The organism is Rhodanobacter sp. FW021-MT20, assembly GCF_041107475.1.
GTDB classification, from domain to species: domain Bacteria; phylum Pseudomonadota; class Gammaproteobacteria; order Xanthomonadales; family Rhodanobacteraceae; genus Rhodanobacter_A; species Rhodanobacter_A glycinis.
This window is the reverse complement of sequence record NZ_JBGBPX010000012.1, coordinates 1-114,716: the sequence shown is the minus strand read 5'-3', so window position 1 is coordinate 114,716 and position 114,716 is coordinate 1. Positions and strand designations below refer to the sequence as shown.

The window sequence follows — 114,716 nt, the reverse complement described above, 5'->3', positions numbered from 1 at the left end:
CCTCGAATAGCGTGCTAGGCGACGTGATCTACGACATCAATGCCCTGGCGGAACGACTGCAGCACGAGCGACTGGAGTTCGAGGAATCCTCGTATCTGCTGGGCAAGACGCTGGCCGCGCTGGACAGCGCGGTATTCGTGTTCGACAGCGAGCGACGCCTGCGCCTGGCCAACCCAGCAGCGCAGCAGTTGCTGGATGCGTCGCGTGATCGCGTATTCGGTCGGACTGCCGCCGAGTTGGGCCTGGAATCATTGCTTGATGGACCGGACACGCAATTGCTCGCGCGAACGTTCCCGGGGCGCAACGGTCGTTTCGAAGTGCGCCAGGCGGCGTTGCGCAGTGGCGGTCGTGGCGGCCGACTGCTGGTGATCAACGACGTCGGCCGTGTACTGCGCGAGGAGGAGCGCCAGGCCTGGCAGCGTCTGTTGCGCGTGCTCGGCCACGAGGTGAACAACTCGCTGGCGCCGATCCAGTCGATGGCCGGCACGCTGGCCACGCTGGTGGCACGCGAGCCGCTGCCCGACGATTGGCGCGAGGATTTTCAGGGCGGCCTGGAATTGATCGGTCATCGCGCCGAGGCGCTGGGACGCTTCCTGTCCAGTTACAGCCGACTGGCGCGACTGCCGCCCCCGCAACCACGCCCACTGGATCTGGCGGCACTGGTCGGCAAGCTGGCGAAGCTGGAGCAGCGCCTGCCGGTGCGGGTTGAACCCGGCGAATCGCTGGCCGTGCAGGCCGATGCGGACCAGCTCGAACAGGCGCTGATCAACCTGCTGCACAACGCGGTGGAAGCGGCCTTGACCACCGGCGGTGAGGTACGCGTGCGTTGGCATCGCGAAGCCGGACGCGCGATTGTGGCAGTCGAGGACGATGGTCCCGGTCCACCGTCCAGCGAGAACCTGTTCGTGCCGTTCTTCACCACCAAGCCCGGCGGCTCCGGCATCGGCCTGGCGCTGGCGCAACAGATTGCCGAGGCGCACGAAGGCGGCGTCAGCCTGCTTGCACGCGACGATGCCGCCGGCGCCGTCGCGCAGCTTTGGTTGCCGTTGCCGCCATTGTAGGAGCCCGCTCGCGGGCGATGCTCTTTTTCCAGAGAGCCAGAGCAAAAGCATCGCCCGCCAGCGGGCTCCTACATGATGTGGCGTCGGATACTGACGTGAAAGAAGTACTGCTGGCGATGCTCGCAATAGTTGGAAGCGGGCAACATGGGTACATGCCTGCCTTTCCTGCCACCGGTCGCTGTGTCTTGCGCCATGGGCGCGTGTCTGTTCCGGGGCAGGTCTATTTGCTGACCACGACGACGTATCGCCGTCAGCGCCTGTTTGTGGCTCCGGCGCGTGCACGGATCGCCAGTGGCGTAATCCATTCGGCGACAACGTGGGGAGATGCCAGTCTGTTTGCGTGGGTGTTGATGCCGGATCACTGGCATGGCCTGCTGCAGTTGGGTAACGAACCGCTTGCGCGCGTGATCAACCGCTTCAAGGCGAATGTGACACGCGCACTTCACGCGTCGAGTGTCACAAATCAGCGAGTCTGGGATCGCAGTTTTCACGACCACGCGCTTCGCGCTGACGAGGATGTCCGGCGGATCGCTCGATATATCGTTGCCAATCCGATACGGGCTGGACTCGCGAAAAGTGCGCTGGACTATTCCTACTGGAATGCCATCTGGCTCGATCGAGAGGTCCCGCCGATGCTGTAGGAGCCCGCTCGCGGGCGATGCTGTTGTTTTCCGGTTCGGAGAGCGCCAGAGCAAAAGCATCGCCCGCGAGCGAGCTCCTACCGGTGGGGCGGGGCGTGGGCGTGGAGTGCGGCAATGCGCTCCTCGCGAGGGAGTCGCTTCCAGGCGATTTCCAGGCGAAGTGCATCGCCGTGACTGGCGACCCAGACCCAGCCCAGCAACTGCCGTGGCGGGTTGGAGCGGGTGAAGCGTGCGCCCTTGCCGGCCAGGTGTTTGGCGTAGCGTTGTTCGGGATCGCGGGCGATGCCGGTGTAGACGCGACCATCGATGCATTCGAGCAGGTAGACGGCCCATGCATCGGGGTTTGGGGCGGCGCTCACGCAACGAGTCTCAAGCCCACTCGGTCAGGCCCTCGGCAACGCAGACCTGCTTCCACGATGGGCGCGCCTTGAGTCGGGTGGCGAACGCAGCCAGGTGCGGCCATTCCGTCGCCGGTTTCGGCATGTTGCGCGACCAGCGCATCAGCATCAGCACGTACAAGTCGACCACGCTGAACGTCTCGCCCAGCATGTACGGGCCGTGCGCCGCGAGGTGGGCATCGATGTACGACCAGCATTTCTCGATGCCGATGCGCGATGCCTGCTTGAGCGAGTCGGCCGCTTCGGGCAGGTGGTCGTTGGGGAAGAACATCTGGCGGAACAGCGGTTGCAGGTTGTTGGCCAGATAGAACATCCACTGCAGGTAATCGGCGCGTTGCGCACTGCCCGGAGCGGGCGCCAGTGCGGCTTCGGGGTGCCGCTCGACCACCAGCATTGCCAGCGCCGGTGCCTCGCCATGGGGCACGCCGTCGATCACCAGGGTGGGCACCACGCCATGCGGGTTGATCGCCAGATAGGCCGCGCTGTGTTGCTGGTCGGTAGCGAAATCGATTCGCTCCAGGGTATGCGGCGCGCCGATTTCGAGCAGGGCCAGATGCACGACCAGATTGGCCGAGCCGGGAGCGTAGTAGAGCGTGTACATGGCGATCGTCCACAGGGATAACCCTTCGATGATACGCCTGCGGATCGACGTGACGAACCGGCCCGAGCGAGGCCTGCGGCGAGCCGTTCCTGCCCTCGTTTCGTGCTGCTGCGCCAGCGCACGGTTTTGCGAATTGATGTGCAAGAAATTGCGATGCAGTTCGCCTTCGCGAGCATTCGCCTGCGCAGGGGCGATGTATTCCTCGGCGTGCATGTTTAGGTTTACCGGCCGCGGTCGCGGGGGAGGAGGCGCGGTATCTGCCATGCGCAGGGGGCGCATGGCGTCTGTCATTTCTTTAGGGATGGAATATGAAACTCAGACATGGGATTGCATGGGGATTGTTGCCGTTGGCGTTGTGTGGGGGCATCGCCAGCGCAGCCACGCCGAAGACCGTCTGGTTGACGGTCGACCAGAACACCTACAACGTGCTGCAGCAGGTGGACCCGGCCGCGCGCAGCCTGGAAAGCCGTTACGTGGCCAACGGCACCACCAACAAAGGCCTGGTCAATGTGGACAGGATCCACATCGTGCCGGTGGATGAACGCGTGCTGGGCGGCCTCTCGGCACAGGTGCATCGCCAACTGCACCATTGCGCGGGATACATCACCTACGACTCGCTCGACGCGGCCCGCGCCGCCTTGCAACCGCGCCAGCCACTGGCCGGCCTGACCCGCCCCGACTACACGATCACGCAGCAGACGCTGGTGAAGCCGTGGATCGCGCAACAGACGGCGGCCAACATCACCGACACGATCCAGTCGCTGGCCGACTTCAACAACCGCTACTACAACGGCAGCACCGGTGCGCAGGCATCGAGCTGGCTGAAGGACAAATGGCAGAGCATGGCGGCCGGCCGATCCGACATCTCGGTGAAGCAGGTCTTCCGTGGCAGCGACAGGCAGGCCTCGGTGGTGCTGACCATCACCGGCACGCAAAAGCCCGACCAGATCGTGGTGCTGGGTGCACACCTGGACACGGTCAACTGGAACGATGCCGGTGGACAGCCGCATGAAACCTCGCGCGCCCCCGGTGCCGATGACGATGCGTCCGGCGTGGCCGGTCTTACCGAGACCCTGCGCGTGCTGCTGGCCAATGGCTACAAGCCGGCGCGGACGATCCAGCTGATGGCCTATGCGGGCGAAGAGTTCGGCCTGTACGGCTCCAACTACATCGCCAGTGACTACGCCAATCGCAACATCGACGTGGTCGGCATGCTGCAGCTGGACATGACCAACTACAAGGGCTCGGCCGGCGACATCTATCTGGAGGACGACTACACCGACGCGCAGCAGAACCAGTTCGTCGAGTCGCTGGCCAACACCTATCTGCCGCAACTCAGCGTGATGCACGACAAGTGCGGCTACGGCTGTTCCGACCACGCCTCCTGGCACAACCAGGGCTACGCCACCTCGATGCCGTTCGAGTCGCGTCTGGGCGATGACAACCCGTACATCCATTCCAGCAAGGACACCTATGCCAACTCCGGCAACCAGGCGCAGCACGCGCTGAAGTTCACGCGGCTGGCATTGGCCTTTGCGGTGGAACTCGGTGGCAACGGCAGCGGTGACGACACGCCGCCCCCGCCCTCCGGCGATGACGTGCTTGCCAATGGCGTGCCGAAAACCGGCCTGTCCGGTGGCAGCGGCAGCACCGTGCTGTACAAGGTCGAGGTGCCGGCCGGCGCACGCAACCTGGTGATTTCGACCAGTGGCGGCAGTGGCGACGTGGATCTGTACACGCGTTACGGCGCTGCGCCCTCCAGCAGCAACTATGACTGCAGACCGTATCGCTCGGGCAACAGCGAAAGTTGCACGGTCGCCAATCCGCAGGCCGGCACGTACTACGTGCAGTTGCGTGCGTATCAGGCGTACAGCGGTGTCACGCTGAAGGCCAGCTGGACCACCGGCAGCGAACCGCCACCGCCGGCCGACGACGAACTGGTCAACGGCGTGGCCAAAACCGGGTTGAGTGGCGCCAGTGGCAGTGCCGCCGTGTACAAGGTGATCGTGCCGGCCGGCGCGAGCAACCTGGCCATCGCCAGCAATGGCGGCAGCGGCGACGTGGACCTTTATGTACGCTTCGGTGCCACGCCCACCAGCAGCAGTTACGACTGTCGCCCGTATCGCAATGGCAACAACGAGAGCTGCACCTTCGGGCAAGTCCGGGCGGGGACGTATTACGTCATGCTGAAAGGCTATCAGGCGTACAGCGGCGTCTCGCTGAAGGCCAGTTGGAGCGGCGGCTAACGCCAAGCCAGACAACGGGCAAGCGATGAAGTGCTGAGCGCTTCCTTGTTTCCCCGGCAAGAAACGACAAAGGCCCGATCAGGATGATCGGGCCTTTGTGCGTTAAGTCACCACATGGAAACCAGAGTGGTCAGGCCATCCGCGAGGTTCAGCCGTCCAGTTCGCTCCAGCGCGCATAGGCGGCATCCAGCTCCGCCTGCAATGCCGCGACCGCCTCGTTGGCGCGGGTGATGGTGGCGCTGTCCTGCTTGAAGAAGGCGGGATCATTCATCGCCTCGCCGTGCGCGGCGATCGCGTTTTCCAGTTCTTCGATTCGCTTCGGCAACTGTTCCAGTTCGCGCTGATCCTTGAAGCTGAGCTTGCGCTTCGGTGTCGCGACTGCGGCAGGCTGTTCGCGCGAGAGGCCCGGTTTCGCGGTGGCCGCCGCGACGGCGGCCGCGGCGGCGGGACGCTGGCGCAGCCAGTCGGTGTAACCGCCGACGTATTCGCCGACGCGACCTTCGCCTTCCAGCACCAGGGTGCTGGACACCACGTTGTCGAGGAAGGCGCGATCGTGCGAGACCAGCAGCAGGGTGCCCTGGTAGTCGGTGAGCAGTTCTTCCAGCAGTTCCAGCGTCTCGATGTCGAGGTCGTTGGTCGGTTCGTCCATGATCAGCAGGTTCGACGGCTGCGCGAACAGCTTGGCCAGCAGCAGGCGGTTGCGCTCGCCGCCGGACAGGCGGGTGATCGGCGCGCGCGCGCGCTCGGGCGAGAACAGGAAATCCTGCAGGTAGCCGATGATGTGCTTGCGCTGGCCGTTGAGCTCGATGAACTCGCGGCCTTCGGCCACGTTGTCCAGCGCGTTCAAGCGGTCGTCGAGCTGGGCGCGGTGCTGGTCGAAGTAGGCGATCTCCAGGCTGGTGCCCAGGGTGACTTCGCCACGTTGCGGCTTGAGTTCGCCCAGCATGATCTTGAGCAGGGTGCTCTTGCCGGCGCCGTTGGGGCCGACGATGCCGATGCGGTCGCCGCGCATGATGGTGGTGGACAGGTCATCGATGAGCACGCGGCCGTCGTAGGCCTGGGTGATATGTTCGAGATCGATCACCTTCTTGCCCGAGGCCTGGGCATTGGCCGCATTCATCTTGACGTTGCCGCCCAGGTTGCGTCGCTCGGCGCGCTCCACGCGCAGCGCCTTCAGTGCGCGCACGCGGCCTTCGTTGCGGGTGCGCCGGGCCTTGATGCCCTGGCGGATCCACACTTCTTCCTGCGCCAGCTTCTTGTCGAACAACGCGTTGGCCTGGGATTCGGCGTGCAGGCGTTCTTCGCGGCGGCGCAGGTAATTGGCGTAGTCGCCGGGCCAGTCGGTGAGCTGGCCGCGATCGATCTCCACGATGCGCGTGGCGAGCGCCTGCAGGAAGCTGCGGTCATGGGTGACGAAGAGGATCGACCCGCCGAACTGCTTGAGGAAGTTTTCCAGCCAGCCGATCGCCTCGATGTCGAGGTGGTTGGTTGGTTCGTCCAGCAGCAGCACGTCCGGTTTGCGCACCAGCGCCTGGGCCAGCAGCACGCGGCGCTTCATGCCGCCGGACAGTGCGGCGAAATCGGTTTCGGCCGGCAATTCCAGCTTGGTGATGACCTCGCCGACCCGGCGGTCCAGATCCCAGCCGTGCTGCGCCTCGATCTGCTGTTGCACGTCGCCGAGCGCGTCGAAGTCGCCTTCGGCGATCAGGTGGTGATAGCGCGCCAGCAGACGGCCAAGATCGCCGAGGCCTTCGGAGACCACGTCGAATACGGTACCGGACGTATCCTGCGGCACCTCCTGCGCCATGCGGGCGATCACCACACCGTTCTGGACCCGGATCTCGCCGTCGTCGGCATGCAGCTCGCCGGCGATCAGCTTCATCAGGGTGGACTTGCCTTCGCCGTTGCGACCGACGATGCATACGCGCTCGTTCGCCTCGATCGAGAGATCGACGTTTTCGAGCAGGAGGGGGCCGCCGATGCTGAAATCGACGTGTTGAAGTTGGATCAGGGACATCCGCCCATTCTAGCGGGTCTGCACGGGATAACTGCGTGCCACGATCGGCGGAAGTTGAGGTGGCGGTTTGAGTAATACTTGAAAGAACATCAACTTAACGAAACTAATTGATGTCCGATCTCTGGCTATCGTCGCCGCCGCGCGCTATCTTGCGCTCACGCGGAGGTTGCCGCGGTTCGGCTGCGAGGGCGTCGGGTGAGCATCGGATCCAGAGTGTGGCTGCGGGCCACCGGCGGCATGCGCGGTGCGTTGCTGTCGCTGTTGTGCATGCTGGGCCTGGGCGCGTTCGCCGGCCAGGCGCATGCCGGCTATGCGGCGATCGTGGTCGACGCATCGACAGGCAAGGTGCTGGAACAGGTCAACGCCGACCAGCGCAACTATCCCGCCTCGCTGACCAAGATGATGACTCTCTACTTCGCCTTCCAGGGCTTGAAGAGCGGGCGCCTGAAGCTCGACCAGCAACTGCCGGTGTCCGCGTGGGCGGCCAGTCGTGCGCCCACCAAGCTGGGCCTGCGTCGTGGCGAGACCATCAGCTTGCGCGACTGCATCCTGGGTATCGTCACCAAGTCGGCGAACGATGCAGCCACGGTAGTGGCCGAAGCCATCGGTGGCAGCGAGCCGCATTTCGCCGAAATGATGAATGCGCAGGCGGCCTTGCTGGGCATGGACGGCACCCACTTCGACAACGCTTCGGGCCTGCCGGACCCGCGTAACGTGTCCACCGCGCACGATCTGGTCCGGTTGTCGATGGCGCTGTATCGCGACTTTCCGCAGTACGCGCATTTCTTCGCCACGCGCGAATTCACTTTCCGCGGGCACATCGTGCGTGGCCACAACCGCCTGATGTACCGCTACCCGGGCATGGACGGCCTGAAGACCGGTTTCACCGACGCCTCGGGTTTCAACCTGGCGTCCACGGCGGTGCGCAATGGCCATCGCCTGTTCGGCGTGGTGCTGGGCAGCCGCACGGCGGCGATTCGTGACGACCTGATGGCCAAGTTGCTGGATGACGGTTTCGAAGGGCGCTCGACCTCGCCCGAGCTGGTTGCTGCGGCGGCGGGCGAGCGCGGCACCAGCCGTGCATTGCACATCCTGGAAGAACTGTCGCCGATTCCGGCGGCCGAGGCGCATCCGGTGCCGGGAATGCCGATGCATCGCCGGCGTCGCGCACATGCGCATCATGTGCAGGTGGCGGCCGTCAGTCGCGCGTGCAAGAGGCACCATTCGGTTGCCGAGTGTCGCCGCATCGCTGCGCGGCATGCGAAGAAGCATTCCGTTCGCCTTGCCTCGCGGCATCGCTCGCACCGGCCGGTTGAAGTGGCCTCGCGTCGCGATACGGACGGCTGAGCCGCCGCGCCGGTTCTGCCTTCGATACAAAGAAAAAGCCCGCGGCAAGCCGCGGGCTTTTTCGTGCAGCAGCGGCGAGCTGCTTACTTCAGCTTGGCATCGGCGCGCAGCGCCTCGGCCTTGTCGGTCTTCTCCCACGAGAACGCCGTGTAGCTTTCGCCGTTGGCGCCCTTGATCTCCACCGGCTTGCGGCCGAAATGGCCGTTGCTGGCGGTTTGCTGGTAGATCGGGTGGATCAGGTCGAGCATCTTGATGATGCCGTACGGGCGCAGGTCGAAGTGCTTGCGGATCAGCTTTTCGATCTTCTCGTCCGGAATCTTGCCGGTGCCGAAGGTGGTGACCGAGATCGAGGTTGGCTCGGCCACGCCGATGGCGTAGCTCACCTGTACCTCGCAGCGGTCGGCAATGCCGGCGGCCACGATGTTCTTGGCCACGTAGCGTGCGGCATAGGCGGCCGAACGGTCCACCTTCGACGGGTCCTTGCCGGAGAACGCGCCACCACCGTGACGGGCCCAGCCGCCGTAGGTGTCGACGATGATCTTGCGGCCGGTCAGGCCGCAGTCGCCCACCGGTCCGCCGATCACGAACTTGCCGGTCGGATTGATGTGGAACTTGGTGCCTTTGTGCAGCAGCTTGGCCGGCAGCACCGGCTTCAGGATGTACTCGCGCACAGCCTCGATCAGGTCTTTCTGCTTCACGCTGGGATCGTGCTGGGTGGACAGCACCACGGCGTCGATGGCGACCGCCTTGTCATCCTCGTAGCGCAGGGTGACCTGGCTCTTGGTGTCCGGGCGCAGCCACGGCAGCGGCGAGTTCTTCTTCTTGCGGATCTTGGTCTGCTGCTCCACCAGGCGATGCGCATAGTGGATCGCCGCGGGCATGTACTCGCTGGTTTCGTTGGTGGCGTAGCCGAACATCAGGCCCTGGTCGCCGGCACCCTGTTCCTCGGGCTTCTTGCGGTCCACGCCCTGGTTGATGTCGGGCGACTGCTTGCCGATCAGGTTCAACACGCCACAGGTGGCGCCGTCGAAGCCGACTTCGCTGGAGTTGTAGCCAATGTCCAGGATGACCTTGCGGGTCAGGCTTTCCAGGTCGATCCAGGCGCTGGTGGTGATCTCGCCGGCGACGATCGCGACGCCGGTCTTCACCATGGTTTCGCAGGCCACGCGGGCGCGCGGGTCCTGCGCGATGATCGCGTCGAGGACGGCGTCGGAAATCTGGTCGGCGACCTTGTCCGGATGGCCTTCGGAGACCGATTCGGAGGTGAAGAGGAAGTTGCTCATCGCGGCATTTATCCTTCTTTACGGATAAAGAGATGGAAAGGGGTTGGACATGATACAGCCTGTGGCCGGGAATTTCATCGGGAAGCATCGGCCGGGTTGATTTCGTTCATGTTACTCCCGCGAGTCTCCGAGGGCAGCCATCCCTGGCCGCCCCAAGGTGCATCAGTGGAGAGGGTGATTCAGGCGGCGACCTCCAGTTCGCTGCGAACCTCGCGCGCGGCAGCGACCATCGCGTTGAGCGCCGGGGTCACCTCGGCCCAGCCGCGGGTTTTCAGTCCGCAATCGGGATTCACCCACAATTGCGCCGGATCGAGCACGCGTAGCGCCAGCCGCAGCAAGTCGGCCATTTCCTCGCGGCCGGGCACGCGCGGCGAGTGGATGTCGTACACGCCGGGCCCGATACCGCCCGGGTAGCGGTAGCGCTCGAAGGCGTCGAGCAGTTCCATGCGCGAGCGGCTGCTTTCGATCGAGATGACGTCGGCATCCAGCGCGGCTACCGCATCGATGATCGCGTTGAATTCGCTGTAGCACATGTGGGTGTGAATCTGGGTGGCGTCGGCCACGCCGCCGGCGGTGATGCGGAAGCAGGTGACGGCCCAGTCCAGGTAATGCGCCTGCTCGGCATGGCGCAGCGGCAGGCCTTCGCGCAGGGCTGGTTCGTCGATCTGGATGATGCCGATGCCGGCAGCTTCCAGGTCGTGCACTTCGTCGCGCAGGGCCAGGGCCAGCTGGCGGCAGACGGTTTCGCGCGGCAGGTCGTCGCGCACGAACGACCATTGCAGCACCGTCACCGGACCGGTAAGCATGCCCTTGACCGGCTTCTCGGTCAGCGACTGGGCGTAGCTCGACCAGCGCACCGTCATCGGTGCGGGACGCGCCACGTCGCCCCAGATGATCGGCGGTTTCACGCAGCGCGAGCCGTAGCTCTGCACCCAGCCGTGGCGGGTGAAGGCGAAGCCGTCGAGCTGCTCGCCGAAGTATTCCACCATGTCGTTGCGCTCGGGCTCGCCGTGCACCAGCACGTCGAGGCCGGCCGCTTCCTGCTGCTGCAATACCTGGTGGATCTCGTCGGCCAGCACCTGTTCGTAGGCCTTGTCGTCGAGGCGGCCGGCGCGATGATCGGCGCGGGCGCGACGCAGCGTTTCGGTTTGCGGGAACGAGCCGATGGTGGTGGTGGGCAGCAGTGGCAGCGGGCGCACTTCGGCCTGCACGGCGCGCCGGTGCAGGTAGGCGGAACGGCGTTGCGCCGCCTGCGCACTGAGGCCGTGCAGGCGGGCGCGGACGTCGTTGCGCTGCACGCCGGCGGCGCTGGCGCGGTCGGCGAGGCGAGCGGCCTGTGCCTGCAGCGCTTGCGCGGCCTCGTCCTGACCATCCAGCGCGCGGGCGTAGAGCTGTTGTTCCTCCAGCTTCTGCACGGCGAAGGCGAGCCAGCCGCGCAGCTCGTCGGGCAGGCCGGTTTCCTGTCCGGCATCCAGCGGCACATGCAGTAGCGAGCACGATGGCGCCAGCCACAGGCGATCGCGACCAAGCTTGTCCAGCGCCTTGTGCAGCAACGGCAGCACTTTGCGTGGCGAGCTGCGCCAGATGTTGCGACCATCGACGACACCGACGCTGAGCACGCGCTCGGCAGGCAGGGCGGCGAGCACCGCGTCGAGCTGCTCCGGTGCGCGGGCCAGATCGATATGCAGGCCGTCCACCGGTAATTCGGTGGCCAACGCAAGGTTGTCGTCCAGCGCGCCGAAGTAGGTGGCAAGCAGGCGCTTCGGCGACGCACCGAGTGCCAGCGCCGCGTACGCGGTGGCGTAGGCGTGGCGCGTGGGCGCGTCCAGGTCCAGCGTCAGGCAGGGCTCGTCCAGCTGCACCCAGGCCACGCCGGCTTCGTGCAGTTTTTCCAGCAGCGCGATGTAGGCGGGCAGCAATGCATCGAGCAGGGCCAGCGGATCGCTGCCGTCGGTAGTCTTGGCCAGTTTCAGGAACGATACCGGTCCGAGCAGCACCGGCCGCGCGTCCAGGCCCAGCGCCTGCGCCTCGCGGCATTCGGCCAGCGGCTTGTCGCCGGCGAGGCGGAAGCGCTGGCCGGCGTGCAGTTCGGGCACGAGGTAGTGGTAGTTGGTGTCGAACCACTTGGTCATTTCCAGCGCGTGCAAACCATCGCCGCCGCGCGCCATGGCGAAGTAGCCGGCCAGCGGATCGGCGGCGAGCAGGGCGCGGTAGCGTTCGGGCACGGCGTCGAACAGCACGGCGGTGTCGAGCACGTGGTCGTACAGCGAGAAGTCGTTCACCGGCACGCTGTCGACGCCGGCGTCACGGGCCAGATTCCAGTGGCGTGCGCGCAGGTCGCGGGCGGTGTCGAGCAGGGCGGCGGCGTTGCCATCGCGCCAGTAGGTTTCGAGGGCGCGCTTGAGTTCGCGTCGGCGACCCATGCGCGGAAAGCCGAGGCAGGTGGTGCGTGTCATGTGGAATTCCTCTTGCGTAATGGTGCAAAGAGGAACGAAGGGCGATTGCGTGCCGTGAGGCGGGCGCAAGCGTCGACCTTCGCCCCCGCGGGCGAACCGGGCCACATGGCAGGACTGCGTCGCCAGGCGACCGCCTTCCCGCCACGAAACCCAGGCCGGACGAGGCGCGGCCTTGCGGGGCGCGCTTCGGCCAAGGCAGGTCTTCGGGCTCGTGGATATGGCTCAGGACACCTGAGCCGCCTAATGCCCGCCGCTTCCCGAACCAGATTTCCTGGCCCAGTGCGATGGCGGGGGTCGTTTCCACATACCGCTGCGGGGCAGCGCCGGATTCGCACCGGCTTCCCTTTTCATTTCATCTCTCTATTCGGATAAAGGGATGAAAACCTTGGCGTGGCGAAGATTAGACGTATGGACGTCCATCTGTCAAACGCCGTGATGGCTGCGCTGCAAGCCCTCCCTTGATCGCTGGCCTGGAGCATGAGGCGCTGTCACGCCGTTGACGCATGGGCGCAACGCCAGCGTCCGGGAAATCGCGCAATCTTGCGACGGGCCAAGCCGACGGGTACCGACATGCAAGCCATCGAACAGCGTCTGCAGCAACGTTATCCAGACTGGTTCCGCGGACGTCGCGGGCACCTTGCAGCGCCACTGTTGCGCACCGTGGCGCGCTGGTCGCGGTTCGACCATGTCGACGCCTTCATGGCCGAGCATGGCCATCTGCGCGGCTTCGACTTTGTCCATGCCGCGGTGCGGCGACTGGTCACGGACCACGCCGTCACCCCGGCGAGCCTGGCGCGCATTCCGTCACGCGGAGGATTGCTGGTGGTCGCCAACCATCCCTGCGGCGGCCTCGACGCGATGGCCTTGCTGGACATGCTGGGCCAGGTCCGCCAGGACGTGCGGATCGTCGCCAACGACGTGCTGACCCTGATCGACCCCCTGTCGGAACTGCTGCTGCCGGTGCGCGTGTTCGGCGGCGGCGCCGGCGTGGCCGATCTTCGCCGGGTGCGGCGCGCGCTGCGCGACGGACAATGCGTGGTGGTGTTTCCCGCCGGCGAAGTGTCGCGACTGGGGCCGCGTGGCGTGCGCGACACGCGCTGGCAACCCGGCTTCCTGCGATTTGCGCGAAGCGCCGGGGTGCCGGTGTTGCCGGTGCGCATCGAGGCGCGCAACTCCGCCTTGTTCTACGGCGTCTCGGCATTCTGTCGTCCGGCATCGACCGCCCTGCTGCCACGGGAAATATTCGCGCGGCGGCGTCAGCCGGTGCGCTTGCACGTCGGCATGCCGCTGTCGATCGCGGCGGACATGGACGAACGGGCGGCAATCGGCAGCATTCGCCAGGCGCTGTATGCGACCGGTCGCGGCGAGGCTGTCACCGTGGCCGGTCCCGCGCCACTGGCGACGCCTATCGATGCCCGCGTGCTGGCGGCGGCCGTGGCGGCCACCGAACTGCTCGGCAGCACCAGTGACGGCAAGCAGATCCGCATGGCGCGTGATGCCGGCGGTTCGCCGTTGCTGCAGGAAATCGGCCGGCTGCGCGAGTTGACCTTCCGCGAAGTCGGCGAAGGCACCGGGCGCAGCCGCGATCTCGATGCCTACGACGCGTATTACGACCACATCCTGGTCTGGGACGCGAGCGCCGCGCGCATCGCCGGCGCCTATCGCGTGATGCGCGGTGCCGCAGCGATGGCAAGTGCCGGTCTGGCCGGCTTGTACACGGCCTCGCTGTTCCGTTATGCGGACGCGGCGGTGCCGCGGCTTGCCGCTGGCCTGGAACTGGGGCGCAGCTTCGTGGTGCCGGACTACTGGGGTAGCCGCAGCCTCGACTATCTGTGGCAGGGCATCGGTGCCTACCTGCGTCGCTATCCGGGCGTGCGCTATCTCTATGGTGCGGTGTCGATCAGCGCCGCGTTGCCACGTCGCGCCAGCGAACAGGTGGTGGCCTATTACCGATGCTTCTACGGCAGCGGGGAGGCGCTGGCCAGCGCGCGTCGTCCGTTCGCCTTCAAGCATGCAGCACCGGCGTTTGACGGACTCGACAGCGCTACGGCCTTCGGTGCGCTGAAGGTCGCGCTGGACCGGCTTGGTACCTCGGTGCCGACGCTGTACAAGCAATACACCGAGCTGTGCGAACCCGGCGGTGCGCGCTTCCTCGCCTTCGGCGTGGATCCGGATTTCAGCGGTTCCATCGATGGCCTGATCGAGGTGGACCTGGAGCGGCTGCGACCACGCAAACGCCAGCGTTATCTCGAAAATCGGCAAGGCGCGGCGGCATGAAGCGCGTGACAACCCCAGGCGAGCGGCGCTTGCGGGCTGTCTTCATCTCCGATGTGCATCTGGGCACCAAACACTGCCATGCGGCCGAGCTGGCGGATTTTCTCGACGGCTTGCGCTGCGAACGGCTCTATCTGGTGGGCGACATTGTCGATCTCTGGTGGATTGCCCGGCGACGTACACGCTGGAACGGCGCCCATGCGCGCGTGATCGAAGCCCTGCATGCCTTGCATCAGCGCGGCACGGTGCTGATCTACGTGCCCGGCAATCACGACCGGCCGGTGCGTCGCCTCTGTGGCCTGATGGTGCCGGGCATGCGCGTGCGGCGGCGCGCGATCCATGAGACCGCCGACGGGCGGCGCCTGCTGGTGACCCACGGCGACGACTACGACAACGTCACCCAGTTCGGCGGCTTGCAGGAACGCCTGGGCGACTGGATCTATTACCGCATCCTCAGTTGCGACCGCTTGCTGAACCTGGCACGGCGACGGCTCGGCCAGCGGCACTGGTCGCTGTCGGCATTCGTGAAGCGACAGAGCGGCGCCGCCGAACGCTATATCGCGCGCTTTGTGCAGGCCGGGCTGGATGATGCCGCGCGGCGCCAGCTCGACGGCATCGTCTGCGGGCACATTCATCGTGCCGGACTGATGCAGCGCGACGGACTGGTATATGCCAACGATGGCGACTGGGTGGAGAGCCTGACCGCATTGACCGAAGACGCGGATGGTGTGCTGCGCCTGCTCAGCCATCACGGCGAGCTGCTGGCCGAAGTTCCCCCGCGCCTGCGCCTGACCTCGGCCACCTGCGAGGAACTGGCGGCCTGATCACGGCGCGGGCAACTTGCGCGGCGGTGCATAATCAGGCCGTGTATCCGCCAGGGTGATCTTCGATGAATCTTCTGCGCACTCGCGGCATCGTCCCGCGGCTGGTTGCCGCATTTGCATTGCTCGCCATGTCAGCCTGGGCGGTGGCGCAGGTGCCGCCGCCTGCGCACTGGAAGAGCGACATCGCCACCTTCGTCGCGCATGATCGCGTCGACCCGCCGCCCCAACACGGCGTGCTGTTCATCGGCAGTTCGTCGATCCGTTTCTGGGCGCCCACGCTGGCCCACGACTTTCCCGGCGTGCCGGTGATCGACCGCGGCTTCGGCGGCTCGGCCATCGCCGATGCCACCTATTACGCCGATCGCATCGTGACGCCTTATCACCCGCGCCTGATCGTGATGTACGCGGGCGACAACGACATCGCCGGTGGCGATTCACCGCAGCAGGTGATCGGCGAATTCAAGGCCTTCGTGGCACGCGTGCGCCGCGATCTGCCGGGCGTGCCGGTGGCTTTCATCTCGATCAAGCCCAGCGTGGCGCGATGGACGATGTGGCCGGCCATGCGCGAGGCCAACCAGGGCATCCGGCGCTGGGCCGCCACGCAGAAGAACGTGCGCTATGTCGACACCGCATCGAAGATGCTGGATGCGCACGGCCAACCGCGACCGGAGCTGTTGCGCGACGATGGCTTGCACATGAAGCCGGCCGGCTACGCGATCTGGATCGCGGCACTCAGGCCGGTGCTGGCCGACTACGGATTTCACGCCACGGAACACTGAGAGCGGCTTGCGCCGCTCAGGCCGCCATCGCCACGCCGGCCGCCAGCGCAGCGAAGTAATCGCGGGTGAGGCGCAGCTGCTCCTGCGCTGATTCGGCGCGATTGGCTACCTCGCGGAAGGCGGCGTTCTCGGGGCGGTCCTTGGCGTACCAGCCCAGGTGCTTGCGCGCGATGCGCACACCGGCGTGTTCGCCGTAGAACGCGTAGAGGTGTTCCAGATGGCCGAGCAGGATCGTTGCCACTTCGTCCGGCGTGGGCTCGGGCAGCTTTTCGCCGGTGGCCAGGAAGTGGGCGATCTCGCGGAAGATCCAGGGCCGGCCCTGCGCGCCGCGACCGATCATCAGCGCGTCGGCGCCGGTGGCGGCGAGCACGTGGCGGGCACGCTCCGGCGTGGTCACGTCGCCGTTGGCGAATACCGGGATGCCGATGGCGGCCTTCACTGCGGCGATGGTGTCGTACTCGGCTTCGCCTTCATACTTGTCGGCGCGGGTGCGGCCGTGCACGGCCAGCGCGGCGATGCCGCAGTCCTCGGCGATGCGGGCGATGCGCAGCGCATTCCTGTTGTCGCGGTTCCAGCCGGTGCGGATCTTCAGCGTCACCGGCACCTCGACGGCATCGACCACCGCCTTGCAGATTCGCGCCACCAGCGGTTCGTCCTGCAGCAGGGCCGAGCCGGACCACACGTTGCATACCTTCTTGGCCGGGCATCCCATGTTGATGTCGATGATCTGCGCGCCGTTGGCCACGTTGAAACGCGCGGCTTCGGCCAGCACCACCGGATCGGCGCCGGCGATCTGCACGCTCACCGGTTCCGGTTCACCCGAGTGGTTCATCCGGTGCAGCGACTTGCGCGTATGCCACAGCTTGGGATCGGCCGTGGTCATTTCCGACACGGCCAGGCCCGCGCCCAGCCGCTTGCACAGCAGGCGAAACGGCTTGTCGGTGACGCCGGCCATCGGGGCCAGCACCACGGGCGGGTCGATCAGATAGGGGCCGATCTGCATGCGGCCATTGTAGTCGGCCCAATGTCCAGCACTTGCACCTGGCGTGCTGCGGGCCACAATATCCGGACGGGGAAGCCATGGGATGGGCGTTTCGATGCAGGGGAGCGTGATCGCAGGATGGATGCTGGCAGTCGCGCTGGTGCATGGCGGCGGCATGTCCGTGCGCGACGCGCAGCGCTACCGCACCGAAACCGATCCGCATGGCCTGATCACCGAGCTGCAGTCGCAACTCGACCAGGGTGGCCAGGGCCTGGCCGGCGCCGTCCTGCGCGAAAAGCTGTGGCTGCTCGGTACCGCCGCGGTGAACGTCAATGACGGCGCGGCGTTGCACGAGGCCACCACGAGGCTGGACGAGCTGGCCGGTCGCACGCATGACCCGGCCGCCGCTGCGGATGCCGGCTTCCTGCGCTCGCGTCAGTTGATCGCCGCCAGCCAGGGCGACGGCATCAGCGAGGAATTGCAGGCCGCCGCGCTGGTGCAGGGCACCACCGATCCGGTGATGCTGGGGCGGCTGCACTACACCTTGTGCGACGCCTACGCGATGAGCGAGGAGTTCACCAAGGCGATCCCGCTCTGTCGCCGGGCCATCGCCACCTATCGCACGCAAGCCGATGCATGGGGCATGGGCAATGCCGGAAACGACCTCGGCATCGTCTACACCCACTTGCACCGTTACGACGAGGCGATTCCTGCCTACCTGGAAGCGCGCAGGCAATTCGCCAGCATCGGCGCAGGGCAGATGGTGGTGCTGGTGGGCGACAACCTTTCGCAGGCGTACCGGAAAACCGGGCGCGTACGCGAGGCATTGGCGTTGTCGCATGCCTCGCTGGCACAGGAGCAGGCGGCCGGCCGGGTCAGCGATGCGCTCAGCTCGCGCGCCGACATTGCGCTGGATTACGCCGCGCTGGGCCAGCCTGGCAAGGCGCTGGCACTGATGGATGCCGTGGTGGCCGATGCGCGCGATGCCCATCTGCAAGGCCTGCTGCCGGACTTCGTGCGCACGCGCAGCGAGATGGAGCAGCAGCAGGGAAAGTTGCGTCCGGCGCTGGCCGACGCGCGCGAGGTGATCACCGCACTCAACCAGCGCAATGCCGCCGTGCTGCGCTCGGAGGAAGCCCGGCTGGAAGCGCGCTATGCCACGCGCGAGAAGGAGTTGCAGATTCTCGCGCTGCAGCGACAGAACCAGGTGAAGGACCTGCAACTGAAGGCGGCCCAGGCGGAGGCGGCGCGTCGAGACGAGGAGCAGCAGCGCCAATCGCTGCGCATCATGTTCGGGCGCGGGGTGGTGGTGGCCTTGTCGTTGATGGCCTTGCTGCTTTACCTGCTGCTGCGTTCGCAGCACCGGCACGCCGTCGAATTGCGTGCGCAGGCGCTGCGCGATCCGCTCACCGGTATCGAAAACCGACGCGCTTTCCAGCAGCGCGCGATGGACCTGCTGGCCGAATCGCGCGGATTTTCGGCGTCGACGTCGGCGCACGTGCTGATGCTGATCGACGTGGACCACTTCAAGCGCATCAACGATGGCGCCGGCCACCCGCAGGGTGACGAAGTGCTGCGGATCATCACCGACGGCCTGCGTCGGGCGGCGGGCGATGTCGGCCACGTCGCCCGCATCGGCGGTGAGGAATTCGCGGTGCTGTGCCCGGGGTGCGGCGCCATGGCCGGCATGCGCCTGGCCGAGACCTTGCGTGCGGAAGTGGCCACGTTGGCACTGCCGCCGGAAGCCAAGGTGTCGACGGTGACCATCAGCATCGGCGTGGCCGTGTTCGACGGCACCCGTTGCCATGACCTGTCGAGCTGGATGCGCGCCGCCGACATGGCCATGTACGAGGCCAAGTCGCACGGTCGCAACCGCGTGGTGGCCAGCGCGCTGGCCAACTGATCAGTGCGTCGAAGTCAGTGCGTCGGCACGACCTTGCGCGCCGCGGCCGGATCGTGCCGGTGCCTGAACAGCGGCACGAACAGCAGCGCCATCACCAGCGCATAACCGGCGAATGACAGCCAGATGCCGCGCCAGTCCTTGCAGATGGTCAGCATGTCGTTGCAGCTGTGGTTGGTGAAGAAGTGATCGATCACGAAGCCGGCGATCAGGCTGCCCAGCACCGCGCCCACGCCGTTGGTCATCAGCATGAACAGGCCCTGCGCGCTGGCGCGGATCTTCGGATCGGCCTGGCTTTCCACGAACAGCGAGCCGGAGATGTTGAAGAAGTCGAACGCCATGCCGTAGATGATGCACGACAGCACGATCATCCACAGGCCACCGGCCGGGTTGCCGAAGCCGAACAGGCCGAAGCGCAGCACCCACGCCAGCATGCTCATCGTCATCACCGCCTTGATGCCGAAGCGCTTCAGGAAGAACGGGATGGTGAGGATGAATGCGGTTTCGGAGAACTGCGAAATCGAGATGATGATGGTCGAGTACTTCACTGCCAGCAGGTTGGCGTAGGCCGGCACCTTGACGAAATCGCTGAGGAAGGCGTCGCCGTAGGCGTTGGTGAGCTGCAGTGCCGCGCCAAGCAACATGGCGAAGATGAAGAACACGGCCATGTTGCGGTTCTTGAACAGCACGAACGAGGTCAGGCCCAGCCGGTCGACCAGGCTGTGGCCCGAGGCGGCATTCAGCTTGGGCGGGCACTTGGGCAAGGTGAAGGCATACAGGCCAAGCAGCAGCGAGGCGGCCGCAGCCACGTGGAATTGCGCGGGCGAGGCCTTGAAGCCGAGCAGGCTGGTCGTCCATGTGGCGGCGATGAATCCGACCGTGCCCCACACGCGGATCGGCGGATAGGTGCTGACCACGTCCTCGCCGTTCTGCTTGAGCGCGTTGTAGGCCACCGTGATCGCCAGCGAAATGGTCGGCATGTAGAAGCACATGTTCAGCAACATCACCCAGAACATCTGCTCCGGGTCGGTCACATGCGGTATCGCAAACAGCACCACCGCGCCGGCGATCTGCAGCAAGCCGTAAAGACGCTCGGCGTTGATCCACTTGTCGGCCACGATGCCGACCAGCGAAGGCATGAACAGCGAGGCGATGCCCATGGTGGAGAAGATCGCGCCGAAGCTGGTGCCCGACCAATGCTGGGTCTGGAACCACCACGTGCCGATGGTCAAGAGCCACGCGCCCCAGATGTAGTACTGGAAGAAATTCAGGACGATCAGGCGGAGCTTGAGGCTCATGAGATGCGGATTCCCCTGTAAGGCCGGGGTCGATCCCGTGGCCATGATGTTCTATCAGATGAGGTTAGACGACGCTGGCGTCAGGCGGCAAGGTGCAATGCGGCAGGTTCGATCAGCCGGCTCGATCGGAGTCGGCCAGCGCATTTGCCACGCGCTCGCGCAGGATCGGCAGCAGCTCGGTTTCGAACCACGGATTGCGGGTCAGCCACAAGCGGTTGCGCGGACTGGGATGCGGCAGCGGCAGCAAGCCGCGCGCCAAGTGTTCGCGCCAGGCCAGCACCGTGTCGGTTAGCGTGCGCCCGCGATGCTCGCCGAGCAGGCCGGCTTGCGCGTATTGGCCAATCGCAAGCGTCAGCCGCACTCCCGTCAACAACGGGAACAGGCGAGGATGCCAGGCGGGTGCGCATTCCGGGCGCGGCGGCAGGTCGCCACCCTTGCCGGTGCCGGGAAAACAGAAGCCCATCGGTGCGATGGCGATTTTGCCGGCGTCGTAGAACGTATCCCGGTCGATGCCGAGCCAGTCGCGCAGGCGGTCGCCGCTGGGGTCATTGAACGGAATCCCGGTCTCGTGCACCTTGCGTCCCGGCGCCTGGCTCACGATCAGCAATCGCGACGTTGCCGACGCCTGCACTACCGGACGCGGTCCCAGTGGCAGGTGTGCCGCGCAGATTCGGCAGGCGCGGATCTCGGCGAGCAGGCGATCGAGCGGTGCAGTCATGCGATGCCATCATCCTGCGCGTGGAGTGCGGGAGGGCGGGCGATGGCGAACAGTTCGGCGCCGAGGCAGGCGGTACGCAAAGTGGCAAGCACGGCAACAGGACCATTCATGCGTCCATTATTCCACCGATGCCGTTTCATTCCACTTCGAACGCGCCACGCAGCCAGTGCATGCGCGCGTCGGCGGCCGGGCCGTCATAGCTGACCACGTCGAAGCGGCAGGGGCGTTGTGCATCGCGTGGGTGTGCGGCCAGCCACAGTTGCGCGGTGCGGATCAGCTTGTCGCGCTTGCCGCGGGTGACCGAGGCGGCGGCATCGCCGTGGCCGGCGCTCACCCGGTAACGCACTTCGACGAACACCACGGTGTCGCCGTCGCGCATCACCAGATCAAGCTCGCCGTGGCGCGTGGTGTAGTTGCGCGCCAGCAGCTTCAGGCCGGCGCGCTCGAGTTCCGCGCCGGCGCGCTGTTCGAAGGCGGCGCCGGCAGCGCGCATCAGCCGCCGGTCGCGGGTGCGGCAACCGGTGTGGCGGCAGCGCTGCTGGCCGGGGCCGGCATGTTCGCCGGCGGAATCGGCATGCCGGCGGCTGGCATCGGTGCGCTGCCCGCCGGGGCGGGAACGGCATTCATCTGCAGGTCGCCGCCGATCGGACGGGCCACGCCATCCTGGAATTTCGCCCAGATCAGCACACGTCGCACGCGGCCGAACGCGTCGGCTGCGAGCTGGCCGCTGGCGCCCGGCAGGTAGCTGCCCGGGTGCTCGCGCATCCAGCCGATGTACGGCACCAGGTTCCATGCATCCATGCCGAAGGCGAACAGCCGTGCGGAGCCGCCGCGGGCGGCAGGCAGCAGGGCGGCGATGTCGCCGTGGCGGGGCAGGCCGGTCTGCGCGTCGAACAGCCACGGCGCATCGCAGAACTCCACGCCATTGAGGTCGTTGTCGTCGCCCGGATCGTCGCTGCCTCCGTAGATATGCGAGGTGGCGAATACCGGCAGGGTGACGCGCGCCACGCGCAATTGCGGCAGCAACAGGCGGGCCTGTTCCGGGCGCATGCTGATGAAGATGCCGCTACCGCCGAGGCTGGCGGCGGCTGGTGCACTGGTCGTGCCGGCGGCAGCCGGCGCGGGCGCGGGCGTGGTGCTGCTGTCGGTCATGCTCAGGCCGGCAATCGCACTGTGATAGTTCACGCTGCCGCTGGTGATCTGCGCCTGGCCGACGACCTGGCCGCCACGGGCGACCAGTTCGGCCTTGAAGGCACCGGCGGCGCGTTTGGCGAAGTCGTCGTCGGAAATGATCACGTAGGCGCGGGTAATGCCGCGCTCGATCATGTGATCCGCCACCTGGGCGCCCTCGGTTTCCGGGCGCAGTGCGAACTCGGTGGCGCCGGAAGCGGGCAGGGTGTCGTTGTCGGGATGGTTCAGCGCCAGCACCGGCACCGGCAGCGAGGACTGCGCCAGCACGGCGCCGACCGCGCCGCGGGTGAGCGGGCCGACGATCAGCTGGGCGCCGTCGGCAACGGCCAGTTGGTAGGCCTTGACCGCGCCATCCGGGGTGCCGACGCTGTCGTATACGCGCACGCTCGGCCGCGGGGCGTGATTGCTGGCGGCGTTGAAGTAGGCGGCGAAGAAGCCTTCGCGAATGGCCTGGCTGACGCCAGCGAAGTCGTTCCCTTCCGGCAGCAACAGGGCCAGCTTCGCCGGCACCTTGTAACCCTGGCGCACATTGGCGCCGGCGCCCGGCAACAGGGTGCCGACAGGCTGGCCCAGGTTGGGCTGGGCTTGGGCTACCACCACGCCGAGCCGGGTCAGCGCCTCGTTGATCCACGGCAGCATGCGATCGCCGGGATGCATCGCGGCGGCGCGCTGCTTGAGTTCGTCGACGCCCTCCTTGGTCAGCAGGTCGATCGCCTGCGTACGGTTCTGCGTGCGGTCGAGACCGTGCAGCAGTCCATCCATTTGCACGCGGGTGCGGCCGGCGCCCCAGTAATCATGGCTGGCGGCCATCGCCTGTGCGCGCAGTTCCAGCTGTCGGGGCTGCAGCGCGGGCGGTACGCTGACGCCGGGCTGGCTGGTCAGTCGCAGCGCGGTGGCCGGATCGTGCTGGCGCAGCGCGATTTCGGCGCGCAACAGGTCCAGTCGCACCGGTTCGTCGCCCTGCAGCTGCGTGCGGTCGATACTGGCGATGATCGGTGCGGCGCGATCCAGCGCGTCTTCCTGGCGATAGTCCTCGGCCGCAAGCAGGCGATAGTGGCTGGCGCGGCCTGGATTCTGCGCGGCCAGTGCCAGATAGGCCTGCGCGGCCTGGTCGAACTGACCCTGGCTGGCCAGTGCGGCGGCCTGTTGCGCGGCGGCAGTTTCGGCAGGCGAGGGCGGCTTGATGCCCGGTACGCAGGCGCTCAGCGCCAGCGAGAACAGCACGGTAATGGCCGCGGCGCGGTACGAACGCATGTACATTCCTCGGTCGGTATCGACAGGATCGGCGATTGCGCGATCATAGCCGATCACATTGCCGCTTCGCGGCGAACTGGAGCGCACGATGTCATCCACCACGCCCGGCTGCCTGTGGGTGGTCGCCACGCCGATCGGGCATCGCGACGATTTTTCGGTGCGCGCCATCGAGACGCTGCGCAGTGTTTCGGTGATCGCGGCGGAAGACACCCGCCACAGCCGGCCGTTGTTGCAGCACCACAACATCGCCACGCCGCTGATTGCGCTGCACGAGCACAATGAACGCGATGCCGTGGATGCCGTAGTGCGTCGCTTGCTGAATAGCGATTCGGTGGCGTTGATCTCCGATGCGGGTACGCCGTTGATCTCCGACCCGGGTTTTCGGCTGGTGCGCGCCGCACGCGCGGCCGGCATCCGCTGCGTGCCGGTGCCCGGCGCGTGCGCGGCAATTGCGGCGTTGTCGGTGGCCGGCTTGCCCAGCGACCGTTTCGTGTTCGAAGGGTTCCTGCCGCCCAAATCCGCCGCCCGGCGCAGCCGCCTGCAGGAGTTGGCCGGTGAGCCGCGCACGCTGATTTTCTATGAATCATCACATCGCGTGGCCGAAAGCCTGGCCGACATGCGCGACGTGTTCGGCGGCGAGCGCGAGGCGGTGCTTGCGCGCGAGCTGACCAAGCTGTTCGAGACCGTGCTCGGCGAGCCGCTGATCGAGCTGGCCGCGCGCGTGGTGGCCGATCCCGACCAGCAGCGCGGCGAGCATGTGATCGTGGTGGCCGGGCGGGACGAGGAGGCGGACGCGAAACTGGCCGAGGGCCGGCGTGTGTTCGCCATCCTGCGCGAAGAGCTGCCGCCGGCGAAGGCTGCCAAGCTGGCCGCGGCGATCAGCGGCGCGCCGCGCAAGGAGCTGTATGGGAGCGAGAAGTGAGTGAAGAGGAGTGAGAGAAAGCCCGCAAGGATCGGCGCTTTTGCTCCCTCTCACTCCTCACTTCTCTTCACTCACTCCTCTATACTCCCCGGCGGAGTCGGCCGGACAGTCGCGTCGCACGCAAGTGCATCGAGGAAAGTCCGGGCTCCACAGGGCAGAGTGCCAGGTAACTCCTGGGCGGCGTGAGCCGACGGCCAGTGCAACAGAGAGCAGACCGCCGATGGCCCCGCAAGGGGATCAGGTAAGGGTGAAAGGGTGCGGTAAGAGCGCACCGCGTACGGGGTCAACGTCGTACGGCACGGTAAACCCCACTCGGAGCAAGACCAAATAGGGGGACGATAACGCGGCCCGCGTTGTTCCCGGGTAGGTTGCTGGAGCCAGGCGGCGACGCCTGGCCGAGAGGAATGACTGTCGCGTCGCAAGACGTACAGAACCCGGCTTACAGGCCGACTCCACCTTTTCCGGCCGCATCCCCGGTCGTCATCGACGGCCGGGGATGCGCGTGAGCGAGCGCATGAACGCGGGTTCAGCCAAGTGGCCTGGACCGATGACGCGAAAGCCTGCGACAAGCCGCGACGTTCCGTAAAAAATCCCCACCATTCAAGCACCTTTGGCAGCTTCCTCGAAATGGCTGGAATTTCGGCCACAACTTCGCCTTTCTCCTTGATTCACAAAAGAAAATCCCTTGACAGTCTCATGGGGCGAGACTATCGTGGGTTCCAGTGTGAAATCGTGGGAATAAGTGGAGTCATAGGATCGTGTTCCAGGGCGAAACCGCCATTACCGTCGACGACAAGGGCCGTCTGGCCATTCCGACCGCGTATCGCGAGTTGGTCGCCGGCGCGTGCGCGAATCGTCTGGTGCTCACCTACAACCCGTTCGAGACGGGTTGCCTGTGGCTGTTTCCCCACGACGAGTGGGAAAAGGTGCGTGATCAGGTGAATGCGCTGCCCAGCGTCAAGGCCGTGCATCGCGCCTTGCAGATGAAGTTGGTGGGTGCGGCGGCCATGGTCGAGCCGGACGGGGCGGCTCGCATCCTGCTGCCGGCCAGCCAGCGTGCCACGACAGGCATCGAGAAGAAGGCGGTACTGCTGGGCATGGGCAGCAAGTTCGAGTTGTGGAGCGAACAGGCCCACCTGGCCAAGATCCGCCAGACCATCGGCGAAGACGAAATCAGTGACGACATGGCCGACCTGCGCCTGTAACGGACGCGGTTGACGAAGAACACACGAGACGGGACGGGAGGTGCGGCATGGCCGAGTTGCGGCACATCCCGGTGATGCTGGATGAAGCGGTGGAGGGCCTCGCCGTGAAGGCAGGCGGGCGTTATCTCGATGGCACGTTTGGTCGCGGCGGTCACGCTCGCGCGGTGTTGTCGCGCCTGGGTCCCGACGGCCGCCTGTTGTTGATGGATCGCGACCCGCAGGCGATTGCCTGGGCGCGCGAAACGTTCGCGGGCGATCCGCGCGTGTCGATCCGCCATGCCAATTTCTCCAGCCTGGCCGAGTGGGACGAAACCGCCGCCGGGCTCGATGGCGTGCTGCTGGACCTGGGCGTGTCCTCGCCGCAGTTGGACGAGGCCGCGCGCGGCTTCAGCTTCATGGCCGATGCGCCGCTGGACATGCGCATGGACACCACCCAGGGCGAAAGCGCGGCGGATTTCCTGGCCCACGCCGACGAGCGCGAGATCGCCGACGTGTTGTGGGCCTTCGGCGACGAGCGCTTCAGCCGCAAGATCGCCCACGCCATCGTCGAACAGCGTGCCGAGGCGCCGATTACCCGCACCGGCGAGCTGGCCGCGCTGATCGAGCGCGTGGTCGGGCGGCGCGAGCCGGGCAAGCACCCGGCCACGCGCAGCTTCCAGGCTTTGCGTATCCGCGTGAATGGCGAGCTGGATGCGTTGCGCATCGGCCTCGACGCCGCCCTGGAGCGGCTCAAGCCCGGTGGCCGTCTGTCGGTCATCAGTTTCCACTCGCTGGAAGATCGCGCGGTGAAGCTGTTCATCCGCGACCATTCCGGCCGCGTGCAGGGCAGCCGGCGCGCGCCGCCGGTGGCGGCAAAGCCGGCCGAGCTGGCGGCAGTGGGCAAGGCGCAGTTTCCTTCCGATGCCGAGCTGGCGGTGAACCCGCGCGCCAGGTCGGCGGTGTTGCGGGTGGCGGAGCGGTTGTCCGCAGGCGGTGCCGCATGAGGCTGGTCGGCACGGCTTTGCTGCTGCTCCTGCTCGGCGCCGTGCTGTTCAGCGCGATTGGCGTGGTGTGGACGCGGCACCAGAGCCGCGCGCAGTTCGTGCAGCTGACCCAACTGCAAAACCAGCGCGATGCATTGAATATCGAATATGGCCGGCTCGAACTGGAGCAGGCCACCTGGGCCGAACCGCGCCGCATCGACAGCGAGGCGCGCAGTCGGCTGGGCATGCTGGCGCCACGCCCGCAGGACATCCGACTGGTGAGCCAATGAAGCGGCGCGAGCGCACTCCCGCCAAGTCCGCTGGTGGCCGTCGCCACGGCACGGGCCCCAGTGCGCGTCGCCGCATGCCGCTGGTCGTGGGTTTGCTGGTGCTGGCCTCGACGGGGCTGGTGGCGCGCGCGTTCGACCTGCAGGTAGTGCAGAAGCAGTTCTATCAGAACCAAGCCGATGCACGCTTCCTGCGTGAAGTGAAGATCCCGGTCTCGCGCGGCACCATTTTTGATCGCAACGGCGAGCCGCTGGCGGTGTCCACGCCGATGGTGTCGATCACCGCCGTGCCCGGCGAGGTGCTGGACAACGCCGACCGCATCCCGGCGTTGGCGCAAACCCTGGGCATCGACCCGGACCAGCTCAAGCAGTATCTGGAACGCCGCTCCACCCGCGAGTTTGCCTACCTGCGCCGGCAGATGAGCCCGGAGGCGGCCAAGGCCGTGCTGGCGCTGGATATCCCGGGCATCAACGGCCAGCGCGAATACAAGCGCTACTACCCATCGGGTGACGTCACCGCGCACGTGCTCGGTTTCACCAATATCGACGACCACGGCCAGGAAGGGCTGGAGCTGGCGTTCGACGGCTGGCTGGCCGGCAAGCCGGGCGCCAAGCGGGTGATCCGCGACCGCATGGGTCACACCGTGGAAGACGTGGAACAGGTGCGCGCACCGCAGCCGGGCAAGAGCCTCACGCTCAGCATCGACCGCCGCATCCAGTTCCTCGCCTACAGCGAGCTGAAGAGCCAAATCGAGAAAAGCCAGGCCGATTCCGGCTCGATGGTGATCCTCGACGTGGCCACCGGCGAGATCCTGGCCATGGTCAGCCTGCCCACCTTCAATCCGAACGCGGTGAACGACAGCACGCCCGCCGAGCGCCGAAACCGCGCCGTCACCGACGTGGTCGAGCCGGGTTCGACGATGAAGCCGTTCACCATGGCGGCGGGCCTGTCCAGCGGCAAGTACACGCCCACCACCCCCTTGATCGACACCGGCAAGGGCGTTTGGTACTTCCAGGGCCACAAGATTCGCGACGACACTGCCAACGGCATGCTCACGCCGACCGGCGTGCTGACCAAGTCCAGCAACATCGGCGCGGCCAAGATCTCGCTGTCGCTGGATACCAAGTTCGTCTACGAGACTTACCGGGCCTTCGGTTTCGGCAACAGCACCGAGAGCGGCTTTCCCGGTGAATCGTCCGGCTACCTGAAGATCGGGCGCGACTGGCGCCCGTTCGAGCAGGCGACGATGGCCTTCGGTTACGGCCTCAATCTGACCCCGCTGCAACTGGCCAATGGCTATGCCACGCTGGCCGATCACGGCGTGATGCACTCGCCCACTTTCATCAAGGGCGACGACAACCCGGCCCGGCAGATCGTGGCGCCGCAGGTGGCCGACGAAATCGTGAAGATGCTGGAGACCGTCACCGAGCCCGGCGGCACGGCCACGCGCGCGCAGATCGCCAACTACAGCGTGGCCGGCAAGACCGGTACCGCGCACCAGGCGACCGCCGGCGGCTATGCGAAGAACGCCTACAACGCGTTGTTCGCCGGCATCGTGCCGGCCACTCATCCGCGCCTGGTCGGCGTGGTGGTGATCAAGAATCCGCGCGTTGGCGGTTACTTCGGTGGCCTGGTCTCCGCGCCGGTGTTCCAGAAGGTGATGAGCGGCGCGCTGCGCCTGCTCGACGTGCCGCCGGACAACATCGGCCGCTGGTATGTCGGCGGCCCGAAGATGAGCAACGGCAGCCTGGTCGGCAATGCGCCGCCGCGTGATCCGGCCGGCGATGCCGCGGCCATGCGCGAAGGGGTTGCGCTGTGAACGCGCAGCGCATCGACCAGTTGCTGCACGGCATCGCCGATGTGGGCAAGCATGGCGATCTCGCCGTGACCGGCCTGAACCTGGATTCACGCCGCGTGCGCGAAGGTGATGCGTTCTTCGCCTTGCATGGCACGCGCGAACACGGCATCGCATTTGCCGCCGGCGCGGTGGCGCGCGGCGCGCGCGTCGTGCTGGCCGAAGCGCCGGCACGCGATCACGCGGTCGCGGGCGTGCCGGTGTTGTGGATCGAAAACCTGCATGTGTGGGTTGGCGAGATCGCCGCGCGTTTCTACGATCATCCCTCGTCGAAGCTGCGCGTGATTGGCGTCACCGGCACCAACGGCAAGACGTCCACCGTGCAACTGCTGGCGCAGGCACTGGCTTTTCTGGGTCATCGCGCGGCCACCATCGGCACGCTTGGCGCCGGCCTGCACGGCCAGTTGCGCGAGGGCGAGCGCACCACGCCGGACGCGATCAGCGTGCAGGGCCTGCTGGCCGACTTCCGCGATGCCGGCGCCAGCCACGTGGCGATGGAGGTGTCCTCGCACGCGCTGGACCAGGGCCGCGTGGCGGGCGTGGGTTTCGAGGTGGCAGCCTTCACCAACCTCACCCGCGACCATCTCGATTACCACGGCAGCATGGAAGCCTACGGCGCGGCCAAGGCGAAGCTGTTCGCGTGGCCGGGGCTGCAGGCGGCGGCGATCAATATCGACGACGCGTTCGGTCGCCAACTGGCGGCGCACTTGCCTGAAGGCGTGCGTGCACTGCGCCTGAGCGCGGCTGGTGATGCGACGGCCGACGTGGTCGCCGAGCAGGTGGTCACCTCGGCCGAAGGCATCGCCTTCGCGCTGCGCACGCCATGGGGTGCGCAGGCGGTTCGCAGCTCGCTGCTCGGTCGCTTCAACGTGGACAACCTGCTCGCCGTGGCGGCCTGCCTCGGTGCGCTGGGCGAACCGTTTGCACGGGTCGTGGCAGCGCTGGAATCGCTGCAGCCGATCAACGGCCGGATGAATCGCCTCGGCGGGCATGATGGGCTGCCGTTGGCGGTGGTCGATTACGCACACACCCCGGATGCGCTGGAGCAGGCGCTGACCGCCTTGCGCGCGCATTGCGACGGACGATTGATCTGCGTGTTCGGTTGCGGTGGCGAGCGCGACGCGGGCAAACGACCGCAGATGGGGGCGATCGCCGAACGTCTGGCCGACGTGGCGATCGTCACCGACGACAACCCGCGCGGCGAAGATGGCGACGTCATCGTGGCGCAGATCGTGGCCGGGCTGGCGCACCCGCAGCGGGTGCGCGTCGAGCGCGATCGTGCTGTGGCGATCCATGCGGCGCTGGGCATGGCGCGCCGCGGCGACGTGGTGCTGATCGCCGGCAAGGGCCACGAGACCTACCAGGAAGGCGCGGCCGGCAAGCGGCCGTTCGACGATCTCGCAGTGGCCCGCGAGGCGCTGGAACATTTCAACATGGAGCGGCACGCATGATGCGCCTGAGCGCCATCGCCCTGTGGACGCACGGCCAGCTGCTTGGCGCCGATGCCGACGTCGACGGCGTGGTCGCCATCGACACGCGCAAGCTCAGGCCCGGCGACCTGTTCGCCGCGTTCAAGGGCGAGCACGTGGATGGCCACGATTATCTGGACGAAGCGGCACGCCGCGGCGCATCGGCGGCGCTGGTCACGCGCAAGGTCGACAATCCGTTGCCGCAGGTATTGGTGGGCGACATGGAGGCGGCATTGGGCGATCTGGCCAGTGCGGTGCGCGCGCAGCGCGGTGCGCGGGTGATCGGCATTACCGGTTCCAACGGCAAGACCACGGTGAAGACGCTGACGGCGGCGATCCTGTCGCGGCATGGTCGCACCCACGTCAACAGCGGCAGCTTCAACAACGAGATCGGCCTGCCGCTGACCCTGTTGTCGATGCCGGTGGACGCCGAGTACGCGGTGCTGGAGATGGGCGCGGGCAAGCCGGGCGACATCGCCTATCTCGCTGCCATCGCACGGCCCGATATCGGCCTCGTGAATCTCATCGCGCCGGCGCATCTTGAGCGCATGGGCAGCGTGGAAGGCGTGGCCGAAACCAAGGGCGCGCTGTACCAGGCGTTGCCTGCGGACGGCGTGGCGATCATCAATGCAGACGACGCGTTTGCCGGCTTCTTTGCCGGGCTGGCCGGTTCGCGCCGGACGCTGCGCTTCGGCCTGGAGCACAAGGCCGACGTGGGCGCCGACATCGTCGAGCAGCGCGCGGATGGTTCGCTGTTCGTGTTGAGCACGCCGCACGGCGACGCCGAAGTGAACCTGTCGCTGCCGGGTCGGCACAACGTGGCCAATGCGCTGGCGGCGGCTTCGATCGCGCTGGCGCTGGATGTGCCACTGGACACCATCGTGGCGGGGCTGGAGCAGGCCGCGCCGGTGGTGGGGCGGTTGCGCCGGATCGACATGCCCGGTGGCTGGGTTCTGATCGACGACAGCTACAACGCCAATCCCAGCTCGATGGCCGCGGCGATCGACACGCTGGCCCTGGCCGCGGGCGAACGCTGGCTGGTGCTGGGCGACATGGCCGAGCTGGGTGCCGACGCGCGTGCCTTGCATGCCGGCGTGGGTACGCAGGCACGCGAACACGGCATCCAGCACCTGTTCGCAGTGGGCACCTTGAGCGCGGCGGCGGTCGAGGCATTCGGGGCGAACGGCGAACACTTCGCCGACAAGCCGTCGCTGATCGCTGCATTGCGGTCACGCCTGCATGCAGGCGTGACCTGTCTGGTCAAGGGCTCGCACTCGGCGGGCATGGAACAGGTGGTGGCCGAACTGGGCCAGCGCACCAACGGGGAGGGCGCCACCGATGTTGCTTGAACTGGCGGACTGGATGGCACGGCACTTCACCGCGCTGCACCTGTTCCAGTACATCACCTTCCGCACGATCATGGCCGCGTTGACCGCGCTGGCGATGTCGCTGCTGCTGGGCCCCATGCTGATTCGCAAACTGGCCGCGCTGAAGGCAGGCCAGGTGGTGCGCAGCGATGGTCCGCAGACGCACCTGGTCAAGGCGGGCACGCCGACCATGGGTGGCGTGATGATCCTGCTGGCGGTGGTGGTCTCCACGCTGTTGTGGGGCGATTTGCACAATCGCTATGTATGGACGGTGCTGGCGGTGCTGCTGGCGTTCGGCGCGATCGGTTTCTACGACGACTACAAGAAGCTGGTGTTGAAGGACAGCCGCGGGCTGGCCTCGCGCTGGAAATATTTCTGGCAGTCCGTGTTCGGCGTGGTGGCGGCGGTGTTCCTTTACCACGCCGCGATCCTGCCGGCGGAAACCGCGCTGTACGTGCCGCTGTTCAAGCACGTGGCGATTCCGCTCGGGTTGTTCTTCGTGGTGATCGCCTACTTCATGATCGTGGGCTTCTCCAACGCGGTGAATCTCACCGACGGTCTCGATGGCCTGGCGATCATGCCGACCGTGCTGGTATCCGGCGCGCTGGGCGTGTTCGCCTACCTGGCCGGCAACAAGGTGTTTTCCGAATACCTCGGCATCCCGTCGATTCCCGGCGCGGGCGAGTTGTCGATCGTGTGCGGCGCGCTGAGTGGCGCGGGGCTGGGCTTCCTCTGGTTCAACACGTATCCGGCGCAGGTGTTCATGGGCGACGTGGGTGCGCTGGCGATCGGTGCGGCGCTGGCCGCGATCGCGGTAATCGTGCGGCAGGAAATCGTGCTGATCGTGATGGGTGGCGTGTTCGTGCTGGAAACCGTCTCGGTGATGCTGCAGGTAGGCAGCTTCAAGCTCACCGGCAAGCGCGTGTTCCGCATGGCACCGATCCACCATCACTTCGAATTGAAGGGCTGGCCCGAACCCCGGGTGATCGTGCGCTTCTGGATCATCAGCGTGGTGCTGGTGCTTATCGGTCTTGCGACGCTGAAGGTGCGCTGATGGCGATCTTCGACACCACCCAGGCAAAACGCCGGCAAGGTCCGCGCGGGCAGTACGACTTGCTGTTGCTGGTCGCGCTGATCGGGCTGGCGTGTGTCGGCGTGGTGATGGTGGCGTCCAGTTCGATCGCGGTGGCCGACAGCCAGCACATCGGCGAGTTCTACTTCCTGAAGAAGCACCTGCTGTTCCTCACGCTGGGGCTGGTGGCCGCCGGCGTGGCGATGAAGACCGAGCTCAAGCTGCTGGAGAAGTTTGCCTTCCCGCTGCTGGCGCTGGCCTTCGCGCTGCTGTTGCTGGTGTTCATTCCGCACCTGGGCATGCGCATCAATGGCGCCAGTCGCTGGTTGAACATGGGCATCACCAGCTTCCAGCCGGTGGAGGCGGTGAAGCTGGTGCTGGTGATCTACATGGGCAGCTACCTGGTGCGCCATCGCGAGAGCGTGGAGACCCGCTTCCTGGGCCTGATCAAGCCGCTGATCGTGGCCGGTGGCATCGTCGGCCTGCTGCTGCTGCAGCCGGACTTCGGCTCGGCCATGCTGGTGATCGCGGTGACCATTGCCATGGTGTGGCTGGGCGGCGCGCGACCGATCTTCCTGTTCCTGATGGGGCTGCCGCTGATGCCGGCGCTGGTGATCGCGGCGACCAGCGAAAGCTATCGCATGAAGCGGCTCACCTCGTTCCTCGATCCGTGGAAAGACCCGTTCAACGACGGCTTCCAGCTGACCCAGTCGCTGATGGCGATCGGTCGCGGCGAGTGGACCGGCGTGGGCCTGGGTTCCAGCGTATTGAAGTTGTCCTACCTGCCCGAGGCGCACACCGATTTCATCTTCGCGGTGATCGGTGAAGAGTTGGGCCTGGCCGGAGTTCTTGCCGTGATGGCCCTGTTTGCGCTGGTGGTGGGGCGCGGTCTGTATCTCGGACTGAAAGGCGTGGACGTGGGCCAGCGCTTTGCGGGCTACGTGGCCTTCGGTATCTCGTTGATGATTGGCCTGCAGGCGATCGTGTCGATCGGCGTGAACTTGGGCGCACTGCCGACCAAGGGCCTGACCTTGCCGCTGATCAGCTACGGCGGTTCCTCGATGGTGCTGACGTGTGCGATGGCCGGCGTGCTGTTGCGCGCCACCTACGAGATCAATCGCGCGCTGGACGCGCGGCAGGGTTCGCATCGCGTGGCCGTGGCTGCCACGGCCACGGATGGTGTGGCCGCCGCCGCGCTGCCCGAACACGAAGCGGAGGCCGCGTAATGACGGCCGAACGCACGCCTGATACGACCACGCCCCGCATGGTGGACGGGCGCCCCGTACTGATCATGGCCGGCGGCACCGGTGGCCACATCTTCCCCGGCCTGGCCGTGGCCGACACCTTGCGTGCGCGTGGCGTGCCGGTGGCGTGGCTGGGTGCAGCCGGTGGCATGGAAACGAACGTGGTGCCGGCGCACGGCATCGCCTTGCACACCGTCGCGGTAGGCGGCTTGCGGGGCAAAGGCTGGAAAACCCGTTTGCTGGCGCCGCTGATGCTGGCGCGTGCACTGCTGGCCTCGCTGGCCGTGCTACGCAAGGTGAAGCCGCGCAGCGTGCTGTCGATGGGCGGCTATGTGGCCGGCCCCGGTGGCGTGGCGGCACGCCTGCTCGGTCGCCCGTTGCTGGTGCACGAACAGAATTGCGTGGCCGGCTATACCAATCGCAAGTTGGCCGCGCATGCGAAGCGCGTGTTGGCGGGTTTTGCCGAGGCGTTGCCGCAGGCCGAGTGGGTGGGCAATCCGGTACGCGAGACCATCGCCGCGTTGCCACCGCCGGACGAGCGCATGGCCGATCGGCACGGGGCCCCGCGCCTGCTGGTGCTCGGTGGCAGTCTCGGCGCGCGCGCGTTGAATCTCGCCGTGCCGGCGGCGCTGGCAAAGCTTCCACTGGCGGCTCGCCCGGAAGTCCTGCACCAGTGCGGCAACCGTGGCCTCGACGAGGCGCGCGAGGCTTATGCGAAGGCCGGCGTCGTGGCGCAGGTGGTGCCGTTCGTCGAGGACATGGCGGCCACCTACGGCTGGGCCGATCTGGCCGTGTGCCGCGCCGGCGCATTGACCATCGCGGAGCTGGCTGCGGCCGGCCTCGGCGCCGTACTGGTGCCGTTTCCGCATGCGGTGGACGACCACCAGACCCGCAATGCCGAGGCACTGGTGGCTGCCGGTGCGGCCGAATTGATCCAGGAACGTGATTTGAACATCGAACAACTGGCGCAGCGCCTTGCTGCGTTGCTGCACGATCGCGCGCAGCTGCGCGCCATGGCAAAAGCGGCGCGCACGCTGGCCAAGCCCCACGCGGCGGCGACCATCGCCAACGCCTGCCTGGAGGCCGCCGCATGAAGAGGCTGCTGGCGCACGAAGACCTGATGACCACCTTCAGTCGGGTGCATTTCATCGGCATCGGTGGCGTGGGCATGAGCGGCATCGCCGAAGTGCTGCACAACCTGGGTTATGCCGTGTCCGGTTCGGACAAGGCGAATTCGCCGACCGCGCAGCGACTGGCGGGCCTGGGCATCGACGTTCGCATCGGCCATGAAGCGGCGCACGTGGCAGGCGCCGAGGTGGTCGTCACGTCCAGCGCGATCAAGGCCGACAACCCCGAGTTGATGGCGGCGCGCGACGCGCGCATCCCGGTGATTCCGCGCGCGGAAATGCTCGGCGAGCTGATGCGCTTCCGTCGCGGCATCGCCATCGCCGGCACCCACGGCAAGACCACCACGACCAGCCTGGTCGCCAGCGTGCTGGCCGAGGCGAATTACGATCCCACGTTTGTCATCGGCGGCCAGCTCAACGCGGCCGGCGCCAATGCACGGCTGGGCACCGGGCAGTACCTGGTGGCCGAGGCGGACGAGTCCGATGGCTCGTTCCTGCTGCTGTCGCCGGTGATCGCCGCGATCACCAACATCGACGCGGATCACCTGGAGAACTACCACGGCGACTTCGCCGAGGTGAAGAAAGCCTTCGCCGATTTCCTGCACCGGCTGCCGTTCTACGGCCTGGCCGTGCTGTGCATCGACGACGCGGAAGTGGCCCGGCTGGCGCGGGACACCACGCGCCGGGTGATGACCTACGGCATCGAATCGACCGATGCCGACGTGCGCGCGCTGAACCTGCGCCAGTCCGGCTTCGAGATGCATTTCGACCTGCAATTGCCCGGTCGCGAGGAAACCTTGCCGGTGACGCTGAACCTGCCCGGCCGCCATAACGTGCTGAACGCGCTGGCCGCCGCCAGCATCGGCTGGCAACTCGGCGTGCAGCCCGAGGCGATCGCGCATGCGCTGGCGAGTTTCGAGGGTGTGGGCCGACGTTTCCATCGTCGCGGCGAACTGGCGCTGGATAAGGGCCACGTGCTGCTGGTGGACGATTACGGCCACCATCCCAGCGAGCTGGCGGCTGTGTTCGCCGCAGTGCGTGGCGGTTGGCCGGGCCGGCGCATGGTGGTGGGCTTCCAGCCGCATCGCTATAGCCGCACCCGCGACCTGATGGACGACTTCGCCAACGTGTTGGCCGAGGCCGACGTGCTGGTGCTCACCGACGTTTATCCGGCCGGCGAGGCGCCGATTGCCGGCGCCGACGGCCGCGCGCTGGCGCGTGCCGTGCGCGCGCGCGGCAAGGTCGACCCGGTGCTGGTGGAGCATCCGCGCGACCTGAAAGACACCTTGCCGGCGCTGTTGCGCGACGGCGATCTGCTGTTGTTGCTGGGCGCCGGCGACATCGGCGCCGCCGCCGTGGAGCTGGCCAAGGCCGGCGAACTGAGGACGAGCAAGCCATGAACCGGACGATCACCGATCCCGCACAGTTTGGCCGTGTCGCCGTGGTCATGGGCGGCAGCTCGACCGAGCGCGAGGTGTCGCTGGATTCCGGCCGCAACGTGCTGGCGGCGCTCAAGGCGCGCGGCGTGGATGCGCATGCCATCGACGGCATTCCCGCCTTGCTCGACGCGCTGCGTGCGGGGCATTTCGCGCGCGTGTTCAACATCCTGCACGGCCAGCACGGCGGTGGCGAGGATGGCGTGCTGCAAGGCGCGCTGGAGTCGCTCCACGTGCCGTATACCGGTTCGGGCGTGCTCGGCTCGGCACTGTCGATGGACAAGACGCGTTCCAAGCGCGTGTGGCAATCGCTGGGCCTGCCGACGCCGAAGTTCGTGGCCTTGCCGCGCGGCGCCGACGTGCACGCGGCTGCAGCCCAGGTGGGTTTTCCGCTGATCGTGAAGCCGGCCTGCGAAGGCTCCAGCGTGGGCGTAACCCGCGTGTTCGCCGAGAAGGATCTGGATGCCGCCGTCGAACTGGCGGCCCGCTACCCCGGCGACCTGCTGATGGAAACGCTGATCGAGGGCGACGAGCTGACCGTCGGCATCCTGGGTCGCGAGGTGCTGCCGTCCATCCATATCGTGCCCAAGGGCGCGTTCTACGATTACAACGCCAAGTACGTGGCCGAGGACACGTTGTATCTGTGCCCCGGCCAGGAAGGCGAGGCCGAGGCGGAGCTGCGTGGCCTGGCGCTGCGTGCGTTCGATGCGCTGGGCTGCTCCGGCTGGGGCCGCGTCGACGTGATGCGTGATCGCGCCGGTCGCAACTGGCTGCTGGAAGTGAACACCGCGCCGGGCATGACCTCACACTCGCTGGTGCCGAAGGCGGCCGCGGTCGCCGGCGTCGATTACCAGGCGCTGTGCTGGCGCGTGCTGGAAACCAGTTTCCGGGAGGGCGCATGAAGGGCCATGTCCGCCTTGCCGTCTGGTGCGTGGTCGTCGCGCTGGTGGCGCTGCCGATCGTCGGTGTGCTCAATGGCTGGTTCGCCGCCAGCCGCTGGCCGGTGACCAAGCTGACCATGCAGGCCTCGTTCAAGCATGTCGACGCGCAGCAGATTCGCGCGGCGATACTGCCACACCTCGGCAAGGGCTTCTTCGCGCTGGACCTGGGCGAAGTGCAGAAGGCCGTGGCAGCGTTGCCGTGGGTCGCCTCGGCGGAGGCCAGCAAACGCTGGCCCGATACCTTGCTGTTGCGGGTGTACGAACGCAAACCGTTCGCGCGCTGGAACGAGAAACAGTTGATCAGTCGCCAGGGCGTGGTGTTCAGCGTGCCGGAGGCGGCGTCCTATACCGCGCTGCCGGACTTGCGCGGCCCGGACGACCAGATGTCCGACGTGGTGGGTTTCTACGCCGATGCGTTGAAGGCGTTCGCCGGCACCGGGCTGAAGATCGCCGGAGTCACCCTCACGGACCGGGGCAGCTGGACGCTTGCCACCGCCGACGGCGCGCAGATCGTGCTTGGCGACCGCGCTCTGGCCGGTGCGCGCCTGCGCCGCTTCATCGACGCCTATCCGCAGGTGGTGGCCGGTCACACCGATCACTTCATCTACGCCGACCTTCGCTACACCAACGGCTTCGCCGTGCGCTGGCCAGAGCCGGCCGCAGCCGCCAAGACCGCCGCGCGCACGTGAGGACCTGAAGACCTATGAAATCGCGCAACGACAAACAACTGGTGGTAGGCCTCGACATCGGCACCTCGAAGGTGGTGGCGATCGTGGGCGAGTACGAGCCGGGCGAACCGATCGAAGTGATCGGCATCGGCACGCACATTTCGCGCGGCCTCAAGCGCGGTTCGGTGGTGGACATCGAATCGACCGTGCACTCGATCCAGCGCGCGGTGGAGGAAGCCGAGCTGATGGCCGGCTGCGACATCCGCTCGGTCTACGCCTCGATCTCCGGCAGCCATCTGGAAACCCGCAACTCGCACGGCACCGCGGCCATCCGCGATCGCGAAGTGACCCCCGGCGATCTGGAGCAGGTGCTGGAAGCGGCGAGTGCAGTGGCGATCCCGGCCGACCGCAAGGTGCTCTACAAGGAATCGCAGGAATACCGCATCGATGGTCAGGACGGCATCCGTTCGCCGGTGGGCATGAGCGGCGTGCGACTGGAAGCCACCGTGCACCTGGTCACCGGCGCGGCAGCGGCAGTGCAGAACATCAGCAAGTGCATCCAGCGCTGCGGCCTGTCGGTGGACGAACTGGTGCCCTCGGCGATTGCCAGCAGCAAGTCGGTATTGACCGACGACGAGCGCGAGCTGGGCGTATGCCTGGTCGACATCGGCGCTGGCACCACCGACATCGCGATCTACACGCAGGGATCGATCCGCCACACCAAGACGCTGCCGGTCGGTGGCGACCAGGTCACCAACGACATCGCCTATGGCGTGCATACGCCAACCGCGCATGCCGAGGAGATCAAGATCAAGTACGCCTGCGCGCTGGCCCAACTGGCGCATGCCGAGGAAACCATCCAGGTGCCCAGCGTGGGCGACCGACCGCCACGTCGGTTGGCGCGGCAGTCGCTGGCGCAGAGCGTGCAGGCGCGCTACGAGGAAATCTTCGAGATGGTGCAGGACGAACTGCGCCGTTCCGGTTACGACAGCCTGATCGCCGCCGGCATCGTGCTTACCGGCGGCGCCGCCCGCATGGAAGGCGCGCTGGAACTGGCCGAGGAAATCTTCCACAAGATGGTGCGCCTGGGCGTGCCGCAACACGTGAGCGGGCTGGGCGAGGTGGTGAGCAGTCCGCTGCATTCCACCGGCGTGGGCCTGCTGCTGCATGGCGCGCGTTCCGGCGGCATGCGTACCAGCGTGCCGATGGTCGGCAGCATGGGCGGCCTGGTCGGCCGCTGGCGCGACTGGATCACGCGGAATTTCTGACCGAGGGGGCGAACGCCCCACCGGTTGTTGCATCTGGCGGTGCAGGACGCATCGCCACGGGTGAAGGGAGTTCACCCACCACTGCGGGTCGACAGGAGTCGTTCCGCGGATAAAACGACAACGAAAGCTCTACGGAGGACGGGAAATGTTTGAACTGATCGAGTCAATGGCACCCAATGCAAACATCAAGGTCATCGGCGTGGGTGGTGGCGGCGGCAACGCCGTGGCGCACATGCTGAATGCCAATATCGAAGGCGTCGAATTCATCGTCGCCAACACCGACGCGCAGGCCATGAAGGGCTGCGGCAACCGCATGCACCTGCAACTGGGTGCGAATGTCACCAAGGGTCTCGGTGCCGGCGCCAATCCGGAGGTCGGCCGCCAGGCCGCGCTGGAAGATCGCGAGCGCATCGAGGAAATGCTGGAAGGCGCCGACATGGTGTTCATCACCTGCGGCATGGGTGGTGGTACCGGTACCGGCGCGGCGCCGGTGGTGGCCCAGCTGGCCAAGGAAAAGGGCATCCTCACCGTGGCCGTGGTCACCAAGCCGTTCCCGTTCGAGGGTCGCCGGCGCATGCAGGTGGCACTGAAGGGCATCGAGGACCTGTCCCAGCACGTCGATTCGCTGATCACCGTGCCGAACGAGAAGCTGCTGAGCGTGCTCGGTCGCGAAGTCACCCTGCTGAACGCCTTCAAGGCGGCCAACGACGTGCTGCAAGGCGCGGTGCAGGGCATCGCCGACCTGATCACGGCCCCGGGCCTGATCAACGTCGACTTTGCCGACGTGCGCACGGTGATGAGCGAGATGGGCCTGTCGATGATGGGTTCCGGCACCGCTCGCGGTGACGACCGTGCCCAGGCCGCGGCCGAGGCGGCGATCAACAACCCGCTGCTGGAAGACGTCAACCTGAATGGCGCGTGCGGCATCCTGGTCAACGTCACTGCCGGTCCGAACCTCACCATGCGCGAGTTCGACGAGATCGGCCGGGTCATCCACGACTTCGCCAGCGAAGACGCCACCGTGGTGATCGGCACCTCGCTGGATCCGGAACTGAAGGACGATGTGCGCGTCACCGTGGTGGCCACGGGCCTCAACCGGGCCGCAGTCCGTCAGCCGGTGCGTCCGGTGAGCACGCAGGCACAGGAAGTCACCATGCGTGCGCGTCCGCGCCCGATGGTGTTGCGCACGGGTACCGGTAACGAGGTCGTGGATTACGCGCAGCCGGAAGTGGTGGCCAGCAGTCCGCGGACCGAGGCACCGGCCAAGAGCGCCGACCCGGGCTTCGACTATCTGGACATTCCAGCGTTCCTGCGTCGCCAGGCTGACTGAACGGAGAACACATTTATTGAACGAAAGCCGGAGTGGTCGGTCTCTACAACCCAGTGCGATGACTCCGGGGCGATGAGCCCGGGATGGATTCGACGCCATCGTGTACCGGTGGCATGGCATGTACGACCTTGGCCGGCGGATGGCTTTGCGGGCGAGCCCGCGAAATTTGTGTGAATGCGAGTAGACGGTGCGCCGGGATGGCGCAAGACAGGGGGATCGGGCCAGGGATGTGGTCTCCGATCCGTCCGAGGACTCCGTGGCCGGCATCCCGTCCTGGCCCGGAGTCCTCGCGTCGATTCGCAAGTGCTTGGTCGGACTGACGTACTTGCCCGAATCGAAATGCGAATGAATCGCGTTATTCGATGAAAGGAAGATGAAGGCTTCAACAGACTGTACGGTACGGTTTGCTTTCTCACAGGTTAAGACTGTGTTAGCATCCGTCCCCTGATTGGCTGCTGCCTCTCTAATAGGTACCAACAACAATGATCAAGCAGCGTACGCTCAAGAACATCATCCGGGCCACCGGCGTCGGTCTGCATACCGGCGACAAGGTTTACATGACCCTGCGTCCGGCCGCACCGAACACGGGCATCGTGTTTCGACGCACGGACCTCAACCCGCCGGTCGACATCTACGCGCGTCCGGACAACGTGGGCGATACGCGTTTGTCCACCACGTTGAGCAACGGCGATGTGCGCGTCTCCACGGTCGAGCATCTGCTCTCGGCGATGGCGGGTCTGGGCATCGACAATGCCTACGTCGACCTGTCGGCGCCGGAAGTGCCGATCATGGATGGCAGCGCGGGCCCCTTCGTGTTCCTGCTTCAGTCCGCCGGCATCGAGGAACAGCCGGTGGCCAAGCGCTTCATCCGCATCAAGAAGCCGGTGAAAGTGCAGGAAGGCGACAAGTGGGCCAGCTTCGAGCCGTTCGAGGGCTTCAAGGTCGGCTTCTCGATCGAGTTCAACCACCCGATCATCTCCAAGCGCACCTCGCGTGCCGAGATCGATTTCTCCACCACCTCCTTCGTCAAGGAAGTGAGTCGCGCGCGTACCTTCGGTTTCATGCGTGACATCGAGATGCTGCGCGAACACAACCTGGCGCTGGGCGGCTCAATGGACAACGCCGTGGTGCTGGACGACTACCGCGTGCTCAACGAGGACGGCCTGCGTTACGAGGACGAGTTCGTCAAGCACAAGATCCTCGATGCGATCGGCGATCTCTACCTGCTGGGCCACAGTCTGATCGGCGCCTACAACGCGCACAAGTCCGGCCACGAGCTCAACAACAAGCTGCTGCGCACGCTGATGGCCGATGCCACGGCGTGGGAAGAAGTCAGCTACCAGGACGATCCGGCCACCGCGCCGATCTCCTATGCCCATCCGGCCCAAGCGATCTGAATCTTCCGCCCGGGTTATGACAAAGAGCCGCGCCGCAGGGTGCGGCTCTTTCGTTTTGTGATGGGCGTCACATTTGGTCTGCATGGGTGTTCACGCTGTGAACACGGCCAGGGCGGGCGCTCCGACAGGTCCATGGTATAAACCCGGGGTCGGTTTCGACGGCAGGTGCCCTCGAAACAGTCACCCCGACGCACCTTCCGCGGTCAGGACGGCGTATCGGGCCAGGATCTAAGCGGTTTCGGCGACGGACGCCAGTTCCAGGAACAGTGCCCGCAGTTCGGGGTCTGGGATCGATGCCGCGGCGGCCTTCAAGTGAAGTCCGGCTGCGGCCGAAAGCGGTTTTGATTGTTCCGGTTCAATGGCAGCCGGAGGAAGGGGGGCCACTTTCACGACGATCGAGCCGGCATGCACGCCAATGGCGTGGGCCGTGGCGAGGATTTGCGTCTGTTGCAGGCGCAGACGCGACGCCCAGGCCGGCGAGGTCGCCAGGAAAACAAGGCGGTCGTCACGCCTTTGCGCGAATCTGACCTGTTCGCGCAAAGGTGACGGCAACGTCTGGCGCAGGGCGCGGTCCAATGCATCCAGCTCACCGGCTTTTCGGGCCAGTGCAGCGAACGGACCACACTCGGCGATGGGCTTGAGCCCATCGCCGGTGCGGCGGGAAGCATTGGGTTCGTTGCGCTGCATGGGGGCAGACAAATCGATGTGGAAAGATATGCAAATCATACTCGTCTCACGTGCCAGGAAGGTGCCGAAAACACTGGATCTGGCCGATCGACGGCTGCGTTGGCGGCTGTTGGGCATGGCGGCGGCAGCGGTGCTGGGCTGTGCCAGCCTGGGCGCTGGCGTGGCGCTGGCCGTGGCCAGTCCGCGTGGCCAGGCGCTGGCGCAGATCAAGCACCTGCGCCAGCAGGTGAAACAGCAGGACAGCCAACTGGGCGACATGCGCAAGGACGCCCAGCGTCAACTTGATGCGCTGGCCGTGAAACTGGGCCAGCTGCAGGCGCAATCGACCCGGCTCAATGCGCTGGGCGAGCGACTGGCCCAGGTCGGCAAGCTCGACAACGGCGAGTTCAATTTCGACCAGGCGCCGCCGGTCGGCGGTGTCGAGGACGTGACGGGAGGCGGCTACATGCTGCCGCAGGCGCTGGGATCGAGCATCGACCAGCTGGCCACCCAGTTCGATACCCAGCAGGCGCAGCTTTCCGCGCTGCAGAGCCTGCTGCTCAACGCGCGCATCGATTCCGATCTGAAACCCACCGGGATGCCGGTCTCCGGCGGCTACATTTCGTCCTATTTCGGCATGCGGCCGGACCCGTTCAATGGCCGCGTCTCGCTGCATTCCGGGCTGGACATCGCGGTGCCCTACGGCACGCCGGTGCACGCCGTGGCCGAAGGCATGGTGACCTTTGCCGGGGTGCGTCGCGGTTACGGCAACGTGGTGGAAATCGACCACGGCAATGGCTACATGACCCGTTACGCTCACAACAGCAAGCTGCTGGTGCATCCGGGCGAGCGAGTGCGGGTAGGGCAGGCGATCTCCAGGGCCGGCTCCACCGGGCGCTCGACCGGTCCGCACGTGCATTTCGAGGTCTGGTACAAGGGTCGCGTGGTCAATCCGCTGGCCTATGTGCGCAGCCATCGCTGAGCAGATGCCGCCTTGGAACGCGGGCGGTAGCACTCATCCGGTCTGCGAAGCCTGCCGCGCAACACATGTTTCCGCCGCTGCCTGCCCCGTGGAACTGCCATGGGGCGGCGAACCGTCGATAATCTGCCCGTGCATGGCAGGCTTTTCGCCTCGAATGGTTCGACCATCCTCGCTCCCGACCTTGAAACTTCGCCGGCGCGTCGCCACTCCAAGTCAGGTCGGGCGATGGTGTGGGGGCGTCGTCACGGATCCCTCGTTTGGGATAGCCGACCGACCCTAGTATCATCACCCCTTTGTCCAGTCGGGATTTTCCCGGCGGGTCACTCCTGTCTCCTGATCCGGAAGATCGATGTTCAATCGTGCCCTGACGAGCGTTTTTGGTAGCCGTAACGAACGTGTGCTGCGCCAGCTCTCCAAGACTGTCGCGCGCATCAATGCGCTCGAACCCGAGTTCGAGAAACTCAGCGACGACGAGCTACGCGGCAAGACCGAGGAATTCAAGCAGCGCATCGCCGGTGGCGAGTCGTTGAACAAGGTCCTGCCGGAAGCGTTTGCGGTGGTGCGCGAGGGCGCCAAGCGCGTGCTGGGCATGCGCCACTACGACGTGCAGATGATCGGCGGCATGGTGCTGCACCAGGGCAAGATCGCCGAGATGCGCACCGGCGAGGGCAAGACCCTGGTCGGTACGCTGCCGGTGTACCTGAATGCGCTGGAAGGCAAGGGCGTGCACGTGGTCACCGTGAACGACTACCTGGCCCGCCGCGACTCGGCGCAGATGGGCAAGCTGTACAACTTCCTCGGCCTGACCGTGGACGTGGTGTGGCCGGGCATGGATCACGCCGACAAGCATGCTGCCTACGCCGCCGACATCACCTACGGCACCAACAACGAATTCGGCTTCGATTACCTGCGCGACAACATGGCGCTCTCCAAGGACCAGCGCTACCAGCGCGGCCTGCACTACGCCATCGTCGACGAGGTGGACTCGATCCTGATCGACGAGGCGCGCACGCCGCTGATCATCTCCGGGCCGGCCGAGGATTCGCCGCAGCTTTACCTGGCGGTGAACAAGGTGGTGCCCCGCCTGGTGCGTCAGCAGGAAGAGGACGGCGCCGGCGACTACTGGGTCGACGAAAAGCAGAAGCAGGTGCATCTGTCCGAAGAGGGCATGCAGCATGCTGATGAGCTGTTGCGCGAAGCGAAGGTGATCGACGTCGACAGCGGCCTGTACGACTCGAAGAACCTTGCCATCGTCCACCACCTGAATGCCGCGCTGCGTGCCAACGCGATCTACCAGCGCGACGTGGACTACATCGTGCGCGACGGCGAGGTCATCATCGTCGACGAATTCACCGGCCGCACGCTGGCGGGTCGACGCTGGTCCGATGGCCTGCACCAGGCGGTCGAGGCGAAGGAAGGCGTATCGATCCAGCGCGAGAACCAGACCCTGGCCACGGTGACGTTCCAGAACCTGTTCCGCATGTACAAGAAGCTGTCCGGCATGACCGGCACGGCCGACACCGAGGCGTTCGAGTTCCAGAGCATCTACGGCCTGGAAGTGGTGGTGATTCCCACCCACAAGCCGATGATCCGCAAGGACAACCCGGACATGGTGTTCCTCGGCCAGGAGCAGAAGTACAAGGCGGTGATCGCCGACATCCAGGATTGCCACAAGCGCGGCCAGCCGGTGCTGGTGGGTACCGCCTCGATCGACGTCTCCGAATTGCTGGCCGAGCTGCTGACCAAGGCAAAGGTGCCGCACGAGGTGCTGAACGCCAAGCAGCATGAGCGCGAGGCGCAGATCGTGGCCCAGGCCGGCGCGCCCGGCGCGGTCACCATCGCCACCAACATGGCCGGTCGCGGTACCGACATCGTGCTCGGCGGCAGCCTGGAAGCGGCGTTGGCGGCGCTGCCGGAAGATGCCAGCGACGTCGACCGCGCCCGCGTCAAGGCCGAATGGAAGAAGCTGCACGAACAGGTGCTGGCTGCCGGCGGCCTGCATATCGTGGGCACCGAGCGGCACGAGTCGCGGCGTATCGACAATCAGTTGCGCGGACGTTCCGGTCGCCAGGGCGATCCGGGCTCCTCGCGCTTCTACCTGTCGCTGCAGGACAACCTGCTGCGCATCTTCGGCGGCGAAGGGCTGGTGCGCTGGATGAAGCGCTTCGGCATGAAGGAAGACGACGCGCTGGAAGACAAGATGATCAGCCGTCAGATCGAGAAGGCGCAGCGCAAGGTCGAACAGCACAACTTCGACATCCGCAAGAACCTGCTCGAATACGACGACGTTGCCAACGACCAGCGCAAGGTCATCTACAACCAGCGCGACGAACTGCTGGAAGAGGACGACGTCTCGGCCACCGTCGCGGATATCCGCGAGGACGTGGTGACCCAGCTGGTGCGCGGCCATGTGCCCGCCGACAGCATTGACGACCAGTGGGACATTGCCGGGCTGGACCGCGAACTGGAGAGCGAGTACGGCATCACCGCCGATCTGAAGCACTGGATCGAGCAGCACTCCGAGATCGATGCGGACGGCATCCTCGAGCACGTGCGCGGTCTGATGGACGACTTGTTCCGCGCCAAGGAAGAGCAGATCGGCGCCGAAAGCATGCGCCAGCTCGAGAAGCACATCATGCTGAGCGTGGTCGACAACGCCTGGAAGGAACACCTGGCGAGCATGGATTACCTGCGCCAGGGCATCTACCTGCGCGGTTACGCCCAGGTGGACCCGAAGCAGGCGTTCAAGAGCGAGTCGTTCGAACTGTTCGCGCAGATGCTCGACCGCATCAAGCATGAGCTGATCCAGATGCTGGCGCGCATCCGCATTCGCAGCGAGGAAGAAGTCGCCGCGATGGAAGCCGAGCAGCAGCGCATGGCCGAACGCCTGCAGCGCCAGATGCAAGCCAGTGGCGGCGGTGCACCGGTCGGTGCGCTGGGTGCCGATGCCGGGATGCAGGCTGCGTCATCGATGGCGCCACCGGCCGTTGCCAGCGGCCCCAAGGTGGGGCGCAACGATCCGTGCCCGTGCGGCTCCGGCAAGAAGTACAAGCACTGCCACGGCCAGTTGGCCTGACGTCAAGCGTGAGTAGAGAGATAAAGCAGGAGTGAGTGGAGAGAAGTGAGGAGTGGGAGAGAGCGCGAACGTGCAGTTTTTTTCCTCACTCCCGCCCACTCGCTCCGATCATGAAGAGTGAGAGCGAAGCGGCGCTTTCTCTCACTTCTCGCTCCTCAATCTTCACTCCCCGCTCTTGCGTGCGGTGAACATCGCTGACTCCAGTTTGAAGTCCAGCGTGGCCGGATCGACGGCGTAGTACTGCTTCACTTCATCCGGGGCATTCGCGAGTAGATGTCGCGCCGCGGCTTCCAGTACCGGCGGCGTGCGCATGCGCGCCAGCCAGCTGTTGACGTCGATGTCCAGTCGCCAATCCTGCTCGTCGGTGAGCTCGAAACCGGCGGTGGCCAGCATGTCGCGCCACTCGGCCCGGCTGTAGTCGCGTACGTGCGAGACGTCGCGCAACACTTCCAGTGATTGCAGGTGGGTGTCGAGCAATGCCGCCCCCACGCCTTGCGGACCCACGACATCGATCATGCAAAGCTGGCCGCCCGGCTTGAGCACGCGTGCAACTTCGCGCAGGGCAGCCGCCGGATCGGTCCAGTGGTGGGCGCTGTAGCGGCTGGCGACCAACGCGAAGCTGGCATCGGCGAACGGCAACCGTTCGGCTGGCCCCTGGCGGGTGCGAATCGAGCCCAGCCCTCGCGTGGCGGCCGCCGCGGCGACCACGTCGAGCATGTCTGTGGAGAGGTCGTAGGCCACCAGTTCGGTGACATGCGGCGCCATGGCGAAGCTGGCGTGACCGGCACCGCAGCCGAGATCGAGGACGGTCGCGCCGGCGGCAAACCGTTCGGCCATGTCGCCGAGCTGCTGCAGGTCCTTGCCTTGCGCATGGACCGTGCTGGTCAGGTAAGCCTGTGCCTGCGCGCCAAACTGCTGCGCGACCGTGCCTTGGTGTTCCATCGTGGGAGGCTCCTCGGGTGGGGAGCGATCAACCTAGCATGGCGGTGGCGGCACGCCTCAACGCCGGAAGAAATGTCATAAGAGCCTGGCCGAGGTTCTTCCGTAGCGAGCGCACCTACCCGCAGCTTCGCCGAAGCCGTGTAGGAGCGCACCCTGTGCGCGAATGCTTTTCGCTCCGGTCAAGCGCCAGAGCATTCGCGCACAGGGTGCGCTCCTACGCCGCCGCCGCCGCCGCCGCCGTTGCCACGCCGCGATCGGGGCGTGCCGGAAAAGCCCGCTCAGTCACCGCCACCCGGCGGACGCTTGCGGTGGGGCTCGGCGTCGACGGTGATGTATTGCGGTTCCTCGCCGTCCAGGCGCAGTGCCGTCAGCTTGCCGCCCCAGACGCAACCGGTGTCGATCGCATGCACGCCCAGACCGGCGAAGCGGCCCAGTGCCGACCAGTGGCCGCAGACGATGCGGGTGTCGCGTCGACGCATGCCGGGCACCTCGAACCACGGATACATGCCGGGCTTTTGCGTGCCCGGTGTGCCCTTGCCCTCGAAGTCGATGCGGCCGTTGACGTCGCAGTAGCGCATGCGGGTGAGCGTGTTGATGGTGGCGCGCAGGCGCTCGATGCCCTGCAGGCGGTTGTTCCACGCGGCGGGGCGGTTGCCGAACAGGTTTTTCAGCAGACGGCCCCGGCGCGGGCTGGACAGCTCGCGCTCCACTTCCAGCGCGCAGCGTTGCGCCTGCTTGAGCGTCCAGATGGGCGCGAGGCCGGCGTGGATCATCGTCCAGCCCAGCGTCTCGTCGTGGTGCAGCAGCTTCTGGCTGCGCAGCCAGTCGAACAACACTGGCGCGTCCTCGGCGAACAGCACTTCGCGCAGCTCCGGGTTCACCCGGGCTTGTGCGTCGGGCTTGCGTTCGGCGATGGCGAGCAGGCTGAGGTCGTGGTTGCCCAGAGTCACCACGCTGGATTCGCGCAGCTCGTGGATCAGTCGCAAAGTATCCAGCGAGCGGCCGCCACGATTGATCAGGTCGCCGCAGAACCACAGGCGATCGGCTGCGGGGTCGAAGCGCAGCTTTTCCAGCAGGCGCTGCAGTTCCGGGTAGCAGCCCTGGACGTCTCCGATCGCGTAGGTGGCCATGTCAGTCCGCTTCCGTCAGTGCAGCGTGCGCGGGATGGACAAGGTGAATTCCGGAATCGGTGCCTCGAAGCGGGTGCCGTCGTCGGCCAGCATCTGGTAGCTGCCGCCCATGATGCCGACCGGGGTTTCCAGCACCGCGCCGGAGGTGTATTCGAAATCGTCGCCGGGACGCATCCACGGCTGTTCGCCGACCACGCCGTCGCCACGCACTTCTTCCACCTTGCCGTTGGCGTCGGTGATCAGCCAATGCCGCGTGAGCAACTGCGCGGGCACGTTGCCGGCGTTGCGCAGGGTGATGGTGTAGGCGAACACGTAGCGGTTGTCGCCGGGGCGCGACTGGTCGGGCACGAAGCGGCTTACGACCTGCACGTCGATCGTGTAGGAAGATTTCTCGGTCATGGCTGGATTGTACGGGTTGCCGATGTGCATGGGCAGCGAATGGAAGCCGCCGGCGCGCATGGCGTTCAGATGGAGGTGTCCACCTTGGCCAGTCGAACGAAGTCGGCTGGCGACAGGGTTTCGGCACGCGCCTTGGGGTCGACGTCGGCGCGGCGGATGGCGTCGGCATCCAGCAGCTGGCGCAAGGCGTTGCCCAGCGTCTTGCGTCGCTGTGCAAAGGCGGCCCTGACCACGGCGTACAGCCGTTCCGGGTCCGCATCATGGCGCTGCACGGGCGTGAGCGGGATCAGCCGCACCACCGCCGAATCCACCTTCGGCGGTGGCCGGAACGCACCGGGTGGCACGTTGAACAGCGGTTCGACCCGGCAGGCCAGTTGCAGCATCACCGACAGGCGGCCGTAGACCTTGCTGCCCGGTTCGGCGGCCATGCGATCGACCACTTCCTTCTGCAGCATGAAGTGCATGTCCTGGATCGCGGCCGCATGCTCGACGCAATGGAACAGGATCGGGCTGGAGATGTAGTAGGGCAGGTTGCCGGCGATGCGCAGGCGCGGCACACCGTGGCGGTGCGCCAGCGCGGTGAAGTCCACCTTCAGCACGTCGGCATGGATGATGGCCAGTTCGCCAACGGCTGCGGCGCGCTCCTGCAGCCCCGGGATCAGGTCGGTGTCCAGCTCGATCGCGGTGAGTTTGCCGGCGGCAGCCAGCAGGGGCAGGGTGAGCGCGCCTTCACCCGGGCCGATCTCGACCACGAAGTCGTCGGCGCGTGGCGAGATCGAGCTGACGATGCGTTCGATGTAACGCCGTTCGTGCAGGAAGTGTTGGCCGAAGCTTTTCTTGGGGCGGGCGGGGGGGGTCATGAGGGTTTTCGCAAGAGTGGCCCCTCACCTCGCTCCTCTCCCCGGCGGGGAGAGGATGGACGAGTGGCGCAGCGCGCCACGAGTTCCAAGGCGAGCTTGGCGGCGGCAATCAGGCTGGCTGGATCGGCCGTACCACTGCCGGCCAGATCCAGCGCGGTGCCGTGATCGACCGAGGTGCGGATGAAGGGCAGGCCGAGGGTGAGGTTGACGGTGCGGTCGAAGGCCTCGCTCTTGAGTACCGGCAAGGCCTGATCGTGGTACATCGCCAGTACCGCGTCGTAGCGTGTTCGCTGGGCGGGAACGAAGGCGGTGTCGGCAGGCAGCGGGCCGAGCAACTGCATGCCTTCGGCACGCAGCGTGTCCAGCAGCGGGATGACGGTGTCCAGTTCCTCGCGACCGAGATGACCGCCTTCGCCGGCATGCGGATTGAGGCCGAGCACGGCGATGCGCGGTTCGGCCAGCCCGAATTTCGTGCGCAGTTCGCCGTGCACGATGCGCAGCACGCGTTCCAGTGTGGCGCGGGTGATCGCGGCCGGCACCGCGGCCAGCGGCAGGTGGGTGGTGGCCAGCGCCACGCGCAGTTCGGGACTGGCCAGCATCATCACTACGTCGGCGTGGGCGCGTTCGGCGAAGAATTCGGTGTGGCCGCTGAAGCGGATGCCGGCCTCGTTGATCGAGGCCTTCTGCAGCGGCGCGGTGACTACGGCGGCGTAGCGTCCCTGCATGCAGCCGTCGGCGGCCTCGGCGAGGGTGGCGAGCACGTGCCGGGCGTTGCGCGGGTCGGGCTGGCCCGGGACTTCGGGAACACCCAATGGCACGTGATGGACACGCAATGTGCCGGGTGGGCGCACTGCGATATCGCTGCCGTCGTCGTCGCGCAGCTCGATGGCCGCGCCGCAACGCGAGGCGGCGCGTTCGAGCAGGTTCCGATCGGTCACCGCAACGAGATTGGCCGCCAGCGAGGTGGCGGCCAATCGGATCAGCAGTTCGGGGCCGACACCCGCGGGCTCGCCCGCGGTGACGGCGAGCCGGGGCAGCGCCTGCGTGCTCACGACCGCGGTGCGGCTGCCGCCGGGGTCACGAGGATGCCTTGGCGTTGCCTTCGTCGGGCTTGGCCAGTGCGGGGACCAGGATCTTCACGTACGAGCTGGAACGCAGCTGGCGCAGGTAATCGTCGTAGGCCTGCTCGGCCTTGCGGTTGCCGATGGCCTGGCGGGCCTGCTCGCGCGCGGCCTTCTCGGTGACGTCGGTCTGGCGTTCGCCCAGGCGCTTCACCAGATGCCAGCCTTCGGCGGTCTGGAACGGCTTGGAGACCTCGCCGTCCTTGAGCTGTGCGATCTGTTGACCAATGGCCGAGCCCCAGGCGTTCTGCTGGAACCAGCCCATGTCGCCGCCGTTGTTGGCGGTGGTGTCGTCGTCGGAGTCTTCCTTGGCCAGGGTGGCGAAGGAGGCATGCTTGTTGACGAGGCGGTTGTACAGCGACTGGGCCTTCTGCTCGGCCTGCTGCATGGACACCACGGCGCTGGGCTTGATCAGGATGTGCAGGGCGTGGAATTCGGTGGCGATCTGCTTGGGCGGCTGGCGCTCGCCGACCAGCTTGATGATGTGGAAGCCGGTGGGACCGCGCAGGGCCGGGCTGACATCGCCGGGCTTCATGTTGGTGATGGTGTCGACGAAGGCCGGCGGGATGGCGTCCATGCGGCGCCAGCCGAGGTCGCCGCCGTCGAGCGCGTCGGAGGCGTCGGAGTAGCGGATGGCGGCGGCATTGAAGTCCATGCCGCCCTTGATCGCGTCCAGCGCGGCCTTGGCCTTGGCCGCGGCAACCTGGATATCGGTGGCGCTGGCACCGCTGGGAATGTTGATGTCGATGTGCGCCAGGTGCACTTCGCCGGCCTTGTAGGTCGGGCTGTTGAGCAGGTTGTCGACTTCGCTGTCGGTGACCGAGACGGAATCGTGCACCACGCTCTGGTGCAGGCGCTGCACCACCAGCTGGTCGTGCAATTGCTGGCGGAACGCGGCGTAGCTCTGCCCGGTCTGCTGCACGGCGGCGCGCAGCTGGTCGGTCGTCATCTTGTTCTGCTGGGCCACGTTGGCCACGGCCTGGTCGACTTCCTGGTCGGAGACCTGGATGCCCTGTTCGTCGGCACGCTGCAATTGCAGCTTCATCAGGATCAGGCGATCAAGCACCTGCCGGCGCAACACGTCGGTGGGCGGCAACTGTTCGGGGTGCTGTGCATATTGCTGCTGCACGGCCTGCACGGCCTGGTCCAACTCGCTTTCCAGGATCACGTTTTCCTCGACGACCGCAACAATGCGGTCGAGCGGTTGCTCCTGGCTGGTGGTGCCCTGTCCAGCTGCGGCCTGCGGCAGCAACTGGGCATGGGCGAGTGGCGGGATCGCAAAGGCGATCGCCAGCAGGAGTAACGCGAAGGTCTGCTTCATCAGTCGGGGGCCTTCAATCGCCAGTGGCGACAGGAGTTTATTGATAGCCAAGAATACCACGGCGCAGGTAGGTCTCGGTCTGGCCGTTGAATGCGCCCATGCCCTTGAATTCCAGCTCGAACATGATCGCGTTGTTGGTTCCCGGGTTCGCGGTGGTCGTGGTGGGAACCAGGCCGTCGTAGCCGTTCACGTAGTGACGGCCCAGCAGGCTCAGTTTCACGCAGCAGCTTTCGTACTGGATGCCGGCCATGGCTTCCACCGTGCGCTTGTCCATCACCGAATAGGTCCAGTGACCGAGCAGGCGCCAGCGATCCGAGACGGGATAGACCACGGAAGCGTCGTATTGTTCCAGCAGGCTGCGCCGGAAGCGGTAGGAGAAGTTCAGCACGCCGTCCAGGCCGATGCGGCGTTGCAGTTCCACCGTGCCCATGTCGGTCTGGCGGCTGTGCGGGTTCCACTGGTAGGAGCCGTTCAGGCGCCAGTCGTCGCTGAGCTGGCTGCCCAGTTCCACCACGTAGTCCGAACCGGCGAAGTCGGTGGCGGTGGTACCGGTGAGCGGCACCTTCTGCGGGGTGAAGTAGCGGATCTGGCCGAAGCTGAGCGACAACCGCTCCACGCCGCTCTCGTCGAGCAGGCGGGTGGTCACCGCTGCCGTCAGGTTGTTGGCGTTCATCTGGCGATCGGCGCCGGAGTACTGGTTGGGCGAGAACAACTGCCAGTAGTCGAACGACATCAAGGTGGTATCGAACAGCGGCAGGTTGCTCTGGTCGCGGTACGGCGCGTACAGGTAGTACAGGCGCGGTTCCAGCGTCTGCGTGTAGTTGCTGCCGAACAGCGAGGTGTCGCGCTCGAAGATCAGTCCGCTGTCGAGGCTGGCGATGGGCAGCGAACGACTGGGCGTGCGATCGGTGAATGGCGAAGCCTGGCTGGCGGCAAGCGGGCCGTAGAAGCCGTAATTCTGGTAACCGTTGCTGAGCTGGTAGGCGGTATAGCGCCAGGCCACCTTCGGGCGCACGAACCACGCGGCGCCCTGGAAATCGGCGCCGATGAACGGGTACAGGTCCAACCGATCGCCTTCGACCACGTCCTGCTTGCGGAACGCCACCGCCTCGCTGCTCAGGCCGGCTTCGAGCCAGCGGTTGAGCGGGATGTCGAGGTTGAACGTGGCGCGCGGCCAGCGCTTGTACTGCACCACGCTGTCCGGCAGCGACGGGTCGACGTTCTGGTAGTAATCGGCGCCGAACGAGGCGCTCCACCAGTTGCCCGAACCGTTGATGTAGGCATTGGACGCCAGCGTGCCGGTGGAGATGGTGTACAGATCGCTGCCGAAGTCGCGCAGGTAGTTGCGGTCCGACGCGCGGTTGATGCTGGTGCCGAACGACCAGCCCGGCCACAACGCGGTGCTGTCGGTGTATTTCATCAGCCAGCGATCACGGCCCAGGGTGTCCGTGGCGGTGGGCGACAGCGTGGTGTCGTCGAAGCGGTCCTTGGCCAGGTACTCGAAGTCGAGCTGGCCACTCGTTCCCGGGAACAGGTAGCGTGCCTGGCCGGCCAGCATCGGGCCACGCAGCGAATACATGCGTGGCTCCAGCGTGGCGTCGTAGTTCGGCGCCAGGTTCAGGTAGTACGGAATGCTGAACGTGTAGCCGCCACGCGTGGTGTGGCTGAAGGTCGGATACAGGAAACCACTCATGCGCCGGTTGTCGACGGGAAAGCTCATGTAGGGCAGATACAAGAACGGCACGTGCCCCAGGCGCATGGTGGCATCGCGCGCCACGCCGCGGCCGGTTTCCTTGTTGATGGTGAGTTTCTTGGCGCGGATTTCCCACAGGTGGTGGCCGATGTCGCAGGTGGAATAGGCCACCCGGCTGTAGCGGCTGTGCTGGGCGTCCAGCATGTGCGCCTGATCCGCCGTGCCGTTGCCGTGCGACAGCAGCATCTGGAAGCGCAGGTTGCCGTCGGCGATGCCACGGTTGGCGTTGGTGTTGCCCTTCATGTGGTCGGCGGACAGCAGCTCGCCGGCTTCCTGGTAGCGCACGTCGCCGCGGGCGTCGTAATCGGTGGTCTCGTCGTTGTAGTCGATGCGGTCGGCCTGCACCTGCTGGTCGGCGCGGTCCATCTTCACCCGGCCGGAGAGGTGGTAGACGGTCTGGTTCGAGCTGTCCACATGCTCGGCCTGGACGAAGGTCTTCGCGGTCGGGCGCAGGTCGGTGTTCTGCGGCAGGCTGGGGTCGTAGAATTCCAGCATCGCATTGGGGCGGCACAACGCGAAGTTGTCCGGCCGCGGCGGGCAGATGAAGGTGCCCAGCGGGCAGACGGTCTCGGTGCCGTCAAGCGTGGACTTGGGGTGTTTCAGGCCCTTTCCGCCACTGGCATCGGCCTGGGCACTGATCAGGGCCATGGCGGCGGCAACCGCCAGCAGGCGACGGGGAGGCAGTTGGCGTAGCGTGCGCGTCACGATGGCAATCTGTCGACGGGAAGACGCAGTAAGCTAACAGAAAGGGCCTGCCTGCGGCAGGCGCGCGCTATCTGTTTCGTGTGGGGACGAGGCATGAATACGACTTCCAATCCGCTTCCGAATCCCGTTCCGGTACACAAGACCGACTCGCAATGGCAGGTCGATCTGACACCAGAACAGTACGCCGTGTGCCGCTGTTCGGCTACCGAACCGCCGTTCAGCGGGCGCTGGTATCGCCACCGCGAGGCGGGTATCTACGTCTGCGTGGCGTGCCGGGCAAAGCTGTTCGCCTCCGAGGCCAAATTCGATTCCGGCTCGGGCTGGCCGAGTTTCTTCCGGCCGATGGCGCCCTCGGCAGTGAGCCTGCGCCGGGATGAAAGCCAGGGTCGGCATCGGGTGGAGCTGCGCTGCGCCAATTGTGATTCGCACCTGGGGCACATGTTCAGCGACGGTCCGCGGCCGACCGGCCTGCGCTACTGCGTCAATTCCGTGGCGCTGGATTTCCTGCCGCTTTAGGGATGGCCTGATCAATCTGCTTTTTCCGGTCATTCCTGCGGCTGTTGAGAGCCGCTGGGATGACGAGCAAAATCAGAACATCCTCAGGTCGCGAAGGTCAATGCCGGCTTTGAACAAATCGGCTTGCCACCCGATCCCGGGCCGGCGGCATCATTCCATCAGCTCTTCGACATGCGCGGCGGCGCTGGCCGCCAGTGCCGTCGGCGCGTAGCCGCCTTCCAGCGTCGAGACGAGCCGTCCGCCGGCATGCACGCGGGCAAGTTCGACCAGTTTCGCGGTGATCCAGGCGTAATCTTCGCTGCCCAGTTGCAGCCCGGCCAGTGGATCGTCGCGATGGGCGTCGAAACCGGCCGAAACCAGCACCAGCTGCGGTTTGAACGCGTGCAATCGCGGCAGCAGCAGGCCGTCCCACAATTCGCGGAAGGCCCACGAACCGTCGCCGGCCGACAGGCAGCCATTGACGATATTGCCGACGCCACGCTCGTCTTCGCGGCCGGTATTGGGGTACAGCGGCGACTCGTGGCTGGAAGCGAACAGCACGCGCGGTTCGCGTTCGAAGATGGCCTGCGTGCCATTGCCGTGGTGCACGTCGAAATCGGCGATCGCCACGCGCTTGAGGCCGTGGGCCGCCAGCGCGTGGGCCGCCGCCACGGCCACGTTGTTGAACAGGCAGAAGCCCATCGCATGGTCGGGTGTGGCGTGGTGGCCAGGGGGGCGAACGGCGCAGAACGCATGGCGACATTCGCCGCCGATCACCGCGTCCACCGCCGCCACCATCGCACCGGCCGCACGCAGCGCCGCCTCGGCCGAGCAGGGCGACATCAGGGTGTCCTCGTCCAGTTGCAGCAGCCCGTCGGAAGGGGCCGCGTCCAGGATGCGCTCGACGTGACCGGCCCGATGCACGCGCAGCAGTTGCTCGCGCGTGGCACGCGGGGCTTCGATGCGATCCAGCGCGGCGAAGCGGTCGTGATCCAGTGCGTGCAGCACCGCCGCGAGCCGTGCCGGCGATTCGGGATGGCCGGGGCCGGTATCGTGCTGCAGGCAGGATGGATGGGTATAGAGCCGCAGCATGCGGTTACCGGTCAGGCCGTCGGCTTGCGCCGGCGCTCGTGCTGCCACAGCACCTCGCCGTGGCCATCGGCCCGGGCCAGTACGCGGCACAACACGAACAGCAGGTCGGACAGGCGGTTGAGATAGCGCTGCGGTTGCGGCCGCACGTCTTCCTCGCGCGCCAGCGCCGTCACTTCACGCTCGGCGCGGCGACAGACGGTGCGCGCCAGGTGGCAGCACGATGCGGCCATGCCGCCACCGGGCAGGATGAATTCCTTCAGCGATGGCAGTGGCTCGTTGAAGCCGTCCAGCACGGTTTCCAGGCGCGTGATGTCGGCGTCGTCGATCATCGCCATGCCCGGGATGCACAGCTCGCCGCCGAGGTCGAACAGCTCGTGCTGGATCTGGGTCAGCGCTTCGCGCACGGCAGCGTCCACGCCATTGCAGGCCAGCACCATGCCGATCGTGCTGTTGAGCTCGTCGACGGTGCCGTAGGCGCTGACGCGCAGCGAATCCTTGGCTACCCGCGAGCCGTCGCCGAGGCCGGTGCTGCCGTCGTCGCCGGTGCGCGTGTAGATTTTCGAAAGGCGGTTGCCCACGTCAGTGCTGCGTGTGGCCGGTGTGCTGCAGCGTGCGCGACAGCTGGGTCACCAGCACGTGCAGCACGGCCCCCAGGCCCACGTACAACGCGGTGACTTCGAGGAACGGCAGGTACCAGTCGCCCAGGTTGACGAACCATGCGCCGAAGCTGCGCGGCGCCGGCACGTTGGCGCTGATCCAGTAGAAGCTGCCGTTGGAAATCAGGTAGCACACGGCCTCGCTGACCAGCAGCGCCAGCACGGCCAGGCCGAGCGTGGGCATGCGCAGGCCAAGCTGGTGCCGGGCCAGCCAGCTGCCGCCCAGCCACAGCGCGCCGTAGGCGGCAATCAGGAACCAGTAGGCCGGCGACACGCAGTATTGGCTCCAGAAGTTCATGCCTTGCTGCGTGATCACCACGAAATCGACCAGCACGGCTTCGGCCATCAGCAGCGGGAAAGCCCAGCGTGCGGAGCCGCGCAGCCAGAAACCGGCGAGGAAGAATATGGCCCACGACGCATCGGGCAGCACGTCGAAGTGATGGATGCGGGTGACCGCCATCGCCAGGGCCAGGGCGATGAAAATACTCACGCGTTGGATGTACGGCTTGTCCATGGCAGGGCTCCGTGGGAATGCATGCGGGGAATCAGGCACCCAGTTTAGCCCAATGCGCCGTCGTCGATGCAGCCGCCGTGCGCTCGCGCGTATCATCGACGGCATGAGTCCCGAGCAAACCTCCACTTCCCGAACCGGTGTGCTGATCGTCGGTGGCGGCCTGGTCGGCGCCAGTCTGGCCATTGCGCTGGATGCCGCCGGCATCGCCGCCACCCTGGTCGAGGCGGCCGCCCCGCGCGCCGGTGCCCAGCCCAGCTACGACGAACGCAACCTGGCGCTGGCGCGCGCTACGGTCAATGGCCTGGACGCCATCGGCGTGTGGACGCATGCCGCGGCGAACGCCACGCCGATCCGGCATATCCGGGTCAGCCGCGCGGGCGAATTCGGCAGCGCGCGCATCGACGCGGCGAAGCAGGGCGTCGATGCCCTGGGCTGGACGCTGCCGGCGCGTGAACTGGGCGAGGCCTTGTTGCGCCGGCTCGATGCCTGCACCCGGCTGACCCGGCTGGCGCCGGCGACACTGGAAGCGCTGGAATCGCACCCGGCCGGCTGGCGCGCGCGCATCCGCACCGCCGACGGCGAGCGCACGGTCGACGCAGCGCTGCTGGTCGGCGCCGACGGCACCGAATCCTTCGTGCGCAGCCAGCTCGGCATCGACGCCGAGCGGCTCGATTACGAGCAGACCCTGTTTGTCGCCACTGTCACTCCCGAGCACGATCACGCGAACCGCGCTTTCGAGCGTTTCTCCGACGCGGGCCCGGTGGCGCTGTTGCCGCTGGCCGAACGTCGCTGCGGACTGGTGCTTACCGTGCCGGGCGAGCAGGCGGAAACGGTGGCGGCGCTGGGCGATGGCGATTTCATCGCGCTGGCGCAGCAACGTTTTGGCTGGAAGCTGGGCCGGCTGACGCGCCCGGGCAAGCGGCACCCCTACGCGATCCGCCGCGTGGCCGCACGGCAGTTGATCGGCCCGCGCGCGGTGCTGGTCGGCAACGCCGCGCAGACCGTCCACCCGATCGGTGCGCAAGGTTTCAACCTCGGCTTGCGCGATGCGCTGACCTTGTCGGAACTGGTCGCTGCGGCGGAAGATCCCGGCGCGGCTGACCTGCTGCAACGCTACGCCGCGCGCCGCGCGCCGGACCGCGAAGGCACCATGGCGATGAGCCACGGACTGGTACGGCTGGCCTGCCTGGAACAGCCGTTGCTGGCGCCGCTGCGTTCGCTGGCGCTGCTGGCCTACGACCGCGTGTCGCCGCTGCAACACCTGCTGGCACAACACGGCATGGGCTTCCGTGGCGAGCCGCCGCACGCCGTGCTGGAGCGCCTGCCATGAACACGCTTCCCGAACGTCGCCGCGCGCCGGCACTGGATATCGCCGTGGTCGGTGGCGGCATGGTCGGCGCCGCTGCTGCGCTGGCGTTGGCGAAGGCCGGCTTTTCCACCGCGCTGCTGGAAGCGCGCGAGCCGACGCCATGGCAGGCGGGCGACGAAGTCGATTTGCGCGTGGTCGGGCTCGCGCCGTCGTCCATCGAGTTGCTGGATGGTCTGGGTGTCTGGACGTCCATTCGTGATGCGCGATCCAGCCCTTATGCGCACATGCATGTATGGGACAGCGAAAGCGGCGCCGCCATCGACTTTTCTGCCGCGGACGATGGGCGCGACCTGCTCGGCCATATTGTCGAGAACAATCTGGTGCAGTGGACGCTGTGGCAGGCGCTGGAGGCGGCCGGCGGCCGCTCCGGCACAGCCACGGGCGGCGTCCGTCGCCTGTGCCCGGCCGAGGTGCGGGGTTTCGAGGCGCGGGAGGATCGCGTGGTGCTGGAACTGGCTGATGGCGAAAGTCTGTCCGCGCGTCTGCTGGTGGCCGCTGACGGCGCCGCTTCGCCATTGCGCGACATGGCCGGCATCGCTACCCGTGGTCGCGACTACGCGCAACGTGCAGTGGTGGCGCATGTCGTCACCGAGCGGCCGCATGAAGCCACCGCATGGCAGCGCTTCCTGCCCACGGGGCCGTTGGCGCTGCTGCCGCTGGCCGATGGGCGCAGCTCGGTGGTGTGGTCGCTGCCCGAGGGCGAAGCGCAACGCGTGTTGGCGCTGGACGATGCGGCCTTCATGGATGCGCTCGGCATCGCCAGCGATTTCCGCTTGGGTCGTGTGGTGGGCACCACGCGGCGCGCGGCGTTCCCGCTCAAGTTGCAGTTGGCCGAAACCTATCAGTCCGATCGCTTCGTGCTGCTCGGTGATGCCGCGCATGCAGTCCATCCCCTGGCCGGGCAGGGCGTGAACCTGGGGCTGCGCGATGTCGCCGAATTGCGCGATACGCTGCGTGCCGCACGCGATGCCGGGCGTGACATCGGCGCCGAACATGTATTGCGTCGCTACGCGCGTCGCCGACGCAGTGCCGATACGCTCGATGCGCGCGGTTTCGACGCGCTGGCACGCATCTACGCTTGGCAGTCGCCGCCGCTGGTCGCCGCGCGTGGACTGGGCGTGCGCCTGCTCGATCGACTGACGCCATTGAAGCGGCGCATCGCCGCGCACGCCGCCGGGCTGTGAGCTTTTCGCCTCCCCCTGCAAGGCAGGGGGAGGTCGGGAGGGGGTAAAGCTTTTCGCGTTCTCCGAGAAGCCCCCTCCCCAACTCTCCCCTGCTCGCAGGGGAGGGAGCAAACCAATCTGGCCGGAGGATTCGTCATGCGTCTCGCCCGTTGCTGCAGTGTGCTTTTGCTTTCCGTGCTTGCCTTCGCCGCGCAGGCGAAGATGGTCCATCGCGCCGTGGACTGGACGCTGGGAAGCACGCATTTCCACAGCGTGCTGGTCTATGACGATGCGACCGCCGCGAAACGTCCGGGTCTGGTGATGGTGCCGAACTGGTTCGGCGTGAATGCGGCGGCGGTGAAGAAAGCCGAGATGATCGCCGGCAAGCGCTACGTGATCCTTCTCACCGACATGTACGGCGCCGGTGTGCGTCCGACGAATACCGATCAGGCGCAGGCGGCGGTGAAGCCGCTGTATGCGGATCGTTCGCTGATGCGCAAACGGGTCAACGAGGCGCTGGCGCAGCTGCGGGCGCAGGCGGCTTCGGCGCCGATCGATACCTCGAAGCTCGCCGCCATCGGCTTCTGCTTTGGCGGCGCAGCCGTGCTGGATCTGGCGCGCAGCGGAGCGGACGTCGCCGCGGTGGTGTCGTTCCACGGCGACCTCTCCGGCGGTGACCCGGTGCAGGCGAAACACATCAAGGCGCGCGTGCTGGCCATGAATGGCGCCGACGACACCTGGACGATGCCCGCTGCCGACAAGTTTCTCGACGAGATGCGCCAAAGTCCCGCCGGCTGGCAGTTCGTGGTGCTCGGCCACGCCGTGCATTGTTTTACCGAAGTGGGCGAAAACGAACCGGGCTGCAAGTACGACGCCAAGGCCGCGGCGCGCAGTTATCGTTTGATGCACCAGTGGCTGAAGTCGGCGTTTGCCGGCAGCCCATAGGGCACCTCGAATAACCGCTTTTGTAGGAGCGCACCCTGTGCGCGAATGCTCTTGGCCTCGGTCAGACACCCGAGCATTCGCGCACAGGGTGCGCTCCTACAAGGCTTTCGGGGCACCCCTCCAAACCTTCATCGGGGCAGCGGGGTTTCGAGGTTCCCGAAAACCCGCCGCAGGCGAGCAGCTTCGCGATAGCGTTGAAAGCTCCGGCAAGGAACCTCAGGACGTGCGCTGCACCGAATAATCAGCCAGCGCGACCAAGGCATCGCGATGCGTGGAAGCGGGTAGGCTGGCCAGGGCCTCGCATGCAGCCTTGGCATGCGCCACCGCGCGTTCGCGGGTGCGTTCCAGCGCGCCGGAGTCGCGGATGGCGGCGATGATGTGATCCAGCGAATCCAGGCCGCCGTGTTCGATCGCGTGGCGCAGCGATTGCACCTGCTTGGCGTCGGCGGTTTCCAGCGCGTAGATCAGCGGCAGCGTGGGTTTGCCTTCGGCCAGGTCGTCGCCGATGTTCTTGCCCAGGGTGCCGGCGTCGCTGACGTAATCCAGCAGGTCGTCGGCGATCTGGAAGGCGTAGCCCAGTTCCATGCCGTAGCGACGCAGCGCGGCCACCTGGTCTGTCGGCAAGCCGCCGAGCAATCCGCCCAGTTCGGTGGCGGCGGCGAACAGCACCGCGGTCTTGCGCTCGATCACCGCCAGGTACGCGGCCTCGTTCACGTCGGCGTTGCCGATGTTGAGCAGCTGCAGCACCTCGCCCTCGGCGATGGTGTTGGTGGTGTCGGCGAGGATGCGCATGATGCGCATGTCGTCCAGTTCCACCATCAGCTGGAACGAGCGCGAATAGAGGAAGTCGCCCACCAGCACGCTGGCGGCGTTGCCCCACAGCGCGTTGGCGGTCTTGCGGCCACGGCGCAGATCCGATTCGTCGACCACGTCGTCGTGCAGCAGGGTCGAGGTGTGGATGAACTCGATGACCGCAGCCAGCTTGATGTGCTGCTCGCCCGTGTAACCCGCGGCGCCGGCCGCCAGCACGTGCAGCATCGGGCGCAGCCGCTTGCCGCCACCGGCGATGATGTGGTCGGCGATCTGGTTGATCAGCACCACGTCGGAGGACAGCCGCTGGCGAATCAGCGCATCGACGTCGCGCATGTCGGCGGCGGCGAGTTCGCGTACGTCGGCGAAGTCGCGCATTGATCCGGGAACGTGTTCGGCGGACGAGCTCATGGACGGCCTGCAAGGAGTTGAAGCGCGATTATAGGGGGTTCAGCCTTGGCTGTATGCGGCCTGACGGAGCCACGATGCGAACAATGTCGCGGTCTGCGGGCCTCGTGGCGTTGTGTCACATGGGGACGATCGGGGCACATGCCTATAATCGGACTTCCAAGCCATCGCCGGACACCCGCCCACGTGAGCAAGCTCAGCAAGCGCGAACTGAACACCTCCCTTGCCTTGTCCAGCGTCGTCGGGCTGCGCATGTTCGGGCTGTTCCTGATCATGCCGGTGTTCACGGCTTATGCGCTGCACATACCGGGGGCGACGCCGCTGCTGGTGGGCCTGGCGATCGGCATCTACGGTTTTGCGCAGGCACTGCTGCAGGTGCCGGTGGGGCTGATCTCCGATCGCATCGGTCGCCACCTGACGATTACCGTGGGCCTGCTGGTGTTCGTCGTCGGCAGTGTGGTGGCGGCCATGGCGCATGGCATCAACGGCATCATCGTCGGACGCGTGCTGCAAGGCATGGGTGCGGTGTCCGGTGCCAGCCAGGCGCTGGCGGCCGACCATTCGCGTGACGACAACCGCAGCAAGGTGATGGGCATCATCGGTGTCAGCATCGGGCTGGCCTTCATCCTGGCGATCATCCTCAGCGCACCGTTGGCGGCCATCGCCGGACTGCCGGGTCTGTTCGGGCTGACCGCCGTGCTGGCACTGGGCGCCATCGTGTTGCTGTGGATCGTGGTGCCGCGGCCCGAACAGCGCCGCGCACCGGCGGCGGCTCACGGCGGGGAAGTGCTGCGCATGCTGGTGAAGCCGCAGTTGCTGGTGCTCAACGCCTCGATATTCATGATGCACACCATGCTCACCGCCGCTTTCGTGGCGTTGCCGTTGATGCTGGCGCGCAACACCGGCATCACGCTGGATCGCCAGTGGGAGTTGTACCTGCCGGTGATGCTGATCTCCGCGGTGGTGATGGGCGGCGTGCTGCGCCGGGTGACTTCGGTGGCCGGCAGCATGCGCCTGATCCTGCTGTGCGCACTGGGCCTGGGGCTGGCCCTGGTCGGCTTCAGCGCCGCCGGGCACGGCCATGTCCTGCTGTGGGTGGCGGCAATCGTGTTCTTCAGTGCCTTCAATCTGCTCGAAGCCAGCCTGCCCAGCCTGGTGTCGCGACTGGCGCCGCAGCACATGCGTGGCGCAGCGTTGGGCGCCTATGCCACCAGCCAGTTCCTCGGTGCCGGCATCGGCGGCGTGATGGGTGGCGTGGTGCTGCAGCACCTGGGTCTGTCCGCGGTGTTTGCCGTGGCCGCCGTGCTGCTGGTGATCTGGCTACCGCTGCTGTGGTGGGGCCGCAGCCGGGTGATCGCCGCCGGCGCACCCGTGGCGGCCTGATCTTCCACCGGTAGGAGCGCACCCTGTGCGCGAACGCTCTGGCGTTGCCCGAAGCCAAGAGCGTTCGCGCACAGGGTGCGCTCCTGCCGAGGAAAGGCCGGGTTGCGGGTGATGGTGGACAATTCCGCGGGCCTCTTCGGTCGGCATTTGCCTACACCGCTCCAAGGCATGGTCCGTGCGCTCCGATACCCGGGGCCGTGCTAGCATCCACCTCCGTATTTCTGGCATTTCACGAAGGGCGATTCCATGGCACGTGGCATCAACAAGGTCATCCTCGTCGGCAACCTCGGCGCCGACCCCGAAACCCGCTACAGCGCCGGCGGCACCGCCATCACCAGCCTGCGCATCGCGACCTCCGAGTCGTGGATGGACAAGCAGAGCGGTGAGCGCCAGGAGCGCACCGAGTGGCATCGGGTGAAACTGTTCGGCAAGCTGGCCGAGATCGCCGGCGAATACCTGAAGAAGGGCCGCCAGGTCTATATCGAAGGCTCGCTGCGCACCGACAAGTACACCGACAAGGACGGCGTGGAAAAGTACTCCACCGACATCGTGGCCAACGAGATGCAGATGCTCGGTGGTGGTGGCGGCGAAGGCGGTGGTAGCGGCGGTGGTGGCGGTTTCCAGCGTGAACGTCCGCAGGGCGGCGCTTCGCGCCAGGGCAGCGGTGGCGGCAACTATGGCGGCGGTGCCCCGCAGCGCCAGTCAGCCCCGTCTCCGGCCGACAACGGCGGCTTCGAGGACGACGACATTCCGTTCTGATTTGCCGCTGCGTTGATCCAGCGTTTCAACAGAAGCCCGCCGTTGTGCGGGCTTTCTGTTTCATGGGCTCGGCGCAGTCATTGCTGCCGGGAGGTTGGGCGCGCGCGGCCGGCCTGGCGATAGTCTCCCGGGGTGATGCCGAAGCGGCGGTGGAACAGTTCGCCGAAGTGCGAGGGCGTGGCGAAGCCCAGCGCATCGGCGATGGTGGCGACGCTTTGCGTGGTTTCCAGCAGGCGACGGCTGGCCAGGTGCAGGCGGTGGGTGCGCACGTAGTCGCTCCAGCTCATGCCGACCTGTTGCTTGAAGCGGCGGCTGAAGTAGGCCGGCGACAACGCACACAACGCCGCGGCCTGCTCCGCGCCGGGTGCCTCGGCGGGATGCCGGCGCAACTGGTCGATGGCCGGACGCAGGCGTTGCAGGCCATGGACGTCGGCGGCGAGCTTTTCGCCTTCGATGTCCGGTGCGCGGACGATGGCGCACAGCAACAGCTCGGCCAGCGGCAGCGCCAGCGGGTCGGTGGGCTCCAGTGCCAGCAGCCAGTCGGCGAGCGATTCCAGGCGCTGTCGCAGGGTGCGGTCGGGCCGCGCACAGAAGGATTGGCGCAGGCGCTCCATGCCCGGCTTGTGCGCCAGCCGCTCGCCCACATCCGCTTCGACCTGCAGCAGGATCCAGTCACGCGGCCCGGCTTTCAGCGCGAAATCGTGCTGGTGCATCGATGGCACGAAGACGATGGCATGCGGGGTCAATGCATAGCGACGGCCATCGGCATCGAAATGCCCGCCGACCCGGCCGAACAGCACCAGCTCGTGCACGTCGTGGAAATGCACGAAGGGATCGCTGGCATTCGCTTCGCGGCCTTGCCGTATGCGCTCCACGCGCACCGGCGACCCCGGTTGCAACTCCACCGGTTCGCAGATGGGACGATCAAGATGGGGAAGCGCCATGACGGAAGCCCGGCTTGCGGCGGTAAGGCTCGATTGTCACCGAAGGGCGGCGCGAAAAACACCGGCATGCGCAGCCTTGCTTCCTTTCTCCGGAGAGGATGTCCGAAAACCAAAGGCATCGCCCGCGAGCTGGCTCCTGCAAACCGCTTCTGCCTGGGCTTGCCGTTGCTCAGTCCCAGCGATTGAGGTGAGGGCCGAACGCGGCGCGCTGCTTGCGGACCACGCAGAAGCGATGGCCGGTCGGCGCCTCCATCACCCACCAGCGATGACGCACGAAGGCGATGCGTTTTGCGCCAAGGGCTTCCAGTCGGCTGGCTTCGGCATCGATGTCGTCGGTTTCGATGTCCAGGTGCACGCGGCTTTCGTGATCCACTTTCTGCAGCAGGATGATCGGTTCGTCGTCGTCGGTTTTCAGTTCGGCGTAGCGGCCGTCGCCATCCTGGTCGAGCGTGATGACGTCCTTGCCCAGCGCGGCGCTCCAGAAGCGTGCGCCTTTGGCGAGATCATCCACCTGGCTGTCGAGAACAAGAGCGCAGAGTCGGCTGTGATGCATGGGAATTTCCCCCGGGGATGCTGGCCGTGATTCTCGCGCTGTCGCCGTGAAGGAACATGCAGTGTGGCCGCCCGCACCAGGGTGGCTATCACTGTAGGAGCGCACCCTGTGCGCGATGCTCTGGCAGCGACAAGGATCAACAGCCATCGCGCACAGGGTGCGTTCCTGCGACAGGAAGGACGCGGGCGGGGCAAACGAATACGGGGCGCCCGATGGCACCCCGTTTCGTGTGCGATGACGAGCGGTTGGCTCAGTTCGGCATCGACAAGTCGTCCAGCAACGCCTTGAGGAAGCGCGCGGCTTCGCCGCCGGTGGCGGCGCGATGGTCGAAGGTGAGGCTGATCGGCATGCGGCGGTGCACTTCGATGCCACCCATCACCGCCACCACGTCGTGGCTGAGCTTGCCGGCGCCGATGATGGCGACGGTCGGCGGCACCACCACGGGCGTGGCGTAGCGACCGGCGAACATGCCGAAGTTGCTCAGGCTGATGGTGTAGCCGGACAGTTCCGACGCCGGAATCGTGCGGTCTTCCACCTGCGTGCGCAGGCGCTTGATCGCGGCGCGGATGCCGGCGGCATCGAGCACGTCGGCGTTGCGCAGCGCCGGCACGAACAGGCCGTCGTCGGTGTCCACCGCGATGCCGATGTCGACCTGCGGGTGCATCGTGCGGCTGAGGTTCTTGCCGTCGAACCATGCGTTCAGCGCCGGCACCGCCTTGCAGGCGGCGACGATGGCGCGGATCAGGCGCGCGGTGATGTCCTGCTTGCCGATCCAGGCGTGCAGATCGGCGTCGTCGACCAGCGTGGTCGGCACGACCTGGGCGTGGGCATCGGCCATCACGCGGGCCATGTTGCGACGCACGCCCTTGAGCTGCTCCGGCTGGCCACTGGCGGTGACCGACGGCGGTGCGGTGCGCACGGGCTTGCCGGCCAGCGAGACCGGGCTGCGCTGCGGCTCGGGCTGCGGCAGTTCCGGCGCCAGGTGGCGACCGGCCGAGGCGGGCACGGCACGGGCCGGGGCGGCGCCCAGCACGGCACTGCCATTGGCGGCGGCGTCCTTCACGTCCTTCATGGTGACCACGCCGTCGGCGCCGCTGGGGCGCACGCGGGTGAGGTCGACCTTGAGCTTCTTCGCCATGGCACGCACGGCGGGCACGGCCTTGACGCCGCCCACGCTGGCGGCCTGTTCGACGTGCACGGTGTTGCCGCTGACCATCGCGCCGACCACGGTGCCTTCGTCTTCGCGCACGGCGGTGGTGGCGGGCTCCGGGGCTGGTGCCGGTGCGGCAGCTTCGGTCTTCTTCGGGCCGTGGTGGTGGCCGGTGGATTCGGCCTCGGCACGCTGCTTCGCGTTCGGGTCCAGTTCGAATTCGGCCAGCGCGGCGCCGGTTTCGATCACGTCGCCGGTGGCGCCGTGCAGTTTCTTCACCGTGCCGGAGTAGGGCGAGGGCACGTCGACCACCGCCTTGGCGGTTTCCATCGACACCAGCGGGGCGTCGAGCTTGATGGTGTCGCCTTCCTTCACATGCCATTCGACGACGGTGGCGTCGGGCAGGCCTTCGCCAAGGTCGGGCAGGTGGAATGTCTTGATATCAGCCATGAGCGGATTTCCAGGTATGAGTTTTCCGATTTGCTCCCTCCCCTGCTGGCAGGGGAGGGTTGGGGCGGGGTGCTCTTGGGTTACGGACGTCAGATCAAGAGCTTTACCCCCACCCGACCTCCCCCTGCACGCAGGGGGAGGAGCCAAGAGCGTCAGCTTGCTGCCAGCGTGCGTTTCGCCGCGTCGACGATGCGCTCCACGCTGGGCAGGTACTTCATTTCCAGGCGGAACAGCGGGATGTGCGTGTCCGGGCCGGTGACGCGTTCGACCGGGGCGAGCAGGTCGTAGAGGCATTCCTCGGCGATGCGGGCGGCGATCTCGGCGCCGAAGCCGGCGGTCTTGGGTGCCTCGTGCACGATCACGCAGCGGCCGGTCTTCTGCACCGATTCGGCGATGGTGTCGAAGTCCAGCGGGGTGAGCGTGGCGACGTCGATCACTTCGGCGCTGATGCCCTGCTTGGCCAGTTCGTCGGCGGCTTCCAGCGATTCCTTCACCTGCGCGCCCCAGGTCACCAGGGTCACGTCGGTGCCGTCGCGCAGCACGAAGCACACGTCCAGCGGCAGCGCCTCGCCGTCGTCCGGCACTTCTTCCTTGTACTGGCGGTAGATGCGCTTGGGCTCGAAGAAGATCACCGGGTCCGGATCGCGGATCGCGGCCAGCAGCAGGCCGTAGGCGCGCGCCGGCGAGGACGGCAGCACCACGCGCAGGCCGGGGATGTTGGTGAACAGGTGCTCGTTCGCCTCGGAGTGATGCTCCGGTGCGCGGATGCCGCCGCCCCACGGGGCGCGCCACACGGCCGGCACGGTCAGGCGACCGCGGGTGCGATTGCGCATGCGTGCGGCGTGGCAGGCGATCTGTTCCATCATCGGATAGATGAAGCCCTCGAACTGGGCTTCGGCGACGGGCTTCATGCCTTGCACAGCCAGGCCGACGGTGAGGCCGGCGATGGTGGTTTCGTCCAGCGGCGTGTCGATGACACGCAACTCGCCGTACTTTTCCTGCAAGCCCTGGGTGGCGCGGAACACGCCGCCGTTGACGCCGACGTCCTCGCCCAGCACCACGACGCTGTCGTCGTGCTTCATTTCGTAGGCGAGCGCCTGGGTGACGGCTTCGATGAGAGTGATTTGTGCCATGACTCAGTGACCCTTGTTTTCAAGCGAGAGGACGTAGTCGCGCTGTTTGGCGAGATCGGCGGGGACTTCGGCGAAGGTGTAATCGAACATCGCCGTGACCGGCTGCGTCTTCGTCTCGAGGTAGGCATTCACCTCGTTGTCCATCCACTCGTCGCACTCGGCCTTCCAGGCCTCTTCCTTCGCGTCGTCCCACACTTTCTTGGCCACCAGCCAGTTGCGCAGGCGCTTCATCGGCTCGCGTTCCCAACCGTCCTTCACTTCCTGCTCGCCGCGGTAGCGGCGCGCATCGTCGGCGGTGGTGTGGTCGCCGAGGCGGTAGGTCACCGCCTCGATCACGCTGCCGCCCTCGCCGTTGCGAGCGCGCTCCAGCGCGTCTTCCATCGCCTTGCGCACGGCGATGATGTCGTTGCCGTCGACCTGGATGCAGAACAGCCCGGCCGCAATGCCCTTCTGCGCCAGCGTGGGTGCGCCGGACTGGATCTTGCGCGGCACCGAGATCGCCCACTGGTTGTTGACGATCACTGCCACCAGCGGCAGGTTCTGCGCGCCGGCGACGTTGATGGCGCCGTAGAAATCGCCCTTGGACGAGCCGCCGTCGCCGATGGTGCACACGGCCACGCGCTTCTCGCCGCGGATCTTGAACGCCATCGCGGAGCCGGCGGCATGCAGGCACTGCGTGGCGATCGGCACCGACCAGGCGAAGTCGTGGCGGGCCGGTTCCTTCTGGTAATCGTTGCCGCGCTCGTCGCCGCCCCAGTACATGTAGACCTCGCGCGGCTGCACGCCGCGGTACAACTGGGCGCCGTACTCGCGGTAGCTGACCGCCAGCACGTCTTCGGGCTTCATGGCACTGCCGATGCCGACATGTGCGGCCTCGTGGCCGAGGCAGCTGGCATAGGTGCCCAGCTTGCCGGTACGCTGCAAGGCGATCGACTTGGCGTCGAACACCCGCGTCGACAACATCAGCTTGTACAGCTCGACCATGTGGTCGAGATCCTTGGCGAAGGCGGGCAGATCCTTGCGGACTTCCTTGCCTTCGGCATCGAGATACTGCAGGTATTCGATTTCAAACTTGGCGGCGATGGACACGACTCGCTCCCGGTGGACTGAGGGGGTAGGGGCGGGAAGCGGCGGCCCATCCAGTGGGGCCAGACACGCAAAAATCCCTTGAAAAGACGGCAATTGATAGCAGGGGCACATGCTGCGCTGCAAGGTATGGTGCAGCATGCGGGGGCGTACGGCCCGAGCCCGGACTGGCGTTACCATGAACGTCTTTGGGGACTTGCGGATCACCATGACGGACAACCAGCGCGACCTTGAGGCGGGTATCGAACGCAGCCTCGACGGGCGCATGACCTATGCCGGCTATCTGCACCTGGACACCTTGCTGTCCGCGCAGAAGCCATTGAGCCAGCCGCCGTACCACGACGAGATGCTGTTCATCGTGCAGCACCACGTGGCCGAACTGTGGCTGAAGCTGTTGATCCACGAGTTGCGCGCGGCCATGGCGTTCCTGCGCGACGACCGCGCCAATCCGGCCCTGAAGGTGCTGGCGCGAGTGAAGCAGATCCAGCGCCAGCTGTTCGAGCAGTGGGCGGTATTGGAGACGATGACGCCGCACGAATACCTGGCGTTCCGCGATGCGCTGGGGCCGTCGTCGGGCTTCCAGTCGGTGCAATACCGCACGGTGGAATTCATGCTCGGCAACAAGAACGCCGACATGCTGCCGGTGTTCGCGCATGACCCGGTGGCGCAGGCGGGGTTGCGCGCCACGCTGGAAGCGCCGGGCATGTATGACGAGGCGTTGCACTGGCTGGCGCGGCGCGGACATGCGGTGCCGGCGGACCTGCTGCAGCGTGATGTCACGCAGCCATGGCAATTCCGCGACGATTTGCTGCCGGTGTTCAAGCGCATCTACGAGGCGCCGGAATCGTTCTGGGCGGAATTCCATCTGTGCGAAACGCTGGTGGATATCGAGGAGAGTTTCCAGCTGTGGCGTTTCCGCCACATGAAGGCGGTGGAGCGGATCATCGGACACCGCCGCGGCACCGGCGGTTCCTCCGGCGTGGGTTTCCTGAAGAAAGCGCTGGACCTGACCTTCTTCCCGGAATTGCTGGATGTGCGCACCGTGCTTGGCACGGCGTGAACTTTTGCTGCTGCGGGCGATCCCATGCACGAGCGCCCGGGCCCATGCCCCGTAGGAGCGCACCCTGTGCGCGAATGCTCTTGGCCGGGCCTCGCGAAAAGCCTTTCGCGCACAGGGTGCGCTCCTGCCGGGGCTTCATGACGGGTCCGGCGAAAAATCGTGAACAGGCTCCGAGAATCGCAGAGCCACGGGGAAAGCACGCATGAACCAGGCGCAAGCCGTCGCATCACCGAGCCAGCTCGGTGCCAATCGCTGGGGACATCCGCGCCAGTTGTGGATGCTGCTCGGGGTCACCGTCTGGTTCAATTTTGCCTTTTACGGATTCCGCGCCTTTCTGGCGCCGTACATTGCGCAGCATTTCTATGCCGGCCTTGGTGCCGCCGCCGCGCAGCGACAAGCGGATCTGCTGGGCAGCGGCTTTCTCGCGCTGTTGTATGCCACCCCGATTGTCGGTGGCTATGTGGCGGACAAGGTCCTCGGCGAGACGCGGGCGTTGGCGATGTCATTCTGGTTGGCGGTGCTGGCGCTGTTGCTGATGGCCTCGCCAACATTGTTCGGATTCGAGCTTGGCATGGCGTTGTGCGCGCTGGCGATCGGCCTGAGCATTCCGCTGACCGTGCTGATCGGGCGCAATTACGCCACCGACGACGCGCGCCGTGATGGCGGTTACACGCTGTATTACCTGGCCATCAACGTGGGTTCGTTCATCGCGCCCATCGTTTGCGCGTCATGGATCGGGCGCCACTACGGTTACCGCTGGGGCTTCGTTGCCGCGGCGGCGGGCATGGCGCTGAGCGCAATCTGGTTCCAGTGGCGCAAGCACAAGCTGGACCCGGTGTTGCCCAAGGGCGATCACCTGCACGGGCCGATGGCCAGCGTGTGGGTGCTGCTGGGGGTTGCCGTGCTGGTGTATCCCACCGCGCTGTTGCTCGGTTATCCCGAAGTGTTGCGCGGAGCGATGTACGTGCTGATGGGGCTGCTGGTGCTGTACTTCGTGGTCAGCTGCGTGCGCCGGCGCGATCGGGTGCAGACCCAGCGCTACCTGGCGCTGCTGGTGCTGTTCGTGGGACTGGTGGTGTTCTGGGCGTTGAGCCTGCAGGGCGTCACCTCGCTCAACTTCCTGGCGCGCGACTACGTGGACGCGCCGTGGGATTTCAGCTGGTTCCAGTCGGCCAATCCGCTGTTCATCCTGATCTTCGCGCCGTTCCTGGCGATGCTGTGGCCGTGGCTGGAGCGACGCGGTCGCGATCCGTCGACGCCACGCAAGTTCGGCATCGGCATCTTGCTGGTGGCGTTGAGCTACGGCGTGCTGGTGTATGCCATCGATCACCTGCAGGGCGCGGACGGCCACATCGGCTGGTGGACGCTGGTGCTGTGCTACCTGCTGCAGACGCTGGGCGAGCTGGCGTTGTCACCGATCGGGTACGCGCTGGTCGGTCAGCTGGCGGCGCCGGAGGAGTCCTCGCTGGCGATGGGTGGCTGGTTCTTCGGCGTGGCCATTGCCTACCAGCTGGCCGGCTGGATCGCCACGCTGACCACACACGCGTCGGCGACCGGAGCATCGGGCGGGATTGCCGAGTACGCCAGGGTCTACGGCCACGTATTCGTCTGGGGCTTGGGCGTGGCGGTGGTGTTCCTGCTGGCGGCGCCACTGGTGCGCAAGCTGATGCACGGCGTGCACTGAAAAACGGGAAGTGAGTGGAGGGGAGTGAGGGGTGAGAGAAGGCCAAAGCCCGCAACATGCCACGTCCTGGCTCTCTCTCACTCCTCACTCCCCTCCACTCACTCCTTGCTCTTGTGCTACATGTTGCGCCTTGCGAAACATCCGAAGGGGATCGCGTGAACGACACCACGACTGCTGGCAACGCACCAGCCTATCCGCAACTGCTCGGCCACCCGCGTCCGTTGTGGATGCTGTTCATGACCGAGTTCTGGGAGCGCTTCGCGTTCTACAGCGTGAGTTGGGCGCTGGCGCTGTACATCGTGGCGCAGTTCTATCACGGCGATGCCTCGGGGCAGGCGTGGGCCAGCGCGATCTTCGGTTCGTATACCGCGCTGATCTACGGCACCGGCATCTTCGGCGGCTGGGTGGCGGACAAGCTGATCGGCTACCAGCGCACCATCCTGCTCGGTGCGGCGGTGATGGCGGCCGGCCTGTTCGCGCTGGCGGTGCCGACCAAGCCGGTGCTGCTGCTGGGGCTGGCGCTGGTGATCGTGGGCGACGGCCTGTTCAAGCCGAACATTTCCTCGATGGTGGGCCAGCTTTACGCGCGCGACGATGATCGCCGCGATCGCGGCTTCACCCTGTTCTACATGGGCATCAATGCCGGTGCGCTGGTGGCGCCGCTGCTGACCGGCTGGATGGCGGCGGAATTCACCGGCACCTCGATGCAGCAGAACTACAAGCTGGTGTTCCTGGCGGCGGGCGTGGGCATGCTGCTCAGCCTGTTCTGGTTCTGGTTCGGCCGGCGCCAGTTGGGTGCGGTGGGACGACCGGCGCCGGGGCAGGCCAGCCGCTGGCGCGTGCTGTGGGTGGCGATCGGTTCGCTCGTGGCGGTGCCGCTGGTGTATCTGCTGCTGGCCAAGGTTGGTGCGAGCGGGCTGCAGTGGCTGCTGGGGCTGCTGTTCGTCGGCGTGTCCGCCATGCTGATTGCCGAGGCGCTGCGCGACGGGCGGGTGCAGGTGCATCGCGTGCTGGCGATGCTGATCATCTTCGCTTTCAACGTGCTGTTCTGGATGTTCTATTACCAGCTCGGCACCACCTTCAATTTCCTTGCCGAAAACCTGGTGGATCGCACGATGTTCGGCGGCTGGGTGTTCCCGGTGGGCTGGTTCCAGTCGGTCAGTCCGCTGGCGATCATCGTGCTGGCGCCGGTGGTGGCGCTGACGTGGGGTTGGCTGGGCAAGCGGCACTGCGAACCGTCGATTCCGCGCAAGTTCGGCCTCGGCCTGATCTTCAACGCGGTGGGTTTCGCGATCCTGGTGTATGCGCTGTCGCGCCTGCTCGGCGCCAGCGGGTTGATCCCGTTCTGGCCGCTGGTGATGTGCTACGTGATGCAGACGGTGGGCGAGCTGTGCCTGTCGCCGATCGGCCTGTCGATGGTGACCAAGCTGGCGCCGCCGAAACTGGTGGGCTTCGCGATGGGCGGCTGGTTCCTGTCGCTGGCGGTGGGCGGCAACCTGTCCGGCCTGTTCGCCAGCCGCATCACCGGCGCGCACGGGCTGACCGCGTCGGCGGCATTGTCCGGCTTCACCTTCAGCTTCTGGGTGCTGGCCGGCTCGGGCGTGTTGCTGCTGCTGATCGCGCCGCTGGTGAACCGCTTGATGCACGGGGTGAAGTAAGCCTCCGGTTCACGCCGGTTTCCGGCGTGAACCCTTGGAGCGTGGACGCTTATGTTTCGACCAGGGAAGCATCGGGTGCGTTGGCCATCACGGAGGCAATGCCGTTGTCGCGGGATCGCTCGCTTTCGTACATTTCGCTGCTGCCGATCACCTGGTGATTGGCAGCCTTCAGGTTGAAGTGGAACTTGCCGTTGACGGACGTCTTCTTCTCGAAGCGGGAGGCATCGGCCGCGTTCTTGCGCACCGACTCGATGCCGTTCTGCGCACCGCCCTTGTCGCGGTAGCCTTCGCTCTTGAGGATGATCTCGCCGTTGCCGGCCTTGAGGTTGAAGTAGATCTCGCCGTTCTTGCCGGTGAACAGGGTGAATTTGCCACTCATCGCGTTGCTCTCCTGGGGTTGGCTTGGGTCAGGGTTCAGCGTCATTCGCACAGCGGCAATTGCCTTGCAGGAATGACGGGCGGGGGCATGGAACGAATCATCGTTCGTGAAACCTGGACTCACGAGCGTGATTTTTTTGACAAACGCGTGCGTGGCCGGTCCCGTCGAGGTGTCGGGCGGGATGTCGTACACTGGCTTTTTACTTGCGCAACGCAGCATGCAGACTCGAGTCCTTACCGGCATCACCACCACCGGCACGCCCCATCTGGGCAACTACGTGGGCGCGATCCGTCCGGCGGTGGCGGCCAGCCGCCGCGCCGATGTCGACGCGTTCTACTTCATGGCCGACTACCACGCGCTGATCAAGAGCGACAATCCCGAGCGCATCGAGCGTTCGCGGCTGGAGATCGCGGCGACGTGGCTGGCTGCCGGGCTCGATCCGGGTCGGGTGACGTTCTACCGCCAGTCGGACATCCCCGAGATTCCCGAGCTCACCTGGTTCCTCACCTGCGTCACCGCCAAGGGCCTGCTCAATCGCGCGCATGCGTACAAGGCGTCGGTGGACAAGAACACGGAGGCTGGCGAGGACTCCGATGCCGGGGTCACTGCGGGGCTCTACATGTACCCGGTGCTGATGGCGGCCGACATCCTCGCGTTCAATGCGCACAAGGTGCCGGTGGGGCGCGACCAGATCCAGCATATCGAGATGGCACGCGATATCGCGCAGCGCTTCAACCACATCTACGGGCGCGAATTCTTCGTGCTGCCCGAAGTGCAGATCGAGGAGCAGGTGGCCACCTTGCCGGGGCTGGACGGTCGCAAGATGTCCAAGAGCTACGACAACACCATTCCGCTGTTCGCCGGTGGCGCCAAGCATTTGCGCGAGACGATCATGCGCATCGTCACCGATTCGCGCGCACCCGGCGAGCCGAAGAATCCGGATGATTCCGCGCTGTTCACCATTTACCAGGCCTTCGCCAGCGCCGACGAAACCGCTGCGTTTCGCCAGTCGCTGCTTGATGGCATCGGTTGGGGCGAGGCCAAGCAGCGGCTGTTCGAACGCATCGAAACCGATGTGGCACCGATGCGCGAGCAGTACGAAGCATTGATCGCCAAGCCGGCCGCGATCGAGGACATCCTGCATGAAGGCGCGCAAAAGGCGCGTGCCACCGCGACGCCGTTGCTGGCCGAATTGCGCGAGGCGATCGGCCTGCGTTCGATGGCGCGCATCCAGCCGTCGCAGAAGGCAGCCAAGGCCACGCCGGCGAAAGACAGCAAGCCGCGCTTCGCCAGTTTCCGCGACGATGAAGGCCAATTCCGCTTCCGCCTGTTCGCAACGGATGGCGAAGAATTGCTGCTGTCGGCGCCGTTTGCCGACCCCAAGGCCGCCGGCATGCTGCAGAAGCGCCTGCGCACGCTCGGTGGCGCGGCCGCCGAGCTGGCTGCGGACGCGCAGGGCGCCCACCTGAGCCTGGATGGCAACGTGGTGGCCAGCACGCCGGCGCAGGCCGATGCGGCAGCGCGCGACGCGCTGTTGCAGCGCTTGCGTGACACGCTGGACCAGCTCGCCGCGCAAGATTGACGCGGGCGCACGACGGAGTCGCCGCATGCGCTATCTCGCCCTGATGTTGCTGGCCCCGGTGCTGCTGATTTTTGCGTGGTTGTACTGGTGCTATCCGAAAAACCTGCGGCGCACCTGGCCGCGTCGGCTGTTCGACATCATCGTGCTGCTGCTCGCGGCGGTGCTGGGCGTGCACATGGCCACGCTCGGTTTCGAAGCCGTGCCGGTAGCGGAGTTGAACGAATTCGGACGCGTCAGCGGCGGCATCTGGAAGCAGGTGTTGCCGGCGCTGTACGGCTACGGTGCCTTCAGCGCCGTGCTGGCGCTGGGATTGCTCGGGCGCTTCGCGCTGTTCCGCCGGTAGTGACATCACCACAACCTCGGGCAGGAGCGGCTTCAGCCGCGATGCTTCTGACACGGGTGGTGAAAAGGCATCGCGGCTGAATCCGCTCCTACATAAACGCGGGGCGGGATATCGGCCTTGGCTTACTCCGGCGTGCCCACGATGCGAACCTGCATGGGCTGCAGTGTTGCGTCGGGCGATGTGGTGGCGTGGTTGCCTAGCAGATCCGTCCACGTGGTGGCGCGGGTGAGCTTCGGGTCGAGCCGTGGTTTTGCATCGGTCTTGCCCAGATTGACCAGCAGCAGCGTGCGCTGCGAGCCGTCTTCGCGCAGGATGCACAGCACCGTGGTGTTGTCGTCGCACAGGATGCGCTGGCTGCCTTCGCGCAGTTCCGCTCGCGCCTGGCGCAATGCCAGCAGCTTGCGGTACCAGTGGTAGAGCGAATCCGGCCGGGCCTTTTCTTCCTGCAGCGAGACGCCGTCGTTCGAGCGGTTGTAGCGGTCCGGCCACCACGGCTTGCTGCCTTCGTACCAGATCGCCGAACCGGGGGCTTGCAGGTTTGCCTGCCAGCGGAACGCCTCGCGCACGGGAATGCCGATGCCGTCGGACAGCGGGATGCCGCCGGATTTGCCGAAGTTCTTCGGCTGCATGCCGCGCATGCCCAGTTCCTGTCCGTAATAGATCAGCGGGTCGCCCTTGAGCATCAGCTCGATCGCGGCGGCAGCGCGCGCCTTGGCCTGGTCGTCGTGGAACAGCGACATGGAGCGGTCGACGTCGTGGTTTTCCAGGAAGATCACCTGATGTTTGCCCGCTGGCGTGGCGGCATCGGTGGCGCGGATGGCCTTGACGATGGCCTGCTTGTCGAGCGAAAGCAGCGCGCCGCGCAACGGGAAGGCGAACACCATGTTGACATGGCCTTGCGTCAACCACTTCGTGCCGTAACCCCAATCGGCCTGCTCGGCGAGGATGCCGAGATCCGGCCGGCGTGCTTTCAGGGCGTGGATGATCGGTGCCCAGAAGTGCGCGAACAGGTCCTTGTCCAGCCCCTTGTGATCGAGGTCGTCCATCATGTGGTCGAGGCGAAAGCCGTCCACGCCGTCGTGGCCGCTGCCGTCGCCATGCGGATCGGCCCAGAACAGCAGCAGCTTCTGGAAATACGCTTTCACCGCCGGGTTGTCGAGGTTGACCATGGCGATGCCGTAGGACTTGCCGGTGTAGCTCAGCCATTTTGCGCGGCCCATGAAGGGCTCGGCGACGCAGTGACTGGCGTCTTTCCACAGCAGGTAGTCGGCGTATTTCGCGTGCGGTTTGCAGATCGATTTGCGCCACCACGGATTGCCTTCGGCGACGTACTGGAATTCCTCGTCCAGATACACCTTCAGGCCTTGCGCATGGGCCGCACGAATGAAGGCGAAATAATCGGCCATGGTGCCGTAGGCCGGGTCGATGGCCTTGAACGCGGTGGCGAAATAGTTGTGGTAGTACGGCGAGGGCTGCAGCGGCGTGAGCAGGATTGTGGTGGCACCGAGATGCTTGATGTAGCCGAGTTTGGAGGTCAGCCCCTTGAGGTCGCCGATGCGGTCGCCGTTGGAGTCGCGGAAACTGCGGAAGAAGATCTGGTAGAACACCTGGCTGCCAGCCTGGGTGGTTGCCGGCGGTGCAGTGGTTGTTTGCGATGCGGCGGGCGCAGGCATCGCGGTCATGGCCAGCAGGCTGGCGGCGAGCAGGGTGAGCAGCGGTCGTGCGAGGTTCATGCGTCGTCCTCGGTTGCGTGCAGCACAGCGCCGAAGAAGCGCAACGTGCTTTCCAGCGTGGTCGTCCAGTAGCGCCAGTCGTGGCCACCGGCGCTCTCGGCGTAATGGTGCGCGATGCCGGCACGTTGCAGTGCGGCGTGCAGTTCGCGGTTGCTTTCCAGGTAGGGGTCGTCGAGGCCGCAGTCGATGCGCAGCGGTGGCAGCGTGTCGCCGGCACCGGCAAGCGCAGCCAGCACGCTGCGATCCGCGGGCGCCGCGCTCCAGCCGTCGCGGCGCTCCTCGATCAAGGCGTCGAATTGCCCGGCACGGGTTACCGCCGACAGTGCGGCGGCGGCGGTGAGGCGCCGTGGATACTTGCCGGCCAGTCGCAGCGCACCGAAGCCGCCCATGCTCAGGCCCGCCAGCAGCAGCGGCGAGCGCGAAGTGCAGCCATCGATCACCTCGCGTGCGAGCGCGGGCACTTCGTCGATGATCCAGCGTTCGCTGTCTTCATCCGTGTGGGCGACATAGCCTGCGCCGTCGCCCGACAAGCCATCCGAGGGCATCAGCAGCGCCACTGGTGGCAGCGCACCTTCGTCGATCAGGCGCGCGGTGGTGAGATGTGCCGCACCCTTCAACGCCCACGCCCAGTGCGATCCGTAAACGCCGTGCAGCAGCACCACGATCGGCACGTCGACCACGCCGCGCGCCGCAGGCGGCACGAACAGGGTGACATCGGCCCGTCGTCCCAGCGCCTTGCTCTTGACGGTGGCGAAGCGGAGTCCGTCCGGCGCGATGGATGGATCGGATGACTCGAGCGTGCGAAAGGTGTCCTCGCTCATGGGCGCCTCACCTGACCTGCTTTCACAGGAGCGCAGCCTGTGCGCGAGAGGCTTTTCACGGTACCCAACCAAGAGCATTCGCGCACAGGGTGCGCTCCTACCCGGACTCGGAGAGATACGTGGACGCTGGACATGGCTCCGGATTCGTTCATGCGATGCGCAACACGCCCTTGCTGCTGCGTCCCTCCAGCATGTCGTCGAAGGCTTCATCCAGCGCTTCCATCGGATAGCGATGGCTGATCAGTCCGGCGAGTTCGAGCCTGCCTTGTGCGACCCAGTCGAACAGGCGCGGGAAGTCGCGCGAGGGAACGCAGCCGCCGTACAACGGCGCGAGGTAGCGCTTGTTCCAGAACAGGTCGGTGAGCTGCAGCGTGGCCGGGCCGTGCGCGCCGCTCACCTGCAAGGCGTTGCCGCCGTTGCGCGCGAGTTGCAGCGGCAGGAAGGCCAGCGCGGGCAGGCCGGTGGCCTCGAAGGCGTGGTCCACGCCGCGGCCGTCGGTGAGCGTGCGCACATCGGTGACGAGCTGGGCGTGTCCGGTGTCGCCATCGCCTGCCAGCATGGTGTGGGTGGCGCCGAGTTCGCGCGCGCGGTCGAGGCGTGCCGGTACGCGGTCGATCGCGATGATGGTGCGCGCACCGGCGATCCGCGCGCCCTGGATCACATTGAGCCCCACGCCGCCGCAGCCGAGCACGGCCACCGAATCGCCGGGGGCGACGGCCGCCACGTTCACGGCCGAACCCACGCCAGTCATCACCGCGCAGCCCATGATGCAGGCGATATCCACGGACAGGTTGGGCGGCAACGGCGTCACCGCTTCGGCACGTACCAGCGCATAGCGCGAGAAGGTGCCGAGGTGGAAGGAGCGTTCGATCGGCTGCCCGCGCCAGCGCGTGCTGCCGGGGTGGGCGCGGCTGGTGCCGAGGCGTGCCACGTCCAGTTCGTGGGTGCGTTCGCACAGCGAGGCGGCGCCGCGTGCGCACTGCGGGCAGGTGCCGCAGGGGATCGCCCAGTTCAGCAGCACGGGTTGCGCGATTTGCAGCCCTTCCACGCCGTCGCCGAGGGCTTCCACGTAACCCGCGCCTTCGTGGCCCAGCACCAGCGGGCCGGGCCAGCGCAGCGAGGCGTGGTCGGTATGGCAGACGCCGGCGGCGCTGATCAGCACGCGCACCTCGCCCGGGCCCGGCGGGTCGACCTCGATCGTCTCGATGCCGAAGCGGCCCTGACCGTCGGTGATGATCGCCGGGCCGCGGACGACATCAGGCGTCATGTCGAGAACTCGAACAGCACCGGGTTTTTGGGCGTATCGATCACCGCATCCACTTCCGCGCCGGGGCACCAGCGTTCCCAGTCAGCCTGCTGCATGTGGTTGTCCGGCGCCTTCAGGCGCATGTCGCGATCCATGTAGATCACCGTCATCACCGCGCGCGGCTGGGCGGAGCGGTTGGGGCCGGCGCGATGGAAGGTCCAGCCCGAATGGAAACTCACCTCGCCCAGCGCGAACGGTTCGTCCACCACGCGGAAGCCGTGCGCTTCCATGTTCGCGGTGATCGCGTGTTCGCTCTCGTCGGAAATGCCCAGGTCGCGGCCGAATTCCACGTGCTGGCTGCCGGCGAAAAACGCCAGCGGCCCCATGTCCTGCGGCGCCGCCTGCAGCGGCACCCACGCGGTGATGGTGCGATCGCTGGCCACCGGCCAGTAATACTGGTCGGCGTGGGCCGGCGTGATGCCGCCAGCCGGTTCCTTGTACAGCGACTGGTCGTGGTACAGCCGCACGCCGTCCACTTGCATGAGCGCCGCGGCGAGCCCGGCGAGGCGCTTGCCGAACACGAACTCGCGCACGGTGTCGCTTTCCTCCCACAGATTCATCACCTGCAGGAAGGCGCGATCGTACGTGCTGCGTTCTTCCAGCGGTTTCGTCTGTGTGTTCAGCGCGATGGTGAGGCGGGTGATCTCCTCGCCGTAATGGCGCAGCTCGTCGGCGTTGAACACGTCCTTGAGCTTGATGAAGCCGTCGCGCCGATAGTCGGCGATCTGCTGCGGCGACAGCGGATAGGGTCGATCGAGATCGATCGTCATGTCGTGGTTCCTGTCATGAGCATGCGCGGTGGCTGCTGCGCGATGGACTTATCGTAGGAACGGCGGCGTTCGCAAACATCGGCGGGACGTGTCGAATGACGCGCCGAAACTGTCGGATTCATGACCTGTCGCGGACCTTCATACGCTCCCGTAGGAGCGCACCTTGTGCGCGAAAGGCCCTCGCGGAAGACTTGCGCAATCCCCTGTCAAAGGCATTCGCGCACAGGGTGCGCTCCTACGTGCCAGTACGCTCGGTTGGCTGCACCCGAAGCGTGAATAGCCCGGCAGCGACCAGACTGGCGCCGCCCAGCACCAACGCCCATACCGGCTGGCCATGGAAGAACAGCTTCAGTAATCCACCCAGTACGCTGGCCGCGATCAACTGCGGGATCACGATGAAGAAATTGAAGATGCCCATATAGACGCCCATCTTGGCGGCGGGCAGGTTGTCCGACAGCATCGCGTACGGCAGCGACAGGATCGATGCCCAGGCAAAGCCCACGCCCAGCATCGGCAGCAGCAACCAGTTCGGGTCGCGGATGAACAGGAACGCCAGCAAGCCCGCGCCGCCCAGCCACAGGTTGACCAGGTGACTGACGCGCAAGCCCCAGCGCCGCACCATCAGCGGGATGATAAACGCCGCCAGCGCGGCGCAGCCGTTGTAGGCGGCGGACAGCACGCCGACCCAGTTGGCGCCCTCGTTGTACAGCGCCGAATGCGGGTCGGTGGTGCCGAACTGCACCTGGGTCACAGTGGCGGTGGTGTAGATCCACATCGCGAACATCGCGAACCACGAGAACAGTTGCACCCAGGCCAGTTGGCGCATCGCCACGGGCATCACGTGCAGGTCGCCCAGCACGTGGCCGAGCATGCCGCGCTTTTGCGCCAGCACCGGACGTAATGTCAGCGTTGCTTCGTAGCCGATCAGCAACAGGCCGTAGACCACCAGGCCGCCGGCGAGCAGGTACATCTCCTGGCGCAGTTGGAAGTGCGCGATCAGCAACGCGCCGAGCACGCCGGCCAGCAACCACGCGGCGCCATTGCGCCAGATGCCGCGCAGGTCGGGCAGCGCGCTGTTGTCGGGTACGGGATCGAAGGCCTGCAGCTGTTCCGGCGGATACTCGCGCGTGGTGAACACCGTCCACAACACCGCACCCAGCAACGCCACGCCGCCGGCGTAGAACGCATACTTCACGGTGTCGGGGATGCCGCCGTCCGGCGCCACGTTGCTGACGCCCATGTGCGCCAGCAGCCACGGCAGCATCGAGGCGATCACCGCGCCCACGCCGATGAAGAAACTCTGCAGCAGGTAACCGCGCGGGCGCTGGCGCTCCGGCAGCTGGTCGGCGACGAAGGCGCGGAACGGTTCCATCGCCACGTTGAAGGTGGCGTCCATCAGCCACAGCAGCACCGCCGCCATCCACAGCACGCCGGCATTCGGCATCCAAAACAGCGCCACGGTGGCAAGCACCGCGCCGGCAAGGAAGTACGGGCGGCGGCGACCCAGGCGCGTCCAGGTGCGGTCGGAGCAGTGGCCGATGATCGGCTGCACGATCAGGCCGGTCAGCGGCGCGGCGATCCACAGCACCGGAATCTGTTCCAGCGACGCGCCCAGGGTCTGGAAGATGCGGCTGACGTCGGCCGTCTGCAGCGCGAAGCCGAACTGGATGCCGAGGAAGCCGAAGCACATGTTCCAGATTTGCCGGAACGACAGCTCGGGCTTGGCGCGTGTGGCGCCGGGTTCGGTCAACACGAAAGCGTCCGATGGCGGGTTGCGGCGGTCGGCTTCAACGGTCGTCTCCTGGGAGCTTGTCAGGCTTCGGTGGCCGCGTTCGCGGGTGTCCGCCCTAGGCTAGGCCGTATCGCGGTGCAACAACCAGCGCTTGCATACGTATTCATGGCTGGAGTGCCTGCATGCGGCGGGCATACGGAGGCACCAGCGGACCATCGGCGCTCGTGCTCCCTCCCCTGCAAGGTGGCAGGGGAGGGTTGGGGTGGGGTGCTCTTGACCGTGGGCGTCGAGGTACGCCGTGAACCCCCTCCCAGCCTCCCCCTGCTTGCAGGGGGAGGAGCGGGGACCAGTCGCTGGTGCGTCGGGAATCAGTCGTCCCGCGGCGGTGCCGGCGTCTTCAGCTTGCGCAGCGGCTTGCCCTTGTGCAGTGCCACATGGTCGGTCTTGTCGCTGCGGATTTCGTACTGCGGATCGTCTTTGCTGGCGTGGTGGGTATAGCCCTTCCAGTTCACGTCACTGGTGTGCACCTTGGTGATGGTGCCGCGTACGCGACCGGCTTCGGAGTTCCAGCTGACGTGGTCGCCGACCTGGTATGTGCGTGCCATGGCAGGTTCCTCGCGGATGGAGTGGTCGGGAGAGATCAATCCCGGGTAGATCAAGCCTTCGCCACATGCTTGCGCCGCCGGCGTCATCGCGGCGTGTTCGGCGTGATGCGGGCCGAGGATGTGCCACACCTCGCGGCCTGCATGCAGCAGGTAATCGGTGACGATGCGGCGGTGGCAGCGCCACCACACCGCTTCGGCGCACATCACCGCACAGCGGCGCCTGGCCGAGCAGGCCAGCAGTTCGGCCAGACCTTCGCGGAAAGCTGCGGTGAGCGCGTAGTCGGCGTAACGGCGAAAGGCGGGATGTTCCCACCAGGTGTTGCGCGACTCAGCCGTGCGGCCGCCGCGCCGGCCACCCAGCGTGGCGATGTGCCGATAGCCGATGCCGTGTGCGGCCAGGGTTTCGCGCAGCGTGTCCTGGTCGTACTGCGGATGGCGGCGCGAACCGGGCAGGCGTCGCACGTCCACGATTTCTTCCACGCTGTTTTCGGCCAGCAGGGCGAGGAAGTCCTCGATCGGGCGGGTCGAGTGGCCGATGGTGAAGACGGGTAGGGCGGGTGACGTGGGCATGTCGTGCAGCGTGCCACGGGAAGGGTCGAGGCGATGTCACTGCGTAGCCGGTTGTAGGAGCGCACCCTGTGCGCGAAGCTTTCCGTCATGTGACGAAGAGCCTCGCGCACAGGGTGCGCTCCTACAGGTGGCGTCGAGATTTCAGGGCTTGCCGCCACTCCGGATCAACGCCAGCATTTCGTGGCAGGCGCCCATGGTGTGGTAGTCGGTCTTGCCGGCGGGGCTTTTCTCGTCGTCGTACTTGCGGTTGTCCTGGGTGAGGATGCGATACCAGGCGCCGTAACGATGGTCGACCAGGTGCTGCCACGCGTAGGCCCACAGCTTGCCGTACCACGCGTCGTAGGCGGACTCGCCACTGGCCGCGTGCAGCAGGCCGGCGGCAGCCAGCGATTCGGCCTGCACCCAGAAATACTTGTCGCCGTCGCAGACGCTGCCGTCGGGGGCGAAGCCGTAGCACAGGCCACCGTGCTCGTTGTCCCAGGCGTGTTCGACGGCGGCGTCGAACAAATGGCGCGCGGTGGGCAGCAGCCACTCCGGCGCCTGGCGTCCGGCAACGGGCAGTTCGCGCTGCAGGATCATCAGCAGCTTGGCCCACTCGGTCTGGTGGCCGGGCTGGAAACCCCAGGGACGGAACAGGTTGCGCGGGTCGTCCTTGTTGTAGTCCGGGTCGATGTTCCATTGCAGGTCGTAGTGTTCCCACACCAGTCCGCCGGCCTTGGCGGCCTGGCGACGGGTCATGTGGTCGGCCAGCAGCAGGGCACGGTCGAGGTAGCGTTCCTCGTGGCTGGCCTGCCATGCGGCGAGCATCGCTTCGCACATGTGCATGTTGGCGTTCTGGCCGCGGTAGTCGCTGAAGTGCCAGTTCGCGTCGGCCTCGTCGCGATACAGGCCGGCGTCGGCGTCCCAGAAACGCTGTTCGAGCAGATTCCAGGTTTCGTCCATCCACGGCACGGCTTCGTCGAAGCCGGCCTTGCGCGCGGTGGCGTAGGCCAGCAGCACGAAGGCGACGCCGTAGGCGTGGTTGGTGCGATCTTCCGGCTGGCCGTCGCGAATCGTCCAGGTGTAGCCGCCGGTTTGCGGGTTGCGGTGCGTTTCGCGCAGGTAGCGCAAGCCGTGGCGGGTGGCGTCGAGGTAGTCGCGCTGCAAGGTCGCGTCGCCGCCGAATTCCATCGCGGCCATCGCGTAGTTGAAGACGAAGCGCGTGCTGCTGACCAGGTGGCGATGGCTGCGATCGTAGATCGCGCCGTCGTCCTTGAAGTACTGGAAATAGCCGCCGGCCGGATCGATGACGTGCGGGTGATAGAACGCCATGGTGTCGGCGATGTGCTGACGCAGGACATCGGCCGAGCGGAAGTCGGGCAGCGGTTCGGCGGGAAGGTGGGGGGGCATGCGTGGCGAATTCATGAGTGGCTGATTCAAGAGTGAGTTTCCATGAAGGCCTGGACTTCGGCGTCGTCGGGCATCGCGGTGAACGAACCCTGGCGCGTCACGGTGAGTGCACCGGCGGCAGCGGCGAAGCGCAGCGTGGAATGCAGCCGCGGCAGCTCGGCAACCAGGGCGGGCAATTCGTTGGGATTGATCGCCTGCACGGCGAGTCGGTACAGCAGGCTGCCGACGAAGGCATCGCCGGCGGCGGTGGTGTCGACCGCAGGCACGCGGTAGGCCGGCAGCTCGCCATCCGCATCCGGTGCGAACCAGCGCAGCGAGGCGTCGCCGTCGGTCACCACCAGCAGCCGCGTGTGGCCCTGCCACAGGCGTTCGAGCACGGCGGCTTCGCCATCGGTGGCGAGGTAGGCGAATTCCTCGGCGCTGAGTTTCACCAGGTCGGCCAGGGTCAATGCATCCCACAGCGTGGGATGCGCATCGGCACCGGCCGGCCACAGCGCAGGGCGCAGGTTGAGGTCGAAGCTGACCAGCGCGCCGGCGGCGCGAGCGCGGCGCATGCCTTCGCGGGTGGCTTCGGCCAGGGCCGGGTCGGTCATGCTGTTGGAGCAGACGTGGAAGATCGCGGTATCGGCGAAGGCTTCGGCGCGGAAATGGCGCGGCCGGAACAGCAGGTCGGCCGAGGGTGGCCGGTAGAAGCTGAAGCTGCGCTCGCCACGTGCGTCCAGTGCCACGAAGGCCAGTGCGGTATTGGCTTCATCGGTGCGCACCACGTCGTCCACACCCACGCCGGCGCGATGCAGGCTGTCCAGCAGCAGGTCGCCGAACAGGTCGCTGCCGAGCATGCCGGCGAAACGGGCTTGCCCACCCAGGCGCGCCACCGCCACCGCCACGTTGGCCGGGGCGCCGCCGGCGAAGGGTACGAAGGCGCGCGGGTAGCCGTGGCCATCCGTGCCTTCGGCATGGAAATCGATCAGTGCTTCACCAAAACAGAGGATGGATCTCATGTCAGACGGATGCCTCCGTGGTGGGCGCCGCGGCAGGCGTTGGCGTGCGGATCTTCGAACCCGACACGCCATAGAACACGATGTAGGCGTAGCACAGCAGCGGCAGCACGAAGGCGTGCTGCAGGCCGATGTGGTCGGCCAGTACGCCGAGCAGGTACGGGATCACCGCGCCGCCCACGATGGCCATGATCAACAGGCTCGACGCCTTGCTGGTCATCGGCCCGAGTCGCTCGATGCCGAGTGCGAAGATGGTCGGGAACATGATCGAGTTGAACAGCCCGATGATGATGATGCTGAACATCGCCACGTTGCCGTGGGTGCTCATGGTGGTGAGCACCAGCAGCGCGTTGATCACCGCAAAGACACTCAGCAGCTTGCGTGGCGACAGGAACGCCATCAGCCACGAACCGAGGAAGCGCCCGACCATCGCGCCGCCCCAGTAGAACGAGGTGTAGTAGGCCGCCTGCTGCTCGCTGATGTGGCCGATGTCCGGCATCGCCAGGTAGTTCACCATGGCGCTGCCGATCGACACTTCCGCGCCGACGTAGAAGAAAATGCCGAGCACGCCGAACAGCACGTGCGGATGACGCAGCACGTCGGCATAGGTGTGGTGGCCCACGTCGGCCTGGTCGGTGGCTTCGCGCAGGGCGGGGAGGCGGAACAGCCACACGAACACGGCCAGCAGGAACAGCACGATGGCCAGGCCGATATACGGCCCCTGCACGGCATGCGCCTGCTGCGCCTGGTAGGCGAGCTGGTCGGCGCCGGCCATGTGCGCGATGTCGTCAGGGCTTTTCACCACCGCCGACAGGATCAGCTTGCCGCCGAACCACAGCGCCAGCGCGGTACCCAGCGAGTTCAGCGCTTGCGCCAGGGTGAGGCGGCTGGAGCTGGTGCGCTCCGGGCCGAGCAGGGATACGTATGGATTGGCGGCCACCTGCAGCACGGTGATGCCGGTGGCGAGCACGAACAGCGCGCCGAGGAATGCGTCGTACAGATGCAGCGCCGCGGCGGGCCAGAAGCCGAGCGCGCCGATGCCGGCGATGGCCAGTCCCGCCACCACGCCGTTCTTGTAGCCCAGCCGGGCGACCAGCTTGCCGGCCGGCAGCGCCATCAGGAAGTACGCGCCGAAGAAGGTCGACTGCACCAGCATCACCTGGGCGTAATCGAGCTGGAATGTCGATTTGAGGTGCGGAATCAGGATGTCGTTCAGTGCGGTCAGCAGACCCCACATGAAGAACACCGTGGTGATCACGCCCAGGGCCATCGGGAAGTCGGTATAGCGCTGGCCTCCGCCGGGGGCGGGCGTGGACTGGCTGGCAGGCGGTGCAGTGAAGGCCATGCGGATTCTCCCTGGAATCAGGCGGCGGGTGGTGGGCAGCTGCTTTCGCGCACGACCAGCTTCACCGGTGCAATGGTGTGGCCGACGGGCGTGTCGGGATGTTGCAGACGCTGCATCAGCAGCGCGGCGGCTTGCTTGCCGCGTTCGCGCGGCACGGTGGACAGCGTGGTGAGCGGCGGCATGCTCACCTGTGCTTCGGCGATATCGTCGAAGCCGGTGATCGCGAAATCATGGCCGGGGCGGCGACCGTGCTGGTACAGGCCCAGCATCAGGCCCAGCGCCACGGCGTCGTTGTAGCAGACCGCCGCGGTGGGCGAGGTCTTGCCGGCGAACAGCGCCGCGGTCTGGCGGGCGGCGTCCAGGCGGGTGGGCGCGCTTTCGACCATCCAGTGCGATTCCACGCGCAGTCCGGCCGCGTGCATCGCCTGTCGATAGCCCTCGCGGCGCTGGCGGCACGAGCTGGAGTCGCGATGGCCGCCGAAGAAGGCGATGCGCTTGTGGCCTAGTGCGATCAGGTGCTCGGTGGCCATTTGCGCGCCGCGCTGGTTGTCCAGCGCCAGCGTGTCCCAGTGGGCGATCTCGGGCACGCTGCCGTCCAGCTCGCAGTTGAACAGCAGCAGCGGCATGTGGCTGCCCACCGCCGCCAGTACCTTGCGTGCATCGCTGCCTTCGGCCGGCGACAGGATGATGCCGCCCGGACCGTGTTCCACCAGCGAGCCGAGCACGGCCTCTTCGCGCGCGGGCGATTCGGCGGTGCTGCCCAGCAACGTGACGAAGCCGGCGCCGGCGACCGCTTCGTCCACGCCGGCGGCGAATTCGGCGAAGAACGGGTTGGCCAGGTCGTTGAGCACCAGCGCGATACTGGATGACGTGCGGCGGCGCAGATTGGCGGCGGCGCGGTTGTAGACGTACCCTTGGCGGCGCAGTTCCTCTTCCACCCGCGCTCGCGTGTGTTTGTTCACCAGCGGACTGCCCCGCAACACCAGCGACACGGTGGCGCGCGAGACATTGCAGCCAGCCGCGATATCGCTCAGGGTGACCTTGCGTCGAACCTGCGGAGTGCTTCCCATCGTGGATGTTCCCCGGTTTGTAACGATCCAAATGTAACCGAATCTTGCCGATTGCGGGAGATTCGTGATAGCTGCAGTGCAGCATGCAGGCTTTGCCGGTGGGTGCTAGCTTGCTGCATTTATAACGATCCAAATGGCCGGCTGGCCCGCAACCGAGGAATCCCGATGACCCGTCGTCCATCCCGCTTCTGGCTTCCCGCCTTGCTCACCGCCGCGGTCGGCCTGTGGCCGGCGCTGGCGTCCGCCGCCGCGCCCGGGCATGCCGGCTCGGTCGATCCGAGCATCGGTACCGGTGGCGATGGCCATACCTTTCCCGGCGCCACGGTGCCGTTCGGCATGATCCAGTTGTCGCCGGATACCGCGATGCCGGATTTCAAGCATGCCTACAAGTGGGCCGCGGGTTACCAGTATGGCGACCCGACCATCATGGGCTTCTCGCACACGCATTTCTCCGGTTCCGGTCATTCGGACATGGGCGACGTGCTGGTGATGCCGATTGCCGGCGACGTGAAGCTGGACCCGGGTGACCCGACCAAGCCGGGCAGCGGTTACCGCTCGCGCTTCAGCCATGCCACCGAAGTGGAGCACGCCGGCTATTACGCAGTGACGCTGGCGGATTACGGCGTGCGTGCCGAGCTGACCGCCGGGCGTCGCGTGGGCTGGCATCGCTACACCTTTCCCAAGGACAAGCCGGCGCATGTGCTGCTCGACCTGCGCCCCAGCATCTACGACTACCCGGGCAAGGTGCTGTGGGCGCGCCTGCGCGTGCGCCCGGACGGCACCGTCAGCGGTTGCCGCACCACTCGCGGCTGGGCGCCGGGGCGGCAGCTCTGCTTCGCGATGCGCTTCAACCAGCCGATGGTCTCGCGCACGCTGTACGACCGCGAGACGAACGTGGTCTACAAGGGTTTCAAGGGCCCAGGCAACCAGCCGCAGGACCACGATGCCGAGAACGGCCGCGCGCTGGAAGGCGTGTTCGACTTCGGCAAGCTGAAGTCGCCGCTGGTGGTGAAGGTGTCCATATCGTCGGTAAGCGAGGCGAACGCGATCGCCAACCTCGACCAGGACGGCAAGGGCTGGGATTTCGATGCCCGCCGTGCCGAGGCCACCGCGATGTGGAACAAGGCGCTGTCGTCGATCGACGTGTCCGGCACGAAGACACAGCGGACCCAGTTCTACACCGCGCTCTACCACGCGATGCTGTCGCCCACGCTGAGCATGGACGTCAATGGCGAATACCGCGGGCCGGATCATGAAGTGCACACGGCCAAGGGCTTCGACTTCTATTCGAGCTGGTCGTTGTGGGACGTCTATCGCGCGCAGCAGCCGTTGATGGTGTTGCTGCGGCCGGATCTCAGCACCGATTTCATCCAGTCACTGATCGCCGCGCAGCAGGCCAGCCCGTTCGGCATCCTGCCGGTGTGGGCGTACCAGGGGCTGGAGACCTGGTGCATGATCGGCTACCACGCGGTGCCGGTGATTGCCGATGCGTACCTGAAGGGCGTGCGCGGTTTCGATGCCAACGCCGCGATGAAGGCGATGGTCGCCAGCGCCACCTATGGCCCGTACGGTGACCTGGCCGACTACATGAAGCTTGGCTACGTGCCGATCGACAAGGAGCCGGAAGCCGCCTCCAAGACCCTGGAATATGCCTACGACGACTGGTCGCTGGCGCAGATGGCCAAGGCGATGGGCAAGACCAGGATTGCCGCCACCTTCGACAAGCGCGCCACCAACTGGCGCAACGCGTGGGATCCGAAAACCGGCTTCATGCGCGCCAAGCTCAGCAACGGCCAGTTCCGCACGCCGTTCGATCCCACCTATGCCGGCTACGGCAGCGATTACACCGAAGGCAACGCGTGGCAGTACTCGTGGTACGTGCCGCAGGACGTGGCCGGGCTGATCACGGCGATGGGCGGCGATGCGAAATTCGATGCCAAGCTGGATGAACTGTTCGACGCCAAGGTCGATCCGTCGCACTTCAAGAACGTGGAAGACATCACCGGCCTGATCGGCTGGTACGCCCACGGCAACGAGCCCAGCCATCACATCGCCTATCTGTACGACTACGCCGGCGAGCCGTGGAAGACGCAGGAGCGGCTGAAGCAGATCATGGAGACCCAGTACGCCGCGCGACCGGATGGCCTCAGCGGCAACGACGACCTCGGCCAGATGTCGGCCTGGTACATCTTCACCGCGCTGGGCTTCTACCCGGTGACACCGGCCAGCGACCAGTACGCGATCGGCCGACCGTTCGTGCCGAAGGCGGTGATCCATCTGACCAACGGCCATACCTTCACCGTGGTGGCCGATCACCTTGATGCCGCGCATCCCTATGTGGGCAAGGTGACGCTGAACGGCAAGCCGCTGGACCGGGTGTATCTGCACCACGCCGAGATCCTTGCCGGCGGCGAGCTGCACTTCACCATGCAGGCCACGCCGAATCGCAGCTGGGGGCATGATCTTGCGGCGCGTCCGACGTCGATGAGCCGGTACGGGCAGTAATCGTGGTTTCCGGACTCCCGCGCCATGCATGGCGCGGGGTCGGCACGGTGATCCCGCGCACACGGGGCAGGCTGGCGCGCTTGCGGAAACATGCCAGAATGCCTCGTCATGCCTATGAGGGACCCGACGATGATCCGTAGGGGGATGCGGGATGTGGTGGCGCTGCGCTGGCGCATCGTCAGCCTGCTGTTCGCCGTGCTCGTGATCGTTGCGCTTCCCTACATGATTACCCGCAGCGGTGCGCAACAGGCGTTGGGTGCCGGTGCGCAGGTCACCCGCTCGGCCGAGACCAGCGCGCTGGTCTACCGCATCGCCTATGTGGTGCGCGACAGCGAGGCGGCGATCCACCGATTGATCGGCGGTGAACACACCGCGACCGAATTGGCCCGCGCGCAACGTGCCGACCACGACGTGCCGCAATTGCTGGAATCCCTGCGCGAGCGAACCAGCGACAACGCCGGACAACAGCGGCTGGTGACCTCGCTGGCCGCCGCCGTGGCGGGACGGCTGGCGCTGATGGACCAGGCCTTGCTGTTGTATCAGCGCGGTGACGCGGCCGGTGCCAATGCCTCCATGCGCGATGCCAGCCGGCTGTACAACATCGACAGCCTGACCACGCACATGGCCGCCAGCCAGGAAGGCATCCTGGAGCAGCGGCGCCTCGATGCGCAGAAGCAATCGTTCGACAGCAGCCTGGTGCTGGGCATCACCGCGGCGGCGCAGATCCTGTTGCTGGTCATCGTGGTGGTGGTGTCCGAACGACAGATCGGCAAGCGCCTGCGGGCGGAGACGCGCGAAGAACAGGCCGTGCGACGTTCGCGCCTGATCGTGCAGACGGTGCGCGAGCCGATCGCGCTGCTCGACGAAGATCTGTGCACGCTGCTGGTCAATGCGGCCTTCAGCGAGTTGTACGGCGTGGCGCAGGATGTCCGTGCGCAGCCGCTGGCCGGGATCGGCGATGGTGCGTGGAGCGATGGCGCGCTGCTGCAGCGGCTCACTGACGTGCTGGTACGCGACCGCGAGCTGTGGGATTACGAACTGATCCAGCGCACCGTCGACGACGTGGAACGTCACGTGGTGATCAACGCGCGCCGGTTGCAGCAGGACAACGACAAGCCCGCGTTGCTGCTGACGGTGAGCGACGTCACTGCGCGCGCGCTGGTCGAGCAGCAGGTGAACGACCTCAACCGCCAGCTCGAAGGCAAGGTGGCGCAGGTTTCCGACGTCAATCGCGAGCTGGAGGCGTTCAGTTATTCCGTCTCGCACGACCTGCGTGCGCCGTTGCGCCATATCGCCGGTTTTGCCGGCAAGCTGGAGCAACACCTGGGCGACCAGGCCGACGAGCGCGCGCATCATTACCTGGACGTGATCGGCGACGCGTCGAAGCGGATGGCCCAGCTGATCGACGACCTGCTGGTGTTCTCGCGGCTGGGGCGCGGCGCTCTGCGACTGCAACCGGTGGACATGCAATCGCTGGTGGAGGAGGCGCGTGCGATGGCCGAGTCGGAGGTCACCGGGAGGCACATCACCTGGAAGATCGATCCGTTGCCGATCGTCATCGGCGACGAAAACATGCTGCGCACCGTGTGGCAGAACCTGATCGGCAACGCGGTGAAATACACCGGCCATCGCGAGGATGCGCACATCCAGGTCACCACGCGGCGCACGCGCCAGGGCGACCACGAATTTACCGTCGCCGACAACGGCGCCGGTTTCGACATGCAGTACGCCGGCAAGTTGTTCGGCGTGTTCCAGCGGCTGCATCGCTCCTCCGAGTTTCCCGGCAACGGCATCGGCCTGGCCAACGTGCGGCGCATCATCACGCGCCACGGTGGCCGCACCTGGGCCGAAGGCGAGCCGGACGAAGGGGCACGTTTCCACTTCACGCTTTCGGCCGCCGAGCCGACGCCATTCCATACACGAGAGACTTCATGAAACAAGCTTTGCTGCGTCCCATCCTGCTGGTCGAAGACAGCCAGGCCGATGCCGAGATGGCGATGGATGCACTGCGGGAGGCCAACCTGGCCAACCCGGTGGTGCACGTCGAGGATGGCGTGGATTGCCTGGACTGGCTGTACGCGCGCGGCGCTTTCGATGGCCGCTGCAGCGGCGACCCGGCGGTGGTGCTGCTGGACATCAAGATGCCGCGCATGGACGGGCTGGAGGTGCTTACCCAAATGCGCCAGGACGAAAGGTTTCGCCGCGTGCCAGTGGTGATCCTGTCGTCCTCGCGCGAGGAACGCGACCTGGCGCGCAGTTGGGACCTGGGTGCCAACGCCTATGTGATCAAGCCGGTGGACGTGGCGCAGTTTTTCGACGCCGTGCGTACGCTGGGTCAATTCTGGGCGGTGCTGAACCAGTCACCGGAGCCCGAGTGAAACAACCTAGGAGCGTGGGCGGCAGAAATCCTCCGGGCTGCAAAAGTGTCTGCGTGGTCCATATTTCCGTCGCTTCTTGGCCCATAGAACCACTATGGACCGGCGAATCGTCGAAAATCTGTCCTCACGCAGCCACTTTTTCGCCTCGAAAGTTTCTACCGCCCACGCTCCGTACACGTCGAACGGCAACAGACAGGGATATCGTGGCTCAAGCACGCACATGAACGACAAACAGAACCACCCGGCCACCTTGCCGACGATTCGGGTATTGCAGGTGGAAGACAGCCAGCCCGATGCAGAGCTGGCGTTGGCCGAACTGGAAGCAGACGGCATCGCCTGCGAAGTGCGCGTGGTCGACGACGAGACACGCTACCTCGAGGCACTGGACGAATTCCAGCCGCACATCGTGTTGTCCGACCTCAGCCTGCCCGGCTTCTCCGGCCAGCGCGCGCTGGCCTTGCTGCGCGAGCGTGACGGCGAGCTGCCTTTCATCTACGTCTCCGCCACGCTGGGTGAGGAAGCGGCGATCGAGGCACTGCGCAACGGCGCCACCGACTACATCCTCAAGCAGAACCCGGCGCGACTGGCCAGCGCGGTGCGTCGGGCGCTGCGCGAGGCCGAGGCGCAGCGTGCCCATCGCCGTGCCGAAACGGAGCTGATGCGCGCCCAGCGCTTCGAAAGCCTGGCCATGCTCGCCGGTGGCCTCAGCCACGACTTGCGCAACATGCTGCAGCCGCTGCTGCTGGCCGGCGACAGCCTGCAGGACTACAAGGACGATCCACGCCTGGCGCGGCTCGGTGCGCTGGTGCGCGACTGTGGTCGGCGCGGGCTGGACATGGTGCAGTCGATGCTCTCGTTCGCACGTGGTGCGCGCCGGGCCGAGCAACTGCGACTGGGCAACCTGCTCGATGCGCTGGGCCTGCTGCTGCAGGGCAGCGTGCCGCATTCCGTGCGGCTTACCATCGACATGCCCGACCCCGAGCTCAGCTTCCAGGGCAACCACACCGAGCTGCAGCAATGCCTGCTCAACCTCTGCCTGAATGCGATCCAGGCCATGCCCGATGGCGGCGAGCTGCGCGTCGAGACGGCACAGGTCACCTTGCCGACGGACTTCTTCCTGGAAGAGGAGGAGCCGCGCAGCGGGCCTTATTTGCGCGTGGCCGTGATCGATACCGGCACGGGCATGGACGACGCCACGCTGGCACGGCTGTTCGAGCCCTTCTTCACCACCAAGGAAACCGGTACCGGGCTGGGCCTGCTGTCATGCAAGCGCATCATCGCCAGCCACGGCGGCCTGATGCGGGTGGAGAGTTCGCCGGGCCAGGGCACCCATTTCCATTTGTACATTCCGCTGGTCGAGCTGGCGGCCGACATGGCCGGCGAGGAAGATGCCGAGAGCTTGCAGGGCAACGCCGAGCGCGTGCTTGCCGTGGCCGAGGAGATTGCGCTGCTGTCGCTGCTCAGCGACACGCTGGATGCCTGGGGCTACCAGGTCCATGCCAGCCAGAGCGGCACCGCCGCACTGCAATGGATCGAGGCCGGCAGCCTGCCGGACCTGGTGCTGCTGGATGCCGACATGAGCCTGTTCACCGCCGAACGGACACTGACGGCGCTGACCGATCGCGGCTACGTCGGCGCGGTGATCATGCTCGCCAGCGCCGACCATCCACCGGCCCCCGAATCCCTGCCACCGTTGCCGCGCCTACATGTGCTCGACAAGCCGTTCTCCACCAGCAAGCTGCTGCACTGCCTGCGCCGGGCGCTGGTGGGCGATAGGGAGTGCGACTGAGGTCGCGGTGGAAAGGTACGTTCGCCCCAGGCAGCAGGTCATCTGCGGCCGAAGTGCAAAGGTGTGCCGCTTCGCTTGTCGCCATGGTGAAGTCTGGTAGTCTCCCGGCTCGACCATTCCGCTCGGGTGGTCGGGGGAATCCTGGGGGATCAATGCTCGGCTACTACTTCGACCTGGCACTGCGCAGTTGTCGGCGCAGCAAGGCGTTGACGGCGCTCGTGGTGGTACTGATGGGCTGTGGGGTAGCCACCTGCATGATTTCCTTCGCGGTGTTTCGAGCTGCTGCGGCCGACCCGATTCCGCAGAAGTCGCACCAGTTGTTCGTGCCGCAGATCGACAACTTCGGACCGGCGCACAACTGGAAGAGCGAGCCGCCGATCCTGCTCAGCTATACGGATGCCGAAGCGTTGTTGCATGCGCGTCAGGCGCGGCGGCAGGTGCTGATCTACGGCAGCAAGTGGACGGTGCTGCCGGATGACGCGCGGCAGCCGCCGTTCCCGCAGGAAGGCGATGCGGTGAGCAGCGATTTCTTCGCGATGTTCGACGCGCGGTTCCGCTACGGTGGCGGCTGGTCGAGCCATGCTGACGAGCAGCGCGCGGCGGTGGTAGTCATCAGCAGTGCGCTCAACCAGAAGCTGTTCAGCGGCGCGAACAGCGTGGGTCGCGAGATCAACCTGGATGCGCACGTCTATCGCATCGTCGGTGTGCTGGACGACTGGGAGCCGCGTCCGCGTTTCTTCGATGTGGCCAGTACGTACTATCCCTTCAGTCATCCGCGACAGCTCTATCTCCCGTTCAGTCGCGCCATCGACCTGCACAAGGCCACCACGGGGCAGTTCTATTGCAGCACGAATACCGTCGATCCCGACCTGCCGGACTGGAACAGCGTCCTGCGCAGCGAATGCGCATGGATCGCGGCCTGGGTGGAACTGCCTGCGCGCGCCGACGTGGCGCATTATCGCGACTGGCTGCGCAACTACGCGGCCGAACAGCAACGCCTCGGTCGTTTCGACTGGCCGCCGAACGTGCGCCTGTCCGACTTCATGCAGTGGCTGCACCAAGACAACTTCAACGTGATACCGAAATCGTCGACGTTGTCGCTGATTGTCTCGGTGAGTTTCCTGCTGATCTGTCTCGTCAACGTGGTCGGCCTGATGCTGGCTCGCTTCATGCGGCGCGCGCCGGAGATCGGCGTGCGCCGCGCACTGGGGGCGTCGCGCGGAGCGATCTATCGCCAGTTTCTGATCGAGGCGGCGGTGATCGGGCTTGCCGGTGGTCTGCTGGGCCTGCTGTTGACGGCCCTGGGCATGGCTGGCATCGGCAAGGTGTTCGAGCCGGAGATCGCTCAGCTGACACGGTTGGATGCGTCGCTGTTCCTGTTGACCGTCGTGGTCGCGTTGCTCGTTACCTTGATCGCCGCTCTGTATCCCACTTGGCGTGCCGCCCATGTGCAGCCGGCGTGGCAGCTGAAGGTGAACGGATGAGCGTGGCGATGCAGATGCGTCCGATCCTCGCCGCGCTGCGCCGGCACAAGATGGCCACGCTGTTGATCGTGCTGCAGATCGCGCTGACTCTTGCGGTGGTGAGTAACGCGTTGTTCATCGTCAAAACGCGGGTGGTGCATCTGTCGCGCCCGAGCGGCGTCGACGAGGCGCACCTGTTCGCGATCAACAACCAGTGGATCGGCCAGCCGGACGTGCCGCATATCCAAGCGCAGATGAACGCCGACCTGGCGACCCTGCGCAAGCTGCCGGGCGTGCGTGACGCGTTTGCCAGCCAGGCTTATCCGATGGAAGAGAGCGGTGGTGGCCTGGTGCGCCTCAAGCACCAGATCGAGCAGAAGAAGCTGCAGCTGGCGCTGTCCTATTTTGCCGATGAACATGCGCTCGATACGTTCGGCCTCACGCTGGTGGCCGGCCGCAACTTCCGCGCCGACGAGATCGGCAGCCTCGGGCCCCGCGACATGGTCGTGCCGGCGGTGATCATCATCACCCGCGACCTGGCCCACAAGCTTTTCCCGGACGGCACGGCCGTGGGTCAGCGCGTCTATCTCCGGGACGACGGCCCGAGCACGATCATCGGCGTGGTCGACCGGTTGGAAGGCAGCTACGCGGGCAGCGGCGTACGTTCGATCGACGAGGACACGGTGCTGGTGCCGGCGCGCTACGCCAGCCCCGATGACGGCGTGGTCTACCTGGTGCGCGCGCAGGCGGGTCAGCTGGACAAGTTGCTACATGCGGCGCCCGCGGCGTTGCTTGCGCAGAACCGCATGCGACTGATCAGTCCGGACGATGGCGTGGTCACGCTGGTGCAGGCCCGCGAAAAGGCCTACGCCACCGATCGCGGCGTGGCGATCATGATGGCTGCGATGTGCGGCCTGCTGTTGCTGGCGACGGCGGGCGGCATCGTCGGCTTGAGCAGTTTCTGGGTCGGTCAGCGGCGTCGGTCGATCGGCGTGCGACGTGCGCTGGGCGCGACGCGGGGCGACATCCTGCGCTACTTCCAGGTGGAGAACGCGCTGATCGTGGCTGCCGGTATCGGTTTGGGCGTAGTACTGGGCATCGCCGCGAACCTGTCGCTGATGGCGCACTACGAACTGCCGCGGATGCCGCTCTGGGTGCTTGGAGTTGGTGCGGTGCTGCTGTGGCTGCTTGGCCAGGTGGCGGTGCTGGGCCCGGCCCGGCGCGCGGCGTCGGTGCCGCCGGTGGAGACCACGCGCTCGGTGTGAGGGCACCCCGCCTTCCGTGCCCACACGTGGCCGACAAGCTGTGAGCGCTTACAGCCCTACGCAACGCGCATCACGCCCTTGCTCGTCATTCCGGCGCAGGCCGGAATCCAGTGAGGGTCACGCTTGCCCAAGCCGTACAGTCGCTGGATTCCAGCTTGCGCTGGAATGACGGTGAGGGAAGTAAGCCATGGGCCAGCAAAGAGAAGGGACTCACTGGTCGGCAGGCCAGCGAAAGCCTGCTATGGGTGAGCAACCTGGCGGCCACGGAACAACCGTCAATCGATGCCGAGTTTCTTCAGCTTGTAGCGCAACGCGCGAAAGGTGATGCCGAGCTTTCGGGCGGCGGCGGTCTTGTTGTAGCGGGATTCTTCCAGCGCCTTGATGATGGCGGTGCGCTCAAGGTTGCTGATGTAGTCGTCGAGGCCACCGTCGGGCGTGGATGCAGCGGCGGCAGGCGCGGCCGCCATGCCGGCCGGGGCTGGCGACGGCGGCGCGGGTTCGCCGGACATGCGCGGCGAACGTTGCGGCAGCATCAGGTCGGCGGCGGTGATGCTGTCGCCGTCGCACATCGCCATCGCGCGTTCGAGGATGTTTTCCAGTTCGCGCACGTTGCCCGGGAAATCGTAGGCTTCCAGCGCCTGCTTGGCGTCGGCCTGCAGGCGACCTTCGTCGCCACCGTTCTTCGCGGCCAGTTGCTTGAGGATGAAGGCGGACAGCAGCGGCACGTCGCCACGGCGCTCGCGCAGCGGTGGCACGCGCAATTCGATCACGTTGATGCGATAGAACAGATCCTGTCGGAACAGGCCCTGCTCGACTAGCGCGGCCAGGTTCTTGTGCGTGGCCGAGAGGATGCGCACGTCCACCGGTATTTCCTCGCGCGCGCCGATCGGGCGCACCGCTTTTTCCTGGATCGCGCGCAGCAGTTTCACCTGCATGTGCAGCGGCAGCTCAGCGACTTCGTCGAGGAACAGCGTGCCGCCGTTGGCGGCCTGGAACAGGCCTTCCTTGTCGGCGCCGGCGCCGGTGAAGCTGCCTTTGCGATGGCCGAAGAATTCGCTTTCCATCAGCTCGGACGGAATCGCGCCGCAGTTCACCGGCACGAACGGGCCGCTGGTGCGCGGGCCCTGTTCGTGGATCAGCCGCGCCACCAGTTCCTTGCCCACGCCGGATTCGCCGGCGATGTAGACCGGTGCCTGGTTGCGCGCCAGCTTGCCGATGGTGACGCGGACCTGCTGCATGGTCAGCGAGTCGCCGATCAGGCGGCTGCCGCTGGCGGCGGCATCGGGCGCATCGTTGCCGCCGGCGCGCTTTTCCTCGGCCAGCTTCAGCGCCGTGCGCACCAGCCGGCGCAGCATCTGGATATCGACCGGCTTGGAGACGAAATCGAACGCGCCAGCCTTGAGTGCATTCACCGCGGCGTCGACGTTGCCGTAGGCGGTGATCATCGCCACCGGCGTGTCGGGGTGTTCGTCCGCGATCAGCTCGATCACTTCCTGGCCGTTGCCGTCGGGCAGGCGCATGTCGGTGAAGCACAAATCGTAGCTGCGCTCGTCCAGCGCGCGGCGGGCCTCGGCAACAGTGCCGACGGCGTGGACCTGCAGGTCCATGCGGCCCAGCGTGATGGTGAGCAGCTCGCGAATGTCGCGTTCGTCGTCGATGACCAGGACGGTCTGTTGGCTCATGGGCGAATGGCTACTGCGTGGTTGACGGAAGACACGCAGAGTATCGCCCCGCAAGGGCCGGGTGCAAAGCGCTTCGGGCTCAGGCAGCCACCGGTCGGCGCGTTTCGCGACGGAAAGCCACCAGCAGGACGAGGATCAGCGCCATTGGCACCAGCGTCAGGTAGAACGCATCGTGGCCGCCGGCATGGGCGAAGATCATCCCGGTAAGGAATGAACCGAAGGTGCCGCCGAGCGCCGAGAACACCACGATCAGTCCGGTCATGCCGGCGTGGCGGTCCTTCGGCAGGGCGCTGAGCATCACCGAATTGAGTACCGGATAGATCGGTGCCATCAGCAGGCCGATCAGTGGAAACAGATAGGCCACCGGCGGCGCATCGAACCAGGTGACGTCGGCACGTGGATGCACGTGGGCGGCCAGTGGCAGTGCCAGGATCACCAGCGCCGCCATCGCCACCAGGCAGGCATTGAGCAGCGGATACCAGCCCACCCGGCGCAGCACCAGCCCGGCGCCGAGCCGGCCCAGTGCCAGCGATCCGGCATAGATGCTCACCAGCTGGATGCTCATCGCGGTAGGCAGGTGCAGGATCTCGTTGTTGAACGTGGGCAGCCAGGTGCCCAGGCTCTGTTCGATCAGCACGTACATGAAGATCGACGCAATGAACGTGTAGGTCAGCGGTTTGATCAGCAATCGCAGCATGTCGATGAAGGCGCCGCCCGGCATCGCGTGATGCGGTTTGGCGGCGGATTCGTCCAGCCGCGACACGGCCAGCAGCACGACCACCAGCGCGCACAGCGCCGCCAGTACCCAGTACACCCGCACCCAGCCCAGTCCGGCGGGATGGTGCGGTTCGATGAATGCGCCGAACAGCCAGTAACCGGCCAGCACGCCGACCATGAACAGGCCTTCGAGGATGTTCATCAGGCTGGCATGACGCTGGCGGTCGGAGGTAAGCAGGCCGATCGAGGAATACACGCTCACCTTCACCAGCGCGAAGGTGATGCCGATCACCGCAAACAGCAGCTTGGCCATGTTGAAGCTGGGCTGCAGCGCCATCAGCACGCAGGCGCCGCCGACCAGCGCGTGGCCAAGCATCATCGCGCGGCGATAACCCAGTCGCGGCAGGTACGAGGCGGTGACGAAGGACACGATGGCGATCGACAAATCCTTGCAGGCTTCGAGGATGCTGCCGCTCTGCTTGTCGATCGAGAAACTCAGGATGGATTGCAGGATCACCGTGCCGACGCTGTTCAACAGCACGGCATAGATCATGTAGCTCAGGCCCAGCGAGACGAGGATCAGCCAGCGGTTCATCAGTGGACCCGTGCAGTGGATTCGAAGGCAACCAACCGGTACGCACCGGGTGCCCGCCGCGAGCGGGGAGGGGATTTCGCGGCGGGTACCCGGCGGTACCGTAACCCGATCGGCGTCAGAAGCTGTAAAGCGCCGACAGCATCCAGCTGCGGCCGAAGATCGAGCGGCCGTAGATCACGTTGCTGGTCGAAGTGCCACTGAGGACGCGGTTGTTGCCTTCGGTCAGCGCCAGCTTGTTGGTGATGTTGCTGCCGTTCAAGCGCAGGTCCCAGTGGTCGCCCATCGCCATCTCTACACCCACGTCGATGGTGTAGTACGACGGCAGGATCTGCTGGTTGGCCAGGTCGCCGTAGCGCTGCCCCACATGGGTGTAGGTGGCGTACACCCGCGCCATGCCCCACGAGGTGGGAATGAAGTAGCTCGGCGTGACGCGGAACTGCAGCCGCGGCTGGCGCTCCACCTGGTTGTTGGAGTAGTCGCCGTACCTGTCGTAATGGGCGTTGGTGTAATCGCCGATCAGCTGCAGCTCGAAGTTCTCGGTGGGATGCAGCGCACCTTCGAACTCCAGGCCCTTGGCGCTGGTGGTGCCGGCCAGGGTCACGTTGACCAGCCCGTCCGGACCTTGCACGAAGGCCTGGTAGGGCAGGTCGCTGAAGCGGTTGTAGAACGCGGTGAGGTAGGCGCTGTAGTACTTGTTCTCGGTCTTGAAGCCGAGCTCGTACTGCTTCACCGTCTGGATCTGCGGCGTGCCGCCCTGGATGTCGTCGAACATCGGGAACAGCTGGCCGGAGTTGATTCGCACGAACGCCGAGGTGTGCGGCGTGAAGCTGTAGTTCGCGCCCGCCGTCCACGAGGCGTGGGTGGAACTCTGGTGGAAGTCCTTGTAGCTGCCGTTGAGCACCGAGGCGCCGTTGTTGTAAAGCGTCAGCGGATTGCCGTCGAGATCGACCACGCTGTTGTTCTCGCTGCGGCCGTTGGCACGCTGGTTTTCCAGGCGCACGCCGGCGTCCAGGCGCCACGGCCCGATCACCCATTCGTCGCTGAGGTAGCCGGCGACGTTGCGGCCGCTCCAGGCTTCGGCGAAGGCATAGGTGGCGGGGCCGCTGAAGCCGTTGTGCGACACCTGCGCGCCGTTGTTCAGGGTCACGTCGATCAGCCTGGCGTTGTTCTGCAACGTGGTCAGCACGTTGTTGCCCAGGAACCACTGGTCACGCGTGCCGTAGCTGGCGAAATAGGCGCCGGCGGTGAGCGTGTTGCCGTCGAAGATTTCCTTGTTCACGCGCACTTCGTCGGTGAACGAGCGGATGTGCTTCTGCACCGTCCACAAGCCGGTTTCCAGCACCAGCTGGTTCGGATCGACCGCCTGTCCGCCATGCGTATAGACGGCCGAACCGCCGCTGGCCATGCCGCCGGCGGCCACCACGGCCGGGTCGCCATTGGCGCGGGTGACGGCGTCGTTGATGTACGAGCTGATCGTCTGCGGCGGGTTGGAGCCGTTGAACAAGGCCGTGGTGGGAACATCGCCGCCCACGAAATTGGCGCGGTTGCTGACCGACCAGCCGTCGCCGAATTTCCAGTCGAACTTGGAGCCGAACACCGACAGGTTCATGCCGCGGCCGCCGGCGACATCGCGGTTCACCGTGCCCGGCGGGTTGCCCGGCGTGGTTTCGATGCTGACGTGGCGCAGGTCGTTGCCCAGCAAGGTATCGCTGCTCGGATCGAACTGGTCCAGCCGGTGCAGCTTGCCGTTGATGCTGACCATCGGCGAGGAGGTGAAGAAGGCATCGTTGTCGTGGGTGTGGCGCGCCGAGAACGAGATCGAGCCGTTGTCGTTGTCGAACTTGCGGGTGAGGATGGCTTCGAGCTGGCCGCCGCGGTTGACCTGGAATTGCGCGTCGTGCACGCCGTCACCTTCGCGCGCAAAACCGCCGCCGGCGAAATACCAGTCCTTGGCGATCTCGCCGCCCCAGTAAGCGTCGAAACGGCGGAAGCCCTCGGTGCCGACGGTGGCGCGCAGGGTGCCGGCGCCGTCGGGCGTGTCGGTGCCGTCCTTCTGGATGAAGTTGACAGTGGCACCGGGCTGGCCGCTGGCGAAGATCGGGCTGGGGCCGCCGCGCAGCACCTCGACGCGCTTGATGCTGTCGTCCAGGCGGAACAGGTCCGGCGTGCTCATGAATGACAGGCCGGAGCTGCCGTACAGCGGCGAGCCGTCCAGTTCGGTGGTGACGAAGCGTGCGTCACCGGCGCCGGGGAAGCCGCGCACGTAGACGTTGGCGCCGGTCTGGCCGCCGCTGGCTTCCACCCACACGCTGGGCACGGCCTTCAGCAGGTCGGCGGTGCTGCTGGGCGCGACATCCTTGATGTCATCAGCCGACAACGTGGTGATCGCGTAGCTGGCGTCGATCTGGCGGACGCCGCCGGTGCTGGCCGAGCCGGTGACCACGACCTGGTCCAGCGTCTTGGCCGTTTGCGGCCGTGCGGCCTGGGCGGCCTTGCTGGTGGTTGGCGTGGAGGTGGCTGAGCTGTCCTGCGCGCAAACCGTGCCTGACATCAACACGGCGACGATGGCGGCAGGCAACATTTGTCGTGCGAAACGATGGGTGTTCATGTTGGTATCTCCCCAGGTGGCAAGTTTGGTCAAACGATGGGCGGCACGTGGCCGCGTTCGTCCTGCGTCTTCTTTTCTGGTGTTGCGAAATCGGTGATGTCGAACGCGGCGATGGCGGGCAAGACGACATCGGCCTGGTGCAATGCGCGGGTGTCGCCAATGCCTACCGCCGCCATCCCCGCGGCATGGATGCTGGCGACGCCGGCGGCGGCGTCTTCCACGCCGAGGCAATCGGTCGGGGCGAGTCCCAGGCCGGCCGCGGCGGCCAGGAAAATTTCCGGATCGGGCTTGGCGTGCCGGATGTTCCCGGCATCGACCACGTAATCGAACAGCTCGGCGATGCCCAGTCGTTCCAGCAGCAGCGGCGCATTGCGGCTGGCCGAGGCCAGTGCTGTTTTAAGGCCGGCGCGGCGTGTCGCGGCTACCGCTTCGCGGGCACCGGGCAGAAGATTCTCGGGGCCGAAGTGTTCGATCTGCTGGCGGTAGTAATCGTTCTTGCGCGTGGCCAGCGCGTCCTTCTCGGCTTCGCTGTAGCTGCGCGTGGCGTTCTCGAGCAGGATCTCCAGCGAGGCACGGCGATCCACGCCTTTCAAGCGTTCGCCGACGGCATCGTCGAACGGCAGGCCGATCTCGTCGGCGAGCTTCTTCCACGCCGCGTGGTGCACCACCGCGGTATCGGCAATCACCCCGTCGAGATCGAAGATCACCGCCTTGAACGGTTGCGGGAAGCTGGCCTTGCCGGACAATGCGCAGGTCACGGGATGATCCACGCGCAGGATGAGCGTGCGACCGTGATGGCGGATCTCCAGCGGCGCACCTTCGAGCAGGCTGTACTCGACGCCTTGCGCCTGCACGGCCACGCGGATCTGCCGGCCACGCCAGCGCATGCCGAAGCGATAGCCCTGCCATGCCGCGGGCAGGGTCGGTGCGAAGCTCGGCACGCCATCCACGCAACGCAGGCCACCGAAGCCCCACGTCAGCCCCAGCCAGCTGCCGCCCATCGCGGCCAGATGCACGCCGTGCGCGGTGTTGCCGTGCAGGTCGTCCAGGTCCACGCGCAAGGCTTCCTGGAAGTAGCGCCACGCCTTGTCCGCGTAGCCCACTTCGCTGGCCACGATGCCGAAGGTGGAGGCCGACAGCGTGGAGTCGTGCACGGTCACGCCTTCGTAGTAATCGAAGTTGCGGCGCTTGCTGTCGCGGTCGACATCGTCGCCGGCGAGCACGAAGGCCTGCAGTACGTCGGCCTGCTTGCAGACCTGGTGGCGGTAGATCGTCAGCGGATGCAGGCGCAGCAGCAGCGGTTGATGTCCGGCGTCGTCGCGCAATTCGGCCGGCAGGCGCGGCTTGTCGAGGAAGGCATCGTCCTGCGGGAAGATGCCCAGCCGTTCGTCCACCGGCAGGTACATCGCATCGGCGGCGCGGCGCCACGCGGCGATGTCGGTATCGCCCAGCGTGATGGCAGCGGCGAGGCGCGTGTACGTGTCGGGCTGTTCGCGCGCCAGCCACTCGGCCACGTCGGCGGCGTGGCGCAGGTGCCGTTGCGCCATGCGGTTGGTGTAGTGGTTGTTGTCGACCAGCGCGGTGTATTCGTCCGGCCCGGTGACCTGGCAGATGCAGAAGGCGCCACCGTGGCGCGGACTGTAGTTGCCCACCTGCAGCCACAGCCGGGCGGTCTCGAACAGCATCTCGGCGCCGCCGTCGACCAGCACGCCGGTGTCGCCGGTGGCCTCGACATAGCGCTGCAGCGCGAAGGCGATCGCCGCGTTGATGTGGTACTGCGCCGAGCCGCTGGGAAAGTAGGCGGAACATTCGTCGCCGCTGATCGTGCGCCACGGATACAGCGCGCCGCGGGCATGGTTCATCTCGCGGGCGTGGGCGCGGGCGCGATCGAGTTTGCGGATGCGGTAATCCAGCATGCCGCGCGCCAGCTCGGGGGCGAGACAGGCCAGCGCGGGCAGCACGAAGGCTTCGGCGTCCCAGAAATAATGGCCCTCGTAACCTTCGCCGGTGAGGCTCTTGGCCGCTGCGCTGCCGCGACCGTCGGCGGCGGTGGACTGGCGCAGGTGGAACAGGTTTACGCGCAGCGCCTGCTCGGTGGCCGGGTCGCCGTCGATGGCCAGGTCGACGCTGCGCCAGTAGTCGGCGCAGGCGGTTGCTTGCAGCGCGAGGTGTTGCTCGAAAGGTACGCCCAGCGCCTGTTGCAGCGCGGCGGTGGCCAGGTCGAGCAGGGTGGCATCGGTGCTGCCGTCGCCGGGTTCGCTGCAGGCGTAGGCCACGTATTTTTCCAGGGTCACACTGTCGCCCGGCGCCAGCGTCGCGGTGTAGCGCTGGCGGGCGCCCTGCGTGTCGGTCGCGGCGCTGGCGAAGGCGAGTTGTCCATCCACCAGACGATGACGTTGGGCGCAGGCCAGCCGGATGTTGCTGTGGCGGGTGGCCTGGCATACCGAGGCGCCGGAGGCGTCGGCGCTCGATGCAGCAAGCGCCAGGCCGCCGTCGATGCGTGCGCCGATGCGCGGGTCGTCGCCCTGGCCGATGGCGGCCCCATCAGCGGTCAGGCTCGAATCGAGCGTGAGCGGGCCGCGATAGTCGACCGAGCGTACGCGGTAGCGAATGCACAGCAGGCCGGCGGCGTGCCACGGCACGATGCGTTCGGCATCGATCTCCAGCGTGGCGCCGGCCGGCGAGCGCCAGCGCAGGTGGTGGCGCAGGCAGCCAGTGCGCAGGTCCAGCGACTGTTCGAAGTCCTGCCATTCCCCCGCGGCCAGATCGACCGGCTGGTCGCCCAAGCGCAAGCCGATGCGGGTGCCATCGACCACCGGCAAGCGGGTGTCGGTGTGGCGGGCGAAGCCGGGGAAGCGTTCGTGATATTCGATCGGCGTGCGTTCCCACACCCCGGTGAGGAAGCTGCCCTGGCTGGGGCTGGGCACTTCTTCCAGGCCGCCACGTACGCCCAGCGTGCCGTTGGCCAGGGCGAACAGGCTTTCGTGATGCGCGGCGCGGGCCGGATCGTGATCGGTGCGAACCAGTCGCCATGGGTCAATGGCGCTCGGGTCGATGGCGCCCGCGCTGCCGCCATGCGAAGTCATGTCCGCATGGCGGCTGGCCGTGGCCGATGGCGCATCACGATCTTGCACGCAGAACTCCCCTCAGTGGATATCGGCTACGCCATCGGCGGCCGGAATGACGCTTTCGGGCGGAGCATACGAGCGAATGATATCGATATCAAGTTATCGATATCATTCGCCGTGATGACGGTTGCGACTATGGCCGTCGGACGCCATTCCACGCCCGCCCGTTGAATACCTCTCGATGGCGGGCGACACTGGGGCGCCCTTGATCGATCCGCACTTCTGCTGCGGATCCTGCCGAAGCCGTGGAGCCCATGCCGCCGTCGCGAAAAAGCCAGTTGGACCTCGACGGATGCCGGCACGGGATGCCCGCAGCGCGGGCATCCCGCCATCGTGCGGAGGGCATGGCTTGAGCCCGGTCAAGAAGAAGCAGCCGGTGGCGGTGCGCCCCAGCCCGACCATGGCGGACTTGGCCAAGCTGGCCGGGGTGTCCAAGATCACCATCTCGCGGGCGCTGGCCGACAGTCCGCTGGTCACTCTCGAGACCCGCGAGCGCATCCAGGCGCTGGCGCGCAAGCACGGTTACAAGCTCAACGTCAGTGCGCGCAATCTGCGCTTGCGGCGCAGCCACACGGTGGCGGTGATCGTGGAAATGACGCCCTCGTCCAGCCGCACCATGTGGGATCCGTACCCGCTGTCACTGCTGGGCGGCATTTCGCAGGAGCTGACTTCAGCCGGCTACAGCGTGCTGCTGACCACCCGCCAAGGTGCCGCGAATGCCGCGGTGCAGGCGGCCGACGGGGTGATCCTGCTCGGCCAGGGCGTGCGCCAGGACGCGGTCAAGTTGTACGACAAGATGGGCTTGCCGATGGCGGTGTGGGGCGCGGAAGGCGACCACGACAACCACATCGTGGTGGGCAGCGACAATCGCCAGGGCGGCATCAGTGTGGCCGAGCGGTTCCTCTCGATCGGACGGCGCCGCCCGGTGTTCATCGGCAACTCCGATCACCCGGAAATGGCGCAGCGCCTGCATGGTTTCGTCGACGAACTGGCCGGTCACGGCATCAAGCCATTATTGCTGCAGCGGGTCGACTGGACGCTGGACTCGGGCGCCGACGCGGTGCGCTCGCTGGCCAGCCGCAAGGTGCATTTCGATTCCATCTTCGCCTGCAGCGACTTGCTGGCGATGGGCGCGATCCGCGCGCTGGTGGAACTGGGTTTGTCGGTACCCAACGATGTGTCGGTGGTGGGCTACGACGACACCCCGCTGGGCGCCAGTTTTTTGCCGCCCTTGTCCACCGTGCGGCAGAACTGGCAGGAAGGCGGGGTGCTGCTGGCGCGCAAGGTGCTGGCGCTGATCCAGGGGCAGGCGGTGGCATCCCAGATGTTGCCGACTTCGTTGATTGTTCGCGCGACCTGATTTTTTTGGGGTTTGGATGGTCGCATGTTGGCTTGTCTGTGGGGGGCTTTCGCTCGTTCTGACGTGGTCGATGGGTGGCTCGCCTGCGGCGGGCTTTCGAGCGCCTGCCGGCGCCCGAGTTACCTCTCTTTGCTGGCCCAAAGAGACGTAACCCAGAGAAATGGCCTATGGGACCCGCCGACCCTACAAGCCTTGGCGGTCGAGGTATTTGGGAACTGAAGTGGCTCTTCCTGTTACACGGGCGGCCACACCGCGCCGTCACCGAAAACTGAGGGGTAGGAAGAGCGGGCGCGGGTGGTCGAGCTTGGCGCTACGGTGTGCGGTTTTTATCCCCCTTCGAGAGCGGCGCGCGGCGGAGGATCAGGCCCGCAGGGTGGCCGGCAGGGATGCCGGCCAGTTCGACGCCAGGGCAGGAAGCCCTGTCGGCGAACCCCCGTAGCCGTGCGCGGACCCTCCGGCTCGTAGAGCCGGTGGGCGCGAACGCAGGGTGCCCCTCTTTTGGTTCCGTTTTCTCGGGCAAGCGAGAAAATGAACTCGCCCGTCGGCAGACGGGTGAAACCCCGGCACCAAAGGTGGCGGCACGCATCCCCAACATTCCGGTCGAAACGGTACGACCATCGAAAACAAGTTGTAGGGCAACAGAAATCCGGCAACGCGTGCGAAGCACCCACACTCTCCCTTGCGGTACGCTGGCACGCCCATCGCAACGACGCACCCTGCATGCTCCGACTGATCGGTTTCGACGGTGACGACACGCTGTGGCACAGCGAGGATTACTACCGGCAGGCGAATGACAGTTTCGCCGCCATCGTCGGCCGCTACGTGGACCTGGCCGATGCCGAGGTGCACGCGACGATGCTGGCTACCGAGCGGCGCAATCTCGCGTTGTTCGGCTATGGCGCGAAGGGCATGACGCTGTCGATGGTGGAAACCGCCATCGTGATCACCGACGGGTGCATTGCCGTGGCGGACATCCATCGACTGGTGGAGCTGGGCAAGAGCGTGTTGCAGCATCCGGTGGAATTGCTGCCGGGTATCCGCGAGGCGGTGGCGGCGGTGGCGGCGGAGTATCCGGTGGTGCTGATCACCAAGGGCGATTTGTTCCACCAGGAGAAGAAGGTGGAACAGTCGGGACTGGCCGAATTGTTCGGTCGCATCGAGATCGTCTCGGAGAAGAACCCGGCCACTTATCGTCGCGTGCTGGCCGAGTTCAAGCTGCCGCCGGAACAATTCGTGATGGTCGGCAATTCATTGCGTTCGGATATCGAGCCAGTGCTGCGCCTGGGCGGCTGGGGCGTGCACATGCCGTACCACGTAACCTGGTCGCACGAGCTCGATCATGGGCTGGGCGCGGACGATGCGCAGCGCATGCTGACCGTGGATGCGCCGGCCGGCATCGTCGCGGCAGTGGCCGAACTGGCCGCGCAGGCGCAGGGCTGAGCGCCGTTCACATCTTTCCGTACGAACGCACAGGAACAGTATGTAGGAGCTCGCTCGCGAGCGATGCTCCTGCTCCGGCGCTCCCGTAAGCGGCAGGCAAAAGCATCGCCCGCGAGCGAGCTCCTACCAGGCGAGAGGCTGGACGAGATTTTGGGCAGGCCTTGAGATATCTGCCCATGACCTCCGGGCGCTTCGCGTTGCCAGGAGTCAGTCCTGCGCGGAGGGTTCCTGCGTGACGTCGTCGGCGAAGCCGGTGTAGTTGTCGGGGAACACCGGTGTGCCATCCTCTTCCAGCGAAAGCATCGCAGCCAGGGTGGTCGCGGCTGCTTCCTCGGCCACTTCCTGCTGGCGGAAACTGCGGTTTTCGCAGATCGCGTAGTACACCGGGAAACCGTGACCCAGCGGGGTGACCGCCAGCCAGGCGGTGTAGCGCGAGCCTTCCAGGCTGGCGCCGGAACGGACGCGGTAGTGATCGAACGTGCGCTCTGCCATGACAATCCATCCACGTGGGGAAGGCGAGTATAACGTCGCCACTTCCCCCGCTGCCGGAGCGTTCCCATGCTCACCCCCGTCGACATCGACTGCCCCTACTGCGGTGAGCGCATCGAGATCCTGCTTGATACCTCGGCTGGCGATCAGAATTACATCGAGGATTGCCAGGTCTGCTGCCGCCCGATCACGGTCCATGTGTCGATCGACGACGAAGGCGAAGCACAGGCCTGGGTGTCGGGCGAAAACGAGGCTTGATGCGGTGAGACTCCGCGCATAACTCGCTTCCGTAGGAGCGCACCCTGTGCGCGAACGCTTTTGGCCATGTATCGCGAAAGAATTTTCGCGCACAGGGTGCGCTCCTACGTGGTCTCGGTGAGGTTATTGGAGGTTGGCCGTTACGCCTGCAGCCCCGCCGACTCCACCGTGCCGATACCCGCCTCACTCAGGTTGGCGCGCAAGGCCTCATCGCCACCCGGCGTGACCGGACGGGTGAGATCCCACAGCAACTGCGCGCGGAAGCCTGACGCGACCGCATCCTGTGCCGTCCACAAGACGCACACGTCGCGCGCCAGGCCGCACACGTAAACCTCGTCCACGCCGCGTTCGCGCAGCCAGCCGGCCAGTCCGGTCACCGGGCGCGTGCCCTGCGGACCGTGGTTTTCGCGAAAGGCACTGTACGAATCCACCTGCGGATCGCTGCCCTTGCGCAGGATCAGGTCGGCTGCCGTCCAGTCAATCGCCGGATGCAATGCGGCGCCCGGCGTGCCCTGCACGCAATGGTCCGGCCACAAGGTTTGCGGATGACCGTGCAGTTCGATCTGCTGGAACGGCGCGGTGCCGGCGTGGCCGCTGGCGAAAGATGCGTGGCCGCGCGGGTGCCAGTCCTGCGTCGCCACCACATGGCGAAACAGGCGACGGCGCAGCAACTGGTCGATGCCCGGCACGATCGCATCGCCCTCATGGCAAGCCAGCGTGCCGCCGGGCATGAAGTCCGGTTGCACGTCGACGACGATCAGCGCGGCATGTTCGTGGATGGTGTGGGGCATGGGAAGAAGACGACCATCAAGGGGCAGGGAGGCCTGCCGGAATGGCGGCTCGGTGGACTCCAGTCCGGCAGCACCCTAGTCTAGCGGTCAGGCGGATGTCGCCGGAACATGGGGAGCGACAGACGATGGAATACAACCAGTCCTGGATGGCCATCGGCCTGATGGGCGGGCTCGAAGCCGGGGCGATCAGTCTGGCGGCCGGGTTCCTGCTCTACCTGATCCTGCACCTGGCCAATCGTTACCTTGCATGGAGCGAAGGCCCGCGCATCGGCTGGTCCTACTTCATCGCCATCGTGCTCACCGCCAGTGGTGACCTGTGGAACCTGTTCTACTTCAACTACAGCTCGGGCCTGCAATCGCTGCAACTGTTGCGCGCCAAGCTCGCCGCTGTGCACGACCCCGACCATATCGGCATGCGCGTGCTGTTCGAATTCCTCGGTGCCGCCATTGGCGTGTATGTGGCTTGGGCATTGTTGAGTGGAGACTGGAAGCGGCGTCTCACCCGGCGGGGTTGAAGATCCCCGGTCACCGTCAACGCGCCGCGCCACGGGATGATGTGCCGGCAAGTTTCAACTGCCCGGCAGCGGCTCCCAAAGCTCGACCTTGTTGCCTTCCGGGTCGAGCACCCAGCCGAACTTGCCGTATTCCGACTCCTCTGGTCCGCCAAGCACGTTGCAACCGCTGGATCGCAGCGACTCAAGCAGGCTGGCCAGATCATCGACGCGATAGTTCACCATGAACGGTGCCGCGCTGGGTTCAAAGCACGCTGTGTCTGCGCCGGCAAGACTCCACGCGGTGGTGCCGGTGGGTTGCTCAGTCGTGCCCCAGCGAAGCGTCGCACCGCCCCACGGCTGCACATCGAGCCCGAGGTGCTGCGCATGCCATTGGCCCAGCGCCTTCGGATCCTGCGCCTTGAAGAAGATGCCGCCGATACCCGTGATGCGTGCCATGAGATACCTCGTTGGGCTGGGGTGCTGACGATTGGGGCCATTGGCGCGCAGCTTTTCGCGCGGCCGCTCGGATGAGTGAAAAGAAACAAAAGAGGCAAGGTTTGCCTATCTGCAAAAGCAAGTGAACCTGATCCCTCGATTCCGCTTACGCAATATGTTCGATGTCGGAAGGCATGGAAACCCAGGAATGCATTCGCTCTTCGTAGACCGATAGGGTGGGGCCTGGAAACTGCGGGTCGGCAAATGCGCCGACGGGAATGGCGACATTGCCCTCCATGGCGTCTGATGTGTAGTAGACGGTGGATCCGCGGACGGGACAGAAGTGAAAGGTCGCCCTGGACCCTTCGTCCCCAGCGCGAACGAATTCGCTGCTCTTTCCGCTGATCGTGACCGAGGCCGACGGGAACCGTGCCACGACGCCAAAGACGCTTCCGGTTCGTTGCTGACACGCCAGGCAGTGACAAACGCCAACCCGGATCGGATCAGCGGTCGCCTGTGCCTTGAGCTGACCGCAACTACATGAAGCGCTATGGATGATCTTGTTCATTGCCGGACCCAACATGCGTTCTGACCAGCGAACCACAATGCCGTCTCATGTCGCAAGACTTCGCTGGTGCTTGGCGTCTGGATTGCGCAGTGGCGCAGCCGTCCGCCTCGAATGAATTGTCACGTAGCCAACTGGCTGGATACATGCTCTATCAATTCGCGGGTGTTCCTGGAGTACTCCGCCTCCAAGTCAATGCCACACTTGTTCGCAAGAACCATGATGGACCAGAGGCAGTCTGACAACTCATGCCCAAGCTTCGCCTTGCAGTCGTCAATTTTCCGAACGCCCGCATCCGCCTGAATCAGTTTCGCCAGATCACCAACGTCGCCTACGAAACCAAGCGTAAGCTCCTCCGTGGTCCACGCGCGCCCATACATCTTGATTTCAAGCTCTTCGTAGAGCTTATTGAGTTTCAGGGCAGTTTTTTCCAGATCAGTAAAGTTCATGTTGATTCCGCGTGACGCCAAGGGTCCGCTGCATTGAGTTGTTAGGGCGGTTGCCGAGGACTTAAGTAATTTCGTTTATCTCGCGCGAGAGAAATGCGGGCATTTGCCGTTTTGTTATGTCTGCTAATTTTAGCTTGTACTTGTCTTTGTCCATAAACCAGAACCCTCGCCCGGTAATCTGCCCAGAGCCTGCACCTTGCCCTTTGAATTCCGTTTGGATGAAGTACCTGTCCCCGAGACGGTATCCGACTGCCTGCACGATACACAGTCCCACGGTTTGGCGCTCGACCTCCAATTCTTCAGATGTAGCTATACGGAGAAGCTCACGATGACTAGGCCACCACGTTTGCCACGCCTTTCCGGTTTGATCTACGACTGCAACTTTGTAGACCTCGGATATGCTTATACCGTCAGGTAACGCTATACGTAGCTCAGTTTTCTCGCCATCAGCCAATTTTATCGCGTGGCGTGGTTCTTGTTTCCATAACCATCTGCCGCGCTTGTGTTGCGCCCACTTTGTAAGACGATGCCAACGCGTACGAGGAGTCAAATAATAGCGAATGTGATCCAGCGTCACAGGGCGTTTTCCGAGTGAGCGGACTGTAATGCGGTGCGTCGGATGTGATGGAGAGTCGAAGCCGAAAGATGACTTACACGTAAGCTTGCGCTTGTCTTGCGCCTGCTGCTTGAAGCGAAGCCACAAGCCAATTAACCCGGCGAAGGTTCCGATCGTACCTGTAATGGCACCCCATACGGCGATAACTGTTGTGGTTTCAGGGCTGGCCATGAAATATTTAGTCCTAACGCTGGAGTTAAGCGGCGCGCGGCTTTTCGCGCGTCCGCTTGGACGAGTGGTTAGGCTTGCGCCCGAAGACCGCAAACTCGACGACGAGGACGACAAGTAAGCCGATGAGCCATGCGGGTGCCAAGAAGACAAGAAATGTAACAAGCTGGAAAGATAAGTGGTTTGCGTAAAGGTCGGGGCTGGGTGGCCCAGAGAGGGCTGCATAGGTGCGCCACGTGCAGTGAGCCAACATGCCAATGAGCCACAGGACCGTGGTGGCGCTGTAGATGGTCTGTGGCTTACGAAGCGATTTGCGCATTTAAAGCCTAACGCTGGAGTTAAGCGGCGGCGTAGCCGTCCGCCTTGAACGAGTAAAAAGAGACTTCCCCTCCCTTTCGGCCTCGAGGGCCATGATGGTGTTGCGACACAACCGTCACTACGAAGAGGAAGTCTCCATGAGCACTATAACCATCGGCGTGGATTTGGCGAAGAGCGTGTTTTCGGTGTGCGAAGTCGACGCCTCAGAGCGTGTCATCCGGCGACTGGATCTCAAGCGCGACGCATTTGCGCTGTGGCTGGCGCAGGTGCCGGCCGGTACGGTGGTGGCGATGGAGGCGTGCAGCGGGGCACATCACTGGGCGCGTCGTTGCCTGGAGCATGACCTTGAGCCGCGGATCATCGCCGCGCAGTTCGTCACGCCGTTCCGTAAAGGCCGCAAGACCAAGAATGACCGTGCCGATGCTGAAGCCATTGCCACGGCGGCGCGGCAAGGCAACATGCGCTTCGTGCC

Annotated in this window: 96 protein-coding genes, 1 other RNA gene and 1 riboswitch (1 of these 98 running past the window's edge); of the genes, 49 read left to right on the top strand and 48 right to left on the bottom strand. The window is 66.1% G+C overall.

Going from position 1 to position 114,716, the window contains the following annotated elements; genetic code table 11:
- Positions 1–1,061, top strand: partial view of a sensor histidine kinase gene (locus tag AB7849_RS13525; RefSeq protein WP_008207917.1) — the 3' portion only. The gene continues 289 nt to the left of window position 1, outside the view; the window shows 1,061 of its 1,350 coding nt (coding positions 290–1,350); its start codon lies off the left edge, out of view; its stop codon occupies positions 1,059–1,061.
- Between the two features lie 95 nt (positions 1,062–1,156).
- Entirely contained in the window at positions 1,157–1,702 is a 546-nt protein-coding gene (locus AB7849_RS13520) for an REP-associated tyrosine transposase (protein WP_343122203.1), read from the top strand.
- 77 nt (positions 1,703–1,779) lie between these two features.
- On the opposite strand, the gene AB7849_RS13515 is transcribed toward AB7849_RS13520, so the two are convergent.
- Both AB7849_RS13515 and AB7849_RS13510 read right to left on the bottom strand, forming a co-directional pair.
- Entirely contained in the window at positions 1,780–2,061 is a 282-nt protein-coding gene (locus AB7849_RS13515) for a GIY-YIG nuclease family protein (RefSeq protein WP_008208346.1), read from the bottom strand.
- Positions 2,062–2,071: 10 nt separating this feature from the next.
- The gene (locus AB7849_RS13510; RefSeq protein WP_037098279.1) at positions 2,072–2,701 is read right to left on the bottom strand and encodes a glutathione S-transferase family protein; all 630 of its coding nucleotides are present in this window, start codon (positions 2,699–2,701) and stop codon (positions 2,072–2,074) included.
- 308 nt (positions 2,702–3,009) lie between these two features.
- Between AB7849_RS13510 and AB7849_RS13505 the strand changes: the two genes are divergently transcribed.
- The gene (locus AB7849_RS13505; protein WP_037098273.1) at positions 3,010–4,947 is read left to right on the top strand and encodes a M20/M25/M40 family metallo-hydrolase; all 1,938 of its coding nucleotides are present in this window, start codon (positions 3,010–3,012) and stop codon (positions 4,945–4,947) included.
- A 148-nt stretch (positions 4,948–5,095) separates the two neighbouring features.
- Here the strand turns inward: AB7849_RS13505 and AB7849_RS13500 are convergent, their stop codons facing one another.
- Positions 5,096–6,964 (bottom strand): ATP-binding cassette domain-containing protein, encoded by a 1,869-nt coding sequence (locus tag AB7849_RS13500; protein ID WP_369501161.1) that lies wholly within the window; start codon positions 6,962–6,964, stop codon positions 5,096–5,098.
- A 195-nt stretch (positions 6,965–7,159) separates the two neighbouring features.
- Here AB7849_RS13500 and AB7849_RS13495 point away from each other — a divergent pair, with 195 nt between their 5' ends.
- The gene (locus AB7849_RS13495) at positions 7,160–8,311 is read left to right on the top strand and encodes a D-alanyl-D-alanine carboxypeptidase family protein (protein ID WP_245735028.1); all 1,152 of its coding nucleotides are present in this window, start codon (positions 7,160–7,162) and stop codon (positions 8,309–8,311) included.
- An 83-nt stretch (positions 8,312–8,394) separates the two neighbouring features.
- On the opposite strand, the gene metK is transcribed toward AB7849_RS13495, so the two are convergent.
- Both metK and metE read right to left on the bottom strand, forming a co-directional pair.
- On the bottom strand, positions 8,395–9,594 hold the full coding sequence (gene metK, locus AB7849_RS13490; protein ID WP_008212563.1) for a methionine adenosyltransferase: 1,200 nt from the start codon (positions 9,592–9,594) through the stop codon (positions 8,395–8,397).
- Between the two features lie 179 nt (positions 9,595–9,773).
- Positions 9,774–12,050, bottom strand: coding sequence for a 5-methyltetrahydropteroyltriglutamate--homocysteine S-methyltransferase (metE, locus tag AB7849_RS13485; RefSeq protein ID WP_369501160.1), 2,277 nt, complete (start codon positions 12,048–12,050; stop codon positions 9,774–9,776).
- Between the two features lie 177 nt (positions 12,051–12,227).
- Positions 12,228–12,453: riboswitch (cobalamin riboswitch) on the bottom strand.
- 167 nt (positions 12,454–12,620) lie between these two features.
- Here metE and AB7849_RS13480 point away from each other — a divergent pair.
- The 3 genes from AB7849_RS13480 (at position 12,621) to AB7849_RS13470 (ending at position 15,927) form a co-directional block, all read left to right on the top strand.
- Entirely contained in the window at positions 12,621–14,327 is a 1,707-nt protein-coding gene (locus tag AB7849_RS13480; RefSeq protein WP_081491742.1) for a lysophospholipid acyltransferase family protein, read from the top strand.
- Entirely contained in the window at positions 14,324–15,148 is an 825-nt protein-coding gene (locus AB7849_RS13475; protein WP_008210905.1) for a UDP-2,3-diacylglucosamine diphosphatase, read from the top strand. Before AB7849_RS13480 ends, AB7849_RS13475 begins: the two co-directional genes overlap by 4 nt.
- 65 nt (positions 15,149–15,213) lie before the next feature.
- The gene (locus AB7849_RS13470; protein ID WP_008210898.1) at positions 15,214–15,927 is read left to right on the top strand and encodes an SGNH/GDSL hydrolase family protein; all 714 of its coding nucleotides are present in this window, start codon (positions 15,214–15,216) and stop codon (positions 15,925–15,927) included.
- Positions 15,928–15,943: 16 nt separating this feature from the next.
- Here AB7849_RS13470 and dusB read toward each other — a convergent pair whose 3' ends face one another.
- Positions 15,944–16,930 carry a tRNA dihydrouridine synthase DusB gene (gene dusB / locus AB7849_RS13465; protein WP_369501158.1) on the bottom strand — a complete coding sequence of 329 codons (987 nt, stop codon included), beginning with the start codon at positions 16,928–16,930 and terminating at the stop codon, positions 15,944–15,946.
- A 106-nt stretch (positions 16,931–17,036) separates the two neighbouring features.
- Here dusB and AB7849_RS13460 point away from each other — a divergent pair, with 106 nt between their 5' ends.
- Positions 17,037–18,812, top strand: coding sequence for a GGDEF domain-containing protein (locus AB7849_RS13460; protein WP_157618021.1), 1,776 nt, complete (start codon positions 17,037–17,039; stop codon positions 18,810–18,812).
- A gap of 14 nt (positions 18,813–18,826) precedes the next feature.
- On the opposite strand, the gene AB7849_RS13455 is transcribed toward AB7849_RS13460, so the two are convergent.
- The 4 genes from AB7849_RS13455 to AB7849_RS13440 all read right to left on the bottom strand — a co-directional run bounded on the left by AB7849_RS13455 (position 18,827) and on the right by AB7849_RS13440 (position 23,270).
- Positions 18,827–20,107, bottom strand: coding sequence for a nucleoside permease (locus AB7849_RS13455; protein ID WP_008209110.1), 1,281 nt, complete (start codon positions 20,105–20,107; stop codon positions 18,827–18,829).
- Between the two features lie 112 nt (positions 20,108–20,219).
- Positions 20,220–20,825, bottom strand: a complete 606-nt coding sequence (locus AB7849_RS13450; protein ID WP_008209108.1) for a uracil-DNA glycosylase family protein — start codon at positions 20,823–20,825, stop codon at positions 20,220–20,222.
- 136 nt (positions 20,826–20,961) lie between these two features.
- Positions 20,962–21,318 carry a YraN family protein gene (locus AB7849_RS13445; RefSeq protein WP_092704141.1) on the bottom strand — a complete coding sequence of 119 codons (357 nt, stop codon included), beginning with the start codon at positions 21,316–21,318 and terminating at the stop codon, positions 20,962–20,964.
- Positions 21,318–23,270, bottom strand: a complete 1,953-nt coding sequence (locus AB7849_RS13440; protein WP_369501157.1) for a penicillin-binding protein activator — start codon at positions 23,268–23,270, stop codon at positions 21,318–21,320. The genes AB7849_RS13445 and AB7849_RS13440 overlap by 1 nt, the downstream gene beginning before the upstream one ends.
- Before the next feature lie 88 nt (positions 23,271–23,358).
- Here AB7849_RS13440 and rsmI point away from each other — a divergent pair, with 88 nt between their 5' ends.
- The 17 genes from rsmI to lpxC all read left to right on the top strand — a co-directional run bounded on the left by rsmI (position 23,359) and on the right by lpxC (position 41,821).
- Entirely contained in the window at positions 23,359–24,192 is an 834-nt protein-coding gene (rsmI, locus tag AB7849_RS13435) for a 16S rRNA (cytidine(1402)-2'-O)-methyltransferase (RefSeq protein WP_369501156.1), read from the top strand.
- 93 nt (positions 24,193–24,285) lie between these two features.
- An RNA gene (rnpB, locus tag AB7849_RS13430) (RNase P RNA component class A) lies at positions 24,286–24,650 on the top strand.
- A gap of 300 nt (positions 24,651–24,950) precedes the next feature.
- The gene (gene mraZ, locus AB7849_RS13425) at positions 24,951–25,397 is read left to right on the top strand and encodes a division/cell wall cluster transcriptional repressor MraZ (protein ID WP_008212597.1); all 447 of its coding nucleotides are present in this window, start codon (positions 24,951–24,953) and stop codon (positions 25,395–25,397) included.
- Positions 25,398–25,444: 47 nt separating this feature from the next.
- Complete coding sequence (gene rsmH, locus AB7849_RS13420) at positions 25,445–26,380, top strand: 16S rRNA (cytosine(1402)-N(4))-methyltransferase RsmH (RefSeq protein ID WP_369501155.1); 936 nt, start codon at positions 25,445–25,447, stop codon at positions 26,378–26,380.
- A complete protein-coding gene (gene ftsL / locus AB7849_RS13415; RefSeq protein WP_008215947.1) occupies positions 26,377–26,649 on the top strand; it encodes a cell division protein FtsL in 273 nt (90 codons plus the stop codon). Before rsmH ends, ftsL begins: the two co-directional genes overlap by 4 nt.
- A complete protein-coding gene (locus AB7849_RS13410; protein WP_008215945.1) occupies positions 26,646–28,466 on the top strand; it encodes a peptidoglycan D,D-transpeptidase FtsI family protein in 1,821 nt (606 codons plus the stop codon). Before ftsL ends, AB7849_RS13410 begins: the two co-directional genes overlap by 4 nt.
- The gene (locus AB7849_RS13405; RefSeq protein WP_369501153.1) at positions 28,463–29,953 is read left to right on the top strand and encodes a UDP-N-acetylmuramoyl-L-alanyl-D-glutamate--2,6-diaminopimelate ligase; all 1,491 of its coding nucleotides are present in this window, start codon (positions 28,463–28,465) and stop codon (positions 29,951–29,953) included. Before AB7849_RS13410 ends, AB7849_RS13405 begins: the two co-directional genes overlap by 4 nt.
- On the top strand, positions 29,950–31,320 hold the full coding sequence (locus AB7849_RS13400) for a UDP-N-acetylmuramoyl-tripeptide--D-alanyl-D-alanine ligase (protein ID WP_008208365.1): 1,371 nt from the start codon (positions 29,950–29,952) through the stop codon (positions 31,318–31,320). The genes AB7849_RS13405 and AB7849_RS13400 overlap by 4 nt, the downstream gene beginning before the upstream one ends.
- Positions 31,310–32,392, top strand: coding sequence for a phospho-N-acetylmuramoyl-pentapeptide-transferase (gene mraY / locus AB7849_RS13395; protein ID WP_008208363.1), 1,083 nt, complete (start codon positions 31,310–31,312; stop codon positions 32,390–32,392). Before AB7849_RS13400 ends, mraY begins: the two co-directional genes overlap by 11 nt.
- Positions 32,392–33,636, top strand: coding sequence for a putative lipid II flippase FtsW (gene ftsW / locus AB7849_RS13390; RefSeq protein WP_008208361.1), 1,245 nt, complete (start codon positions 32,392–32,394; stop codon positions 33,634–33,636). Before mraY ends, ftsW begins: the two co-directional genes overlap by 1 nt.
- Positions 33,636–34,748, top strand: a complete 1,113-nt coding sequence (gene murG / locus AB7849_RS13385; RefSeq protein WP_008208359.1) for an undecaprenyldiphospho-muramoylpentapeptide beta-N-acetylglucosaminyltransferase — start codon at positions 33,636–33,638, stop codon at positions 34,746–34,748. The genes ftsW and murG overlap by 1 nt, the downstream gene beginning before the upstream one ends.
- Complete coding sequence (gene murC / locus AB7849_RS13380; protein ID WP_369501152.1) at positions 34,745–36,181, top strand: UDP-N-acetylmuramate--L-alanine ligase; 1,437 nt, start codon at positions 34,745–34,747, stop codon at positions 36,179–36,181. The genes murG and murC overlap by 4 nt, the downstream gene beginning before the upstream one ends.
- Positions 36,178–37,119 (top strand): D-alanine--D-alanine ligase, encoded by a 942-nt coding sequence (locus tag AB7849_RS13375; RefSeq protein ID WP_008212074.1) that lies wholly within the window; start codon positions 36,178–36,180, stop codon positions 37,117–37,119. Before murC ends, AB7849_RS13375 begins: the two co-directional genes overlap by 4 nt.
- On the top strand, positions 37,116–37,847 hold the full coding sequence (locus AB7849_RS13370; protein ID WP_092704158.1) for a cell division protein FtsQ/DivIB: 732 nt from the start codon (positions 37,116–37,118) through the stop codon (positions 37,845–37,847). The genes AB7849_RS13375 and AB7849_RS13370 overlap by 4 nt, the downstream gene beginning before the upstream one ends.
- A gap of 14 nt (positions 37,848–37,861) precedes the next feature.
- Positions 37,862–39,094, top strand: coding sequence for a cell division protein FtsA (ftsA, locus tag AB7849_RS13365; RefSeq protein WP_008212079.1), 1,233 nt, complete (start codon positions 37,862–37,864; stop codon positions 39,092–39,094).
- Positions 39,095–39,239: 145 nt separating this feature from the next.
- Positions 39,240–40,424, top strand: coding sequence for a cell division protein FtsZ (ftsZ, locus tag AB7849_RS13360; RefSeq protein ID WP_008212081.1), 1,185 nt, complete (start codon positions 39,240–39,242; stop codon positions 40,422–40,424).
- A 482-nt stretch (positions 40,425–40,906) separates the two neighbouring features.
- Entirely contained in the window at positions 40,907–41,821 is a 915-nt protein-coding gene (gene lpxC, locus AB7849_RS13355; RefSeq protein ID WP_008212083.1) for a UDP-3-O-acyl-N-acetylglucosamine deacetylase, read from the top strand.
- 228 nt (positions 41,822–42,049) lie between these two features.
- Here lpxC and AB7849_RS13350 read toward each other — a convergent pair whose 3' ends face one another.
- Positions 42,050–42,508 carry a DUF721 domain-containing protein gene (locus AB7849_RS13350; protein WP_008212086.1) on the bottom strand — a complete coding sequence of 153 codons (459 nt, stop codon included), beginning with the start codon at positions 42,506–42,508 and terminating at the stop codon, positions 42,050–42,052.
- A 28-nt stretch (positions 42,509–42,536) separates the two neighbouring features.
- Here AB7849_RS13350 and AB7849_RS13345 point away from each other — a divergent pair, with 28 nt between their 5' ends.
- Together AB7849_RS13345 and secA are read left to right on the top strand one after the other, a co-directional pair.
- Positions 42,537–43,469 carry a peptidoglycan DD-metalloendopeptidase family protein gene (locus tag AB7849_RS13345; RefSeq protein WP_008212087.1) on the top strand — a complete coding sequence of 311 codons (933 nt, stop codon included), beginning with the start codon at positions 42,537–42,539 and terminating at the stop codon, positions 43,467–43,469.
- A gap of 349 nt (positions 43,470–43,818) precedes the next feature.
- Complete coding sequence (gene secA, locus AB7849_RS13340) at positions 43,819–46,545, top strand: preprotein translocase subunit SecA (RefSeq protein ID WP_092704162.1); 2,727 nt, start codon at positions 43,819–43,821, stop codon at positions 46,543–46,545.
- Between the two features lie 162 nt (positions 46,546–46,707).
- Here secA and AB7849_RS13335 read toward each other — a convergent pair whose 3' ends face one another.
- The 7 genes from AB7849_RS13335 to AB7849_RS13305 all read right to left on the bottom strand — a co-directional run bounded on the left by AB7849_RS13335 (position 46,708) and on the right by AB7849_RS13305 (position 54,776).
- Complete coding sequence (locus tag AB7849_RS13335; protein ID WP_008212089.1) at positions 46,708–47,487, bottom strand: class I SAM-dependent methyltransferase; 780 nt, start codon at positions 47,485–47,487, stop codon at positions 46,708–46,710.
- A gap of 278 nt (positions 47,488–47,765) precedes the next feature.
- Positions 47,766–48,617 (bottom strand): symmetrical bis(5'-nucleosyl)-tetraphosphatase, encoded by an 852-nt coding sequence (locus tag AB7849_RS13330; RefSeq protein WP_008208825.1) that lies wholly within the window; start codon positions 48,615–48,617, stop codon positions 47,766–47,768.
- Between the two features lie 15 nt (positions 48,618–48,632).
- Entirely contained in the window at positions 48,633–49,016 is a 384-nt protein-coding gene (gene apaG, locus AB7849_RS13325) for a Co2+/Mg2+ efflux protein ApaG (RefSeq protein WP_037098583.1), read from the bottom strand.
- 65 nt (positions 49,017–49,081) lie between these two features.
- Positions 49,082–49,876, bottom strand: a complete 795-nt coding sequence (gene rsmA, locus AB7849_RS13320) for a 16S rRNA (adenine(1518)-N(6)/adenine(1519)-N(6))-dimethyltransferase RsmA (RefSeq protein WP_369501150.1) — start codon at positions 49,874–49,876, stop codon at positions 49,082–49,084.
- Positions 49,873–50,928 (bottom strand): 4-hydroxythreonine-4-phosphate dehydrogenase PdxA, encoded by a 1,056-nt coding sequence (gene pdxA / locus AB7849_RS13315; RefSeq protein WP_369501148.1) that lies wholly within the window; start codon positions 50,926–50,928, stop codon positions 49,873–49,875. The genes rsmA and pdxA overlap by 4 nt, the downstream gene beginning before the upstream one ends.
- Positions 50,929–50,953: 25 nt before the next feature.
- A complete protein-coding gene (locus AB7849_RS13310) occupies positions 50,954–52,318 on the bottom strand; it encodes a peptidylprolyl isomerase (RefSeq protein ID WP_008216129.1) in 1,365 nt (454 codons plus the stop codon).
- Between the two features lie 37 nt (positions 52,319–52,355).
- Positions 52,356–54,776 carry an LPS-assembly protein LptD gene (locus AB7849_RS13305; RefSeq protein WP_369501147.1) on the bottom strand — a complete coding sequence of 807 codons (2,421 nt, stop codon included), beginning with the start codon at positions 54,774–54,776 and terminating at the stop codon, positions 52,356–52,358.
- Positions 54,777–54,869: 93 nt separating this feature from the next.
- Between AB7849_RS13305 and msrB the strand changes: the two genes are divergently transcribed.
- A complete protein-coding gene (gene msrB / locus AB7849_RS13300; protein WP_008216134.1) occupies positions 54,870–55,292 on the top strand; it encodes a peptide-methionine (R)-S-oxide reductase MsrB in 423 nt (140 codons plus the stop codon).
- 150 nt (positions 55,293–55,442) lie between these two features.
- Here the strand turns inward: msrB and AB7849_RS13295 are convergent, their stop codons facing one another.
- From AB7849_RS13295 to AB7849_RS13285, 3 genes are read right to left on the bottom strand one after another with little or no spacing between them, the layout of a single operon-like run.
- Positions 55,443–56,363, bottom strand: a complete 921-nt coding sequence (locus AB7849_RS13295; RefSeq protein ID WP_037102224.1) for a histone deacetylase family protein — start codon at positions 56,361–56,363, stop codon at positions 55,443–55,445.
- An 11-nt stretch (positions 56,364–56,374) separates the two neighbouring features.
- Positions 56,375–56,941 (bottom strand): cob(I)yrinic acid a,c-diamide adenosyltransferase, encoded by a 567-nt coding sequence (locus AB7849_RS13290; protein WP_008216138.1) that lies wholly within the window; start codon positions 56,939–56,941, stop codon positions 56,375–56,377.
- Position 56,942: 1 nt separating this feature from the next.
- Entirely contained in the window at positions 56,943–57,533 is a 591-nt protein-coding gene (locus tag AB7849_RS13285; protein ID WP_008216140.1) for a hypothetical protein, read from the bottom strand.
- Positions 57,534–57,636: 103 nt separating this feature from the next.
- On the opposite strand from AB7849_RS13285, the gene ubiH reads away from it, so the two are divergent.
- The 3 genes from ubiH to AB7849_RS13270 all read left to right on the top strand — a co-directional run bounded on the left by ubiH (position 57,637) and on the right by AB7849_RS13270 (position 61,010).
- Positions 57,637–58,863, top strand: coding sequence for a 2-octaprenyl-6-methoxyphenyl hydroxylase (ubiH, locus tag AB7849_RS13280; protein WP_369501146.1), 1,227 nt, complete (start codon positions 57,637–57,639; stop codon positions 58,861–58,863).
- Positions 58,860–60,086 (top strand): UbiH/UbiF/VisC/COQ6 family ubiquinone biosynthesis hydroxylase, encoded by a 1,227-nt coding sequence (locus tag AB7849_RS13275; RefSeq protein ID WP_369501145.1) that lies wholly within the window; start codon positions 58,860–58,862, stop codon positions 60,084–60,086. The genes ubiH and AB7849_RS13275 overlap by 4 nt, the downstream gene beginning before the upstream one ends.
- 135 nt (positions 60,087–60,221) lie before the next feature.
- Complete coding sequence (locus tag AB7849_RS13270; RefSeq protein ID WP_008213183.1) at positions 60,222–61,010, top strand: dienelactone hydrolase family protein; 789 nt, start codon at positions 60,222–60,224, stop codon at positions 61,008–61,010.
- A 216-nt stretch (positions 61,011–61,226) separates the two neighbouring features.
- Here the strand turns inward: AB7849_RS13270 and AB7849_RS13265 are convergent, their stop codons facing one another.
- Positions 61,227–62,231 (bottom strand): polyprenyl synthetase family protein, encoded by a 1,005-nt coding sequence (locus AB7849_RS13265; RefSeq protein WP_081491796.1) that lies wholly within the window; start codon positions 62,229–62,231, stop codon positions 61,227–61,229.
- A 183-nt stretch (positions 62,232–62,414) separates the two neighbouring features.
- Here AB7849_RS13265 and AB7849_RS13260 point away from each other — a divergent pair, with 183 nt between their 5' ends.
- Both AB7849_RS13260 and ssb read left to right on the top strand, forming a co-directional pair.
- The gene (locus AB7849_RS13260; protein WP_008213187.1) at positions 62,415–63,611 is read left to right on the top strand and encodes an MFS transporter; all 1,197 of its coding nucleotides are present in this window, start codon (positions 62,415–62,417) and stop codon (positions 63,609–63,611) included.
- A gap of 246 nt (positions 63,612–63,857) precedes the next feature.
- Positions 63,858–64,370, top strand: coding sequence for a single-stranded DNA-binding protein (ssb, locus tag AB7849_RS13255; protein ID WP_008212581.1), 513 nt, complete (start codon positions 63,858–63,860; stop codon positions 64,368–64,370).
- A 77-nt stretch (positions 64,371–64,447) separates the two neighbouring features.
- On the opposite strand, the gene AB7849_RS13250 is transcribed toward ssb, so the two are convergent.
- The 5 genes from AB7849_RS13250 to pdhA form a co-directional block, all read right to left on the bottom strand.
- Positions 64,448–65,314 (bottom strand): AraC family transcriptional regulator, encoded by an 867-nt coding sequence (locus AB7849_RS13250; RefSeq protein WP_008212583.1) that lies wholly within the window; start codon positions 65,312–65,314, stop codon positions 64,448–64,450.
- Positions 65,315–65,483: 169 nt separating this feature from the next.
- On the bottom strand, positions 65,484–65,867 hold the full coding sequence (locus AB7849_RS13245) for a VOC family protein (RefSeq protein WP_008212585.1): 384 nt from the start codon (positions 65,865–65,867) through the stop codon (positions 65,484–65,486).
- Between the two features lie 250 nt (positions 65,868–66,117).
- A complete protein-coding gene (locus AB7849_RS13240; protein WP_369501144.1) occupies positions 66,118–67,467 on the bottom strand; it encodes a dihydrolipoamide acetyltransferase family protein in 1,350 nt (449 codons plus the stop codon).
- A gap of 152 nt (positions 67,468–67,619) precedes the next feature.
- Positions 67,620–68,600, bottom strand: a complete 981-nt coding sequence (locus AB7849_RS13235) for an alpha-ketoacid dehydrogenase subunit beta (RefSeq protein ID WP_008208801.1) — start codon at positions 68,598–68,600, stop codon at positions 67,620–67,622.
- Between the two features lie 3 nt (positions 68,601–68,603).
- Positions 68,604–69,689 carry a pyruvate dehydrogenase (acetyl-transferring) E1 component subunit alpha gene (gene pdhA / locus AB7849_RS13230; protein ID WP_008208805.1) on the bottom strand — a complete coding sequence of 362 codons (1,086 nt, stop codon included), beginning with the start codon at positions 69,687–69,689 and terminating at the stop codon, positions 68,604–68,606.
- 205 nt (positions 69,690–69,894) lie between these two features.
- Here pdhA and AB7849_RS13225 point away from each other — a divergent pair, with 205 nt between their 5' ends.
- The 3 genes from AB7849_RS13225 to AB7849_RS13215 all read left to right on the top strand — a co-directional run bounded on the left by AB7849_RS13225 (position 69,895) and on the right by AB7849_RS13215 (position 74,088).
- The gene (locus tag AB7849_RS13225) at positions 69,895–70,746 is read left to right on the top strand and encodes a tryptophan 2,3-dioxygenase (protein WP_008208807.1); all 852 of its coding nucleotides are present in this window, start codon (positions 69,895–69,897) and stop codon (positions 70,744–70,746) included.
- A 202-nt stretch (positions 70,747–70,948) separates the two neighbouring features.
- Positions 70,949–72,430 (top strand): peptide MFS transporter, encoded by a 1,482-nt coding sequence (locus tag AB7849_RS13220; protein WP_008208809.1) that lies wholly within the window; start codon positions 70,949–70,951, stop codon positions 72,428–72,430.
- A gap of 155 nt (positions 72,431–72,585) precedes the next feature.
- The gene (locus tag AB7849_RS13215) at positions 72,586–74,088 is read left to right on the top strand and encodes a peptide MFS transporter (protein WP_008208811.1); all 1,503 of its coding nucleotides are present in this window, start codon (positions 72,586–72,588) and stop codon (positions 74,086–74,088) included.
- Between the two features lie 49 nt (positions 74,089–74,137).
- Here the strand turns inward: AB7849_RS13215 and AB7849_RS13210 are convergent, their stop codons facing one another.
- On the bottom strand, positions 74,138–74,467 hold the full coding sequence (locus tag AB7849_RS13210) for a YegP family protein (RefSeq protein ID WP_008208814.1): 330 nt from the start codon (positions 74,465–74,467) through the stop codon (positions 74,138–74,140).
- A gap of 217 nt (positions 74,468–74,684) precedes the next feature.
- On the opposite strand from AB7849_RS13210, the gene AB7849_RS13205 reads away from it, so the two are divergent.
- A complete protein-coding gene (locus AB7849_RS13205) occupies positions 74,685–76,049 on the top strand; it encodes a tryptophan--tRNA ligase (protein WP_092704223.1) in 1,365 nt (454 codons plus the stop codon).
- Positions 76,050–76,074: 25 nt separating this feature from the next.
- Complete coding sequence (locus AB7849_RS13200; RefSeq protein ID WP_008213426.1) at positions 76,075–76,392, top strand: hypothetical protein; 318 nt, start codon at positions 76,075–76,077, stop codon at positions 76,390–76,392.
- A 122-nt stretch (positions 76,393–76,514) separates the two neighbouring features.
- On the opposite strand, the gene AB7849_RS13195 is transcribed toward AB7849_RS13200, so the two are convergent.
- The 10 genes from AB7849_RS13195 to AB7849_RS13150 all read right to left on the bottom strand — a co-directional run bounded on the left by AB7849_RS13195 (position 76,515) and on the right by AB7849_RS13150 (position 88,731).
- Positions 76,515–78,125 carry an alpha-amylase family glycosyl hydrolase gene (locus tag AB7849_RS13195; RefSeq protein WP_008213424.1) on the bottom strand — a complete coding sequence of 537 codons (1,611 nt, stop codon included), beginning with the start codon at positions 78,123–78,125 and terminating at the stop codon, positions 76,515–76,517.
- Complete coding sequence (locus AB7849_RS13190) at positions 78,122–78,946, bottom strand: alpha/beta hydrolase (protein ID WP_008213422.1); 825 nt, start codon at positions 78,944–78,946, stop codon at positions 78,122–78,124. The genes AB7849_RS13195 and AB7849_RS13190 overlap by 4 nt, the downstream gene beginning before the upstream one ends.
- Before the next feature lie 148 nt (positions 78,947–79,094).
- Positions 79,095–80,213: a zinc-binding dehydrogenase gene (locus AB7849_RS13185; protein WP_008213421.1), complete on the bottom strand. Its 1,119-nt coding sequence runs from the start codon at positions 80,211–80,213 to the stop codon at positions 79,095–79,097.
- Positions 80,210–81,022 carry a phytanoyl-CoA dioxygenase family protein gene (locus AB7849_RS13180; protein WP_008213418.1) on the bottom strand — a complete coding sequence of 271 codons (813 nt, stop codon included), beginning with the start codon at positions 81,020–81,022 and terminating at the stop codon, positions 80,210–80,212. Before AB7849_RS13180 ends, AB7849_RS13185 begins: the two co-directional genes overlap by 4 nt.
- A 235-nt stretch (positions 81,023–81,257) precedes the next feature.
- Positions 81,258–82,712, bottom strand: coding sequence for an MFS transporter (locus tag AB7849_RS13175; RefSeq protein ID WP_085990472.1), 1,455 nt, complete (start codon positions 82,710–82,712; stop codon positions 81,258–81,260).
- A gap of 410 nt (positions 82,713–83,122) precedes the next feature.
- Positions 83,123–83,929 carry an HVA1 family protein gene (locus AB7849_RS13170; RefSeq protein ID WP_008213415.1) on the bottom strand — a complete coding sequence of 269 codons (807 nt, stop codon included), beginning with the start codon at positions 83,927–83,929 and terminating at the stop codon, positions 83,123–83,125.
- Between the two features lie 141 nt (positions 83,930–84,070).
- A complete protein-coding gene (locus AB7849_RS13165; RefSeq protein ID WP_037100831.1) occupies positions 84,071–85,318 on the bottom strand; it encodes an AGE family epimerase/isomerase in 1,248 nt (415 codons plus the stop codon).
- Positions 85,319–85,344: 26 nt separating this feature from the next.
- Positions 85,345–86,319 carry a carbohydrate kinase family protein gene (locus AB7849_RS13160; protein WP_147628124.1) on the bottom strand — a complete coding sequence of 325 codons (975 nt, stop codon included), beginning with the start codon at positions 86,317–86,319 and terminating at the stop codon, positions 85,345–85,347.
- A gap of 1 nt (position 86,320) precedes the next feature.
- The gene (gene fucP / locus AB7849_RS13155; protein ID WP_008212993.1) at positions 86,321–87,661 is read right to left on the bottom strand and encodes an L-fucose:H+ symporter permease; all 1,341 of its coding nucleotides are present in this window, start codon (positions 87,659–87,661) and stop codon (positions 86,321–86,323) included.
- Between the two features lie 17 nt (positions 87,662–87,678).
- Complete coding sequence (locus AB7849_RS13150) at positions 87,679–88,731, bottom strand: LacI family DNA-binding transcriptional regulator (protein WP_008212997.1); 1,053 nt, start codon at positions 88,729–88,731, stop codon at positions 87,679–87,681.
- Positions 88,732–88,896: 165 nt separating this feature from the next.
- Between AB7849_RS13150 and AB7849_RS13145 the strand changes: the two genes are divergently transcribed.
- The 6 genes from AB7849_RS13145 to AB7849_RS13120 all read left to right on the top strand — a co-directional run bounded on the left by AB7849_RS13145 (position 88,897) and on the right by AB7849_RS13120 (position 98,131).
- Complete coding sequence (locus AB7849_RS13145; protein WP_369501143.1) at positions 88,897–91,236, top strand: GH92 family glycosyl hydrolase; 2,340 nt, start codon at positions 88,897–88,899, stop codon at positions 91,234–91,236.
- 108 nt (positions 91,237–91,344) lie between these two features.
- Positions 91,345–93,171: a sensor histidine kinase gene (locus AB7849_RS13140; protein ID WP_369501142.1), complete on the top strand. Its 1,827-nt coding sequence runs from the start codon at positions 91,345–91,347 to the stop codon at positions 93,169–93,171.
- Positions 93,168–93,614, top strand: a complete 447-nt coding sequence (locus AB7849_RS13135; RefSeq protein WP_008210744.1) for a response regulator — start codon at positions 93,168–93,170, stop codon at positions 93,612–93,614. Before AB7849_RS13140 ends, AB7849_RS13135 begins: the two co-directional genes overlap by 4 nt.
- Before the next feature lie 220 nt (positions 93,615–93,834).
- Positions 93,835–95,403 (top strand): response regulator, encoded by a 1,569-nt coding sequence (locus AB7849_RS13130; RefSeq protein ID WP_008213482.1) that lies wholly within the window; start codon positions 93,835–93,837, stop codon positions 95,401–95,403.
- Between the two features lie 152 nt (positions 95,404–95,555).
- Positions 95,556–96,887, top strand: coding sequence for an FtsX-like permease family protein (locus tag AB7849_RS13125; RefSeq protein WP_008213484.1), 1,332 nt, complete (start codon positions 95,556–95,558; stop codon positions 96,885–96,887).
- On the top strand, positions 96,884–98,131 hold the full coding sequence (locus AB7849_RS13120) for an ABC transporter permease (protein WP_369501141.1): 1,248 nt from the start codon (positions 96,884–96,886) through the stop codon (positions 98,129–98,131). Before AB7849_RS13125 ends, AB7849_RS13120 begins: the two co-directional genes overlap by 4 nt.
- A 275-nt stretch (positions 98,132–98,406) precedes the next feature.
- Here AB7849_RS13120 and AB7849_RS13115 read toward each other — a convergent pair whose 3' ends face one another.
- The 4 genes from AB7849_RS13115 to pgmB form a co-directional block, all read right to left on the bottom strand.
- Entirely contained in the window at positions 98,407–99,813 is a 1,407-nt protein-coding gene (locus AB7849_RS13115; RefSeq protein ID WP_369501140.1) for a sigma-54-dependent transcriptional regulator, read from the bottom strand.
- Between the two features lie 79 nt (positions 99,814–99,892).
- Positions 99,893–101,125 carry an MFS transporter gene (locus AB7849_RS13110; protein ID WP_369501139.1) on the bottom strand — a complete coding sequence of 411 codons (1,233 nt, stop codon included), beginning with the start codon at positions 101,123–101,125 and terminating at the stop codon, positions 99,893–99,895.
- Positions 101,126–101,240: 115 nt separating this feature from the next.
- Positions 101,241–103,733, bottom strand: coding sequence for a TonB-dependent receptor (locus tag AB7849_RS13105; RefSeq protein WP_008216057.1), 2,493 nt, complete (start codon positions 103,731–103,733; stop codon positions 101,241–101,243).
- Positions 103,734–103,762: 29 nt separating this feature from the next.
- Entirely contained in the window at positions 103,763–106,867 is a 3,105-nt protein-coding gene (gene pgmB / locus AB7849_RS13100; protein ID WP_369501138.1) for a beta-phosphoglucomutase, read from the bottom strand.
- A gap of 394 nt (positions 106,868–107,261) precedes the next feature.
- On the opposite strand from pgmB, the gene AB7849_RS13095 reads away from it, so the two are divergent.
- Both AB7849_RS13095 and AB7849_RS13090 read left to right on the top strand, forming a co-directional pair.
- The gene (locus AB7849_RS13095) at positions 107,262–108,221 is read left to right on the top strand and encodes a LacI family DNA-binding transcriptional regulator (RefSeq protein ID WP_050984386.1); all 960 of its coding nucleotides are present in this window, start codon (positions 107,262–107,264) and stop codon (positions 108,219–108,221) included.
- Positions 108,222–108,941: 720 nt separating this feature from the next.
- A complete protein-coding gene (locus tag AB7849_RS13090; protein WP_008213081.1) occupies positions 108,942–109,661 on the top strand; it encodes an HAD family hydrolase in 720 nt (239 codons plus the stop codon).
- Between the two features lie 207 nt (positions 109,662–109,868).
- Here the strand turns inward: AB7849_RS13090 and AB7849_RS13085 are convergent, their stop codons facing one another.
- Positions 109,869–110,153, bottom strand: coding sequence for a hypothetical protein (locus tag AB7849_RS13085; RefSeq protein WP_008213079.1), 285 nt, complete (start codon positions 110,151–110,153; stop codon positions 109,869–109,871).
- A 66-nt stretch (positions 110,154–110,219) separates the two neighbouring features.
- On the opposite strand from AB7849_RS13085, the gene AB7849_RS13080 reads away from it, so the two are divergent.
- Complete coding sequence (locus AB7849_RS13080; protein ID WP_008213076.1) at positions 110,220–110,408, top strand: CPXCG motif-containing cysteine-rich protein; 189 nt, start codon at positions 110,220–110,222, stop codon at positions 110,406–110,408.
- A 140-nt stretch (positions 110,409–110,548) separates the two neighbouring features.
- On the opposite strand, the gene pncA is transcribed toward AB7849_RS13080, so the two are convergent.
- Entirely contained in the window at positions 110,549–111,199 is a 651-nt protein-coding gene (gene pncA / locus AB7849_RS13075; protein WP_008213073.1) for a bifunctional nicotinamidase/pyrazinamidase, read from the bottom strand.
- Between the two features lie 125 nt (positions 111,200–111,324).
- On the opposite strand from pncA, the gene AB7849_RS13070 reads away from it, so the two are divergent.
- Positions 111,325–111,714, top strand: coding sequence for a hypothetical protein (locus tag AB7849_RS13070; RefSeq protein ID WP_369501137.1), 390 nt, complete (start codon positions 111,325–111,327; stop codon positions 111,712–111,714).
- Between the two features lie 54 nt (positions 111,715–111,768).
- Here the strand turns inward: AB7849_RS13070 and AB7849_RS13065 are convergent, their stop codons facing one another.
- The 4 genes from AB7849_RS13065 to AB7849_RS13050 form a co-directional block, all read right to left on the bottom strand.
- Positions 111,769–112,149, bottom strand: a complete 381-nt coding sequence (locus tag AB7849_RS13065) for a VOC family protein (RefSeq protein ID WP_008213067.1) — start codon at positions 112,147–112,149, stop codon at positions 111,769–111,771.
- A gap of 145 nt (positions 112,150–112,294) precedes the next feature.
- Positions 112,295–112,696 (bottom strand): GFA family protein, encoded by a 402-nt coding sequence (locus AB7849_RS13060; protein WP_037100584.1) that lies wholly within the window; start codon positions 112,694–112,696, stop codon positions 112,295–112,297.
- Between the two features lie 119 nt (positions 112,697–112,815).
- On the bottom strand, positions 112,816–113,142 hold the full coding sequence (locus tag AB7849_RS13055) for a nucleotide pyrophosphohydrolase (RefSeq protein ID WP_008213065.1): 327 nt from the start codon (positions 113,140–113,142) through the stop codon (positions 112,816–112,818).
- Positions 113,143–113,203: 61 nt separating this feature from the next.
- Entirely contained in the window at positions 113,204–113,929 is a 726-nt protein-coding gene (locus tag AB7849_RS13050; RefSeq protein ID WP_037100580.1) for a hypothetical protein, read from the bottom strand.
- Positions 113,930–114,381: 452 nt separating this feature from the next.
- On the opposite strand from AB7849_RS13050, the gene AB7849_RS13045 reads away from it, so the two are divergent.
- Positions 114,382–114,716, top strand: a 335-nt coding sequence (locus AB7849_RS13045; protein ID WP_369501136.1) for an IS110 family transposase, incomplete at its 3' end; no start/stop codon positions are given.

What these genes read in the sequence shown, in the direction of transcription:
- AB7849_RS13410 (WP_008215945.1), top strand. Translation starts at nt 26,646, where the DNA reads ATGAAGCGGCGCGAGCGCACTCCCGCCAAGTCCGCTGGTGGCCGTCGC.
- AB7849_RS13130 (WP_008213482.1), top strand. Translation starts at nt 93,835, where the DNA reads ATGAACGACAAACAGAACCACCCGGCCACCTTGCCGACGATTCGGGTA.
- AB7849_RS13505 (WP_037098273.1), top strand. Translation starts at nt 3,010, where the DNA reads ATGAAACTCAGACATGGGATTGCATGGGGATTGTTGCCGTTGGCGTTG.
- AB7849_RS13235 (WP_008208801.1), bottom strand. Translation starts at nt 68,600, where the DNA reads ATGGCACAAATCACTCTCATCGAAGCCGTCACCCAGGCGCTCGCCTAC.
- metE (WP_369501160.1), bottom strand. Translation starts at nt 12,050, where the DNA reads ATGACACGCACCACCTGCCTCGGCTTTCCGCGCATGGGTCGCCGACGC.
- AB7849_RS13125 (WP_008213484.1), top strand. Translation starts at nt 95,556, where the DNA reads ATGCTCGGCTACTACTTCGACCTGGCACTGCGCAGTTGTCGGCGCAGC.
- AB7849_RS13275 (WP_369501145.1), top strand. Translation starts at nt 58,860, where the DNA reads ATGAACACGCTTCCCGAACGTCGCCGCGCGCCGGCACTGGATATCGCC.
- AB7849_RS13085 (WP_008213079.1), bottom strand. Translation starts at nt 110,153, where the DNA reads ATGGCAGAGCGCACGTTCGATCACTACCGCGTCCGTTCCGGCGCCAGC.
- AB7849_RS13440 (WP_369501157.1), bottom strand. Translation starts at nt 23,270, where the DNA reads ATGCGTTCGTACCGCGCCGCGGCCATTACCGTGCTGTTCTCGCTGGCG.
- AB7849_RS13175 (WP_085990472.1), bottom strand. Translation starts at nt 82,712, where the DNA reads ATGTGCTTCGGCTTCCTCGGCATCCAGTTCGGCTTCGCGCTGCAGACG.
- AB7849_RS13265 (WP_081491796.1), bottom strand. Translation starts at nt 62,231, where the DNA reads ATGAGCTCGTCCGCCGAACACGTTCCCGGATCAATGCGCGACTTCGCC.
- AB7849_RS13115 (WP_369501140.1), bottom strand. Translation starts at nt 99,813, where the DNA reads ATGAGCCAACAGACCGTCCTGGTCATCGACGACGAACGCGACATTCGC.
- ftsA (WP_008212079.1), top strand. Translation starts at nt 37,862, where the DNA reads ATGAAATCGCGCAACGACAAACAACTGGTGGTAGGCCTCGACATCGGC.
- AB7849_RS13190 (WP_008213422.1), bottom strand. Translation starts at nt 78,946, where the DNA reads ATGAGCGAGGACACCTTTCGCACGCTCGAGTCATCCGATCCATCCATC.
- AB7849_RS13500 (WP_369501161.1), bottom strand. Translation starts at nt 6,964, where the DNA reads ATGTCCCTGATCCAACTTCAACACGTCGATTTCAGCATCGGCGGCCCC.
- AB7849_RS13180 (WP_008213418.1), bottom strand. Translation starts at nt 81,022, where the DNA reads ATGACGATCGATCTCGATCGACCCTATCCGCTGTCGCCGCAGCAGATC.
- pncA (WP_008213073.1), bottom strand. Translation starts at nt 111,199, where the DNA reads ATGCCCCACACCATCCACGAACATGCCGCGCTGATCGTCGTCGACGTG.
- mraY (WP_008208363.1), top strand. Translation starts at nt 31,310, where the DNA reads ATGTTGCTTGAACTGGCGGACTGGATGGCACGGCACTTCACCGCGCTG.
- AB7849_RS13480 (WP_081491742.1), top strand. Translation starts at nt 12,621, where the DNA reads ATGCAAGCCATCGAACAGCGTCTGCAGCAACGTTATCCAGACTGGTTC.
- murC (WP_369501152.1), top strand. Translation starts at nt 34,745, where the DNA reads ATGAAGAGGCTGCTGGCGCACGAAGACCTGATGACCACCTTCAGTCGG.
- ftsW (WP_008208361.1), top strand. Translation starts at nt 32,392, where the DNA reads ATGGCGATCTTCGACACCACCCAGGCAAAACGCCGGCAAGGTCCGCGC.
- AB7849_RS13220 (WP_008208809.1), top strand. Translation starts at nt 70,949, where the DNA reads ATGAACCAGGCGCAAGCCGTCGCATCACCGAGCCAGCTCGGTGCCAAT.
- AB7849_RS13240 (WP_369501144.1), bottom strand. Translation starts at nt 67,467, where the DNA reads ATGGCTGATATCAAGACATTCCACCTGCCCGACCTTGGCGAAGGCCTG.
- AB7849_RS13165 (WP_037100831.1), bottom strand. Translation starts at nt 85,318, where the DNA reads ATGCCCCCCCACCTTCCCGCCGAACCGCTGCCCGACTTCCGCTCGGCC.
- ssb (WP_008212581.1), top strand. Translation starts at nt 63,858, where the DNA reads ATGGCACGTGGCATCAACAAGGTCATCCTCGTCGGCAACCTCGGCGCC.
- AB7849_RS13095 (WP_050984386.1), top strand. Translation starts at nt 107,262, where the DNA reads ATGGCGGACTTGGCCAAGCTGGCCGGGGTGTCCAAGATCACCATCTCG.
- apaG (WP_037098583.1), bottom strand. Translation starts at nt 49,016, where the DNA reads ATGACCGAGAAATCTTCCTACACGATCGACGTGCAGGTCGTAAGCCGC.
- AB7849_RS13445 (WP_092704141.1), bottom strand. Translation starts at nt 21,318, where the DNA reads ATGCGCGCTGCCGGCGCCGCCTTCGAACAGCGCGCCGGCGCGGAACTC.
- lpxC (WP_008212083.1), top strand. Translation starts at nt 40,907, where the DNA reads ATGATCAAGCAGCGTACGCTCAAGAACATCATCCGGGCCACCGGCGTC.
- AB7849_RS13150 (WP_008212997.1), bottom strand. Translation starts at nt 88,731, where the DNA reads ATGGGAAGCACTCCGCAGGTTCGACGCAAGGTCACCCTGAGCGATATC.
- fucP (WP_008212993.1), bottom strand. Translation starts at nt 87,661, where the DNA reads ATGGCCTTCACTGCACCGCCTGCCAGCCAGTCCACGCCCGCCCCCGGC.
- AB7849_RS13050 (WP_037100580.1), bottom strand. Translation starts at nt 113,929, where the DNA reads ATGGCCAGCCCTGAAACCACAACAGTTATCGCCGTATGGGGTGCCATT.
- AB7849_RS13270 (WP_008213183.1), top strand. Translation starts at nt 60,222, where the DNA reads ATGCGTCTCGCCCGTTGCTGCAGTGTGCTTTTGCTTTCCGTGCTTGCC.
- ftsL (WP_008215947.1), top strand. Translation starts at nt 26,377, where the DNA reads ATGAGGCTGGTCGGCACGGCTTTGCTGCTGCTCCTGCTCGGCGCCGTG.
- AB7849_RS13185 (WP_008213421.1), bottom strand. Translation starts at nt 80,213, where the DNA reads ATGACGCCTGATGTCGTCCGCGGCCCGGCGATCATCACCGACGGTCAG.
- AB7849_RS13375 (WP_008212074.1), top strand. Translation starts at nt 36,178, where the DNA reads ATGAACCGGACGATCACCGATCCCGCACAGTTTGGCCGTGTCGCCGTG.
- AB7849_RS13350 (WP_008212086.1), bottom strand. Translation starts at nt 42,508, where the DNA reads ATGCAGCGCAACGAACCCAATGCTTCCCGCCGCACCGGCGATGGGCTC.
- AB7849_RS13450 (WP_008209108.1), bottom strand. Translation starts at nt 20,825, where the DNA reads ATGACTGCACCGCTCGATCGCCTGCTCGCCGAGATCCGCGCCTGCCGA.
- msrB (WP_008216134.1), top strand. Translation starts at nt 54,870, where the DNA reads ATGAATACGACTTCCAATCCGCTTCCGAATCCCGTTCCGGTACACAAG.
- AB7849_RS13245 (WP_008212585.1), bottom strand. Translation starts at nt 65,867, where the DNA reads ATGCATCACAGCCGACTCTGCGCTCTTGTTCTCGACAGCCAGGTGGAT.
- AB7849_RS13295 (WP_037102224.1), bottom strand. Translation starts at nt 56,363, where the DNA reads ATGCTGCGGCTCTATACCCATCCATCCTGCCTGCAGCACGATACCGGC.
- rsmH (WP_369501155.1), top strand. Translation starts at nt 25,445, where the DNA reads ATGGCCGAGTTGCGGCACATCCCGGTGATGCTGGATGAAGCGGTGGAG.
- metK (WP_008212563.1), bottom strand. Translation starts at nt 9,594, where the DNA reads ATGAGCAACTTCCTCTTCACCTCCGAATCGGTCTCCGAAGGCCATCCG.
- AB7849_RS13335 (WP_008212089.1), bottom strand. Translation starts at nt 47,487, where the DNA reads ATGGAACACCAAGGCACGGTCGCGCAGCAGTTTGGCGCGCAGGCACAG.
- AB7849_RS13145 (WP_369501143.1), top strand. Translation starts at nt 88,897, where the DNA reads ATGACCCGTCGTCCATCCCGCTTCTGGCTTCCCGCCTTGCTCACCGCC.
- dusB (WP_369501158.1), bottom strand. Translation starts at nt 16,930, where the DNA reads ATGCAGATCGGCCCCTATCTGATCGACCCGCCCGTGGTGCTGGCCCCG.
- AB7849_RS13070 (WP_369501137.1), top strand. Translation starts at nt 111,325, where the DNA reads ATGGAATACAACCAGTCCTGGATGGCCATCGGCCTGATGGGCGGGCTC.
- AB7849_RS13310 (WP_008216129.1), bottom strand. Translation starts at nt 52,318, where the DNA reads ATGAAGCAGACCTTCGCGTTACTCCTGCTGGCGATCGCCTTTGCGATC.
- AB7849_RS13210 (WP_008208814.1), bottom strand. Translation starts at nt 74,467, where the DNA reads ATGAGTGGCAAATTCACCCTGTTCACCGGCAAGAACGGCGAGATCTAC.
- AB7849_RS13105 (WP_008216057.1), bottom strand. Translation starts at nt 103,733, where the DNA reads ATGAACACCCATCGTTTCGCACGACAAATGTTGCCTGCCGCCATCGTC.
- AB7849_RS13140 (WP_369501142.1), top strand. Translation starts at nt 91,345, where the DNA reads ATGCCTATGAGGGACCCGACGATGATCCGTAGGGGGATGCGGGATGTG.
- AB7849_RS13370 (WP_092704158.1), top strand. Translation starts at nt 37,116, where the DNA reads ATGAAGGGCCATGTCCGCCTTGCCGTCTGGTGCGTGGTCGTCGCGCTG.
- AB7849_RS13060 (WP_037100584.1), bottom strand. Translation starts at nt 112,696, where the DNA reads ATGAACAAGATCATCCATAGCGCTTCATGTAGTTGCGGTCAGCTCAAG.
- AB7849_RS13090 (WP_008213081.1), top strand. Translation starts at nt 108,942, where the DNA reads ATGCTCCGACTGATCGGTTTCGACGGTGACGACACGCTGTGGCACAGC.
- AB7849_RS13120 (WP_369501141.1), top strand. Translation starts at nt 96,884, where the DNA reads ATGAGCGTGGCGATGCAGATGCGTCCGATCCTCGCCGCGCTGCGCCGG.
- AB7849_RS13205 (WP_092704223.1), top strand. Translation starts at nt 74,685, where the DNA reads ATGCAGACTCGAGTCCTTACCGGCATCACCACCACCGGCACGCCCCAT.
- AB7849_RS13195 (WP_008213424.1), bottom strand. Translation starts at nt 78,125, where the DNA reads ATGAACCTCGCACGACCGCTGCTCACCCTGCTCGCCGCCAGCCTGCTG.
- AB7849_RS13330 (WP_008208825.1), bottom strand. Translation starts at nt 48,617, where the DNA reads ATGGCCACCTACGCGATCGGAGACGTCCAGGGCTGCTACCCGGAACTG.
- AB7849_RS13455 (WP_008209110.1), bottom strand. Translation starts at nt 20,107, where the DNA reads ATGAGCCTCAAGCTCCGCCTGATCGTCCTGAATTTCTTCCAGTACTAC.
- rsmI (WP_369501156.1), top strand. Translation starts at nt 23,359, where the DNA reads ATGTCATCCACCACGCCCGGCTGCCTGTGGGTGGTCGCCACGCCGATC.
- AB7849_RS13110 (WP_369501139.1), bottom strand. Translation starts at nt 101,125, where the DNA reads ATGAACCGCTGGCTGATCCTCGTCTCGCTGGGCCTGAGCTACATGATC.
- secA (WP_092704162.1), top strand. Translation starts at nt 43,819, where the DNA reads ATGTTCAATCGTGCCCTGACGAGCGTTTTTGGTAGCCGTAACGAACGT.
- murG (WP_008208359.1), top strand. Translation starts at nt 33,636, where the DNA reads ATGACGGCCGAACGCACGCCTGATACGACCACGCCCCGCATGGTGGAC.
- AB7849_RS13250 (WP_008212583.1), bottom strand. Translation starts at nt 65,314, where the DNA reads ATGGCGCTTCCCCATCTTGATCGTCCCATCTGCGAACCGGTGGAGTTG.
- AB7849_RS13080 (WP_008213076.1), top strand. Translation starts at nt 110,220, where the DNA reads ATGCTCACCCCCGTCGACATCGACTGCCCCTACTGCGGTGAGCGCATC.
- AB7849_RS13160 (WP_147628124.1), bottom strand. Translation starts at nt 86,319, where the DNA reads ATGAGATCCATCCTCTGTTTTGGTGAAGCACTGATCGATTTCCATGCC.
- ftsZ (WP_008212081.1), top strand. Translation starts at nt 39,240, where the DNA reads ATGTTTGAACTGATCGAGTCAATGGCACCCAATGCAAACATCAAGGTC.
- AB7849_RS13510 (WP_037098279.1), bottom strand. Translation starts at nt 2,701, where the DNA reads ATGTACACGCTCTACTACGCTCCCGGCTCGGCCAATCTGGTCGTGCAT.
- ubiH (WP_369501146.1), top strand. Translation starts at nt 57,637, where the DNA reads ATGAGTCCCGAGCAAACCTCCACTTCCCGAACCGGTGTGCTGATCGTC.
- AB7849_RS13055 (WP_008213065.1), bottom strand. Translation starts at nt 113,142, where the DNA reads ATGAACTTTACTGATCTGGAAAAAACTGCCCTGAAACTCAATAAGCTC.
- AB7849_RS13200 (WP_008213426.1), top strand. Translation starts at nt 76,075, where the DNA reads ATGCGCTATCTCGCCCTGATGTTGCTGGCCCCGGTGCTGCTGATTTTT.
- AB7849_RS13470 (WP_008210898.1), top strand. Translation starts at nt 15,214, where the DNA reads ATGAATCTTCTGCGCACTCGCGGCATCGTCCCGCGGCTGGTTGCCGCA.
- AB7849_RS13285 (WP_008216140.1), bottom strand. Translation starts at nt 57,533, where the DNA reads ATGGACAAGCCGTACATCCAACGCGTGAGTATTTTCATCGCCCTGGCC.
- AB7849_RS13135 (WP_008210744.1), top strand. Translation starts at nt 93,168, where the DNA reads ATGAAACAAGCTTTGCTGCGTCCCATCCTGCTGGTCGAAGACAGCCAG.
- rsmA (WP_369501150.1), bottom strand. Translation starts at nt 49,876, where the DNA reads ATGACCCCCCCCGCCCGCCCCAAGAAAAGCTTCGGCCAACACTTCCTG.
- AB7849_RS13345 (WP_008212087.1), top strand. Translation starts at nt 42,537, where the DNA reads ATGCAAATCATACTCGTCTCACGTGCCAGGAAGGTGCCGAAAACACTG.
- AB7849_RS13475 (WP_008210905.1), top strand. Translation starts at nt 14,324, where the DNA reads ATGAAGCGCGTGACAACCCCAGGCGAGCGGCGCTTGCGGGCTGTCTTC.
- AB7849_RS13225 (WP_008208807.1), top strand. Translation starts at nt 69,895, where the DNA reads ATGACGGACAACCAGCGCGACCTTGAGGCGGGTATCGAACGCAGCCTC.
- AB7849_RS13065 (WP_008213067.1), bottom strand. Translation starts at nt 112,149, where the DNA reads ATGGCACGCATCACGGGTATCGGCGGCATCTTCTTCAAGGCGCAGGAT.
- AB7849_RS13400 (WP_008208365.1), top strand. Translation starts at nt 29,950, where the DNA reads ATGATGCGCCTGAGCGCCATCGCCCTGTGGACGCACGGCCAGCTGCTT.
- AB7849_RS13170 (WP_008213415.1), bottom strand. Translation starts at nt 83,929, where the DNA reads ATGCCCACGTCACCCGCCCTACCCGTCTTCACCATCGGCCACTCGACC.